The 115,343-nt window shown below is 46.3% G+C and carries 87 protein-coding genes (2 of these 87 cut by a window edge); 85 read left to right on the forward strand and 2 right to left on the reverse strand.

Annotated features, from left to right (window positions below; translation table 11 throughout):
* From recD2 to NXH67_RS05310, 14 genes are all read left to right on the forward strand, one after another.
* Positions 1–1,752 carry the 3' portion of an SF1B family DNA helicase RecD2 gene (gene recD2, locus NXH67_RS05245; RefSeq protein WP_330676615.1) on the forward strand. The gene continues 510 nt to the left of window position 1, outside the view, so the window shows 1,752 of its 2,262 coding nt (coding positions 511–2,262); its start codon lies beyond the left edge, outside the window; its stop codon occupies positions 1,750–1,752.
* Positions 1,724–2,482, forward strand: a complete 759-nt coding sequence (locus tag NXH67_RS05250; protein WP_272796671.1) for a ComF family protein — start codon at positions 1,724–1,726, stop codon at positions 2,480–2,482. The genes recD2 and NXH67_RS05250 overlap by 29 nt, the downstream gene beginning before the upstream one ends.
* Before the next feature lie 21 nt (positions 2,483–2,503).
* Entirely contained in the window at positions 2,504–2,911 is a 408-nt protein-coding gene (locus NXH67_RS05255) for a hypothetical protein (RefSeq protein WP_022778636.1), read from the forward strand.
* Between the two features lie 9 nt (positions 2,912–2,920).
* A complete protein-coding gene (locus NXH67_RS05260; RefSeq protein ID WP_022778635.1) occupies positions 2,921–3,340 on the forward strand; it encodes a hypothetical protein in 420 nt (139 codons plus the stop codon).
* Complete coding sequence (locus tag NXH67_RS05265; protein WP_272796672.1) at positions 3,318–4,259, forward strand: hypothetical protein; 942 nt, start codon at positions 3,318–3,320, stop codon at positions 4,257–4,259. Before NXH67_RS05260 ends, NXH67_RS05265 begins: the two co-directional genes overlap by 23 nt.
* A 9-nt stretch (positions 4,260–4,268) precedes the next feature.
* Positions 4,269–5,135: a diadenylate cyclase CdaA gene (gene cdaA / locus NXH67_RS05270; RefSeq protein ID WP_022778633.1), complete on the forward strand. Its 867-nt coding sequence runs from the start codon at positions 4,269–4,271 to the stop codon at positions 5,133–5,135.
* Positions 5,132–6,409 carry a CdaR family protein gene (locus tag NXH67_RS05275; protein WP_272796673.1) on the forward strand — a complete coding sequence of 426 codons (1,278 nt, stop codon included), beginning with the start codon at positions 5,132–5,134 and terminating at the stop codon, positions 6,407–6,409. Before cdaA ends, NXH67_RS05275 begins: the two co-directional genes overlap by 4 nt.
* 26 nt (positions 6,410–6,435) lie before the next feature.
* Entirely contained in the window at positions 6,436–7,785 is a 1,350-nt protein-coding gene (glmM, locus tag NXH67_RS05280; protein WP_022778631.1) for a phosphoglucosamine mutase, read from the forward strand.
* A 1-nt stretch (position 7,786) separates the two neighbouring features.
* Positions 7,787–8,050, forward strand: coding sequence for an HPr family phosphocarrier protein (locus tag NXH67_RS05285; protein ID WP_022778630.1), 264 nt, complete (start codon positions 7,787–7,789; stop codon positions 8,048–8,050).
* 53 nt (positions 8,051–8,103) lie between these two features.
* Complete coding sequence (locus NXH67_RS05290; protein ID WP_272796674.1) at positions 8,104–9,282, forward strand: DUF3048 domain-containing protein; 1,179 nt, start codon at positions 8,104–8,106, stop codon at positions 9,280–9,282.
* Positions 9,283–9,367: 85 nt separating this feature from the next.
* On the forward strand, positions 9,368–10,243 hold the full coding sequence (gene rfbD, locus NXH67_RS05295; RefSeq protein WP_022778628.1) for a dTDP-4-dehydrorhamnose reductase: 876 nt from the start codon (positions 9,368–9,370) through the stop codon (positions 10,241–10,243).
* A 32-nt stretch (positions 10,244–10,275) separates the two neighbouring features.
* Positions 10,276–10,737: a divergent PAP2 family protein gene (locus tag NXH67_RS05300; RefSeq protein WP_272796675.1), complete on the forward strand. Its 462-nt coding sequence runs from the start codon at positions 10,276–10,278 to the stop codon at positions 10,735–10,737.
* Between the two features lie 34 nt (positions 10,738–10,771).
* Positions 10,772–12,592, forward strand: coding sequence for an LIC_10190 family membrane protein (locus tag NXH67_RS05305; RefSeq protein ID WP_272796676.1), 1,821 nt, complete (start codon positions 10,772–10,774; stop codon positions 12,590–12,592).
* 147 nt (positions 12,593–12,739) lie between these two features.
* Positions 12,740–13,177 (forward strand): CAP domain-containing protein, encoded by a 438-nt coding sequence (locus tag NXH67_RS05310; RefSeq protein WP_272796677.1) that lies wholly within the window; start codon positions 12,740–12,742, stop codon positions 13,175–13,177.
* A gap of 4 nt (positions 13,178–13,181) precedes the next feature.
* Here the strand turns inward: NXH67_RS05310 and NXH67_RS05315 are convergent, their stop codons facing one another.
* Positions 13,182–14,045, reverse strand: a complete 864-nt coding sequence (locus tag NXH67_RS05315) for an AraC family transcriptional regulator (RefSeq protein WP_272796678.1) — start codon at positions 14,043–14,045, stop codon at positions 13,182–13,184.
* 171 nt (positions 14,046–14,216) lie between these two features.
* On the opposite strand from NXH67_RS05315, the gene gmd reads away from it, so the two are divergent.
* The 62 genes from gmd to NXH67_RS05630 all read left to right on the forward strand — a co-directional run bounded on the left by gmd (position 14,217) and on the right by NXH67_RS05630 (position 92,496).
* Positions 14,217–15,308 carry a GDP-mannose 4,6-dehydratase gene (gmd, locus tag NXH67_RS05320; protein ID WP_022778623.1) on the forward strand — a complete coding sequence of 364 codons (1,092 nt, stop codon included), beginning with the start codon at positions 14,217–14,219 and terminating at the stop codon, positions 15,306–15,308.
* A 24-nt stretch (positions 15,309–15,332) separates the two neighbouring features.
* A complete protein-coding gene (locus tag NXH67_RS05325; protein WP_334305014.1) occupies positions 15,333–16,274 on the forward strand; it encodes a GDP-L-fucose synthase family protein in 942 nt (313 codons plus the stop codon).
* Positions 16,275–16,579: 305 nt separating this feature from the next.
* Complete coding sequence (locus NXH67_RS05330) at positions 16,580–17,518, forward strand: glycosyltransferase family 2 protein (protein ID WP_022778621.1); 939 nt, start codon at positions 16,580–16,582, stop codon at positions 17,516–17,518.
* Complete coding sequence (locus tag NXH67_RS05335; protein WP_022778620.1) at positions 17,518–18,264, forward strand: glycosyltransferase family 2 protein; 747 nt, start codon at positions 17,518–17,520, stop codon at positions 18,262–18,264. Before NXH67_RS05330 ends, NXH67_RS05335 begins: the two co-directional genes overlap by 1 nt.
* 19 nt (positions 18,265–18,283) lie before the next feature.
* Complete coding sequence (locus NXH67_RS05340) at positions 18,284–19,684, forward strand: sugar transferase (protein WP_022778619.1); 1,401 nt, start codon at positions 18,284–18,286, stop codon at positions 19,682–19,684.
* A 41-nt stretch (positions 19,685–19,725) separates the two neighbouring features.
* A complete protein-coding gene (locus NXH67_RS05345; RefSeq protein ID WP_272796680.1) occupies positions 19,726–20,832 on the forward strand; it encodes a YveK family protein in 1,107 nt (368 codons plus the stop codon).
* A gap of 10 nt (positions 20,833–20,842) precedes the next feature.
* A complete protein-coding gene (locus NXH67_RS05350) occupies positions 20,843–21,652 on the forward strand; it encodes a glycosyltransferase family A protein (RefSeq protein ID WP_022778617.1) in 810 nt (269 codons plus the stop codon).
* A gap of 1 nt (position 21,653) precedes the next feature.
* The gene (locus tag NXH67_RS05355; protein WP_272796681.1) at positions 21,654–22,781 is read left to right on the forward strand and encodes an EpsG family protein; all 1,128 of its coding nucleotides are present in this window, start codon (positions 21,654–21,656) and stop codon (positions 22,779–22,781) included.
* Between the two features lie 15 nt (positions 22,782–22,796).
* Positions 22,797–23,690, forward strand: coding sequence for a glycosyltransferase (locus NXH67_RS05360; RefSeq protein WP_272796682.1), 894 nt, complete (start codon positions 22,797–22,799; stop codon positions 23,688–23,690).
* A gap of 3 nt (positions 23,691–23,693) precedes the next feature.
* Positions 23,694–24,986, forward strand: coding sequence for a glycosyltransferase family 4 protein (locus NXH67_RS05365; RefSeq protein ID WP_272796683.1), 1,293 nt, complete (start codon positions 23,694–23,696; stop codon positions 24,984–24,986).
* Between the two features lies 1 nt (position 24,987).
* Positions 24,988–26,178, forward strand: a complete 1,191-nt coding sequence (locus NXH67_RS05370) for a glycosyltransferase family 4 protein (RefSeq protein ID WP_272796684.1) — start codon at positions 24,988–24,990, stop codon at positions 26,176–26,178.
* Between the two features lie 9 nt (positions 26,179–26,187).
* Positions 26,188–27,444: a hypothetical protein gene (locus tag NXH67_RS05375; RefSeq protein ID WP_022778612.1), complete on the forward strand. Its 1,257-nt coding sequence runs from the start codon at positions 26,188–26,190 to the stop codon at positions 27,442–27,444.
* Positions 27,445–27,459: 15 nt separating this feature from the next.
* Positions 27,460–28,464, forward strand: coding sequence for a glycosyltransferase family 2 protein (locus NXH67_RS05380; RefSeq protein ID WP_272796685.1), 1,005 nt, complete (start codon positions 27,460–27,462; stop codon positions 28,462–28,464).
* Between the two features lies 1 nt (position 28,465).
* Positions 28,466–30,088 (forward strand): hypothetical protein, encoded by a 1,623-nt coding sequence (locus tag NXH67_RS05385; RefSeq protein WP_272796686.1) that lies wholly within the window; start codon positions 28,466–28,468, stop codon positions 30,086–30,088.
* Between the two features lie 43 nt (positions 30,089–30,131).
* Positions 30,132–31,331: an ATP-grasp domain-containing protein gene (locus NXH67_RS05390; RefSeq protein ID WP_272796687.1), complete on the forward strand. Its 1,200-nt coding sequence runs from the start codon at positions 30,132–30,134 to the stop codon at positions 31,329–31,331.
* The gene (gene pseF, locus NXH67_RS05400; protein ID WP_330676619.1) at positions 31,331–33,250 is read left to right on the forward strand and encodes a pseudaminic acid cytidylyltransferase; all 1,920 of its coding nucleotides are present in this window, start codon (positions 31,331–31,333) and stop codon (positions 33,248–33,250) included. The genes NXH67_RS05390 and pseF overlap by 1 nt, the downstream gene beginning before the upstream one ends.
* An 18-nt stretch (positions 33,251–33,268) precedes the next feature.
* Positions 33,269–34,342, forward strand: a complete 1,074-nt coding sequence (gene pseI / locus NXH67_RS05405) for a pseudaminic acid synthase (protein ID WP_272796688.1) — start codon at positions 33,269–33,271, stop codon at positions 34,340–34,342.
* A 24-nt stretch (positions 34,343–34,366) separates the two neighbouring features.
* Positions 34,367–35,452 (forward strand): UDP-2,4-diacetamido-2,4,6-trideoxy-beta-L-altropyranose hydrolase, encoded by a 1,086-nt coding sequence (gene pseG, locus NXH67_RS05410; protein ID WP_272796689.1) that lies wholly within the window; start codon positions 34,367–34,369, stop codon positions 35,450–35,452.
* Positions 35,449–36,504 carry a glycosyltransferase gene (locus NXH67_RS05415; RefSeq protein ID WP_022778606.1) on the forward strand — a complete coding sequence of 352 codons (1,056 nt, stop codon included), beginning with the start codon at positions 35,449–35,451 and terminating at the stop codon, positions 36,502–36,504. Before pseG ends, NXH67_RS05415 begins: the two co-directional genes overlap by 4 nt.
* 119 nt (positions 36,505–36,623) lie before the next feature.
* On the forward strand, positions 36,624–37,697 hold the full coding sequence (locus NXH67_RS05420) for a glycosyltransferase family 52 (protein ID WP_272796690.1): 1,074 nt from the start codon (positions 36,624–36,626) through the stop codon (positions 37,695–37,697).
* 35 nt (positions 37,698–37,732) lie between these two features.
* On the forward strand, positions 37,733–39,484 hold the full coding sequence (locus NXH67_RS05425) for an ABC transporter ATP-binding protein (protein WP_272796691.1): 1,752 nt from the start codon (positions 37,733–37,735) through the stop codon (positions 39,482–39,484).
* A gap of 90 nt (positions 39,485–39,574) precedes the next feature.
* Positions 39,575–40,687: an acyltransferase gene (locus tag NXH67_RS05430; RefSeq protein WP_272796692.1), complete on the forward strand. Its 1,113-nt coding sequence runs from the start codon at positions 39,575–39,577 to the stop codon at positions 40,685–40,687.
* Positions 40,681–42,423, forward strand: a complete 1,743-nt coding sequence (locus tag NXH67_RS05435; RefSeq protein ID WP_272796693.1) for a hypothetical protein — start codon at positions 40,681–40,683, stop codon at positions 42,421–42,423. Before NXH67_RS05430 ends, NXH67_RS05435 begins: the two co-directional genes overlap by 7 nt.
* A 21-nt stretch (positions 42,424–42,444) precedes the next feature.
* Positions 42,445–42,918: a GtrA family protein gene (locus NXH67_RS05440; RefSeq protein ID WP_022778601.1), complete on the forward strand. Its 474-nt coding sequence runs from the start codon at positions 42,445–42,447 to the stop codon at positions 42,916–42,918.
* A gap of 10 nt (positions 42,919–42,928) precedes the next feature.
* Positions 42,929–44,065, forward strand: coding sequence for a dTDP-4-amino-4,6-dideoxygalactose transaminase (gene rffA, locus NXH67_RS05445; RefSeq protein WP_272796694.1), 1,137 nt, complete (start codon positions 42,929–42,931; stop codon positions 44,063–44,065).
* Between the two features lie 50 nt (positions 44,066–44,115).
* Entirely contained in the window at positions 44,116–45,984 is a 1,869-nt protein-coding gene (locus tag NXH67_RS05450; RefSeq protein WP_022778599.1) for a hypothetical protein, read from the forward strand.
* Between the two features lie 45 nt (positions 45,985–46,029).
* Positions 46,030–46,563: a GNAT family N-acetyltransferase gene (locus NXH67_RS05455; RefSeq protein WP_035788285.1), complete on the forward strand. Its 534-nt coding sequence runs from the start codon at positions 46,030–46,032 to the stop codon at positions 46,561–46,563.
* A gap of 35 nt (positions 46,564–46,598) precedes the next feature.
* Positions 46,599–47,558: a glycosyltransferase family 2 protein gene (locus tag NXH67_RS05460; RefSeq protein WP_272796695.1), complete on the forward strand. Its 960-nt coding sequence runs from the start codon at positions 46,599–46,601 to the stop codon at positions 47,556–47,558.
* On the forward strand, positions 47,539–49,263 hold the full coding sequence (locus tag NXH67_RS05465; RefSeq protein ID WP_272796696.1) for a DUF6020 family protein: 1,725 nt from the start codon (positions 47,539–47,541) through the stop codon (positions 49,261–49,263). The genes NXH67_RS05460 and NXH67_RS05465 overlap by 20 nt, the downstream gene beginning before the upstream one ends.
* 68 nt (positions 49,264–49,331) lie before the next feature.
* A complete protein-coding gene (locus NXH67_RS05470) occupies positions 49,332–51,995 on the forward strand; it encodes a hypothetical protein (RefSeq protein ID WP_272796697.1) in 2,664 nt (887 codons plus the stop codon).
* Entirely contained in the window at positions 51,992–53,920 is a 1,929-nt protein-coding gene (locus NXH67_RS05475) for a polysaccharide biosynthesis protein (RefSeq protein ID WP_022778594.1), read from the forward strand. Before NXH67_RS05470 ends, NXH67_RS05475 begins: the two co-directional genes overlap by 4 nt.
* Positions 53,921–54,000: 80 nt before the next feature.
* Positions 54,001–55,272: a DegT/DnrJ/EryC1/StrS family aminotransferase gene (locus NXH67_RS05480; protein ID WP_022778593.1), complete on the forward strand. Its 1,272-nt coding sequence runs from the start codon at positions 54,001–54,003 to the stop codon at positions 55,270–55,272.
* Between the two features lie 522 nt (positions 55,273–55,794).
* Positions 55,795–56,838 (forward strand): ATP-binding protein, encoded by a 1,044-nt coding sequence (locus NXH67_RS05485; protein WP_272796698.1) that lies wholly within the window; start codon positions 55,795–55,797, stop codon positions 56,836–56,838.
* 33 nt (positions 56,839–56,871) lie between these two features.
* A complete protein-coding gene (locus NXH67_RS05490) occupies positions 56,872–57,519 on the forward strand; it encodes a sugar transferase (RefSeq protein ID WP_022778590.1) in 648 nt (215 codons plus the stop codon).
* A 4-nt stretch (positions 57,520–57,523) separates the two neighbouring features.
* On the forward strand, positions 57,524–58,513 hold the full coding sequence (locus NXH67_RS05495; RefSeq protein ID WP_272796699.1) for an ATP-grasp domain-containing protein: 990 nt from the start codon (positions 57,524–57,526) through the stop codon (positions 58,511–58,513).
* 21 nt (positions 58,514–58,534) lie between these two features.
* Positions 58,535–59,623 carry a glycosyltransferase family 4 protein gene (locus NXH67_RS05500; RefSeq protein WP_272796700.1) on the forward strand — a complete coding sequence of 363 codons (1,089 nt, stop codon included), beginning with the start codon at positions 58,535–58,537 and terminating at the stop codon, positions 59,621–59,623.
* 218 nt (positions 59,624–59,841) lie between these two features.
* A complete protein-coding gene (locus tag NXH67_RS05505; protein WP_272796701.1) occupies positions 59,842–61,158 on the forward strand; it encodes a nucleotide sugar dehydrogenase in 1,317 nt (438 codons plus the stop codon).
* A 25-nt stretch (positions 61,159–61,183) separates the two neighbouring features.
* A complete protein-coding gene (locus NXH67_RS05510; RefSeq protein WP_022778586.1) occupies positions 61,184–62,158 on the forward strand; it encodes an SDR family oxidoreductase in 975 nt (324 codons plus the stop codon).
* Positions 62,159–62,606: 448 nt separating this feature from the next.
* Positions 62,607–63,350, forward strand: coding sequence for a DUF2334 domain-containing protein (locus NXH67_RS05515; protein WP_272796702.1), 744 nt, complete (start codon positions 62,607–62,609; stop codon positions 63,348–63,350).
* A 752-nt stretch (positions 63,351–64,102) separates the two neighbouring features.
* On the forward strand, positions 64,103–65,593 hold the full coding sequence (locus NXH67_RS05520) for a glycosyltransferase (protein WP_022778584.1): 1,491 nt from the start codon (positions 64,103–64,105) through the stop codon (positions 65,591–65,593).
* 33 nt (positions 65,594–65,626) lie between these two features.
* Positions 65,627–66,838: a glycosyltransferase gene (locus tag NXH67_RS05525; RefSeq protein ID WP_022778583.1), complete on the forward strand. Its 1,212-nt coding sequence runs from the start codon at positions 65,627–65,629 to the stop codon at positions 66,836–66,838.
* A 12-nt stretch (positions 66,839–66,850) separates the two neighbouring features.
* Positions 66,851–67,963 carry a glycosyltransferase gene (locus NXH67_RS05530; protein WP_272796703.1) on the forward strand — a complete coding sequence of 371 codons (1,113 nt, stop codon included), beginning with the start codon at positions 66,851–66,853 and terminating at the stop codon, positions 67,961–67,963.
* Positions 67,964–68,059: 96 nt separating this feature from the next.
* Positions 68,060–69,940 (forward strand): asparagine synthase (glutamine-hydrolyzing), encoded by a 1,881-nt coding sequence (gene asnB, locus NXH67_RS05535; protein WP_272796704.1) that lies wholly within the window; start codon positions 68,060–68,062, stop codon positions 69,938–69,940.
* 32 nt (positions 69,941–69,972) lie between these two features.
* Complete coding sequence (locus tag NXH67_RS05540) at positions 69,973–71,190, forward strand: glycosyltransferase (RefSeq protein WP_272796705.1); 1,218 nt, start codon at positions 69,973–69,975, stop codon at positions 71,188–71,190.
* 6 nt (positions 71,191–71,196) lie between these two features.
* Positions 71,197–72,717, forward strand: coding sequence for an MBOAT family O-acyltransferase (locus NXH67_RS05545; protein ID WP_272796706.1), 1,521 nt, complete (start codon positions 71,197–71,199; stop codon positions 72,715–72,717).
* 17 nt (positions 72,718–72,734) lie between these two features.
* Positions 72,735–73,823 (forward strand): hypothetical protein, encoded by a 1,089-nt coding sequence (locus tag NXH67_RS05550; protein ID WP_272796707.1) that lies wholly within the window; start codon positions 72,735–72,737, stop codon positions 73,821–73,823.
* A 17-nt stretch (positions 73,824–73,840) separates the two neighbouring features.
* Positions 73,841–75,730 carry an asparagine synthase (glutamine-hydrolyzing) gene (asnB, locus tag NXH67_RS05555; protein WP_272796708.1) on the forward strand — a complete coding sequence of 630 codons (1,890 nt, stop codon included), beginning with the start codon at positions 73,841–73,843 and terminating at the stop codon, positions 75,728–75,730.
* A gap of 66 nt (positions 75,731–75,796) precedes the next feature.
* Positions 75,797–76,669 (forward strand): alpha-1,2-fucosyltransferase, encoded by an 873-nt coding sequence (locus NXH67_RS05560; protein WP_272796709.1) that lies wholly within the window; start codon positions 75,797–75,799, stop codon positions 76,667–76,669.
* 102 nt (positions 76,670–76,771) lie between these two features.
* Entirely contained in the window at positions 76,772–78,580 is a 1,809-nt protein-coding gene (locus tag NXH67_RS05565) for an ABC transporter ATP-binding protein (protein ID WP_272796710.1), read from the forward strand.
* A 98-nt stretch (positions 78,581–78,678) separates the two neighbouring features.
* Positions 78,679–79,662: a glycosyl transferase gene (locus tag NXH67_RS05570; protein ID WP_272796711.1), complete on the forward strand. Its 984-nt coding sequence runs from the start codon at positions 78,679–78,681 to the stop codon at positions 79,660–79,662.
* A gap of 122 nt (positions 79,663–79,784) precedes the next feature.
* Complete coding sequence (locus tag NXH67_RS05575) at positions 79,785–80,330, forward strand: helix-turn-helix domain-containing protein (protein WP_272796712.1); 546 nt, start codon at positions 79,785–79,787, stop codon at positions 80,328–80,330.
* Between the two features lie 5 nt (positions 80,331–80,335).
* Positions 80,336–81,145, forward strand: coding sequence for a hypothetical protein (locus NXH67_RS05580; protein ID WP_272796713.1), 810 nt, complete (start codon positions 80,336–80,338; stop codon positions 81,143–81,145).
* Positions 81,146–81,151: 6 nt separating this feature from the next.
* Positions 81,152–81,916 (forward strand): DUF5672 family protein, encoded by a 765-nt coding sequence (locus NXH67_RS05585; RefSeq protein ID WP_022779606.1) that lies wholly within the window; start codon positions 81,152–81,154, stop codon positions 81,914–81,916.
* Positions 81,913–82,980 (forward strand): glycosyltransferase family 2 protein, encoded by a 1,068-nt coding sequence (locus tag NXH67_RS05590; protein ID WP_272796714.1) that lies wholly within the window; start codon positions 81,913–81,915, stop codon positions 82,978–82,980. The genes NXH67_RS05585 and NXH67_RS05590 overlap by 4 nt, the downstream gene beginning before the upstream one ends.
* Before the next feature lie 24 nt (positions 82,981–83,004).
* Positions 83,005–83,973, forward strand: a complete 969-nt coding sequence (locus NXH67_RS05595) for a glycosyl transferase GT17 family protein (protein ID WP_272796715.1) — start codon at positions 83,005–83,007, stop codon at positions 83,971–83,973.
* A 3-nt stretch (positions 83,974–83,976) separates the two neighbouring features.
* Positions 83,977–85,170 (forward strand): hypothetical protein, encoded by a 1,194-nt coding sequence (locus NXH67_RS05600; RefSeq protein ID WP_272796716.1) that lies wholly within the window; start codon positions 83,977–83,979, stop codon positions 85,168–85,170.
* Between the two features lie 34 nt (positions 85,171–85,204).
* On the forward strand, positions 85,205–86,584 hold the full coding sequence (locus NXH67_RS05605) for a DUF3329 domain-containing protein (protein ID WP_272796717.1): 1,380 nt from the start codon (positions 85,205–85,207) through the stop codon (positions 86,582–86,584).
* Positions 86,584–87,570: a glycosyltransferase family 2 protein gene (locus NXH67_RS05610; RefSeq protein WP_272796718.1), complete on the forward strand. Its 987-nt coding sequence runs from the start codon at positions 86,584–86,586 to the stop codon at positions 87,568–87,570. Before NXH67_RS05605 ends, NXH67_RS05610 begins: the two co-directional genes overlap by 1 nt.
* Positions 87,571–87,572: 2 nt before the next feature.
* Positions 87,573–88,742 (forward strand): polysaccharide pyruvyl transferase family protein, encoded by a 1,170-nt coding sequence (locus tag NXH67_RS05615; protein WP_272796719.1) that lies wholly within the window; start codon positions 87,573–87,575, stop codon positions 88,740–88,742.
* An 11-nt stretch (positions 88,743–88,753) separates the two neighbouring features.
* Entirely contained in the window at positions 88,754–89,686 is a 933-nt protein-coding gene (locus NXH67_RS05620; RefSeq protein WP_272796720.1) for an alpha-1,2-fucosyltransferase, read from the forward strand.
* Positions 89,687–91,213 carry a lipopolysaccharide biosynthesis protein gene (locus tag NXH67_RS05625; RefSeq protein WP_272796721.1) on the forward strand — a complete coding sequence of 509 codons (1,527 nt, stop codon included), beginning with the start codon at positions 89,687–89,689 and terminating at the stop codon, positions 91,211–91,213.
* Positions 91,214–91,278: 65 nt separating this feature from the next.
* Positions 91,279–92,496, forward strand: coding sequence for a glycoside hydrolase family 88 protein (locus NXH67_RS05630; protein WP_272796722.1), 1,218 nt, complete (start codon positions 91,279–91,281; stop codon positions 92,494–92,496).
* Positions 92,497–92,617: 121 nt separating this feature from the next.
* Here NXH67_RS05630 and NXH67_RS05635 read toward each other — a convergent pair whose 3' ends face one another.
* On the reverse strand, positions 92,618–92,827 hold the full coding sequence (locus tag NXH67_RS05635; protein WP_272796723.1) for a hypothetical protein: 210 nt from the start codon (positions 92,825–92,827) through the stop codon (positions 92,618–92,620).
* 400 nt (positions 92,828–93,227) lie between these two features.
* Here NXH67_RS05635 and NXH67_RS05640 point away from each other — a divergent pair, with 400 nt between their 5' ends.
* The 9 genes from NXH67_RS05640 to NXH67_RS05680 form a co-directional block, all read left to right on the forward strand.
* The gene (locus tag NXH67_RS05640) at positions 93,228–94,709 is read left to right on the forward strand and encodes a glycoside hydrolase family 5 protein (RefSeq protein ID WP_272796724.1); all 1,482 of its coding nucleotides are present in this window, start codon (positions 93,228–93,230) and stop codon (positions 94,707–94,709) included.
* Positions 94,710–94,773: 64 nt separating this feature from the next.
* The gene (locus tag NXH67_RS05645) at positions 94,774–98,943 is read left to right on the forward strand and encodes a transglutaminase domain-containing protein (protein ID WP_272796725.1); all 4,170 of its coding nucleotides are present in this window, start codon (positions 94,774–94,776) and stop codon (positions 98,941–98,943) included.
* 220 nt (positions 98,944–99,163) lie between these two features.
* Complete coding sequence (locus NXH67_RS05650; RefSeq protein WP_272796726.1) at positions 99,164–100,789, forward strand: YifB family Mg chelatase-like AAA ATPase; 1,626 nt, start codon at positions 99,164–99,166, stop codon at positions 100,787–100,789.
* Between the two features lie 137 nt (positions 100,790–100,926).
* Positions 100,927–101,745 carry a DNA-protecting protein DprA gene (locus NXH67_RS05655; protein ID WP_272796727.1) on the forward strand — a complete coding sequence of 273 codons (819 nt, stop codon included), beginning with the start codon at positions 100,927–100,929 and terminating at the stop codon, positions 101,743–101,745.
* A gap of 108 nt (positions 101,746–101,853) precedes the next feature.
* A complete protein-coding gene (locus NXH67_RS05660) occupies positions 101,854–102,534 on the forward strand; it encodes a transposase (protein WP_272796728.1) in 681 nt (226 codons plus the stop codon).
* A gap of 702 nt (positions 102,535–103,236) precedes the next feature.
* Positions 103,237–103,440, forward strand: a complete 204-nt coding sequence (locus tag NXH67_RS05665) for a hypothetical protein (RefSeq protein WP_272796729.1) — start codon at positions 103,237–103,239, stop codon at positions 103,438–103,440.
* 306 nt (positions 103,441–103,746) lie between these two features.
* A complete protein-coding gene (locus NXH67_RS05670) occupies positions 103,747–104,646 on the forward strand; it encodes a PD-(D/E)XK nuclease family transposase (protein WP_272796730.1) in 900 nt (299 codons plus the stop codon).
* A 339-nt stretch (positions 104,647–104,985) separates the two neighbouring features.
* Positions 104,986–105,843 carry an Rpn family recombination-promoting nuclease/putative transposase gene (locus NXH67_RS05675; RefSeq protein ID WP_022780168.1) on the forward strand — a complete coding sequence of 286 codons (858 nt, stop codon included), beginning with the start codon at positions 104,986–104,988 and terminating at the stop codon, positions 105,841–105,843.
* 1,040 nt (positions 105,844–106,883) lie between these two features.
* Positions 106,884–115,343 carry the 5' portion of a putative Ig domain-containing protein gene (locus NXH67_RS05680; RefSeq protein ID WP_272796731.1) on the forward strand. It continues 69 nt past the right edge of the window, so the window shows 8,460 of its 8,529 coding nt (coding positions 1–8,460); it begins with the start codon at positions 106,884–106,886; its stop codon lies beyond the right edge, outside the window.

The raw sequence follows: 115,343 nt of genomic DNA on the forward strand, positions 1-115,343 counted from the left end.
GGAGCCAGGATCTATTCTGTCCTTATGGAGAATCCCTATCAGCTTGCCGACGATATCGACGGCATCGGCTTCAAGACCGCAGATGAGATAGCTTCCAAAGTAGGCATCCGGGTGGACTCTGAGTACCGTATCAAATCGGGTATTATGTACGCCCTTCTTCAGGGAGCTCTGGACGGCAATACCTATCTTCCCATTGATGAGCTTGTCAGCAGAACAACGGATCTTCTATCCTCCGGGGATGACACTGCCATAGATGATATGGCTGTAAGAACCCAGCTTGATAATCTTATGATGGACAAAAAAGTCATTGTGAGAGGTGAAGGCGAAGTATATGCCTCAAGCTATTTCTACGAGGAACAGGGCTGCGCCGTTATGCTTCACGACCTTAATCTGGCGGAGAACGTATCCGAGAGTGAAGGAGAATCCTATAAGAAGAGGATTCTTGATATAGAGAAAAGAAGAGGCATCGAACTGGACGACCTCCAGCGCGAGGCGGTGGTCAAGAGTATATCCAACGGAATCGTCATTATAACAGGCGGTCCCGGAACGGGTAAGACCACTACCATCAACACGATAATCAGCTATTATGCCAGCGAAGGCCTGGATATCATGCTGGCAGCCCCCACCGGCCGTGCGGCCAAGAGAATGACTGAAGCCACGGGCTACGAAGCAAGAACTATCCACAGACTCCTTGAAGTCTCCGGTCAGGCAGTTGATGACAAGGAAGGCAGAGGAGTTCATTTTGAGAGAAACAGGGACAACCCCCTGGAAGCAGATGCCATAATCATTGATGAGATGTCAATGGTGGACATACATCTTTTTTACGCACTTCTCAAGGCGCTGGTTCCGGGAATTCATCTGATACTGGTGGGAGACAGCTCGCAGCTTCCCAGCGTAGGGCCGGGGCAGGTACTGTCTGATCTTATCAGCAGCGGCAAATTCCCTACCATCATACTTCAGAAGATCTTCCGCCAGGCCGAGGAGAGCGACATCGTCATGAATGCCCACAGAATCCACAACGGGCAGCAACCGGTGCTGGATAATAAGAGCAAGGATTTCTTTTTCCTTGAGAGAAACGATCCGCAGGTTATCTACAAGCATATGATCCAGCTTGTAAGGGACAAGCTTCCGGGCTATGTCAATGCATCGCCCTATGACATCCAGGTACTGACCCCAATGAGAAAAGGACCCCTTGGTGCGATGCAGCTCAATTCAATATTGCAGGAATACCTCAATCCGCCGGACAAGAGCAAAAAAGAACATGTAAGCGGCGATGTCACCTTCCGCGAAGGGGACAAGGTCATGCAGATCAAGAATAATTATCAGGCCCAGTGGAAAGTAATGGGCAAGCTAAACACGGAAGTGGATTCGGGAATGGGCATCTTTAACGGAGATATGGGAATAATCCGTGAGATCAACGATTACTCCGAGGATATTACCGTGGAATACGATGAGCACAGGCTTGTGAGGTATCAGTTCTTTGAGCTGGATGAGATCGAACTGTCCTATGCCATCACCATTCACAAGTCCCAGGGAAGTGAATATCCCGCGGTGGTTATGCCGATTCTCGGAGGCCCCAGAATGCTTCTTAACAGAAACCTTCTGTACACGGGCATAACGAGAGCCAGAAATACGGTATGTATCCTGGGCAGCAGCCAGACACTTACAGAGATGACCCAGAACGAGCAGCAGCTAAAAAGATACACGGGATTAAGGAGAAGGATTGAAGAAGTTTTTGTTGACGCTGTATGAGGAGGGGCTGAACCTGATTTTTCCCAGAAGATGCCCTGTCTGCGATGGGGTGGTAGCCCCCTACATGGTAGCAAAAGGGAGGCTTCGGGCCGGGCAGCTCATACATCCCAAATGTCGCAAACAGGTTAAGTACGTGACAGGGCCGCTGTGCCTTAAGTGCGGCAAACCCCTGGGAAAACAGGGAGAGTACGCTGAATACTGTGAGGACTGCAAGAAAACGCGGCACTATTTTACAGGTGGCTTTTCGGTCTTTGAGTACAGAAGCATGGCCTCTTCCATCTACAGATTCAAGTACAGGGGGAGGCAGGAATACGCCACCTTTTATGCTGCGGAGACGGCGAGGAAGCTTGGGAGGAAGCTGCGGTCCCTTGGCATAGAAGCAATTATTCCGGTACCAATGTATGAGAAGAAAAAAATAAGCCGCGGCTACAATCAGGCGGAGATTCTCGCAAGGGAAATTTCCAAAAAAATAGGCATAAGAGAATATGAAAATATTATTAAGAGAATCCAAAACACCAGACCAATGAAGGAATTGGACGCTCGGGGCCGCCGCAATAATTTGAAAAAAGCTTTTAATATAACTCGAAATGATGTAAAATTTAAGTGCATACTAATTATTGATGACATCTATACAACTGGAAGTACCATTGATGAGATCGCCCATGAGTTTCTGATGGCGGGTGTCGAGAAAGTCTATTTTCTGACCCTTTCCATCGGGCAAACTACTTAAAAATAAATGGAGGTCAGCTTTATGAACTTACGGAATTGTGCAAGATGCGGTAAAATGTTTAATTATGTTGCAGGACAGCCTATTTGCGAATCGTGCAAAAAGGCTATTGAAGACGATTTCCAGAAGGTTAAGCAATATATTGAGGAAAACCCCAGAGCTGGCCTTAAACAGATTTCAGAAGACAATGGAGTCACAACCAAGCAGATCCAGCAGTGGATCCGTGAAGAGAGACTTATGTTCTCCAAGGATTCTCCGCTTCAGCTTCAGTGCGAGAATTGTGGTGAACTAATACAAACAGGAAGATTTTGTGCTAAGTGTAAGGCAAGTATGGCCAATAACCTTACAGATACCTTTGCCAAGCCCAAGCCTTTGCTTCAGCAGCCGGCTAAGCCTGAGAAGAAGGCCGGAATGCGCTTCCTGGATACCTAAGGAGCAGGAATGTTAAATGAAGAAAGAGTCATTTTGATGACCAAAATGGCTGCATTTGTAGACCGGGAGGGCAAGAAGAATAACGCCATCAACTCCTATTTCAGAAGTGATTACGTGGGATTCAACGTGCTTAAGTCAGTCTTAAGTGCCACGGCAGTGTTCTTTATTATTCTTGGAACCTACGTGCTCTACAACTTCGCCGATGTTCTGGCGAATATTTACAATACTGAAGACTTAATCGCTATAGGCAGGAGGTTACTTATGTATTACCTCCTGCTTGTTGGCGTGTATTCTCTTGCATCATATGTCATTTATTCCTATCGATATTCAAAAATGCGTAAGAGTATGAAGGCATATTATGGAGACTTAAAAAAATTAGCAAGAATGTACGAAAAGGATAAAGAAGATGACATCGTTACTAGAGATTAAGCAGTATATCATAAGATTTTACCAAAAAAACGAGACCTACCTCACATACATATGGAAGTTTCTTCTGGCACTTGTTTCCATCGCAATAATCAATAACAAGCTGGGATATATGAGTTCTCTTAACAATATTGCCATTGTTCTTATGGCATCGCTTCTGTGTGCTATACTTCCGCCGAATTTCATTGTATTTATTTCCGCGGTATTCATCCTGGGACATTTATATTCAGTATCGGCACCGACTGCACTGGTGGCAGTTATAGTATTTTTGTTGATGTTTTTGCTATACTTCAGGTTTTCACCTAAGGATACACTGGCCGTTCTTCTGACGCCCATCATGTTTTTCCTGCATCTGCCCTATGTGATGCCTCTTGCAATGGGACTTCTCGGAGCACCCAACTCGGTTGTATCGGTGGCCTTCGGACTTATCATCGCTTACATGCTGGTATTTTTCTCCGGCAATGCAGCATCCCTTGGAGCAGAGGGAGTAGAGGAGGCAGCGAGTCAGTTCCAGTCAGTTGTTTCCGGCATTACAGGAAATAAGACCATGATCGTTATGATCGGAGCCTTTGCCGTTACACTTGTCATTGTATATATCATCCGCAGAACCTCCATGGACAATGCCTGGAAAGTTGCTATTGCAGCTGGTTCAGTATGTATGATCATCAGCATACTGATTGGAGATCTGGTTACGGATGCTCAGATATCACTTTTCGGAGTTATTGTAGGAACCCTTGTTTCCGCCCTTCTTATGCTGGCGGTAGAGTTTTTTGCCTTCAATCTGGACTATTCAAGAACAGAGAAAGTGCAGTTTGAGGACGATGAGTATTACTACTACGTTAAGGCGGTTCCCAAGGTTACCCTTTCGGCTCCCGAGAGAAGAGTTAAGAAGATTAACAAAGCCAATCAGAGACGCAGATAAGGATTTGTCATGCAGCAGAAGGATTTTCTTTTAGAATTTAACAGAACAACCCTGCACATGCCGCAGCTACGATGGCCGGATATATTAGAGATTCTGATAATTGCTTTCCTGGTCTATCACATTCTAGTATGGGCAAAAAATACCAGACTATGGTCTCTCCTTAAGGGGATCATAGTTATTCTTGTGTTTATACTTATTGCGGCTTTATTCAACATGTCCACAATTCTGTGGATCGTGGGAAGAGCCTTCGGAATCGCGTTTACAGCCATGGTTGTAATCCTGCAGCCGGAGCTTCGTAAGGCCCTTGAAGAACTGGGTAGGAAAAAGTTCTTTGCCAATATTCTGGCCCTGGGAGATGCCAAGACAGAGGGGCGTTTCTCAGACAAGACTCTGAATGAGATTGTAAGAGCCTGTGTAGAGATGGCCAAGGTCAGAACCGGAGCACTTATAGTTATTGAGCAGAGTCATCCGCTGACAGAGTATGAGCGCACGGGAATTGATGTGGACGGAATAGTTACCAGTCAGCTTCTTATCAATATTTTTGAGCACAACACGCCTCTTCATGACGGCGCGGTTATTATACGTGGAGACAGGATTACCTCCGCTACCTGTTATCTTCCCCTTTCGGACAACATGGGAATAGGTAAGGAGCTTGGGACAAGACACCGTGCGGGTGTGGGTGTTTCCGAGGCTACAGATTCACTTACCATCATCGTTTCCGAGGAGACAGGTAAAATAAGTGTGGCCTACGAGGGGGAACTTGAGAGAGCTGTCGACAGTGACAGACTCAGAGAGCGCCTGCGCTACATTCAGAACAAGCGGACAATCGATACCCCGGTGAAGCATTTTGCCAGAAAGGCCAAGGTGAAGAAATGAAGAAATTGACGGCCAATTGGGGACTTAAGCTGGCTTCGCTGATCTTTGCCGCCATAGTATGGTTTTTGATTACCAACATCAATGATCCGGTAACGTCGGTTCGATACACCAACATTCCGGTTACGCTTAAGAATACCAATCTTATAACAGATCAGGGGCAGGTATATACGGTTCTTGACAACAGCGATGTCATTAGCTCGGTTACCATATTTGCACCCAGATCAATAATTGATTCCCTGACCCAGAACAATATCATTGCTTCTGCGGATATTCAGGATCTGTCCAGTCTCAATACGGTCAGTATCAACGTAAGTACCAATAAGTACAGCGACAAGATTGAGAACATTACTCCCAGCTCCACAGTGGTGAAGCTGAGCGTTGAGAGGAAGGCTTCCAAGTCCCTTGCTCTTTCAGCCACTACGTCAGGGACTCTGGCTGACGGATATGTTATCGGTGATGTTTCTACTGAGCAGAACATGATCAGGATCAGTGGTCCCGAATCCATAATCAACAGTGTTAAATACGCAGCTGTTGACGTAGATGTGACAGGCTTTACTTCCAACATCGGAACGGATGCGGATATTGTTCTGTATGATGCCAACGGTGATCCCATCGATGGCTCATTGGTATCAATGAATATCAAGACAGTAAGGGTCAATGTAGTTATTTACGAGACCAAGTACGTACCGCTGAGCTTCGTGGTCAAGGGCGAGCCCGTAACAGGATACATACCTACGGGTGAGGTGGAGAGCAATCCTTCACAGATCATGATAGCAGGAAGAGGCAGTACACTCGTGGGTATCAATGAGATCAAGATCGATGATAATGCGGTGGATGTGACCGGCTATACCGGCAATCTTACGGCTTCCATAGATGTTTCCAAGTACCTGCCTTCCGGAGTTACTTTCGGAGACAGCGATTATAACGGAATGGCAGCAGTTGTTGTTCATATAGAGAGAGCTGCTACCAGGACACTTGATGTGAGCATAGACAGAGTTCAGCTGGAAAATACGGTTGATGACTTTAAGATCTATGTGGATGATACCGAGTATGATTCTGTTTCTCTTACACTTGAGGGATTATCAGATACCCTTGATGGCATAAACCCCGCATCTTTGACGGGAACAGTTGATGTGGAACAGATCATGGAGGACAACAATCTCACAGCACTTTCGGAAGGAACCTACAGCGCAGCTGTTAACTGGGATCTTCCCGCCGCAGTTACAGTCAAGAATCCGGTTGAAGTATATGTGAAGGTTGAGAAAAAGAACTAATTTAGGAATTAACGAGGTTTTTAAAAATGAGCAGATTATTTGGTACAGATGGCGTAAGAGGTGTTGCTAACTATGAGCTTACACCGCTTCTTGCATTGCAGCTTGGTCAGGCAGGGGCATATGTCCTTTCCAAAGAGGTTAATCACAAACCCACCATTATGGTTGGCTGTGATACCAGACTTTCCGGTGACATGCTTGCCAGTGCACTTATGGCAGGGGCCTGCTCTGTGGGAGCAAATGTAGTAGACGTGGGAATCATCCCCACCCCCGGCGTAGCTTACCTTACCAAGAAGTACAGGGTTGATGCAGGAGTTGTTATCTCCGCATCCCACAATCCAATGGAATTTAACGGAATTAAGTTTTTTGACGGAAACGGCTACAAGCTTCCCGATGCACTTGAGGATGAAATAGAGGCTCTTATCAAGAGCAATATGGATGATGTGCCAATGCCTACAGGCGCAGCCATCGGTAGGATCAAGGTTCGTAAGGATGCAAGAGAAGAGTATGTCAACCATAATTTGACAACGGTTGATATCAATCTCAAAGGCATGAAGATCGTTATGGACTGTGCAGAGGGCGCTTCCTATTACACCTCTGTTGAAGCTATCAAGCAGCTGGGAGCTGAGGTTGTGGTTATCCACAACAATCCCGACGGAACCAACATCAATTCCAACTGCGGTTCAACCCATATGGAAGAGCTGATGGGCCGTGTTGTAACAGAGAAGGCCAATGTAGGCCTTGCTTTTGACGGTGACGCCGACAGATTCCTTGCAGTTGATGAGAACGGCAAGATGGTAGACGGCGATCAGATCATGGCTATAGTTGGTAAGCACCTTATGAGCAAGGGCAAGCTTGCAGACAATACAATAGTAACAACTGTTATGAGTAACCTCGGATTCTTCAAGATGGCCGAGAGAGAAGGCATTAAGGTTGAGAAGACCAAGGTTGGTGACAGATACGTTCTTGAGCGCATGAAGGAGATCGGCGCTAACCTGGGCGGTGAGCAGTCAGGACATATCATCTTCCTGGATGAGAATACTACAGGAGACGGTCTTTTGTCCGCTCTGCACCTTCTTGAGGCTATGGTTGAGACAGGTAAGCCCCTGTCAGAGCTGGCATCCATCATGGAGGTAATGCCTCAGGCTCTTGTAAATGCTCATGTACCTTCCCACAAGAAGGATGCATATATGGATTATCCTGAAATTGCCGGTGCTATTGAAGGACTTGAGAAGAAGTTCGCCGGAGACGGCAGAGTTCTTATCAGACCTTCAGGCACAGAGCCACTTGTAAGAGTTATGATAGAAGGCAAGGATCAGGCGATGATTGAGGAGGAAGCAAACAAACTGGCACAGCTGATTGAGGAGGTTATGCTCTAATATGGTAAGTCAAAAAGTGGTTATAACCAACCCCACCGGGCTTCATCTTCGTCCTGCTGGGAATTTGTGTAAGGTAGCAATGAATTACAAATCTCATATCACCTTCAGCTATGGGGAAAATACTGCCAATGCCAAGAGTGTACTTAGTGTTCTGGGGGCATGCATCAAGTGCGGTGATGAGCTGGAGTTCAGATGTGAAGGAGTCGATGAAGAAGAGGCTCTGAAGGCCCTTGTTGAGGCTATTGAGAATGGGCTTGGCGAATAATTCGCCGTATGTTAAAATCTGATTTGGCAATTTTTTAGAGAGGAAATTTGGTTATGAAAAGAGTTAAGGCACTGTTGATGGCAGGCTTGTTAACTGCGTCCATCGTTGGCTGTGGAAGCGATGATGATGCTGCGGTTACAGGGCTTAGCATTGAGAAGCTTGAGGATATTCAGGAGGTTATTCCTGAGGCACCTGCAGAGGAAGCCAGCGTCGAGGAAGTTATCGATGAGGATGCTCCTCCGGCTGAAGGAATGGTAAGAAGCTATTTTACCAACGAGTGGGTTGATGAATCTGTTAATGAGAACAGACCCCTTGCTGTTATGTATCCTATAAACAAAGAGGCTCAGCCTCAGTACGGACTCAGCAACGTAGCTGTTTTCTATGAGATAATGGAAGAGGGCAGCATGAGCCGTCAGATGGGAATTCTTGAGAACTGGGAGAACCTGCCACAGATCGGTAATATCAGAAGTATCCGTGATTATTTCGTATATGCGGCGCTTGAGTACGATCCGGTTATCGTTCACTACGGCGGACCTGAGCTGTATGTTAAGACCATACTTACAAGAGATGATGTAGATAACTTAAACGGTGTCGGCGGAGTTATGGGTTCTGACTACGGAGCGTTCTTCAGAATTCCTGAGGGAAGTACATCGGAGCACACAGCATTTACCGATGCTTCACATGTAACTTCTGCTATTGAGAAGGCCGGTTTTTCCAAGACACACAGAGATAAGTTTGAGGGTCAGCCTCATTTCACATTTACCGGTTATACCAATCCCAATACACTTGCGGATTATCCGGATGCTGTAGATGCCACAGAGATCAACATGGCAAGCTCATTCCCTGTTACCAAGTCTGCGCTTACCTATGACCCTGAGAAAGAGGTATATCTCAAGACTCTGTACGGCAACAAGCAGGTAGATGCACTTACCGGTGAGCAGCTGGCATTTGCCAATGTTATTATTCAGAGAACCTATCACGAAGTTCGTGATGACAACGGATATCTTGCATATCAGATGCATGATTCCACAAGAGACGGTTACTACATTACCAAGGGTAAGATGATCCATATTACCTGGTCCAAGACCGATGATTATTCACCTACAACATACTTTGATGACAACGGCCAGGAGATAACCCTTAATACAGGTAAGACAATGATTTTTGTCATCCAGGAAAAGGGCGGTTCATTCTCTAAGTTTGAAGTTAACGGAACTACAATTGCTGAGTGATCAATAAGGCATATATAGCGGACGGTAGAAATGCCGTCCGCTTTTAACTCATTTTGAAATAAATGTAATCTTTTGGAGAAGAATTATGGAGAAGATAATTGTTACAGGATGCAACGGACAGCTGGGAAGAGCTATCAACAAGGAGCTTCTTGCCACCGGCAAATATGAGCTTGTAAATACCGATGTTTTTCAGGGAGAGGGCATAACTCCCCTTGATATAACAAGTGTTGATGCGGTGCTTGATCTGGCCAGAGAGGTTAAGCCTGCGGCCATCATCAACTGCGCTGCTTACACTGCAGTAGACAAGCAGGAGAGCGATATTGACCTTTCCTACAAGATCAATGCCATAGGCCCCAGAAACCTTGCTATCGCAGCAACAGAGATTGGTGCCAAGCTTGTTCATGTATCAACCGACTACGTATTTGACGGAAACGGAAGCAGACCCTACATTGAATTTGATAAGACAGGCCCTGTCAGTGTATACGGTAAGACCAAGCTGGCGGGAGAAGAGATGGTTAAACAGTTCGCCAAGGATTTCTTTATCCTCAGAACCGCATGGCTCTACGGCGATGGCAAGAACTTTGTAAAGACCATGCTCGGACTTTCAGAGAAATATGATGAGGTAAGTGTTGTTAAGGATCAGCTTGGAACGCCTACAAGCACTAAGGAACTGGCCAAGGCAATCCATTACCTTCTTCCCACACAGAACTACGGCGTATTCCATGCAACCTGTGAGGGAGATACTAACTGGGCTGATTTTACCGAGGAGATTTTCAGACTTGCCGGTAAGAAGACTAAGGTTAATCACGTGACAACAGCAGAATATCTTGCCAAGAATACTCAGGCTGCTCCCCGTCCTGCCTACAGCATTCTCGAGAACTATATGTTCAAGCTTACTTCTGATTTTAGCTTTGCTGACTGGCATGATGCGATTGAGGAGTATCTTAAGGAACTTTTGTGATCCTTTGGCTGTAACGTTGAAATGAGGTTTTTATGAAGTTTTTCTATGAACTTCTGAGCAATGAGATTCTGATAGCTGCGTTTTTTGGCTGGCTCACTGCTCAGATTTTGAAGACGATAATATATGTGGCTGTAAATAAGAATTTTAATCCCGAAAGGCTTCTTGGGGACGGAGGTATGCCCAGTTCCCACTCGGCTACCGTTATGGCGCTGGTAACCGCAACGGGGCTTAATTTCGGTGCTGATACCTTTGAGTTTGCCGTTGCCGGAGTGATGGCACTTATTGTTATGCACGATGCCATGGGTGTCAGACGTGAGACCGGCAAACAGGCCAAGGTCATCAACAATATGATGGACTGGTTCATGAAGATGGACAGTGATATTTCTCCTGAGGAGAAGCTCAAGGAATTCGTTGGTCATTCACCTTCCCAGGTGTTCTTTGGTGCACTTTTGGGTATACTCGTTGGATTTATTACCTGCAATATTATAGGTTAAAGTATTGTAGTTACGCTTTACGGGGGTTATAAGCATGGCAGCAGTGATACTGATTTGGATATATGTTATTATCACCACATATATCATGGGCTTTGGAGTTCTTCATTTCATATCGTCATGGGATTGCATGAAAAAATCCAAGCCCGTCGGCAAAACTACCGGAAAGCAGGGCAAGCCTTACGTCAATCATTTCAAAGAGAGCAATATTGTCAGCGGCCTTGTGGTCGTCACTGTTTATGCCCAGTTTGCCAGCCTCTTCGGAGGGGTGGGCCTTGTGGCCAACCTGATCCTTATCGCACTTTGCGTGTCAATTGCGATTATTTACAGAGATGAACTTGTTGAGGATCTGTTCCATTCGGGACACATATTCACTGTGGACAGGAACGGATTGTATTACTTTTTGATCTTTCTTCTGATGGCCTATGGAACATCCCATGGCATCATGCACTACGATTCCGATCTTTATCATGCACAGGCAATACATTGGATTGAGGACTATGGGATTATCAAGGGACTTGGTAATCTCCATGTGAGACTTGCTTACAACAGCTCTGCATTCCCGCTGTCAGCTCTGTACAGCATGAGCTTTTTTGGCGGCAAGAGCTATCATGTGATGGCAGGCTTTTTTGCACTGGTGCTTGCCTGGCAGTGTCTGGACCTTAAGAATATTGTAAGGCGTGGACACCCGGTGCTGTCTGACTTTGCAAGAATCGCAGCTATCTACTATCTGTTCACGGTGTTTGATGAGATAGTAGCTCCGGCTTCGGACTATTTTCTCTCTGCACTGGTATTCTATGTGATAATTCACTGGCTCGATATGAACATAAGGCACGAGAAATCGCTGCTTCCCTATATTTTGTTGTCCCTGACCGCTCTATTTGCGGTGACGGTGAAGCTATCGGCAGCGCCAATGGTTCTTTTGTCAATCATTCCGATATACAAGCTCCTTCACAACAGAACCGAGAAGACGGTGAAGGCCTTCTGGCTGTCGGTGCTTATGGCTTTTATCATCGTTATTCCCTTTATACTGAGGAATATTCTGATATCGGGGTGGCTGTTGTATCCCGTTACCTTCCTGGATTTCTTTAGCGTACCCTGGAAGATTCCCAAGGGACTTGCTGCCTATGACGCGTTGGAGATCAAGACCTTCGGAAGAGGTTATACGGATGTGGCGCAGTATGGCGATGCGCCCCTTTCACAGTGGCTCCCTGAATGGTTCTCCAAGATCACGGGAATCAACAAGCTGGTGCTGATACTGGACGTTGTAGCCATTGCATTCTATATTGCAATTTTGCTCTACTTCCTTATTGCTGTTGTGAGAAATGGCAGCAAGGTGGAAAAGAAGTTCGGTCAGTCCAAGATATTTGATCTAAGCCACAGGAGTATGGTCAATATCGCAGATTTCCTGACAATAGGCGGAACAATGATAATATGTCTGCTGTTCTGGCTGTTTAGTGCTCCTCTTATCAGATACGGAGTGGTATATGTATGGATGACAGCTGCAATTGTATTGGGAAGAGTGTTCATCATAGTCTACAACAGGCTGAGCGATAAGATCACAGTGTGGATCTTCAGAGGTCTGGTGGCATTTTTGTGTCTGTGGATGCTATATAAGGGCGTTGGAATTGTTACTGAGGATGCAAAGAGGGCCAATCCTAAGTATCTCTATACACAGCAGGATTATGGTCACTACGAGGTTGACAGCTGCGAAGTTGAGGGATTGACCATTTATTATCCGACCTCCGGCGACAGAACGGGATATGAGCCTTTTCCTTCTGCAACTCATGATGTTTCTGCGGAAATTCAATTTATTGGCAATAATATACATGATGGAATAAAGTCCATAGGTGAATGATAAAAAGTTTCTTAAAATAATGTTACGATTCTAAAACTTTAGTTAAAAATACCCGTAAATGCCTGTAATTTAGAGCTTTTTTTACTGAAATAAAGTATCATAGTTATACGAGTTAACACCTTTTTTCTACTGAAAGGGGGATACTTTATGAGGAGAGCTTTAACCACACTGATGGCGGTGATAGTGATGTTCATGCTGATCGCGCCCATCAAGGCACAGGCCACATGCCCGGATGATGTACTTGCTTACATGAACGCAGAGAGATCTGCAGCGGGGCTTCCGGGATTTACAGTAGATGATACACTGTCAGATATTGCGGCAGTTCGAGCAGTTGAATGTTCCACCAGATTTTCTCACATCAGGCCCAACGGCAAGGCCTGGTACACGGTTTCCAAATCCACCAACGGGGAAAACCTGGCTCACGCCGTAAATGCCAACCAGCAAAAGCCCGAGAACGTGGTGCTTGCCTGGATGCTAAGTCCTACCCACAAGGCGAATGTGCTCAGGGAGACTTTCTCGGCAGTTGGGATCGCCTACTACTATAGTGATAATGGCGAAACCTACATTGTATGTGAATTTAGATGATATATTATTTCCAGCGTTGCCTATATTCCAGGGGACTGATTCCTTCAATCTGTTTGAACATACGTGAGAAGTAGTACAGGGGCGAGATTCCACATCTCGCCCCTATTTCTTCGACTGTTTCGTCGGAGAAACGAAGAAGCTGCTTGGCGTGGGTGATCCTTACTATCAACAGGTAGTTGATTATCGATGTGCCGAATTGCTCCTTGAAATCTCGTGATAAGGTGTATTTGTTTATGAGGAAAATCTCCGACAGCTCGTCCAGTGACACCTTTTCCTGATAATGTGTATCAAGATAGTCCTTGAGGGCAAAGGCATGTTTTCCGGCCTTTCCCGAGGGCTTGGCTTTTTCCGGCTGCCAGCTGAAGGACATAAGAAAGGTCAAAAGTCCTGCCAGGCATTCGTTTATTCTGATGTCCCTGATATAGTCCGATGAATAGGCAACATTGTGCAGGCCGGTGAAAATACCCATGGCTTCCTTCAGATTTTCCGGGTGAAAAACGGGCTGTCCTCCTCTTTCCACGTATTTTAGATAAATGGGAAGGATGCTTTCTCCGTAAAAGTGTATCCAGTCCAGAGCCCAGAGGTCCTCTGAGGTTCTGTGGGAATAGGGATTTTTGCAGTTGATGAAGACACAGTCTCCCTGACGCACGGGATGCTCTTTGCCGTTGTAATCAAGGACGCCGCTGCCGCTTTTTACATAAAAAAACAGAAATGATTCCAGGTTCTGTCTTTTGCTGGTGTGGGTACTTTTGGCCTGAAGAGAACCAATTTCCTGCAAATAAATGAGGCTTGATTTGGCAAATTCCGAAGGGGTATATAATAATCTGTCTGAAGATACGGCTTTTCCTTGAAAAAGATGTTCACTCATATTTGTTCTCCTTATAAAAACAAGTATAAATTCCATGTCAAGATAATGCAAATCAAAATCAAGAAAGTGAATTCCAATAGGTAAATTATTCGTTATAATATTTGTAAATGGTTAATAAGGTGACAGGCACTTAAATAAGTAAAGTGCCTGTCACTGATGGAGGATATAAAAATGTCAAAAAAAGCACTTATAACCGGAATCACAGGTCAGGACGGATCATACCTTGCAGAGTTCCTATTGGACAAGGGCTATGACGTTCACGGAATTATCCGCAGATCATCTGTTGATTACAGAGAAAGAATCGCTCACCTTGAGGGGCATCCTCATTTCCATCTTCACTATGGAGATCTGGGAGATTCCATGAGTATCCTTGGAGTTGTAGGAAAGGTTCGCCCCGATGAGATCTACAACCTGGCTGCTCAGTCTCATGTTCAGGTTTCTTTCGATTCACCTGAGTTCACAGCTGACGTGGATGCAACAGGCGTATTAAGAGTACTTGAGGCGGTTCGTCAGTGCGGACTTGCAGATACCTGCCGTATATATCAGGCATCAACTTCAGAGCTCTATGGTAAGGTTGAGGAGGTTCCTCAGAACGAGAAGACTCCTTTCCACCCTTATAGCCCTTATGCTGTTGCCAAGCTCTATGGTTACTGGATCATCAAGGAATACAGAGAAGCTTATAACATGTTCTGCTGCTCAGGTATTCTTTTCAATCACGAGTCAGAGCGCCGCGGAGAGACCTTCGTTACACGTAAGATCACTCTTGCAGCATCACGTATTGCCCAGGGCAAGCAGGATAAGCTCTACCTCGGTAACCTCTCATCACTTCGTGACTGGGGTTATGCCAAGGATTATGTTGAGTGTATGTGGCTCATTCTTCAGAATGACAAGCCTGAGGACTTCGTTATCGCAACAGGCGTACAGCACTCCGTAAGAGAATTCGCTCAGCTTGCTTTCCACTATGCAGGAATTGAGCTGGAGTTCAGAGGCGAGGGCATCGACGAGAAGGGCTACGACAAGGCTACAGGTAAGGTTCTCGTTGAAGTATCAGAGGACTTCTACAGACCTACAGACGTAGTTAACCTCTGGGGAGATCCCACTAAGGCCAAGGAGAAACTCCACTGGAATCCTCAGACCACATCCTTCGAGGATCTTGTAAGGATCATGGTAGAGCATGATATGAAAAAAGTTGCCGTAGAGAGAGCCAACGAGCATGTTAAGTTCAACCTCGCTGAGTTCCTTGAGAAGGGTATCGATAAGTAATCGGATGTTAGGAGAAATATTATGATGGAGAAAAATGCGAAGATTTACGTAGCAGGCCACAGAGGAATGGTTGGCTCCGCTATCGTAAGAGAACTGCAGAAGCAGGGCTATAAGAATATCATCACCAGAACCCACAAGGAGCTGGATCTTACAAGACAGGATCAGGTAGAAGCCTTTTTTACCGATGAGAAACCCGAGTATGTATTCCTTGCAGCTGCCAAGGTTGGCGGAATCATGGGTAACTCAGAGGCCCTTGCTGATTTCATGTACGAGAACATGATCCTTGAGATGAACGTTATCAACTCAGCCTGGAGAAACGGCTGCAAGAAGCTGGAGTTCCTTGGCTCATCCTGTATCTACCCCAGAATGGCTCCTCAGCCCATGAAGGAAGACTGCCTTCTTACATCAGAGCTTGAGAAGACCAACGAGGCCTATGCACTTGCCAAGATCTCAGGTCTTAAGTACTGCGAGTACCTTAACAAGCAGTACGGCACCGATTATATTTCGGTAATGCCCACCAACCTGTACGGACCAAATGACAACTATCATCCCACACATTCACACGTACTTCCCGCTCTTATCCGCCGTTTCCATGAGGCAAAAGAGCAGAAGCTCCCCTATGTAACTTGCTGGGGAGACGGTAGCCCCCTTCGTGAGTTCCTCTATGTTGATGATCTTGCCAACCTCTGCGTATTCCTTATGAATAACTACAGCGGCAACGAGACCGTTAATGCCGGCACAGGAAAAGAGCTTACTATAAAAGAGCTTACTGAAAAAGTTGCCAAGATCATTGGCTATGAAGGAGAGATCCGCTGGGATCCCACCAAGCCCAATGGCACACCTCGTAAGCTTCTTGACGTATCAAAGGCCAAGGCTCTTGGCTGGACCTACACCACTGAGCTGGAGGATGGTATTAAGCTTGCATATGAGGATTTCCTGAACAATCCTATGAGAGCAGAACGATGATGAGATAATAATCAAAAAACGGAGAAAACATACCTGGCTTCGGCATGTATGTTCTCTCCTTTTTTTGATTAATGAAATTACAGCTGCGCTGTAGTGAAATGCACTGTGTGCATGAAATTCCGCGTAGCGGATTTTCATTCATCTACGATGAATTTCATTATATGTCAGACTACTTTGGGGGCTAATATAGCTCATTTAATGCACATTGAAAGAACCGCCGGATAAGTGTAAAATAGGGGTAGTGTGTAAATTTAAAATAAGGCATAAAATGCCTTAAATATAGTATTTGGGAGAGAGATTATACAATGAAGTTACTTAGCGTGATAGTTCCCTGCTACAACGAGCAGGAAAACATAGCCGATTTCTACGTTGAGCTGATGAAGAACGAGAAGTTTTTTCATGAGCACGATGTGGACATCGAGATGATTTTTGTTAACGACGGTTCCAAGGATAACACCGTAGAGGAAGTCAAGAAACTCCATGAGAAGGATGAGAGGGTGCACCTTATCAACTTCTCCAGGAACTTTGGCAAGGAAGCCGGCATGTATGCAGGTCTTCAGAAATCCAAGGGAGACTACGTGGTCATCATGGACTGCGACCTTCAGGATCCACCGGCACTTCTTCCCGATATGTACAAGGCAATCGCAGAGGAAGGCTATGACAGCGTGGCCACAAGACGTGTAACCCGTAAGGGCGAGCCTCCCATCAGATCCTTCTTTGCAAGAATGTTCTACAGACTCATCAACAGGATGTCCAACACAGAGATCGTTGACGGAGCAAGAGACTACAGACTTATGACAAGGCAGTTCGTTGATGCCATCCTTTCAATGGAGGAGTACAACCGCTTTTCCAAGGGCATCTTTGGCTGGGTAGGCTTCAAGAACAAGTGGCTTGAGTTTGAGAACGTAGAGAGACAGAAGGGTGAGAGTAAATGGTCCTTCTGGAAGCTCTTTATCTACGCCCTTGACGGAATTGTTGCCTTCTCAACCGTTCCGCTGGCAATGGCCTCCATCTTCGGAGTGCTGTTCTGCCTTATAGCATTTCTTTTCATCATATTCATCGTTGTGAGACAGCTCGCATTCGGTGATCCCAACAACACCGTTGGCTGGGCTTCAACAATATGCATAATCTCCCTGGTGAGCGGCGTTCAGCTGTTTTGTCTGGGAATCCTGGGACAGTACCTCTCCAAGACCTATCTTGAGGTCAAGAAACGTCCCATGTACATCGTTAAAGAGGAGTTGTAATGGTAAGCATTGTTGTACCGGTCTATAATGCTTCGAGCTACATCGCAGATACCATAAGGATGGTCAGCGCCCAGACCTACAAGGACTGGGAACTTATCCTGGTGGACGATGCTTCCACCGACGGCAGCGCTGATCTCATCGAGAAGCTTATAGGGGCGCAGGGGAAAAGAATCAAACTTATCAGGAAAAAAGTTAACGCAGGGCCTGCAGAAGCCCGCAACACCGGAATCGGAGCATCCTCCGGAAGATATATAGCCTTCCTGGATGCGGATGACATCTGGAAACCGGAGAAGCTTAAGAAGCAGGTGGCCTTCATGGAGAAGACTGGAGCCGCATTCTCTTTTCACTCCTACGAATTCGGAGATGAGGATGCGAAACCTACTGGCAAGATTGTCCATGCACCGGCCAAGCTGACCTACAGAAAGGCCCTCTCCAGAACCGTTATCTTTACCACCACCGTAATGTTTGATACGGAAAAAATCGATATTGAAATGATTCACATGTCACAGGTTCCCAGTGAGGATACAGCCACCTGGTGGAGGATCTTAAAGAGCGGCTTTGTAGCCTACGGACTTGACGAGAATCTGGCCATCTACAGAAGGCCTAAGAAGTCACTGTCTTCAAACAAGCTTGTGGCGATTCAGAGAATCTGGTTTTTATACAGGAATATTGCCGATCTATCGGTTCCTGAAGCTATGTTTTACTTTGGGGGATGGGCTGTGAGAGCAACCCTTCGAAGAATTTGACCATAAAGGGGATTTATATATGAAACACATGGAGTCTGTTAAGAGAATCCTGGTACTCATATTGGGTTTTGTTGGACTTGGCATGGAGACAGCTGTCTATGCCTGGTTTTGGTTCAATACATATTATCCTATAGTATCCGCAACACGTATCAGCGTTGACGGCTACAATCTGGGTTCGGGTCTTAAACTCTACTTCAGGGGCCACCTCCTTATACTTGCAATTTATTTCATTTTGCTTTTGTTCTTTTCAAATACCTACGGAGGGCTGAAAATAGGCTATCTCAAGCCGATGGATGTATTCTTCTCCACGATTTTTGCCCTTTTCATGGTTAACTTTATTTCTTATTTCCAGATCGCACTTCTTAGGAACTGGCTGGTGCCGGTTATTCCCATGATAGAGATATTTGTGATCCAGCTGGTGATATCCTTTATCTGGTCCTATGCTACGAACTTCCTCTACATGGCGATTTTCCCGCCCAGGGAGCTCCTTCTTGTGAGCGGAGTGTATTCCGTGGATGACATTATCCGCAAGTTCAATTCAAGAAAAGACAAATATCACATTGCCAAATACATGAATATCAGCGAGGGTATCGATGCAGTCTACAAGGAGTGCCTCGGTAACTACGACGGTGTCATCATCTGGGATGTGCCAAGCCAGTTCAGAAACGGCCTGGTAAAATACTGCTACGGCAGAAATATCCGTATCTACGTGATGCCTAAGATAACAGATGTTCTTCTTAAGGGATCAACGCAGCTTCACCTTTTTGATACACCGGTACTACTCCTTAGAGAATATTCCATCAAGATTGAGAAGAGAGCTATCAAGAGACTTATCGACATCGTATTGTCTCTTGTTCTGATCATTCTCACATCGCCCATAATGCTGGTGACAGCTATTATCATCAAGCTCTATGACGGAGGCCCTGTGCTGTACAAGCAGGTTCGCTGTACCAAGGATCAGAAGGAATTTAAGATCATGAAGTTCAGGAGCATGAGGGTTGATGCGGAGAAGGACGGCGTCGCAAGACTTGCCAAGAAGAACGATGACAGAATAACTCCTATTGGCAAGGTTATCCGTTCCTGCAGAATTGACGAGCTTCCTCAGCTCTTTAACATTCTTGTCGGTGATATGGCCTTCATCGGACCAAGACCCGAGAGACCTGAGATCATCAAGCAGTACCTCGAGGAGATGCCTGAGTTTGCCTTCAGAATGAAGGTGAAGGCAGGACTTGCGGGATATGCGCAGGTTTATGGCAAGTACAATACAACACCCTATGACAAGCTTAAACTCGATCTTACTTATATTGAGAATTACTCAGTATGGCTTGATATCAAGCTGATGCTGCTGACGTTGAAGATTCTGTTTACTCCCGACAGTACAGAGGGCGTAGATGAGAATCAGACGACGGCACAGAAGTAACGGAAAATAATAAAAGTGAGGGGCACTTAAGAGGGAAGAGTATGGAAAGAGCAGATAAGGGATATATGAACGAAAAACTAAACCTTCGAAGCTTTTATTTAAGGCTTCTTAAAAAGCTGTGGCTTGTTCCGCTCACCGGAATAATATGTGCTCTTTTGTTCCTTGGGGTATATACACTTGTGACGGTGACCTTCGGACCTGCCAGGAGCTATCAGACAACCAGCCAGTTCTATATTAAGTTCGCCTATGACGAGAATGCCAAGAGCCAGGTGGATTCTTATAACGCCTACACCTGGAATTCCCTTATGTCCACCGATGAAGTCCTTGATGTGATCATGAAGGAGCTTGAGGCTGCGGGCTATGGTGATATGACAGGAAGCCAGGTGGTTAGCGATATCACCGCAGAGATTCCTTCCGATGTCAGAGTCCTTCTTCTTACCGTCAAGGACAATGACAGGGACAGAGCCCAGGCAGTGACAGATGCCGCCATCAAGGCACTTAAGTCCTATGGCGAGACCAATGATGCCTTTGACTCCATCAAACTTCTTAACAGCGAAGAGGCCACGCTTGTTACCTACACCGACAGAAGCGCTGTGGCAGCAGTGTTCGGACTGATTGTGGGACTTGTGGGCTCAGTTATGGCTCTTATGCTGATTGATGCAATTGACGATGCGGTCTATGTTCCCGAGGAATGTGAGTCCAGATACGATCTGCCTGTTCTGGGAGTACTGTTTAAGGGCGAAGACAGGAACACCACCGCAGATGAGATATTCAAAAACGATCTTATAGCCACCTGCAAAAAATATACAGAGGGCGCCTCAGACCTGCTCTTCGTCTCGGTGGACAGCGTCAGAAATGAGAAACATTCGGAGGAAGACTTAGAGAGCCTTAAGAAGGCCCTTGGAAATAAGTGCCCTGAGGCCATCAGCGATATGACAGCCATCAGCACCCCCGGAAAAGTACTGGATAATTATCGCAAGATTGCAACTTCCGGCGGCGTTATCATGGCTGTTCCCTATGGGAAAAAGTGTAAGAGCATGGCGGATCGCACCACCAGTCAGCTTCGTAAGCACGGCTGCAGAATAGTGGGAGTACTGCTTACAAGGGCAGACCGCAGCTTTATGAAAAAATACTACAGGATCAAATAGGCGTGCGTTTATGAGCAGATTAGAGATACTGATTTCGTCAGTTAACAAGGATCCCGGCGACCTTGCTGACAAACTTCATATACATTCCGACGCGGTAATAGTCAACCAGAAACCGGGAACGAGAGGTAAGACCGAGAAGGATACTTTTATACTGGATTCGTTTGTTATTAAGACGATCACCATGCATGACAAGGGTGTTGGTCTATCCCGCAATACAGCCCTTGAGAATGCTACAGCAGAGATAATACAGTTTGGCGATGATGACATCGTCTATGATGCAGGCTATGTGAACAGGGTCCTGGAGGAGTTCGATGCTCATCCCGAGGCTGACGTACTTCTTTTTAACGTACAGCAGCAGCCCGGGAGGGAGACCTATCACAACGAGGACTTCAAGAAGGTGTCCTGGTACAACTACGGAAGATATCCCGCCTACGCCATCTGCGCCAGAAGGCAGAAGATAGTGGACAGCGGTGTGAAGTACTCCCTGCTGTTCGGAGGGGGAGCGCCTTATATGAACGGCGAAGACAGCCTCTTTTTACACGATCTGTTAAAAGCGGGGCTTAATATCTACAGGACGCCTGTGGATATAGGACATGAGCTGGCAACCGGGACTTCTACCTGGTTTGAAGGATATACGGACAAGTTTTTCTACGACAGAGGAGTGCTGTATCACTTCCTATACGGAAAGAGCGCTTACCTCTGGGGATTCAGATTTTTGTTCAAGAACAGAGATGAGATGTGCAGGGAAAAAGGGTTTCTTAAATGCTTCAGGCTCCTTAGAAAGGGAGTTCGTCACGGCAGGACCCTGAAGAAGGTGTAAATTGGCTGTTTATCTTATTCTTACGCTCCTGGTGCTGACGCTGGCACTGCCGGTGCGGAAAAAACAAGTTAATAACAAAAGACTACTTGCAGTATATCAGGGGATGACGAGACAGGACGCAGTGAATATGATCGCTATCCTCATGATCTTTACTGCTCTTTTTGCTGTTTCGGCCCTTAGGCTCAATGTTGGCAATGACTACGCCAAGTACGTGGAGTTCATGCATCTGGTGTTCAGCCATGCCTATGTACCGACAGAGGCGGGATTCAATGCTGTAACATATGTTATTTATTACCTTTGCGGCTTTGAGAACTATATTCTGGTGTTTGCGGTGTTTGCCTTCTTCACCATTTTCTTCTTTATGAAGGCACTGTGGCAGCAGAGTGAGCATTTTACTTACAGTTTCATGATGTTTATGCTGCTGGGGTACTATTTCCAGTCAATCAGCACGGTCAGATATTATCTGGCTCTTGGTATAGCACTCTATTCGGTTAAGTTTGTGCTTAAGGGTGACTGGCCCGGATTCATATTGCTGATACTGCTGGGAGCCCTGTTCCACAAGTCCATTCTGGTGGTGCTTCCTCTGTACTTTCTGGCTTCTCTTCCCTGGAAGAAATGGATGATGCTTCTGGGAGGAGCCTTTTGCTTATCCTGCCTGTTTTTGCAGGATCTGTATCTTAAGATTGTTGTATTTTTGTACCCGTCCTACAAGGATACGGAGTATCTTACGGGCGGAACCAGCATTGTGAATATCGTCAGGTGCACAGCAATTTTGCTGTTTTCTCTGTATATGTACAGGGATTGTATCAAAGGCAACAGGACCTACAGTTTCTATTTCTGGTGCAACAACATGGCCCTTGCACTGTATCTGTTCGGGTCCTTCCTTCCAATCATCTCAAGGATAGGCTATTACCTGACAGTGACACATATTCTGTTTGTTCCGGCTCTTATCTTCAAGGTTAAGGATGATAAGAAGAGGCAGTTCATAATATTGGCCGGGATTGTCGCCTGCCTGCTGTACTTTGCGATGTATATGCGCGGGGCGGCCAATGACGGAGTGAGAATTTTACCATATCAGACGTTTTTGTTTCATGAGATGCCCATGACTCTTTCGGAAAGGGGTTATTGATAACAGGTTCAAGCTATGAAGAGACCATTTTTTACAATAATAACAGTTACATACAATTCGGGAAACAAGCTGACGGAGACAATTGACAGCATTGTCACACAGAGCTTTGATGACTATCGCATTCTGGTTAAGGACGGACTTAGTACCGACGGCTCCATTGAGAAGCTCAAGGGTAAGTACAGCGTGGCGGGAAAAGACAGTAAGGGTAGCAGCAAGATAACCCTTATAGAGAGCTGTGATAACGGTATCTATCATGCCATGAACATAGCTGTGTCCTACTTATCAGAGATAACAGATGATATCAAAGCCGGCGATACACCCTCCTACGTATTCTTCCTAAACTGCGGAGATACCTTCAGGGACAGGGACGTGCTTAAAAATGTCCATGACGCCATAGTAAGCAGACAGGAGTCCTCGGGAACCACACTTCCTTCAATCTTTTACGGAGATATTTTTGAGGTCACAACGCTCCAGAGAGTACCCTCCAATCCCAAGATCGATGACTATGCCTGCTACAGGAACCTTCCTTCGCACCAGGCCTGCTTCTACGATGAGAGACTTATGAGAAGGAACCTTTTTGACCTTAAATACAAGGTTAGGGCTGACTACGAGCAGTTCCTTCGTTGCATATACAAAGAGAAGGCTGAGACAGTATACATCCCCATGATAATTGCCAATTATGAGGGAGGCGGCTTCTCTGATGTTAACAGGAAGATATCTGAGGAGGAGAGGAAGGTTATCATCGGTATGTACCTTCCCAAGTCCAAGATAAGGAAATACGACTTCTTGAGAATTGTTACTCTTTCGAAAGTGAGAACCTTTTTAGCTTCCAACAAAACCACTGCAGGTGCCTATAACGCAGTTAAGAACGCAGCTTACAAGGTAAGAAATGCCAAAAAGGAGAAGTAAGAATTGAGAATACTATGGCTTTGCAACATAATGCTTCCGGCTTATGCCAAGGCCCACGGACTTGACTTTTCGGTCCGGGAGGGGTGGCTGACGGGATGCCTTGAGAGAATAAAGAACAGTCATATATTGGGTGACAACGAGATAGAACTTGCCATAGCCTTTCCGGCGGAGGGTGATATCGCTTCTTCCAGTGAGGTCATTGATGGCATTACCTACTACGGCTTCGTGGAGGATCTAAGCCACCCGGAAAGTTATGACGGCAAGGTGGAGAACCGTTTTCATAACATTCTTGATGACTTTAAGCCTGATGTGGTGCACATCTTCGGAACGGAGTTTCCCCACAGCCTGGCGATGCTAAGGTGCTTTGGCAATCCTTCCAGGGTTCTGCTTGGAATCCAGGGTGTCTGCGGTGTTATCGCAGAGGAATATATGGCCGGTATTCCTGAGAAGGTGCAGCAGTCCGCAACCTTCAGAGACAGGATCAAACAGGACAGTCTTATCAAACAGCAGGAGAAATACAGAGCAAGAGCCGAACATGAGGCCGAGTGCATAAGGCTCACCGGCAATATCACAGGAAGAACTGATTTTGACAGGGCAAGGACCTATGAGATCAATCCTGAGGCCAGGTATTATCACCTTAACGAGACGATGCGTCCTTCCTTCTATACAGCCACAAGAAGGGAAAAGGATATAGAAGAACACTCGATATTTTTATCCCAGGGAGATTACCCGCTCAAGGGATTTCATTTTGTCCTTCAGGCTATGCCCGGAATATTGGAGAAGTACCCGGATGCTCATTTATATGTTGCCGGCAACAATATAATCGGCAAGGGCCAGAGCAAATACCCTTATTTTCTCAGGGCCGCTGCATATGGCAAGTATATAAAGAGGCTTATCAGGACTCTTCACCTTAAGAAGAATATTACAATGCTGGGAATGCTCAGCGAAGAGGAGATGAAGGACAGGCTCCTTACAGCAGGCGTATTTGTGTGTGCCTCTGTCGTAGAGAACTCGCCCAATTCCCTGGGAGAAGCGATGCTTCTTGGAACTCCTGTTGTGGCATCAAGGGTCGGAGGCATTCCGTCAATGGTTGAGGATGGCAAGGATGGCCTTTTGTTTGAGAAGGCTGATCCTGAGGACCTTAAGAGATGCATTTTGCAGATATGGGACGATCCCATGCTGGCTGCGGTCTACGGAGACAATGCGAGGAAGCATGCCCGCGAAACCCACAGTCCCGACAGGAACTACGACAGACTTCTTGAGATCTACAGAGATATAAACGAGGCAAGAGCGTGATATGGTCATAACCTTTGTGTCCAACTACATAAACCACCATCAGCTTCCTTTTTGCAAGGCCATGGCTTCTCTTGATGAGGTAGAATTTCATTTTATACAGGTCATGCCTATGGAGGAAAAAAGGCTGCAGATGGGATGGGGTGTCAGAACTTCCGATTTTCCCTTCGTCCTTGAAATGTACAAGGATGAGGAGAAGTGCAAGGACCTTATCCTGGGCAGTGATGTGACGATATTTGGCTGGACCGAGGGTCTTACAGCCGAGCTTGAGAAGGAGCGCTTATCTTCGGGCAAGCTATCTTTCAGAGTCAGTGAGAGGATCTACAGAGAAGGTCAGTGGAAGGCAATAAGCCCCAAGGGCCTTAAGAAAAAGAGAGAGGAACACTACGTCTACAGAAAAAAGCCGGTATTTCTTCTCTGCGCCGGGGCCTATGTGGCATCGGATTTCAGGCTCATTCACAGTTATCCCGGCAAGATGCTGAAGTGGGGATATTTTCCTGAGAGTGATGACGAAGGCAGGGAATATGGTAACTGCAACAGGAGACCCATTAAGATCTGCTGGGCAGGGCGCCTCATAGATCTAAAGCACCCTGAATATGCCGTGAAAGTTGCTGAGACCCTGAATAATAAGGGCTATGATTTCACCATGGAAATCATTGGAGACGGAAGGCTGTCCGGGACTCTCGCTGAGAGAGTAAGACGTGCCGGGCTCACTTCCGGGGTTACATTAACAGGAGGCCTTAAGCCTGCAAGGGTTCTGGAACATATGAAGGAAGCAGACGTTTTTCTTTTTACCAGCAATTACCTCGAGGGCTGGGGAGCTGTCGTGAACGAGGCCATGGGTTGCGGCGCCGCGGTGGTGGCATCGGGGGAAGCGGGAGCTGTTCCCTTCCTTATAGAGCACGGTTACAACGGACGAATATACAGAAAAGGCAGCTACGAGGACTTTGAGAAGAACGTCCTTTACCTTTTTGAGAATAATGATAAAATAGCTGAATATGGCAAAAATGCGGCTGATACTATAAGAAATTTATGGAATGCCGAAAAAGCCGCATCGGAGCTTGTAAGATTCTGCAAAGGCTACTTGGAAAATGGTGAGGTAGAACCTGCTGCGGAAGGACCCATGAGCCTTGCTGAGGTATATAAGCCTGCGGGATTTGCAAGAACTATGCAAGAAAGAAATGTTTTGGAGTAAGAGGAGATTATGAGAGCTATCGATAAGTTTTTTAACAACGAAATTGAGGTGGGAAAAGTTACCATCAAGATGTTTGACTTCCTGTTTGTTATAGCCCTGAGCTGTTTGGGACTGATCTACAGGTTTGCCTTTTATAACATCTTATCGGGAGATTACAGTACTGCCTTCGCTGATTGGATGAGAGAGTGCCATGAGGCAGGAGGTTTTGCTTACCTTGGTATTACACCCGGTGTGAGCGATGCCAGCACCTTTGATTACAACTGTATGTTCCAGTATATTATCGTGATCCTGCACTATATTGGCGGAGGAATCAGCGATATTTATCTGATCAAGACGGTTTCGGTTATCTTTGATTTTGTCTGCGCAGTGGCTGTTATGCGTATTACTTTCCATGTGACCGGCGGAAATGTCAACAAGGCTATTATGTCCTATGCGGCAATCATGTTCCTTCCCACTGTAGCTCTTAACAGCGCAGCCTGGGGACAGAACGATTCCATCTACACAGCTTTTATATTGCTGTCTTTGTATCATGCTATGAACGAGCATGACAACAGAACTTTTATTTACATGGCAATTGCTTACAGCTTCAAGCAGCAGGCCATTTTCTTCATGCCCTTCATTATCATCATGTGGCTGAAGAACAAGATCAAGATAAGATACATTTTCTGGATCCCTGTTATCTATATTCTGGCCATGGTTCCTTCTGCCATCGCAGGAAGACCCTGGGGAGACCTTCTGGGAATCTACGGCAAGCAGGTGACAATGTTCTCAAGACTCTCCATGAACTATCCCAGTATCTACACCATTATCACCACTGATATTGAGAAATACACCAGAAGAGGACTTATCCTTGGCGGAACAGTCTGCACCCTTATGATCTTCGGCTCTATTGCCTATTATGTTTACAAAAAAGATTTCAAGATCACTTCAAGATATATGCTGACTCTTGCGATCTTTACCATGGAGGTGTGCACTTTCTGCCTGCCGGTAATGCATGAGAGATACGGCTATATCCCTGAGGTTATGGCAGTTATCTACGGAATGCTCAATTACAAAAAGATGCCCATCTGCGCGGCACTTCAGGTTATCACCATGATCACCTATACAAGATATCTTTTCGGTTCAACGGTTACTCTTTTGTGGCCGCTTACGATGGCAATGCTGACAATCATCCTGCTTCTTGGTTATGACCTGTACAAGCAGATGATCCCTGAGACTGTCATCAAGGTGACAGCAAATACCGGAAAGAGCGCGGGAAAAAAGTAAAACGGGAGAATAGATATGCCGGATTTTAGCAGTAAGATCTCAGTTATCATACCTGCATATAATATTAAAGACCTTTTGCCAAAATGCGTGGAATCCGTGGCTATGTCCGATTATCCAAGGGAGCTTCTTGAGATAATTGTTGTGGACGACGGCTCCACCGACGGAACAGCGCAGGTGGCCGATGAGCTGGCAGCAAAATATGCCAATGTGACGACTCTCCACAAGGAAAACGGCGGCTCCAGCAGCGCCAGGAACCTTGGAATCAGCAGGGCTACAGGCGAATACCTGGGCTTTGTTGACAGCGACGATTACATCGACAGCCGGATGTATTCAAGGCTCATGGAGGCAGCCCTTAGGAACAATGCCGATATGGTGCAGATCTCCAGAGATGAGATCGCAGAGGACGGCTCCAAGCTTCCGGATGTGGTCATTCCTCCAAAGGAAGAGACTGTGATCACAGCTTCCGAGCACCTTAGGACCCTTCTTATGCACACCGGGGATGCTTCTTTTTGCACCAAGCTGACCAAAAAGAGTGCTCTTGGAGATATGCGATTTCCCGAGGGAGAGCTCAACGAAGACTTTTACCTGATGATACATGTGCTTGGAAGGATAGACAAACTGGTTATTCTTCCGGAGCAGTACTACCACGTATTCTATCGCACGGGCTCCAACTCCAGGAAAAAGGCACAGGACAAGGACTATTTTCCCTCCGTGTTTACAGATATTGTCAGAAATGCGGATGTGGCACTGGATCTTGTCAAGAAGCACCATCCCGAGCTGATCCCCGTGGCGGAGAGATTTGGCTATTATCAGAGGCTTGATTATCTGCTCCACATTCCGGTCAGCAAGATGACGGGGGACAACACCTTCTACAGAGAGGTTGTTACCTATATCAGACAGAACATGAGAAATATTAAGAAGAATCCCTATCTTACCTCCAAGCAGAAAACGTATCTTAGGATACTTGCCCCTGCGCCCAGGGCGGTGAGATGGCTTCATGCCAAGGTAAGAGGTCTGTGATATGAAAAAAGTATATGTATGGCTGATCTTTCTTGCCTCAATAATAACTACTTTGTACTTCGGATTTCAGAAGTCGGGCTTTCATGAGGACGAATATTATACCTATTATTCCAGTAACAGGTCACTGGGGCTCTATCAGCCTGACAGGGAGTGGCAGGACAGGCAGACGATCCTTGATGAGTTCTCGGTGAAAAAAGGGGAGGGCTTTAGCTACGGACTGGTTAAGCTCGTTCAGTCCTGGGATGTGCATCCGCCGCTCTATTACTGGATTTTCCATACTATATGTTCGCTGACGCCGGGACTTTTCAGTAAGTGGTCCGGACTTATAGCCAATCTGATAGCCTTCTGCATTTCCTTCTGGCTCCTATACCTTATAACCAAGGAGCTGGAGGTTCCAATGCTGGTTCAGCTGCTGGTTCTGGCTTTCTTCGGGATGAATCCCCAGACCATATCCTGCAATATGCTGATCCGCATGTATGCATGGCTTACCACTGCAGTATTTGCCTGTGCTCTGATACATATTAGATTTATCAAAAAAGAGGCATTCTCTGAAGGTTCATCTAAGGATGATGCGAAGGATATCAAAAAGCTGATTGCTGTTTGGGCACCGATTGTATTGGTATCCTATCTGGGATTTCTGACTCAGTATTTCTACCTGTATTTCTGGGTGGGAATCGGAGCTTTTACTTTTTTGTGGCTGGCCTTTTCAAGGTTTGATTTTAAGAAGGCCTTCATCTATGCGGGAGCCAATGTGCTGGCTCTGGGACTTGCGATCATTACCTATCCTTCCTGCATTAGCCATATCTTTGGTGGCTACAGGGGAGCAGATGCGGCGGGAGGTCTTCTGGATCTGGCGGGGACCTGGATGAGAATGTCCTTTTTTATCGGACTTCTTAATGACTTCGTATTCGGTAAGTGCCTGCTGATCATCATAACGCTTATTCTGATGGGAACCATATACCTGAATCTTCGAAGGAGCAGGGACGTAGCTACAGGCAAGAGGCAGAAGTATCAGTCTCCAAGACCTGAGATCATTGGCCTTTTGGTGGCAACCGCTGTGTATTTTATTCTTACGGCTAAGACTGCGCTGCTGGTGGGAGCTGCTTCCAATAGGTATGAGATGCCGATTTACGGACTTATCATCTTCTTTATCATCTGGGATGTGTACATAGTTTTTTACCGGATTGAGAGCTTTGGCAAGGATAATAAGAAGAGAAGCCTTGTGATGGTAATGGCGGTGTTTTTTGCAATTCTCATCGTAAAGGGGCTTGCAACAGACGATAACGTATTGTTCCTCTACAAGGAGGATCCGGAGAAGATAGCCTATGCCGCAGATCATAAGGATCAGGTGGCGGTTGTTATGTTTAATCCCGCAACGCCGCAGAATGTGTGGAGACTTACGGATGAGCTTCTTATGTATGACAGGGTCTTCTATATGAATGAGGAGAATCTTGAGGCTCTGACGGAGGGTGACGTGGTAAATGCAGACAGCATTACTCTGTATGCGGCAGATGATGATCTTCAGAAGCAGGCCTTTGACAATCTCCTGGAGAGCTGCACTAAGCTCTCTTCCATGGAGGAGCTCTTTACCGAGGACATGTGGGCTTGCTATGGGCTGAAGTGAGTGCCTATAATAGACAGGTAAACTTAATTTAAGGAGATATTATATGAGAGCAGCTGTAATCGGAGCAAGCTCTGAATCAATATATGGAATAAACAAGGCAAAAGAGCTGGGGATGGAAGTAATAGCTCTTGACGGTGATCCCAAGGCTCCCGGCCTTACCGCGGCGGATAAGTCCTACGTGGTGGATATCCGCGATCCCGAGAAGGTGCTGGAGATCCTGGATTCACAGAAACCGGATGTTATTATTCCTGTGCCCATAGGACGATACCTTACAACCACAGGTTACGTTAATGATGCCTACGGTCTTACGGGAGTATCCGCAGAAGCTGCAAGGCTCTGCACCGACAAATATGATTTTCACGGAAGGTTATCCGCTAAGGGTCTTAGAAACTGCGAGCTGTATCTGGTTCCCGCAGGAGAGACCTGTTTATATGCCAATGAGCTTAACACTGTATATCCTGTGGTGGTTAAGCCAAGATTCGGTTCAGGAAGCAGGGGAGTTGAGATCTTCGACAGCCCTGAGGCACTTCAGGAGGGATTCCTGTCACAGCTTCCCTTTGATGAGGATTACGTGATAGAGACCTGCGTTCCGGGACCGGAGTTCGGCCTGGACGGAGCCTTCGTTGATGGCAAGTTCAAGCTTATTCTTCTTAGAGGCAAGGAGAATACTCCGCCGCCCTACAGGGAGTGTGTGGGATACTATTCCATTAATCAGACTTCCGATAACGAGGAATTTTTTGATAAGCTAAGGACCTTCATGCAGAAGGTTGGAGAGACACTTGGATTTAGAAACAACCTGATCCATGCGGATATTATCAAGGACAGTAACGGCAATCCTTTCCTTATCGAGACCTCTGCAAGGCCTTCGGGACATAACCTTCACAATCTTTTTACTCCCATGGCAAGCGGAGTTGATGAGGTCGGAGAGTTCCTGAAAATGGCTGTACCTGCCCTTGGGAAGAGCTATTCCTTCGAGACAACAATCTCCGGGGATATGATGATAAGATACTTCGATCTGGAGAAAGTAAGAGTTAACTATGTTCCCACTGCAGATGAGCTTAAAGACAACTACCCGATAGTTGCCTGGAACTGCAATATCAGACCCGGTGATATCCTTGGCAAGGTGACAAACGGCGCTTCCATCATGGGAAGAGGGTACTTCTGCATTCAGGGTTCATCAAGGGATGAACTGATTAAAATAGCAAATGATATACTTGGAGAGTTTGAAACGGAGGAAGTTTAATGGGCTCTGTTGCCATTATAACCGCAAGAGGCGGAAGCAAGAGGATTCCCGGCAAGAACATCAAGGAGTTCTGCGGTAAGCCAATCATAGAGTATTCCATCAGGGCAGCCCTTGATAGCGGCGTCTTTGAGGAGGTTATGGTATCCACCGATGACGACAGGATAGCTGAGGTTGCAAGAGCTGCGGGAGCAGCTGTACCCTTCAGAAGATCCGATGATACCGCAGGGGACTATGCTACCACCGATGAAGTAATAGCAGAGGTTCTTAATAAATACAGGGAGCAGGGCAGAGACTTCGACACCTTCTGTTGCCTGTATCCTACAGCTCCATTCATAACGGCTGATAGATTAAGAGAAGCCATGGAGCTACTTAAAGAGCACGAATCCGTAACACCTGTAGTTTCATTTTCCTATCCGCCCCAGAGAGGGTTTGTCATAGTGGATGGGAGACTGGTTAGAAAACATCCCGAGTTTGCCACTACAAGATCACAGGATCTTGAGAAGCTCTATCATGACAGCGGACAGTTCTACGCATGCAGAACAGATGCTTTTTTCCGTGAAGGAACCACTGACACAGAGGATATGGTTCCCGTTATCCTCACAGAGGATGAGGTCCAGGATATAGACACCATGGAAGATTTCAGAATGGCTGAGATTAAGTACAGGCGTCTGATGGAGCTTAAGGAAGCTGATAGATCTGCTGACAGAAAGGCTTTTGACGACAAGGAGCTTGCTACACCCTATTACAGAGTGGACGAGGCACTTCTTGACGGTGATATAGATTTGCTGAAGGGCGCTCTGGAGAAGAGCTGGAATAATTACATCTGTTCTTTTTCCGTGAAGACCAATTCACTGCCCTGGCTCCTTGCACACCTTCGGGACAAGGGCTTCTATGCGGAGGTTGTATCTGATAAGGAATGTGAGCTGGCGCTTTCACTTGGCTACAGCACCGACAGAATAATCTACAACGGCCCCATCAAGGATAGAGCTACTTTTGAAAAGGTGCTCCTTGGAGGCGGTATAGTAAATATGGATTCAAGCTATGAGCCGGTATGGCTCGGCGAGCTTGCCAAGGCTGATCCGTCAAAGAGTCTTAAGGTGGGACTTCGCGTCAATTATGACATGGTGTCCAGACTTCCTGAGGAGGTTCTTGCGGACGAGGAGGGAAGCCGCTTTGGCTATTGCTATGAGAACGGAGAGCTGGGAAGAGTCATTGATACTCTTAAGGCAATTCCTAACGTTAAGATAGCGGGACTTCACCTTCATTCCTCCACCAAGTCCAGATCTCTTAATGCTTACAAAGCGCTGGCGGAGATAGCGGTATCTGCAGCCGGTGAGTTTGGCCTTGAGCTTGAGTATGTGGACATGGGAGGCGGCTACTACGGCGGAGTTAAGGGTAAGCCTGACTTCAGGGACTATGTACCTGCGATAGCAGAGGTTCTCTCTAAGGGCTTTGATATGAATAAAACCAAGCTTGTTATGGAACCCGGTGTTTCCCTGGTTTCATCTTCCTTTGATTTCGTGACAAGTGTTATTGATGTGAAGAAGGTAAGGGAGCACACCTATATTGTGACCGATGGCAGCAGAGTGAATCTCAATCCTCAGGTTACAAGGCGCTGGTATCCTCACAGATTCGAGTACAGGGGCGGTGCATCCGACAGGGAGACGGTTTCTTCACAGATGATATGCGGAGCTACCTGCATGGAGTATGACAGGCTCTTTGAGGTAACCGATGAGGCGGCTCTTAATATAGGAGACAGGGTGGTATATACCAACGCTGGAGGCTATACTCTGTGCCTTACACCACTGTTCATCCATTACTTCCCTGCAGTTTATGTAAAAAAGGCTGACGGTAGCCTTTTCACAGCAAGGAAACCCTGGACCAATAACGAGTACATGATGAATAACTATACAGAATAAAACTAAGGAGAATGCGGGATGCCCGATTACAACCTTAATCACCAGATACATATAGGCAGTCACAGCGTGGGAGCGGACAGCCCGGTTTACATAGTTGCCGAGATGTCAGGCAATCACAACAACGACTTTGGCCGCGCCATTGAGATAATCCATGCGGCCAAGGAAGCCGGCGCCGATGCGGTTAAGCTTCAGACCTACACCGCCGACACCATGACGATCGACAGCGACAAGAGCTATTTTCAGATAGACGGCGGAACACTTTGGGATGGCAAGACCCTCTACAAGCTCTACCAGGAGGCTTACACTCCCTGGGACTGGCAGCCACGGCTCATGGAAGAAGCAAATAAGCTGGGACTTGATTGCTTTTCCACACCCTTTGAGAGTACCTCTCTCGATTTCGTTGAGCAGATGAACATGCCTGCCATCAAGATAGCTTCCTATGAGATCACCGACATTCCTTTTATCAGGCTCTGCGCAGCCAGGAAGAAGCCGATGATCTTTGCCACAGGCGTAGCCCGCATGGAGGATATCAGACTTGCCATAGAGGCCTGCATAGAGGAAGGAAACAGAGACATTGTCCTTCTTAAGTGCGTATCCGCTTATCCCACACCCTACGAGGATGTGAATCTAAACATGATACCTACGCTGGCCAGGGAATACGGCTGCATCATGGGCCTTTCAGACCACACAATGGGCTGGACCGTTCCAATTGCAAGCGTGGCCCTTGGAGCCAAGATGATAGAGAAGCACCTGACTCTTCGAAGAGCCGACGGCGGCGCAGACAGCGCTTTTTCCATGGAGCCGGAAGAATTCGCGGAGATGGTAAGAAATGTCAGGATAGCCGAGAAGGCCCTTGGAAGCAGTGTGTACAAGCTTACGCCCTTCCAGGAGAAGGAAAGGGAAGGCGCCAGATCTCTTTTTGTGGTACAGGATATCAAAAAAGGAGAACTGCTGACCAAAGAAAACATCAGATCCATAAGACCGCAGCAGGGAGCAGGACTTCCTCCTGTAGAAATAGATAATTGTCTTGGTAAAAAAGCTACTTGTGACCTTTTCAGAGGAGAACCGCTGAAAGCAGAAGATTTTGAGTGACATCACAGTTAAGAGGGGTAGAGTATGGCTAAGAAGATCTGGATTAAAGCAAACGGAAACGGTGCGATCGCAACAGGACATATCAGAAGATGTATGACAATCGCAGCAGAACTGCGTGGCAAGGGCTGCGAAGTTACGTATATCCTTTCGGACGAGGACAGCGATCATGTGCTCCATGAGCTTTCGGAAGAGGGCGGAGATGAGTATGACAGCATTATTCTACACACCATTTATTCCCAGCCGCTTCAGGATATGGAGGCTATGAAGGTTCTGATGGCGGAGGAGAAGCCTGACTTTTTCCTGATTGATTCCTACTTTGTCACAGAGGAATATTTCAAGGCCTTAAGAGACCTGATCAAGGAACTCGGTCTTGAGGTTAAGCTTGGCTATATCGATGATCTCTACAAATTTGACTACGATGTGGATTTTATAGTAAATTATGACCTTAAGGTTCCCGAGGATTTTTACAGTGCGGGAGTTAAACTGCTGGGAGGAGAGTATGCACCTCTGCGTAGGCAGTTTGGAGACTCTAAATACAAGATAAGTAAGAGAGCCCAGAATGTGTTCATCTCAGCAGGAGGTACAGATCCCTACCGAATTGTGAGGAATATCCTGAATGAGATATACTTTGCGGAGAACAGTCCCTGCAGAGAGGTTCTGGACTTCACGGGAGTTATGTGTGAAGTTGTGGTGGGACCTTTGTTTGAGGAAGATTACGTTAAAGAACTGCAGGACATGGCAGATAAGTGTGAGTTCATAACACTCCACTACAATCCCGGCAATATGGCCGAGATCATGAATAAATGTGATTTTGCCGTATCCGCAGGAGGAACAACCCTCTATGAGCTATGTGCGATCGGTGTTCCAACCTGTGTCTACAGTATGGCGGACAATCAGGTTCAGTTCGTTCAGGCTTTTGATGAGCTGGGAGCTGCCAAGTACGCCGGGGATATCAGAACCGACCACAGATTGATACAGAAGATAGTTACCTGGGGAACCGCAGCGGTGGATAACCCGGGATTTAGAAAGAGAATGAGTGATAAAGCCCGCAGCATCATAGATGGCAAGGGCGCAGAAAAGATAGCAGCTGCTATCGTGGAGATGATATGATAAGGCTTAGCATAATTGTTCCTGTTTACAACATGGCAGGGGAGGGGAAACTTGCCTACTGTCTGGACAGCCTTGTAAACCAGAAACTTGACAGGGGAGAGTACGAGATCATAGCGGTGGACGACTGTTCCACGGACAATTCCCTTGAGATACTAAAAGAATATGAGAAGAAATACCCTGACAGATTCATTGCTCTTCACTGCGAGGTGAATCACCATCAGGGAGGAGCCAAGAACATAGGACTTGCCATAGCAAAGGGCGAGTGGCTTGGCTTCATTGATTCCGACGACTGGATCGTTCCCGATTACTATAATCGTCTTCTTACAAGAGCAGAGGAAACCGGTGCAGATATGGTCGGCTGCGATTACTGTTTTACGGATGAGCACAGCTTCAAGGTGGGACAGATAGTCCATAACAACAACTTTGAGCAAACTGGTGTTATGGATAAAGAGCGATATCAGAAGCTCCTTCTTGAGACCGGAAGCCTTGTGGTTAAGGTATACAAAAGAGAACTGATCCTTGGAGACTATCAGCCCGCAGCCAAGGACAAGCTTGATATCTTCCCTGAGGATATCTTCTATGAGGATAATGCGGTAAGTAACACCTGGATGCTAAGGAGTAAGCACTTTGAATACATTCAGGAGCCGCTTTACTTCTACTATCAGCATAACACCTCCACTGTGCATTCCATATCAAGGAAGAACATGGAAGACCGCATGACAGCGGGAAGGCTTATAGTCAAGGAAGCTAAGGATAACAACTACTATGATGAATACAAACCGGAGATAGAGTATCAGTTCACGGTGTTATTTTATATCAACACGCTTTTTTCGGTTATGCCAAGGAGCTCCAATTTCAAGGGAAGCTACAGCTTTGCCAAGGCCCTTGCCAGGGAGATGAAGGAGACCTTCCCGGATTTTCAGAATAACAGCTACTATCAGGAGAAGGTTCATCCTGAGGAGAAGAAGCTCATAGGATATCAGATGAAATCACATCTGTTTTTTTATTTATACTACAGGCTCCTGTGGTTCTATAGGGGAATAGTGAGTTAGCGGAGACGGTTGCGAGTCAATGGGGACGGTTCTCTCTGACTCACGAAGCGAGTCAGAAAGAACCGTCCCCATTGACTCACAACCGTCCCCATTGACTCATAAGGATACCGGGAGTAATTATGTACGACAGAATTTATGTATGCCACACCTTTTACCATGTTTATATAGCCTGCCTCAAGGAATTTGCCCTGGGGAAGAAGGGCGGTGCCACGCTGATGCTGTCCAAGATGTCCAACAGGTTTGGAACCATGGTGGACAGGGCAAAGAAATCGCCGATATTTGATGAAGTCTATGAATATGACGAGAAAGAGGACACTTTTTTTGAGGAGCTGAAACCTCTCAAGACGGATTCCGGCAACATTGCGATCAATATGTTAAGGCGCATCCGTTTTTGCAAGAAGTTCGGTAAGCTCCAGGAAAAGTTCGTTCCTGTGGACTTCTCCAAATACAAGGACATCTATGTGTTCTGCGATTCAGACCCGATAGGCTATTATCTTAGCTACAAGAAGATCAGATACCATGCTCTCGAGGACGGCCTTGACTGCATCAGGTACTATGATACCGCCAGATACGATAACAGAGGTCATTTTAATATCAAGGCCAAGATGGCGGAGCTGGGACTTATTCATATTCAGAATGGTTATGGGAAGTACTGTATAGATATGGAGGTCAATGACATCTCTGTTCTTCAGTATCCATGTCCCAAATACGTGGAACTTCCAAGGAAGAACCTGACAGAGCGCCTTACAGCCTCTGAGAAGGAGCTACTGCTGGAACTCTTCGTGGAGGATATTGATAAGCTGAGGAGCAAGCTGGACGAGGCCAAGAAGGGCCTACCCACACTGCTTGTTCTCTCGGAGCCTCTCTGCGATCTGGATACGAGACGCAGGATCTTCGAGGATATCATAAGAGACTATGGCACGATCGATGGTCAGAAGGCCATCGTTCTGATCAAGCAGCACCCAAGAGATCTTTTGGAGTATAATAAGATCTTCCGGGACGCTGTGATACTGGACGGTTCCTTCCCCATGGAGATGCTCAATCTCATAGAGGGTCTGTCCTTTGACAGAGTGGTGTCCGTTTATACTGTTACGGATTCCATTAAGTTCGCCAAAGAGAAGCTCTATTTGGGCGACGACTTCATGGATATCTATGAAGCTCCCGAGATTCATAGACAGAACGAAGCTATATAACTGGTGCCTGTCACCATGAAATAAAGAGGAAATATATGCGTAAGATTTACAAGAAACTGATGAAACTGCTGGATGGCAGACAAAAGAGACAGATGGTGGGGATTGTGATCCTGATGCTCATAGGCGGAATCCTGGAGTCCCTGGGAATTGCCATGATCGCTCCTATTATGGCTGTGGTTGTAAGCCCGGAGAAGGTTCAGGAGAGCAGGGCTCTTTCATTTATCTATAATTCTCTTCATTTAGAGAGTACCAATCAGCTGGCAGCGGTTATCATGGTGTCACTTATAGTTGTCTTTGTGGTAAAAAATGTTTTCCTGTACTTCGTAAATGTTGTACAGCTTCGTTTTGTATATACCAATCAGTTTGCAACTTCCAGACGAATGATGATCAATTTCATGGAAAGACCCTATGAGTACTATCTTGGGGCTGACACCAGTGTCATTCAGAGAAACATAACATCTGATGTCAATAATATGTACGGACTGATCCTTAGCAGTCTTCAGCTCATAAGTGAGATCATTGTTTTCATCTGCCTTGTTGCAATACTTCTTAGCCAGGATCCTGTGATGACTATAACCATTGCATCCCTCCTGGTGGTTGTACTTCTTATAATCAAGTTCAAGATCAAGCCTATCATGGTCAAGGCCGGACAGGAGAATCAGGATTACTACAGCGGTCTCTACAAGTGGATCGATGAATCCGTCACCGGCATCAAAGAGATCAAGATCGCTAACAAAGAGAACTATTTTATCAATGGTTATGCGGACTGCGGAGCAGGATATGTCAATGCTGTTCAGAAGTACGGTCTGTACAATTCAACACCAAGGCTTCTTATCGAGACCATTGCCATTGCCGGAATGATCGGATATATGCTGGCTGTAATGGCAGGCGGAAGAGAGCTTACAGATCTCATCGAATCCCTGACGGTTCTTGCAGCTGCGGCCACAAGGCTTCTTCCAAGCGCCAACAGGATCAATAATTACCTGACTTCCATCGCTTATTTTGAGCCTTTCCTTATGAATGTGACCGACAATCTCCAGTCAGAGATTAACGATACTTCCGTAAGCTACAACGAGACAGATTACAGAGTTAAGACTAATGTCGAGAAGCTACCCGTTACCAAGAATATCGACATGGTGGACATCAGCTACAAATATCCCGGAACAGACAGATATGTTCTGGACAAGGCCAACATGAGTATTCCTGTTGGTAAGAGTGTTGGTATCGTTGGAACCTCCGGCGCCGGCAAGACTACCATCGTAGATGTGCTGTTGGGACTTCTTAAGCCCGAGGGCGGCAAGATCCTTGCTGACGGGGAAGATGTTTCCAAGAACTATCAGGGCTGGCTTAAGAATATCGGCTATATCCCCCAGACCATTTTCATGGTGGATTCAACCATCAGAAAGAATGTGGCCTTCGGTATCGCCGATGAAGATATTGATGATAAAAAAGTATGGCAGGCCCTTAAGGAGGCAGCTCTTGATGAATTCGTAAAGAGCCTTCCCGAAGGACTTGATACCAAGATCGGCGAGAGAGGAATCAGACTCTCCGGCGGTCAGAGACAGAGAATCGGTATTGCAAGGGCTCTTTTTGAAGACCCTGAGGTACTGGTTCTGGATGAGGCAACCTCTGCTCTTGATAATGAGACAGAGAGTGCCATTATGGATTCCATTAATAGACTCCACGGAAGAAAGACCCTTATTATTATTGCCCACAGACTGCAGACCATCGAGAAGTGCGACATGGTCTACAGAGTAGCCGACGGCAAGGCTGTGGTAGAGAAGTAAAGTGACAGACACTGCGTTATACTAAAGTGCCTGTCACTTCATCAAACTAAAGTGCCGGGCACTTCAGTGGAGTAAAGCGGGAGGATGGTTGTGAAAAAGAGAAATGCGAGCATAGAGCTGTTGAGAATAGTGGCAATACTGATGATACTGTGCCTTCACTATAATTCCCATGCACAGGTGCTTCTGGAGCTGGGAATGCCGGCGTCGGGAGTTCAGATCTATGCCACGATCATAGAAGCTATCTGTATTCCGGGGCTTAATACTTATGTGCTCATCAGCGGCTTTTTCCTTTCCAAGGGGAAGGTGAGACCCAGTCGTGTTATCACACTTCTTTGCCAGGTGTATTTCTATACCATTCTGATATCACTGGCAATGATGGCGGTCGGAACCTATGTTGTGGGCTCCGATGATTCCATGTACAAGCTTGTGCAGTATCTTTTCCCGATATCCTCAGAGCATTACTGGTTTGTGACAGCCTATATCATCATGTATGTGATGTCACCTGTTATGAACGCTGCCTGCGAGAGCCTTACGAGGAAGCAGATGAAGGCGGTTATCATGGGACTTCTCATTTGGTTCAGTGTGGTTAAGAGCTTCGTGCCTGTTATGTTCGTTACCGACCATCACGGCTATGACTTTGGCTGGTTCCTGGTACTCTATCTGATAGCTGCTTATATCAGAAAATATGATGTGCAGCTCTTCTACGATGCCAAGAGAAGCGCAGCAGTATTTCTGGTGTCTGTGGTGATTATAGCTGCCATGAGCATTGGGCTGTATTACATTAATCTATACAGAGGAGGCCTTGTGTATTATGCAGGGGTGCCTCTTGATCTTAACTTTATATTCACGCTCACAGGGTCCCTTGGACTGTTCTCTTTCTTCAGGTACTTCCGTATGAAGGAAAATTGGTTCGCCGACGCAGTGAGATTTGCAGCACCTTTTACTTTCGGTGTATATCTGCTTCATATGCATATTGAGATTCAGGACAGGTGGCTGTGGTGGCTTGAGCACATCTTCGGAGAGGTGCCTAAGACCAACGTGATCCTCTTTGCCTGCCATCAGCTCATATGCATCCTTATCGTGTTTGCAGCGGGAGTGTTTGTGGACTGGATCAGAAAGATGATCTTCGACTTCCTGGGAAGAGTGCTTCATGAGACCTGGATTTTCAAGAGAATCAGACAGTGGGATGAGGACTTATGTTAAAAAATATCAGAAGCTACTTTTACAATCTAAAAAAATATCAGGCGCCACTTGAAAAGTATGTATTCCCGGTGATTCTCCTTCTGTTTCCCCTTATCGGAGCAAATGCGGGACTTGATATAACGGATACTACCTATAGCCTTGGAAACTATCAGTATCTTGATACCGTTAATCAGATGTGGCTGTTTTCCACCTTCCTAAGTAACAAGGCAGGGCAGCTCATAATGATGCTGCCGGGAGCAGGCACAATGCTTGGCTTTAACATTTGGTGCAGCTTCATTACTTCGGCAATGGCTCTTGTTTCCTACTATTTCCTTAAGAGGTTCATGCCGGGGTGGATGATCTTCATAGGGGAGTTCATTGCGGAGGCCCTCTGCTTTTCTCCCAGAGGAATCCTGTACAACTATCTGACATATCTGTTCCTGACAATGGGAACAATATTCCTGATAGCGGGGCTCTTTGCCATAGAGCGTCAGAACCTGTATCTTATAATAGCAGGTGTATTTCTTGGAATGAACGTAATGGTGAGATTCCCCAATCTGGCGGAAGCATCACTGATCCTGATCGTCTGGTTCTACGGCTGGATAACGAGGGATAAGCTTACCGAAGTCCTTAAGAAGACCGGCCTGTGTATCCTTGGATATGTCTGCGGATTCGGAGTAGTATTCCTGGGGACCTGCCTGGGCTACGGCGGACCTGATGCTTATATAGGCGGAATTGCCGAGCTTCTCGGAATGACCAAGGGAGCCTCGGATTACACCTCAGGCGGAATGCTGGGAGCAATCCTTGAGGCCTACGGCACCAGCCTTTCTCATATGCTTATAGTTCTGCCTTGTATCATAGCAGGTGTTATCATGTTCCTGCTTGTTCCCGGCAGATACGTATGGGTCAAGAAGTTCCTGTATATGGCGGGGCTTCTGGTGCTGGTCAGATTCTTTTTCGCAAGAGGTGTGTTTACCGGAAACTATTACTATTATGACTGCATGTTCCAGGCAGCCATGATGTTTGTTATTGTGGGCATTATCTTCTGCGCTGTAGGATCGCTTGGTATCCTTAACGGCAGCAGGCAGGAGCAGACACTGGCCTTTACGGCTCTGATGCTGATCCTTGTTACTCCCCTTGGTAGCAACAACTATACCTTTCCTATTCTCAACAACCTGTTTTTGATAGCGCCTATTATTCTCTGGCTGTTTAGAAGACTTATGCAGAGAATGGGAGATGAGGACTGGAACTTCCCCTGGCAGAGCTTTGTAACAACTGTTATCATTGTCCTTTTCATCCAGGGCGCATTGTTCCATATTAACTTCTCCTTCTATGACGGAGCGGACGGAACACCAAGGGATGCAAGACTTGATATTCCCAAGGTTTCATCCATGGTGACTACAAGCTACAACGCAGAGACTCTGACTGACCTCTACAGCGCTCTTGGGGACAACGAACTGTTGGAGGATAAGGTTCTTTTATTTGGAACCGTTCCGGGACTGGCCTATATATTTGACCTGGAACCTGCCATTGACACAACCTGGCCTGATCTTGACAGCTACTACTATATGAATTTTGATTCAGAGCTGCTTGGACTTGATACTGCAGGCGAAACACCCACAGTAATCCTGGGAAAAGACAGCCCCGATATCTCCAGTGATAAGTCCAAATATGATACCTTAATGGACTTTATCGACAATCACGATTATAATATAGTTTTTGAAAGCGATAGGTTTATTGTTTTCGCAAGTAAGTAATGAGGAGTAAATAAAACTTTTATGGAGAATTCAACCAAAAAGAAGGATATTTTTGACAGGATCATGTCTCTTCCTGTACTGAATATTTTCGAACCATTTTATACCAAGCACAAGGAAGGCCTTATGTACCTGTTTTTCGGTGGACTGGCTTTCTTTCTGAGCATTTTCCTGTTCTGGTTCATGGACAGTGTGCTGCATATGAATGCGGTGCTTAATAACACCATTGACTGGATCATTTGCGTGGCTTTCCAGTTTTTTACCAATAGAACCTGGGTTTTTGACGGTCATGTTGAGACCAAAGGGGAATTTCTGAAACAGGCAGGCTCATTTACTGCAGGAAGACTTTTTACACTGGTGGTTGAAGATATTATTATCCTGGTGTTCATTAATATGCTGGGCTTCCCATCAATGCCTGTGAAGCTGGCAGCAACCTTTATCGTAATAGCACTTAACTATGTTATCAGCAAACTGATTGTTTTCAAAAAGAAGGATTGAGGACTGAAATATGCGTATAAACTTCAATGTACCACCCTACACAGGCAAAGAATTCGAATATATCAGGGAGTGCGTAGAGAATCAGAAGATCTGCGGCGACGGCCCCTATACAGAGAAGGCCAACAAGTGGATCGAGGCTAAGACCGGCTGCAGCAAGGCACTTCTTACAACCTCCTGCACTCATGCTACAGAGATGTCTGCACTTCTTGCAGGAATAAAAGAGGGTGATGAGGTCATCATGTCCTCCTACACCTTCGTATCAACAGCTAACGCCTTTGTTCTTCGCGGAGCCAAGGTTGTATTTGTTGATATCAGACCCGATACCATGAACCTCGATGAGAACCTTATCGAGCAGGCCATCACACCAAGGACAAGAGCAATCGTGCCCATGCACTATGCGGGAGTTGCCTGTGAGATGGATACCATAATGGATATTGCAAAGAGACACGGCCTTCTTGTCATCGAGGATGCTGCTCAGGGTGTAATGTCCACCTACAAGGGCAAGGCGCTGGGAGCCATCGGAGATTTCGGTAACTACAGCTTCCATGAGACCAAGAACTACAGCATGGGCGAGGGAGGAGCGCTGCTTCTTCGCGACGAGACCTATGTGGACGATGCCATCATCATCAGAGAAAAGGGAACCAACAGAACCCTGTACAAGCTTGGCAAGGTTGATAAGTACAGCTGGATCGAGCCCGGCTCTTCATATCTTCCAAGTGATATGAACGCCGCATACCTCTATGCACAGCTTGAGCTCGCAGATGAGATCAACAATGCCAGAATGGATCACTGGAACAGATACAATGAGGCTCTTATGCCTCTTAAGGAAGCCGGCCTTATCGAGCTTCCTGTAGTTCCTGAGGAATGCGTTCACAACGCGCACATGTACTACATCAAGTGCAAGGACTTCGAGGAGAGAAAGGGACTTATTGATTACCTCACAGGTCATGACATTCTTCCCGCTTCTCACTATGTTCCTCTTCATTCCTCCAAGGCAGGCGTTAAGTACAGCGTATTTAGCGGAGAGGACAGATACACAACCAAGGAAAGCGAGAGACTCCTTCGTCTTCCTATGTATTACAAGCTCACAGATGAGGATCTGGACGAAGTTGTCATGAGAGTCAAGGAATTCTACAAGTTTACCTGAAGCAGTGGGTATGACAAAAGAACCGTTCCTGTGACAGCTAAGGAGTATACATGGCCAAGACACGAAGAACTGACAATTACATAGTTACGGCCGTGCTGATCGCCTGCGTTTTCGTCATTGCAGGTTTCTTCGGCGACTATTATTATGACCTGAACGACGATGTTTTAATCAAAGATATACTCTCCGGCAGCTACACCGGCGTGCCGGAGGGCCACAATATTCAGATGCTATACCCGATCAGTGCTCTCATTTCCCTGTTCTACAAGGTGGCGAGAGCGCTTCCCTGGTACGGCATCTTTTTATGTGTGATCCAATACGGATGTTTTGCACTCATCATCAAGAGGACTGTGGATGCACTGGCCTTTTCCGAGAAGGGCTTTTGGAAAAAGATAATATTCCTTCTCTTTGAAGCGGGTATTGTCCTGGGACTGTTCCTTCCGCATCTGGTGTATGTTCAGTACACGGTGACCTGCGGGCTTATGTCGGCCACCGCAGCATTTTTGATACTTACCAAAAAAGATGATGAGAACAACATGTATGTGGTTCCGCTTATTCTGCTCCTGGCAGCTTTTTGCATCAGGTCTGAGATGCTTCTTTTGACGCTTCCGATGGTTCTGGTGGCGATTCTTATGAAGTATGTATTGGTATGCTTCGAGATAGATCTGAGCGGCATGAAGTCGGCGGAGGGCAGCTCCTATCAGGAAAAGAGGAACTATTTTATTAAGTATCTCAACCTCTGCCTTGGAATCCTCTCAGGGATTCTGGTATGCCTTGCGATCAACAAGCTGGCATATTTGTCACCTGAATGGAAGGAGTTCACGACTCTTTTTGAGAACAGAACGGAACTCTACGATTTCCAGAGTATACCTGATTACAATGAGAACAAGGCCTTCTACGACAGCATAGGAATGAGTGAGAGCTCCCAGAAACTCCTTCTTAACTACAATTTCGGACTGGATGAGAGCATTGATGCCGGGATGCTGGGGCAGATCGCAGACTACGCAGCTACCATACGAACTGACGAAAAGCCTATGGGAACCCGTATTGCAGAGGCTGCAAGACTCTATTTCTACAGACTGTGCCATGTATCTGCACCTAAGGGATATGAGTATCCGATGACGGATTTTCCTTGGAACATACCGGTACTTATTTTGTACGTGGCAGCTTTTATCGGCTGTTTTGGCGCCTTTAACTGGGATATGAAGAAAACGGTCGCATCGCTCCTATTGCTGGTTCTGGTGTTTGCCTGCAGGACGAGTCTGTGGATGTATATAATCGTAAGGGGAAGAGATCCCATAAGGATCACACATCCTTTGTATCTTTTGGAGATTCTCATCCTGGCAGGTATGATACTTGCTCTGTACTGCCTTCGCGGAAGTTACAGCAAGGACAAGGAACCGTTTTTTGACAGGGTACTGTTGGGATTTATGTGCGCTTCGACTGTGGCGGTCTTCGTGGGAATGCCTTATGAAGTCGCTGTGGTTGACAGAGAGCTCATCAGGAGAACCTCATCCCTTACCAGATATGAGACCCTTAACGAATACATGAAGGAGAGGAGCGATAATTACTACCTTATCGACGTGTACACCAGCGTCTCCTTCGCTACAGTAACCGGTAACGACGAAGCAACCTATTCAGAGAAGATGTTTGGCGGCGTCGGCAACAGCGGCTATAACCACGACCTTCTTGGGGGCTGGGCAAGTAAGAGTCCTCTCAGCGTAAAAAAGCTACATGACAGAGGCTATTCCTCCATGGAAGAAGCGCTGGTTTCGCCGGGAGTTTATTTTGTTCAGAACCTTGATACGGATACTGACTGGCTTGTGGACTACTATGCTTCCAAGGGTAAGACCGTTACGGTATCGCGGGTTGATACCGTGGAGGAAGTATTCGGAATATACAGCGTTTATGTATCTGAATAATATGACTTGGCTAATTCTGATGCTATGAAGAATAAAAGGTGAAAAATGGAAGATAGATTTTTGGCAGTGGGAAAAAACATATCCCTCAGGAAGATAACAAGAGACGATACACATCTCGTTATCAAATGGAGAAACAACGAAAGAGTGAGAAGTCACTTTATATACAGAGAAACCTTTACGGCACCGCACCATGAGAACTGGTTAAAAGAGAAGGTGGACACCGGCAAGGTGCTGCAGCTCATCATCTGCGAGAACGACAGAGATCACAGACCCGTGGGCAGCGTGTACTTTATTTTCCGAAATGAAGACAGGACCGAGGCGGAGTACGGGATCTTCATCGGAGAGGACGACGCAGTAGGCAAGGGCTATGGCAATGAGACCGCCGTTCTTGCGACGGAATATGTGAAGGAGAACACTCCCATCAAGAAGCTGATCCTTCGGGTTTTCACTTCCAATGAGGTGGCCAGAAAGAGCTATGAGTACGGCGGCTTTGTTAAAATACAGGATCTGCCCGCAGTGGAGTGTAGTGATGGTGAAAAAAGTGATATGATATTGATGGAGAAAATTTTAAAAGAGTAATCCAAAGAAACTGATTGAAAGGCAGATTTTTATTGATGGTCAAGAACCTGATAAGCTACGTTATTCCCTGCTACAGATCCGAGAACACCATTGAGAGTGTTATAGACGAGATAGCAGCTACAATGAAAAAAGATAAATTAAGGGGCTACTCCTACGAGATAATCCTTGTTAACGACGGCTCCCCCGACAACACCTGGGGGAAGATCAAGGAGCTGTGTAACGGCCCGAGGAAAGATGTTATTACAGGAATCAACTTCGCCAAGAACTTCGGCCAGCACGCCGCTCTCATGGCAGGACTTAGAGCCAGCAAGGGCGAATATGTCATCTGTCTTGACGACGACGGACAGACCCCTGCGGATGAAGCTGACAAGCTGATAGATGCCGTGGCCAAAGGCGCCGATGTTGCCTATGCAAGATATGCCAACAAGCAGCACAGCCTCTTCAGGAACTTCGGAACAGCCATGAATGAGTGGATGGCAAGTGCAATGCTGGGTAAACCCAAGGACCTGTACGTATCCAGTTATTTTATAGCCAGGAGATTTGTAGTTGATCAGATGCTCACCTATGAGAGCTCCTATCCCTACGTAATAGGCCTGGTACTTAGAACCACCAGAAACATCGTCAATGTTGACGTTACCCACAGAAAGAGAGAGGTGGGAGAGAGCGGCTATACCCTTGGCAAGCTCATAGCCCTTTGGATCAACGGCTTTACCGCCTTTTCCATCAAGCCCTTAAGAATAGCCACCATGTCCGGCGGAATCTTTGCGGTAGTGGGTATACTCTACGGTATTTACACAGTTATCAAGAAATTTGTTAATCCCAACGTCCCTGTTGGTTTCTCAGCCATGATGAGTGCAATCATGTTCATTGGGGGAATGATGATGCTCATGCAAGGTATGATCGGGGAGTATGTTGGAAGAATATACATCGCGCAGAACAAGAACCCTCAGTATGTAATTCGCGAGACAACAAGAGATGAAGAGGATGAGGCCTGACTTAAATACGGGGAACACAATTAAACAGGAAAAAAATGTCATATCAGCCTGGCTTTTGTCAGGCTTATTTGGCGTTTTATCGGGACTTTTTTTCGTGCTTGGTTATCAGCTTGAAAACAATGACTGCATCAATCTGAGTGACCGGAATGCAATGCTGACGATGCTGTGCATGATGATAATCATCACCGTCGATACCAGGTACGTCTGGAGAAATTATGACGCCCAGAGGCAGGGAGCCAAGCTGTTTGGATTATTTCAGACAAATGTGGCCAAAGAGCCCGGTGGCGTGATCGAGAGTTCTCCCTTTACGTCGGCAGATTATCTCATCACCTGGGGAGCGCTGGCCCTTATGAACCTGCCGGTTCTTCTGGCGGAGTTCCCGGGATTCTTCGTGTACGATGCACAGGATGAGCTAAGCGAGGTGCTTACAAGGAGTTTTTCTACACATCACCCGCTTCTTCATGTGCTGCTTCTCGGAGGCATCATAGCCTTTGTTCATAAAGCCACAGGCTCCTGGAATCTTGGTATTTTCACCTACATAGTTTTCCAGATGCTGATAATTACTGCAATCTTCGCCTATACACTTATGTACTTGCATAAAAGAGGTATCGGCAAGAGGTCAAGGATTCTGTGGACCTTGTATTACGGTCTTTTCCCAACGATAGTCATGTATACGCTCTGCTCAAGTAAGGACGGGCTGTTTTCGGCGTTTCTCCTTCTTCTTACGGTGCTGCTGGCTCAGCTTACTGATGATCCCGCTCTTTTTATACAGAAAAAGAGCAGAGTTGCAGCCCTGTGTATAACTGCCTTCCTGATGCCGTGCTTCAGGCACAACGGCTTTTATGCGTATCTTGTGTTTATTCCCTTTGGACTTATCTATCTGTGGAAACATGTTGATACCAAAAAGCTGTTTGGAAAGCTGTCGGTGCTGTTGGTGATCCCGGTCATAGCATATCTTGTGTTCAACAGTGTGCTGGCGGCGGTCTTTGCATCAGAGGGAACGCACCATCAGGAGATGCTGACTGTTCCTATTATGCAGATGGCAAGAGTCTGCAAATACGATAGGCAGTCCATGTCGCAGGAGGATATTGACACGCTGGTTTCCTATATTCCGGAGGCTAATCTTGAGAAGTACACCGAGAGAGTGTCGGACCTTGTGAAGGTGGATTTTAACAACGAATACTATGAGCAGAACAAGGCAGGTTTCTGGGGACTGTGGTGGAAGCTGTTTAAGAAGCATCCCATTGTGTATCTGAACGCCTGGCTTCTTACCTCCTACGGATATGTATATCCGCCGGCCAATATCAACGTATACAAGGGCGGAACCATGTTCACGTTCACCTATGAGCATTCCTCCTATTTCGGATATGAGGTGGAACAGCCCGGAGAGAGGCACAGCTTTATCCCTGTGATTGACAGTCTCTACAGATACCTTTCCATCGGAACCTTCCATGATGATGCCAAGGTTTTGTACCTTCTGTTTTCACCGGGAATGATGCTCCTTATCTATCTGTTTGTGCTGCTGTACAGGCTTCGCATCAGGGATTTCAAGGGGATCATACCTTTTTTACCCATGGTGCTGACCTTCCTTACGGTGCTGCTGGGTCCTACATACCTTGTGAGATACGTGGTATATCTGTGGCTGTGTCTTCCGCTTCTTTTGTGCAACAGAAGGCTTGGAGCGGCCCCGGCCAAGGTTGTATAAGAACCTCATTCTGTGATAATATTTAATGATGGCTTTTTAGGCTTAAAATTACTATCGGGAATAGATAAATGAGACGAATAATAACCAGGAAGACGGCAATAGAAGTGACAATTCTATTGCTTACACTTATTTGCATAATGACCATATGGCCCCTCAGGATTTTTGCTGATACCTTCGAATATTCAGCCGGTGGCAATCTCCTGGAGGAGACCGTTACCGTCAATCTTGAGAACAATGCGGTTCAGAAGTTTGTCACCCGTTTCGACAGACTAAGGTCCGTGGACGTATATGTCTCCGAGATGCTCAACGGCAGATATATCAGCGTGGCGGTCAGGAACGAGAATAACGAAGAGCTTGTTAAGGTTCCTGTGGATACGGCGGATTATCAGCTGCCTGCCTATGTCAATGTCCCCATGGAGATTGATGTGGAACCCGGCAAGGAGTATTATCTTTTGTTCGAGTCCTGCAGATCCAAATATATGCTAAGTCTTGAGGATATTCCGGAGAATCCCGAATATGTGGGAAGCCTGTACTCTCGTTGGGCTGAGATTCCGGGAAGACACGCTGCATGCTATTACAATTACAAGGTGCCCATGTCCAGGTCAAGGTCACTTAAGTGCATCGGAATTATTGCAGCTATCGCATTTGCTTTGATACTTGCAGAGACTATATATTTCAGGAAAAAGCCTGAGAAGAACACGCTTCTTACTATTGGAAAGCTGATAAAGTATGTGGCTAACCCGCTTAATGCGATTGTTTTTCTGACGCTGATGATCATGGTATTTCCGCTTAAGCTTTTTGATGCTCGTGCGACGGATATCATCTTTTACGAGATCGGACTTATCATCTGCGCAGGCATAGGGTTCTACGCCATCAACCACAATGTGGTCAAACAGAATGTGGGCGTATCCTTCTGGCAGAGTATTGACAATGCGGATAGGCCAAGGGACTGCCTTATGATGTTCTCAATCGCAATGTCCCTGTGGTATGCAAGCTGTTACATGAACGACCTCTACGACATATATCACACCCTTTCCGAGAGAAGGATGGTCATCTGGCTCATAATCACGATGCTGCTCACCTTCACCTTCAGAGAGGCCTTCAATATCCCCAATCTTGTGTGGCTTGCAGCTTCCCTGGTAGCGGGGATCAGATATTACGGCGTTCATCGCCTTGCTGAGACGGAAAAAGAGTACGACCTTCACAACATGGCCCTCAAGTACGGCATCATCATCGTTATCCTGGGCGGCTTCGTTGTTATAAGTCTTGTGAGAAGGGCCATCGCGCTTATCAGGAAAAAGGCGCTTCGCATTATAGGCCATGAGGAAGACAGGACCACTATTTCTGCTTTTGCGATACTTCTTCTGGTATTCATGGCAGCGCTTATAATATTCAGGAACACCAGATGGTGGGGAGTTGCCCTGTCAGTCGTATTCGTGTGTCTGTATCTTAGGATCGCGGGATGGAAGGGAAGAAAGAACTGGTACAAGGTTCTTGCGGGCGGCCTTATGGTCAACTTTCTCTTATCACTGGTATTTAGTCTTCTGCACAGATATTTTGCGGGCTTTGTCAGCGGAAGATTTGCTTTTATCTTCCACACAGTAACCGTCACAGCCGAGTATCTGTCGCTTATGGCAGCAGTGGCTACGGTTATGCTGGTTGCCAAGATTGTTGCTATACCTAGGAAAATGGGCATTGTTGTCCTCTTTAAATCCGCCTGGAAGGAAATCGTCCTCTTTGGCTGGATCATATCCTATGCGATATTTACGGTATCAAGGACTGCTATACTGGCCATCGCCGTTACCGTGATCGCAGTGCTGCTGGTGACTGTCTCCGTTCACAAGAAGCAGTTCATCAGGATCGTTGCTCTTATGGCGGCAGCAGCTATTATCTGCTTCCCCGGGGCCTTTACATTGCAGAGACTCATTCCTGCCATTGTTGCCAAGCCTACATTCTATGTCATTGACGATACGGATGTGCTTGTAAGAGGCGGAGCAGACTGGGACAACACCAACTTTATGTGTGTTGAGAGATTCGCAGGACTTTTTGCTGAGAAGATTCTTGGCGTAAGTCTTGGAGACTATAACTATCCTATCGATGTCAACAACTATGACAGCGAAGGCAAGCCTATCTATGACAACTATGGATTTAACGGTGACAAGAGCTTCGAGTTCGAGGAGCAAAACAGCGGCTCTTCCCAGGATACACCCGATGATCAGGGTAGAAACGATGAAGGAGTGACTGCTCCGGCAGACAGGCTCCTGGTAGCTATTCCCGGAACAGAGGCTGAGCGCCATATCATCTCCGAAGAAATGGGCGGCTATGTTGACACCACCGACAGACTTGATATGCTTTCCAACGGAAGGATAACCATATTTAAGTCCTATGCAAAGGAACTGAACCTTACGGGACATGATGAGATGGGAGCCCTCCTTCCCAACGGAGAGATCGCAGTTCACGCCCACAACACCTATATGCAGGTGGCTTACGACAACGGAGTGCCGGTGGGAATGCTGTTTATTGTGGTACTGATTACAGCAGCGGTTCTGGGAGTTTCAATCTACAAGAAAAATCACAGTACCAACCCTATACTGCTGTTAATATTTGCTGTTATAATGGCTTTTGCTTTTGCGGGAATATCTGAGTGGGTGTTCCAGCTGTGCAATCCCATGACAGTGGCACTTATGCTTGCGTTTGCAGGACTTACCTATAAGGAAACGTTGAATAAATGAAAAAAGAACCCTTTAATTATGCCAAATTATACAGAAGAACAGGACTGATAATCTACGATATTATCAGCGTCATCGCTGCCAGCTATATCGCGATTCTTTTGAGGTACAATTTTCACATAGATGAGATCCCGGATCACTTCATGAATCCGGTAACAAAGTTTTTGCCGATAAATATTATCATCACGCTGGTTGTGTTCTATGCCTTCAAGCTCTATGACAGCCTCTGGGCCTATGCCGGAGAGCGTGAGATGCAGAACCTGGTTATGGGCTGTGCTCTCTCAGGTGTTATTAACGCCATCGGACTTCAGTTTTTCAAGTCACATACACAGCCGGTGCCTCAGAGTTACTATTTCCTGTATGCTTTTTTCCTGCTGACATTTATCTTCGCCAGCAGGTTCTCCTACAGGTTCCTTCGCAGTCAGAAGCACAGAGCGGAGAACAGGCACAACTCCAAGGCGGTTATGATAATAGGCGCCGGTGAAGCGGCTAACATCATCATCAAGGAGATTATTACCAGCAACTATTCCACCATGTCCATCAAGTGCATCATCGACGATGATTCCAACAAATGGGGCAAGTACATCCAGGGAATCAGAGTTGTGGGAGGCAGAGACAGGATCGTTGAGTGTGCAGATCTCTATGATATTGACGAGATAATCGTGGCAATTCCTTCGGTATCAAGGGCTGAGATGAAGAAGCTCCTTGATATATGTAAAGATACAGATTGTAAGCTTCGTTCACTTCCCGGAATGTACCAGCTGGTTAACGGCGAGGTCAATGTATCAAGACTTCGTGATGTTGAGGTTGAGGACCTTCTCGGAAGAGACCCCATTGCGGTTGACATCGATTCCATCGCAGGTTATGTGAAGGACAAGGTGGTTATGGTAACGGGAGGCGGCGGATCCATCGGCTCAGAGCTCTGCAGACAGATCGCATCCCACGGACCCAAGAGACTTATCATTGTTGATATTTACGAGAACAATGCCTACGACATCCAGCAGGAACTTAAGAACAAGTACAAGGAGCTGGATCTGGTGGTGCTTATCGCATCAGTAAGAAATACCTTAAGGATCAACAATATTTTTGACGAATACAAGCCTGATATCGTATATCACGCAGCTGCTCACAAGCACGTGCCTCTTATGGAGGACAGCCCGGGAGAAGCTATCAAGAACAACGTCTTCGGAACCTGGAAAACTGCCATGGCAGCAGCCAATAACGGCTGTAAGAAGTTTGTTCTCATCTCCACAGACAAGGCTGTTAACCCCACCAATATCATGGGCGCCAGCAAGCGTATCTGCGAGATGATAGTTCAGACCTTTAACAAGCATTATGAAACTGAGTTCGTTGCGGTAAGATTCGGTAACGTCCTTGGCTCCAACGGCTCGGTTATTCCTCTTTTCAAGAAGCAGATAGCGGCCGGAGGTCCCGTTACAGTTACGGACCCTAACATCATTCGTTATTTCATGACCATTTCTGAGGCAGTATCTCTGGTACTTCAGGCGGGAGCCTTTGCCAAGGGCGGAGAGATCTTCGTTCTGGACATGGGTGAGCCCGTAAGGATCCTGGATCTTGCCGAGAACCTGATCAAGCTCTCAGGCTACAAGGTGGGCGAGGACATCAGAATCGAGTTCACCGGACTTCGCCCCGGCGAGAAGCTCTATGAGGAGATGCTCATGGACGAGGAGGGCCTTCAGGACACAGCCAACAGAATGATCCACATCGGTAAGCCTATCGATATGGATGAGATGAGATTTTTCGCTCAGCTTGAGAAGCTCAACAGAGCCGCCAGAGAAGAGGCTCCTGAGATCCGCGAGCTTGTGAAGGAGATTGTAGAGACCTATCACCCCGATGTCCACAGATATGTAATGACAAGGGAGAGAAAGGAAGCCCTGAACAAGGCCGCCGAGGAAATTAACGGCTAAATGGTGACAGGCACTTTAGCGTGATGAAGTGACAGGCACTTTAGTATAGCAAAGTGACAGGCACCTAAGAGGAGAATTTTATGGAAATTAAACCTTTTGAGAAAAAAGTATGGCTGTCATCTCCGACTATGCATGGAGATGAGATTAAGTATATGCAGGAAGCCTATGAAACCAACTGGATGAGTACGGTAGGCGCCAACATAAATGAATCGGAGAAGCAGATCGCAGAGTTTATCGGCTGCAAGGATGCGGTGGCTCTTTCTTCGGGAACAGCTGCGCTTCACCTTGCGATCAAGCTGGCAGGTGAGAGGCTCTATGGACTTCCGAGAGTTGGACATGGATCTCTGGAGGGTAAAAAAGTATTCTGCTCCGATATGACCTTCGATGCCACCGTCAATCCCGTGGCCTATGAAGGCGGAGAAGCAGTGTTTATCGATACCGAGTATGACACCTGGAACATGGATCCCAAGGCTCTTGAGAAGGCCTTTGAGATATACCCTGAGGTAAAGCTGGTGGTGATCGCTCACCTCTACGGAACTCCCGGCAAGGTTGATGAGCTGAGAGCTGTCTGTGATAAGCACGGAGCTCTTATTGTGGAGGATGCCGCCGAGTCACTGGGAGCAACCTACAAGGGTGTTCAGACAGGAAGATTTGGAGATTACAGCATTATCTCTTTTAACGGAAACAAGATAATCACAGGATCTTCAGGCGGAATGTTCCTTACAGACAATGTGGAGGACGCCCACAAGGTCCGCAAGTGGTCCACCCAGTCCAGGGAGGACGCTGCCTGGTATCAGCATGAGGAGCTGGGCTTCAACTACCGTATGAGCAATGTTATCGCCGGAGTTGTAAGGGGACAGATCCCATATCTTGGTGAGCATATCGCCCAGAAAAAAGCTATTTATGAGAGATACAAAGAGGGACTTAAGGGCCTTCCGGTATCCATGAATCCTATAGATTTCGCAAACAGCGAGCCCAACTACTGGCTCTCCTGCCTTATCATCGACAAGGATGCTATGTGCAAGCAGGTCAGAGGCGAGAAGGATGCACTCTATGTGACGGAGGCACGTAAGAGCTGCCCTACAGAGATACTTGAGAAGATCGCTGCAATCAATGCGGAGGGACGTCCTATCTGGAAGCCGATGCATATGCAGCCGGTTTACAGGATGAATCCTTTTATTACGGCGAGCGGACAGGGAAGAGCGAGAAGTAATGCCTACATTGATGAGGGGGTTACGCCTGATGTGGGTATGGATATCTTCGAGCGCGGCCTGTGCCTTCCTTCCGACAACAAAATGACGCCTGAGCAGCAGGATGTGATCATTGAAGTTATAAAGAAATGCTTTGAATAGTGTTGAGTGAGGTCGCGCCCCCTCCGCAGGGGAGAGCCTGAGTATAAAAAAACACGTCTCACGGTGCTAAACGCTTCGACGAGCCCAGGACATGAAGTGCTTCGTGCATAAGGCACTCACACTTCATTGGTCTTGTCTACGCAGCCCCGAAATCGACGTGTTTTTTTATACTCAGGCTTTTCTCTGCTACGGAGGCGCTCGGTACAGGCAAACACAAGGTTTCAATAAATGCATATCTGACAATACAACAGTACACTAAAGGTCTTCTCTGCTGCGGAGGCGCTTGGGACAATCAGAGATGTGGAACCCAAATAGTGTAGATTTGTTAATACAACAGTACACTAGAGATCTTCTCTGCTGCGGAGGCGCTTGGGACAATCAGAGATGTGGAACTCAATTAGTGTAGATTTGTGGTTGCAGGGAAGATATAAAAAGATATAAAATTGAATCAGAAGATATAAAAAGATATAAAAGGGAAATGCAACATATAAAAAGATATAAAGAGATATAAAGAGGTATAAAATGCCAAATCCTTTTACCATATCATTTGGAACAACACCTGCGCAGTACATCTCCAGAATCACGCAGACGAATCAGATACTTGAGAGCTTTACTGCTGAGAGATCCGCCAATCAGGTATTTATGCTGACGGGAATACGAGGCTGTGGCAAGACGGTACTGATGACTGATATCTCAGAGAGGCTTCGCAGTGAAAAGAATTGGATAGTATTGGAGCTGAGTCCTGAGAGGGATATGCTGGCAGCTTTGGCGGCGAATCTCTATGCAATTCCGGAGTTACATGCTCTTTTTATCAAGGCTAAATTGAACTTCTCGGCATTGGGACTTGGCGCATCAATAGAGAATGCGGCGCCGGTTACGGATTACGAGGTGGCTGTGGACAGAATGCTTGAGCATCTGACTAAGGCAGGCAAAAGGCTCCTTATAACCGTTGACGAAGTTACTAACACCCCTAATGTGAAAGTTTTTGCAGCTGCATTTCAGATATACTTAAGGAAAAGCTATCAGGTGTATCTGATCATGACAGGACTCTATGACAATATTTATGACCTTCAGAATGAAAAGACACTTACATTCCTGTACAGGGCTCCTAAGATAGTGCTTGAGCCACTGAATTATACTGCGATTGTTGCTCATTACAAAAAGGTGTTTGAGCTGGAAAACGAGAGAGCTGAAGAAATGGCAAAGCTCACCAAGGGTTATTCCTATGCATTTCAGGTGCTGGGGTATCTTATGTGGGACAGCAAGGACAGAAATCTTGAGGATATCCTTCCTGAATATGATCAGTACCTTGAAGAGTATATTTACGATAAAATATGGTCAGAACTATCCGAAACTGACAAAAGAGTGCTCTGTAAGATGGTGGAGACCGGGGAAACTAATGTCAGCATTCTCCGTGAGAAGCTTGATATGTCCACATCACAGTTTTCTGTTTACAGAGACAGATTAAAGAGAAAAGGACTTCTTAATACATCGCAGTATGGTCATATTTCCCTTTATCTGCCGAGATTTGATAATTATGTGAGAAATCATGCGGATTTTGTGTGATGATCTAAATATTACTGATACCGGAGGATAATCTTGTATAAGAGGTATATAAAGCGATTATTTGATATAATTATTTCATTGGTAATACTACTTCTGTTTTGCTGGCTGTATATTATTCTTGCCATTTTGGTGAGGGTGAAGCTGGGGAGCCCTGTTTTGTTCAAGCAGCCACGCCCGGGCAAGGACGAGAAGATCTTTAACATGTACAAGTTCAGGACCATGACCGATGCCAGGGACTCAGAGGGTAAGCTCCTTCCCGACAAGGACAGGCTAACTTCCTTTGGTAAGTTCCTGAGGAAAACAAGTCTTGACGAGCTTCCGGAGCTCTTTTGCATATTAAAAGGCGATATGAGCTTTATAGGGCCAAGACCTCTTCTGGTTGAGTACCTGCCCTATTACACCGAGAGGGAGAAGCTGCGTCACACCGTTCGCCCCGGACTTACGGGCCTGGCACAGGCCAGCGGACGCAACACCGTTGACTGGGATACGAGGTTTGAGATTGATGCAACCTACGTTGAGAACCTGAGTTTTCTCATGGATCTCAAGGTCATCGGAATGACTTTTAAAACGGTATTTGGCCACACCGACCAGGTGGCAGAGGATACAAACAAGGTCGAAGGCAATTTTGCGCAGATAAGAAAAGAAAGGCTCGAAAGAACCGGAAAGTTGACGAAGGATTAAGTCTATGGAAATTAACATTTTAATCTTAAGTGCAGGAACAAGAAACAAGGTGGTACAGGCCTTCAGAAAAGAGATTGCCAACAACGGCAACGTGATCGCAACGGACTGCTCCAACATTGGCCCTGCTATCTATGATGCAGACAAGGCAGCCATCGTTCCAAGAATCGACGACCCTAAGTACATCGACAGGATCCTTGATATCTGCAAAAAGGAGAAGATCAACGGAGTATTCAGTCTCATCGACCCTGAGCTCTCTCTTCTTGCCAAGAATGCAGACAGGTTCACAGCTATAGGCACAACACCCATCGTGCCTTCCTATGAGCTGTGCGAGACCAGCCTTGATAAATACAAGATGTATGAGATGCTGATCAAGCTTGGCATTCCTACAGCCAAGTGCTATCTGTCCATTGAGGACTTTTTAAATGCAAGAGAAGAGGGTGACATCGATTTTCCTGTATTTGTCAAGCCAAGGAGAGGCAGCGCTTCCATAAATATCAATAAGGTTGAGTCCATGGAGATGCTGACAGCTCTTTTCCACGACTATGACGATCTGATGATCCAGGAATACATGAGAGGTCAGGAGTACGGCGCAGATGTGTACATCGACCTTATCTCCGAGAAGTGCACCTCGATCTTCCTTAAGAAAAAGATCAAGATGAGAGCCGGAGAGACCGACAAGTCCGTATCCGTGATCAATGAGAACATCTTCAAGCAGATCATTTACTTCGTTGAGACCATCGGATATACAGGAATTGTTGACATAGATCTTTTCCATGACGAAGAGAATGACATCTGGTATCTGTCCGAGGTTAACCCGAGATTTGGCGGCGGATATCCTCATGCCTACGAGTGCGGCGTCAATGTGCCCCGTCAGATCATCAGAAACCTCAAGGGCGACGAGAACCCCATAAGGATCGGTGATTACAGAGAAGGTGTATACATGATGAAATACAATGAGATCTGCGTAATGCCCGAGGAAAGGCTTCTTAGATAATTAGGGAAAAAGGTGATATTTATGCCAAAGGCACTTATACTTGGAAACTCCTCCAGTGGTCTCTATGACTTCAGGAACGAGTTGCTACTGAAACTGTTGGAGGAAGGCTACGATGTTGTGCTCAGCCTTCCCGATGAAATGAAGACCGCGCAGCTTACGGAAGAGGGCTGCAGGGTCATCCATACAGATATTAACAGAAGAGGCGTCAATCCTATTCAGGATATGGCGCTTGTTCGCGCTTATAAAAAGCTTATCAAAGAGGAGCGTCCGGACATCGTTCTGACCTATACGATCAAGCCCACCATCTATGGCGGATACGTCTGCCAAAAGCTGAAGGTGCCTTATATCTGCACCATCACGGGACTTGGATCAACCTTCGAAAGGGGCGGAGTACTGCTTAAGCTCATAGTCACCATGTACAAGACAGCGCTTAAGAAATGCAAATGCCTGGTGTTCCAGAACGATGCCAACAGAGCTATTTTTGAGCAACACGGAATAAAGGCTCGGAAGCACATTACCGTGAGCGGCTCAGGAGTTAATCTTGAGAAGCACCGTTTTGAAGAGTATCCGGGACATAAGGACGACATCACGAGATTTCTGTATATCGGACGCCTTATGAAGGAAAAGGGCACCGATGAATATCTATACGCTGCAAAAAAGCTCCATGAGAAGTACGGCGACAAGGTTTCAATCTGCGCCATAGGCTATTTTGACGACGACTATGAGGCTCAGGTCAAAGAGGCAGAAAAGCTCGGATATTTCAAGATGATCCCCTATCAGAAGGACATTCATCCTTATATAAGAGAGGCAGATGCCATCGTTCACCCTTCCTATCACGAGGGAATGAGCAACGTCCTGATGGAGGCAGCAGCCACCGGAAGACCCGTGATCGCATCGGACATCAGCGGATGTAAAGAGACAGTTAACCGTGACGTGTCGGGAATCTTGTTCAGGTCAAGGGATAAAGAAGCACTGTTTGCAGCCATGGACAGATTCATGGGATTGTCTGTGGAAGAGAGGCAGGCAATGGGAGCTGCCGGCAGAAAATGGGTGGAGGAACACTTTGACAGGAAGAAGGTTGTTGAGGCGTATATGAGAGAGATTTCATGAGAGGTGGACGGTTGTGAGTCAATGGGGACGGTTGTGAGTCAATGGGGACGGTTCTTGCTGACTCGCTCCGTGAGTCAGCGAGAACCGTCCCCATTGACTCGCAACCGTCCCCATTGACTCACAACCGTCCAAATTTTGATAAGATTGACAAGAGTAGTATAATATCCTATGTATGTAAAAAAATAGATACAGAAACATTTAAGTGTGGAGGAAACACGATGAGTTTATATGAGAAGCTCCTTGCGGGCGAAGAAAAGCTGTCACTGGTAGGACTTGGATATGTCGGCATGCCTATAGCAGTTGCTTTTGCAAAGAAAATCAAGGTTGTAGGATATGATTTTAACGCAGCCAAGGTTGATCTGTATAAAAAGGGAATCGATCCCACAAGAGAAGTGGGCAATGATGCCATCAAGGAGACAACAGTTGAATTTACTGCTGATCCCGAGAAGCTTCGTGAGTGTAAGTTCCATGTTGTTGCGGTACCTACACCCGTTAATGATGATCATACACCGGATCTTTCACCGGTTGAGGGCGCAAGCCGTACTCTTGGTAAATATCTCACCAAGGGTTCAATTGTAGTATATGAATCAACAGTATATCCCGGAGTAACAGAGGATATCTGTGTTCCCATCCTTGAGGAGGAGTCCGGACTTAAGTGCGGCGTAGATTTCAAGGTTGGATATTCACCTGAGCGTATCAACCCCGGTGACAAGATTCACAGACTCGATACCATCACCAAGATCGTATCAGGCATGGATGAGGAGACCCTTGAAGAAGTAGCCAACATCTATCAGCTGGTTGCTCTTGCAGGCGTATACAAGGCACAGTCCATCAAGGTTGCAGAGGCAGCCAAGGTTATCGAGAATTCACAGCGTGATATCAACATCGCTTTCATGAATGAGCTGTCCATTATTTTCCATAAGATGGGCATCGATACCAAGAGCGTTCTTGACGCAGCAGGAACCAAGTGGAACTTCCTTAAGTTCTTCCCCGGACTTGTTGGCGGACACTGCATCGGTGTAGATCCTTACTATCTCACCTACAAGGCAGAGGAGCTGGGCTATCATTCACAGATCATCCTCTCCGGAAGACGTATCAACGACGATATGGGCAAATATGTGGCAGAGTCAGCAGTTAAGAGACTTATTGCCAATGATATTCCTGTTAAAAACGCTAAGGTGGCTATCCTTGGATTTACCTTCAAGGAGAACTGCCCCGATACCCGTAACACCAAGATCATCGACATCTACAACGAGCTTGGCGAGTACGGCATCACACCTGTTGTAGTAGATCCTCAGGCTGATTCAGATGAGGCTAAGAGACTCTACGGCATTGAGTTCAACTCTTTTGACGACCTTAAGAATATGGATCTTGTGATCATGGCAGTATCTCACGAGGAGTTCAAGAAGCTTAAGCCCGCAGATATCGCAGGATATTACAATCCTTCACATAAGACCAAGATCTTCATGGATCTTAAGGCCGTATATAATCTTGAGGATTACAAGGCTCCTGAGTTTGATTACTGGAGACTTTAATTTAGTTTTGAAAGGATAAACATTTATGAGTTTCAAAGAGTTAAAATTTCCTGAAGATTCTGTTTTCCTGGTAACAGGCGGAGCAGGCTTCATCGGTTCCAATATTTGTGAGGCGCTTCTTGATATGGGCTATACCGTTAGATGTATGGATAACCTGTCCACAGGCCATATTGAGAACATCCAGCCTTTTATGAGCAATCCGAAGTTTACTTTCCTTGAGAAGGACATCAGAGACCTTGATGCCTGCATGGAAGCAACCAGGGGTGTTGACTATGTACTTAACGAGGCAGCCTGGGGCTCAGTTCCCAGAAGTATCGAGATGCCTCTTTTGTACGAGGAGATCAATATCAGAGGAACTCTTAACATGATGGAGGCTTCAAGACAGAACGGAGTAAAGAAGTTCGTTTATGCTTCCAGCTCCTCTGTATACGGCGATTCCACAGTGCTTCCCAAGAAGGAAGGTCAGGAAGGCAACGTACTGTCACCTTATGCTCTTACCAAGAAGACAGATGAAGAGTACGGCAAACTCTACAAGAAGCTCTACGGCCTTGATACCTACGGCCTTAGATATTTCAACGTATTCGGAAGAAGACAGGATCCCAACGGAGCTTATGCCGCTGTTATCCCTAAGTTCCTTCGTCAGCTTATGAACGGCGAGACACCTACAATTAACGGCGACGGCAAGCAGTCTAGAGATTTCACTTATGTAGACAACGTTATCGAAGGAAACCTTCGTGCCTGCCTTGCATCCTCAGATGCAGCAGGAGAAGCCTACAACATCGGAGCCGGCGGAAGAGAGTTCCTTATCGATGTTTATCATCATCTTACAGATGCCCTTGGCATGGATGTAGAGCCAATCTTCGGACCACCTCGCGCAGGCGATATCCGTGATTCCAACGCCGACATCACCAAGGCACGCGAGAACCTCGGCTATGACCCTTCTTATGACTTCAAGGCAGGAATTGAACTTGCCATCGAGTGGTACAAAGCCAACCTGTAAATTTATATAGGACGGACAATACTGACAGAGCGTGGCTGACTGGTTTGCAGTAATAAAGATTTTGTCATAACCCATCGGGAATTTATGGCACCCCATCCAGCAAGTCCTTCTCGTTTCACACCTGTTCAGAACAGTCGAAGGACTTACTGTCTGCGGCGCTCATAAATTCACCTCAGTGTTATAAGACAAAATTTTTATTACTGCAAGCCACCCATCCACGCTCTGTCAGCATTGTCCTGTGTATAGATAACTTACAGGAATTGATAAAGTGTACTCTCGGCTGCGTTCTTAACATCAATCCTTGGGGGATGGGTTAAGGATGGGGATTTTTGGGGAGTTGTCAGGAAGGATTCATTAAGCTTGGGAGATTCGGGCATGAGGAATGTATCAGGCTGTGGGGATGAGGCGAAAATATAGATTCAGTATGATATAATCAAAGGGAATTTGGATGAGAATTAGTATTCGAATGGATGATATAACTCCGGATATGGACTGGGCTAAGTTTGAGCGGTTCAAGGCTATACTTGATAAGCATGGCGTTAAGCCCCTTATCGGAGTGGTACCTGATAATAAGGACAGAAAGCTGCAGATTCAGACACCAAGGAAAGGCTACTATGAATATCTGAAGCTCCTTGAAGAAGAGGGCTGGCTTATTGCCATGCACGGCTTCAACCACCTCTATACCACAAGAAAGGGCGGAATATTCCCTCTTAATCACAAATCAGAATTCGCAGGCCTCTCTCTTTCAGAGCAGGACAAGATGATCAGAGACGGCAAGCGTATTCTTAGAACCAACGGAATTAACACCGACTTTTTCATGGCACCGTCACATTCCTATGACAAGAACACTCTTGTCGCTTTGAAAAAGAACGGTTTTACCAAGATAACAGATGGCTTCGGCACACGTCCCTATGAGATGAACGGCATCACCTTCTATCCCATCTCAGTCAGCAAGGGCAAGAGCCTGAAAGACACCTCCGACGGTATGGTGACCTTCGTCTATCACGCAAACACCATGACAGACAAGGATTTTGACTCCTTCGAGAAACTTTTCGACAAGGCAGAAGTTGTTTCCTATTCAGACTTCTTGAACATAGACGCCGAAAAGCAGACCTTCGCTGCGGAGATTAAGGAATACCTGACAGCTACAGCTAAGTATTATGCTGTAAAGTTACGCAAGCTGATCAAGTGATAGATTGAATGAGTAACTGAGTGAATGAGTGAATGAGTGCTGAAAGGGTGATGGCTGACATGGTTATTGCTACGAATGCCGGACGCCATCCTTGACATTCATAAACCAGCATGTAGCCATACATCTACCGATGGCGAAAGACTCATGAGCAGCTGCAATCATTCTCCATCGGGCAACTCAGTGTAACATGCTGTTTTCTGAACATCAAGGACAAGCCATGCAAGCATGGTGGCTGCATACATTACCTCCGGCTCCAGATCTTTGAGCAGGCTGAAAAAGATTGCGGCCAGGTTGACGAAACGAGATTTGACTCTATCAAAAGATTGCGGCCAGATTGACGAAACGAGATTTGACTCTATCAAAAGATTGCGGCCAGGTTGACGAAACGAGATTTGACTCTGACAAAAGATTGCGGCCAGATTGACGAACTATATTTATATGTAACCAAAAAGTGTAGGCGTGATTAAGGCTTCAGCTTGCATAAACAACAAAGAATCGGATTAAATGCACAGGTTTGCACCGTAGCCGGGATTTGGAATGCATATTTTATGCGATTTCAAAGCTACGGAGATCAGACCAGTATCCCAAGTGCCTTATGCACGCAGGGATACACGCTTTGGGCTGAGCGAAGTGTTCAGCTTTGTGAGCAGAAAATGTGCATTTCAAATCCCGGCTACGGTGCAAACCGTCCGGGCAACTAATACACTCCCGGGTAATCAATACGCTACCGGGGAGGAAAATAGTGAGGAATTATGGAATACGGTTATGGGCAGATAAGAATACTGCATGTCCTTGGGGGACTTGGGGTTGGCGGCGCAGAGTGCCGCATTATGGATCTGTACAGGAATATGAACAGGGATAAGATTCAGTTCGATTTCCTGGTGCATTATAGCCCCGAAAAGACTGGAAAAAAGAGTCCGACTTCTGATGAACTGATGGCAGTCAGGGAGCCGGACTATTTTGATAATAGCGTTAAAAAACTCGGAGGGAGAATTTTCTGTCTCCCTAAATTTGTCGGCACAAATATCAATGAATACAAAGCCGCCATCAAGCAATTTTTCAAGGAACACGAAGGAGAGTGGAAGGTTGTCCAGGGCCATATGACCAGCACCGCAGCCATCTACCTTCCCATTGCCAAGAAGGCAGGTGTTCCCATCACAATAGCCCATGCCAGAAGCGCCGGTGTAGACGCAGGCGTCAAGGGCCTTGCCACCAAGTTCTTCCGCTCGCCTCTTCAGAAGGAAGGTTCCACAGATTGGAACTTTGCTTGTTCCAGGGAGGCCGGCTACTCGGTATTTGGCAAGAATCTCATGGATATCGGCAGTGTCCGCATCATTCCCAACGCAATCGATCTTGGGCATTTCGCTTACGACGAGGAAAAGAGAAATGTACTTCGTAAGGAACTTGGAGTCTCCAATGCCCTTGTAATAGGACATGTGGGGAGCTTTAGATATGCCAAGAACCACGAATTCTTATTAACAGTATTTGCCAACGTATGTCGTCTTCTTGATAACGACGACCTTAACCAATACACCATACTCCATGGCATGCGCATAAGACTCCTTATGCTGGGCAAGGGCCCACTCATGGAGGATATGAAGAAGCTTGCTGACAAGCTCCACATCGCCGACAGATGCATTTTTGCGGGAAATAAGAGTAATGCCAGCGATTATTATCAGGCTATGGACTATTTCTGCTTCCCTTCAAGATATGAGGGGCTTCCCGGAAGCGTTGTTGAGGCGCAGGCAGCAGGACTTCAGTGCCTGGTGTCAGACTCTGTAACACCGGAAGTTAACGCAACAGAGCTGGTGTCCATGATGAGCATTAACTCAGAGGCAAGGGACTGGGCAAGAAAGATCATTGATGACCTTATGCTCCACGAGGACTACGGCTCACAGCCCCTTATGGAGGAGATCAAGCTCAATCAGACCCTTACAGCTATAACAGGAGAGAGAAGAGAGAGCATTTTTGAAACCGACGATACTCCCGATATGGACCTTCTTGACAAGGATACGGGCTTTGATACCCTCAATACCATGACAGAGGAAGAGCGTCAGGAATTTGCCCAGATGGCAATAAGGGAGAAGGTTCCCGGAAACAGAATGCACAGAAGCATCGAGTATTCCATCGGTGACAGGAGCCAGTCCTCCAAGTACATCATTAACAAGCTCAGAAATGCCGGATTTGACGTCAAGCTCCAGGCAAGAGAACTGGAATATTTCTATGAACACGGACATTTTTGATAAGAGTCCATATTTACACAAGAGGAAGATCTAATGGATAAAGCCAAAAAGAACCTGCTCCTTATGGTGCCAATGCTGCACCAGGGCGGCTTTGAGAGGGTATGTGTCAAAACGGCCCGTCTCATGCAGGATTTTTACAATGTACATATCGTGATCTTCAGCTCCAAGGACATCAACTACGATGTGACGGGACTGGATGTAATTGACATAGATGTGCCCGCCAGGAAGGGCATCGTCAACAAGGTACTTAACGTATTTAAGAGGGTAAAAAAGGTTAAGAAGCTTAAAAGAGACCTAGGCTGCGATATCGCCTACAGCTTTGGCTCCAGCGCCAACTACGTAAATGTACTGTCGGGCGGCCCGGGCAAGGTACTGACCGGACTTCGTTGTCAGACCGACATGGAGAACCCAAGGCAGCTTCGCCTTTTCTGCAGAAAATCAGATCAGGTTCTGTCCTGTTCCAAAGAGATCGTAAGACAGCTCCTTGCTGATTATAACTATGATAAGAGCACCTATATCTACAATCCGCTGGATATTGAGGACATAGAGAAACATGCGGCAGAGCCTGCAAACGACATACCCTTCGCTGCAGGGAGAGCAGAGGGCAATGTCAAAGTCATCTCCTGCACAGGAAGAAACGACTACATCAAAGGCATCTGGCATCTCGTCAAAGCCTTTTATCTGGTTCAGCAGCGTCACCCCGAGGTTCGCCTTGCCGTATACGGAGCCGGCGACTGGTCAGGCTACAAGGAAATGGCAGAGAAGCTTGGAATTGCGGACAAGACCGCTTTTCCCGGTGTTAAGAAAAATGTATTTCCCTATGTGGCAGCTTCGGACATATATGTCTGCAGTTCCAACCACGAGGGATTTCCCAATTCGGTCCTTGAGGGAATGGCACTCAGAAAGCCCCTTGTCAGCGCCGATTGTAAGACAGGTCCCAGGGAGATCCTATTGTCAGACAGCGAGTATGAAGAGCTGATAAAGAGGAAACCCGACGGCAGCAGTACCGACAAGGTTATTGAAGGTGCCTACGGAATCCTTGTTCCCGATATGAGCCCTGAAGTTAACATGGATCCTGAGGTCATCACCGATGAAGAGAAGGTCCTTGCAGGGGCGATAATAAGGCTCCTTGATGATGAGGCTCTATTCAAGAGCTATTCAGACAAGGCCTATGAGAGAGCACTTTTTTACACGCCTGAAAAATACAGAGATGCCATACACTCAGTGCTGTCACACTACGAATAACAGGAAGAACATATGAAGAGCATAGCATTTCATTTAAACTGTCTGTGCCAGGGCGGCGCCGAGCGTGTTGTGTCCAATCTTGCCAACCGCTTCGCCAAGGAGGGCTACAAGGTCTATGTGGCCACCGAATGGACAGACGAAAACGAATTTGAACTTGTTCCCGAGGTCACCAGAGTTCACGTGGGACTTCGCCCCGAGGATGAGAAAAAGGGCAGGGTAACCAAGTTCCTATTAAGAGTTAAATATCTTAAAGAATTCACCAGGAAGTACAATCCCGACATCCTGGTAGCCTTCGCCCACAGAGCCAATTACAGAGCTCTCATGGCGGCCGGAAACAGTGATATTCCGGTAGTACTGTCCGTGAGGATCAACCCCATCGGCTACTACGATGCCTTTTCAGATAAGATCCAGATCAAATGGCTCTTTCCAAAGGCTGCGGGCTGCGTGTTCCAGACAAAGGAGCAGAGGGATTTCTTTAAACCCTACCTGCAGGACAATTCAAGAGTTATAATTAATCCGATAAATCCTAAGTATTTTGGTGTCACACATCCTGAAAACAAGGAAAAATGCGTGATGCACCATGCAAGACTTGTGGACTTCAAGAACCAGCCTATGCTGGTCAGAGCATTTCTCAAGGTTCATGAGAAGCACCCGGATTATCAGCTCAAGATCTTCGGACCTGATTCCCAGGACGGAACCAAGGAAATCCTGGAACAGCTGATTGTGGAGAATAGCGCTCAGGACTACATCCATCTCATGGGACCCTGCAGCGAGCTTGAAAAAGAGATTCCAAAGGGTGAGGTATATGCCTATTCCTCAGACTACGAGGGAATGCCCAATTCGCTCCTTGAAGCCATGGCCATGGGAATGCCGGTGGTATCAACGGATTGTCCCTGCGGCGGCCCCAGAGCGGTTATAAGGGATGGGGAGAACGGATTCCTTATTCCTGTGGGAGATGAAGAGGCTCTTACAGACCGCATCTTAAGGCTCATTGAGGACAAGGAGCTGGCAAGTCGCTTTGGAGAAGAGGCAAGAAAAATTGAACAGGTAGCCGGCGAGGATGCCATCTTTTATCAGTGGAAAGAGTATCTTGAGTCGGTCTATGATAATGCCACAAAGAAGTAAGATCACACTGATACCAAAAGCAACGATAGATAACAATAGTAGAAATCAGCAATAGATAACAGCAACAGAAACCAACGATAGGAAACGAGCAGCTACATGTGCGGAATTTGCGGATATATTTCCAGAAACAGAATAACTGAAGAAGAGCTACGGATCATGAACGATACCATGTATCATCGTGGCCCCAATGACAGCGGCGTTGAGATCTACGAGGGAAAGGACGGCTACAGTATCGGCTTTGCCCAGAGGCGTCTCTCAATCCTTGATCTGTCACCTTTGGGTCACCAGCCCATGCATTCGGCGGACGGAAGGCTCACAATCACCTATAACGGAGAGATCTACAACTTTTTGGAGCTGAAAAAAGAGCTCTCCGATTATCCTTTTAAATCAACCTGCGACACAGAGGTCATCCTTGCAGCCTATCTTAAATGGGGCATCGACATGGTGGACCACATCAGCGGAATGTTCGCCATGGCGATCTATGACAGGGATACTCAGGACGTATATCTTGTCCGTGACCGCATAGGCAAGAAGCCTCTTTTCTACTGGCTTGACGGAGAGAACATCGTTTTTGCCTCAGAGCTTAAGCCCATTATGAAGTGCCCCGGATTCAAGGGGGAGATCAGGCGCGAGCTGATTCCAAGGTTTTTGTTCCAGCAGTATATCATCGCTCCGGACACGGTCTTCAAGGATGTGTACAAGCTTGAAGCCGGCGGAGTTCTGAAGTTCCATAACGGAGAGATCAAGAAGTGGAAATACTGGGATATCAAAAAGGTATACGCAGAGAAGTCCCGGGAGCCTGTAAGAAGCTATGAGGAGGCTAAAGAGGGCCTAAAGGAGAGACTTAAGAAGTCTGTTGCGGACAGAATGATAGCGGACGTTCCTCTGGGAACTTTTTTGTCAGGAGGTTATGATTCCTCACTGGTTACAGCTATCGCTCAGGAGCATTCGAATCAGCCTGTTAAGACTTTCTGCATAGGCTTTGACGTTCCGAGATACAACGAGGCGGAATATGCCAAGGAAGTGGCACGGCACCTTGGCTGTGATCATACGGAGCTGTACATTTCCGAGAAGGAGATGTTTGAGCTTGTCAGCAGCATTCCCCAGTACTACGACGAGCCCTTTGCGGACAATTCCCAGATCCCGTCCATGCTGGTAAGTAAGCTGGCCAAAAACGATGTGACGGTAGCCCTGTCAGGAGACGGCGGAGATGAGTTCTTCTGCGGCTACAACATATATGACAACGTGGCTCAGGCTCAGATGCTGGAGATTCCCGGAGCCATTGCCTACGGCGTGGGTCAGATTCCTGTGGGCGGCGGCAAGCTCCTTGATAAGATGCCCTTCAGAGTAAGGGTTGTGGCAAATAACAGAGATAAACAGACCAAGACCCAGCTGGTGTCCGGCAGCTATATAGAAGCGGCAGCAGCCTTCGTGGATACAAGGGATATAACTCCTATTCTGTACCCCTTTGAGAGTAGCTACGGAGTTAACAATTTCCAGGTAAGGCGTATGCTCCTTGATATGGATACTTACCTTCCCGAGGACATTCTGGTGAAGATGGACAGAGCTTCCATGAAGTACTCACTGGAGTCCAGATGCCCTATCATGGATACTGAGGTTATGGAGTATTCCTTCAGGATCCCTCACAAGTTCAAGTACTGCAAGGGCGACAAGAAGCACATCCTCAAGGATATCGCCTACGACTATATTCCAAGAGAGCTCCTGGAGAGACCCAAGACCGGCTTTGGAGTTCCCATGGACGAGTGGCTCAGGGGTCCTCTTAAGGAGCAGCTCCTTGACTTCAGCAGCACTTCTTTTCTTAAGAAACAGGGAATATTCGACAGCGATTATGTTTCGAAATTTATAAATGACTACGTGGTAAAAGGAGACGGCGGCCCCGCAACAGGAGCTAACTTTAGCAAGATTGCCTGGTCCTTCTTCATTTTCCAGCAGTGGTACAGTTTTTATAATATCTGATCATATTAAAATTACAGGCTAAGGAGAATACATTGACTAACCCCGTTAAAAAGGACAAACCTCATATCGCCATGTACATCGGATCCCTTCAGAAGGGCGGCGCAGAGCGCGTCATGGTTAATCTTGCGGATTACTTTTTTGAACAAGGCTATAAGGTGTCACTGGTTACGACCTATCTGGCACCGGAGGAATATGAGGTTAAGCACGCAGCCTGGAAGGTAGTTCCTGCAGGGCACGACGGCGCAGTCCTTGTAGCCGATACGGAGGAAGGTCCTGCCTGGGTGGATCCTGAGGGGAATGAGCCCGGCGGAATCAGGAGATATTTTTCCGCACTGCTAAGAAGCGAACAGGAGGGGAGAGTCAAGAACCTCAAGAAAAGGAGCGACAAGCTCACTGCGATCTGGAAAGAGCTTAAGCCGGATCTGGTCCTTAGCTTTATCGGCAAAAACAATATCATGGCACTGTCCACCGCCACCAGAGAGGATATCAAGGTGGTGGTATCGGTGAGAGCTGACCCCCACATGGAGTACGACACCATGACTCTTAAGAGCGGAATGCTGGCTACCTTCGGCAAGGCAGCAGGTGTGGTGGTTCAGACCGAGGATGCCAAGAAGTTTTTTCCTCCGCATATCAGAAAAAAATGTACTATCCTTCCCAATGCCATCAATCCGGCATTTCTTCGTAAGCGCTATGTGGGCGACAGAGAGGGCAGCATCGTAATGGTGGGAAGACTTGATGAGAACAAGAATCACGCCATGGTTATGGAGGTCTTTGCAGAGGTAGTTAAGGAAGGCTACAAGAACCTGGTGTTCAAGATCTACGGCGATGGCCCCGACAGGCTGAAGCTCCAGCGCAAGGCCATAGCCCTCGGAATAGACAAAAATGTAGTATTCGTAGGAATGGTCAGCAACGTGGCAGAACATATCGAGAAGGCTGACCTCTTTGTCCTTGCTTCCAGACAGGAAGGAAGTCCCAACGCCCTTATTGAAGCCATGGCACTGGGTCTTCCCTGCATTTCCACGGACTGCCCCTGCGGCGGACCTAGGGACCTTATTAAGGATGGCGAGAACGGCATTCTCATCCCTGTGGATGACAAGGCTGCTCTCAAGGCAGCAATGCTCAGGATCCTGGGTGACAAGGACTTTGCGGAAAAGATCGGTATTAATGCCACCAAGGTACAGGAGAAATACTCTCCCGAGGCATCCTACAGGAAATGGGAAGAATATTTTCAAGGTATCCTGAAAGGGTAAGTTTTTATGCAGTTTAATTCATATATTTTCATATTGTTTTTTCTGCCCCTTACGCTTATTGGGTACTTCGGACTTCACAGGCTGGGCATGGAAAAGCCGGCTAAGATATATCTGCTTGTGATGTCGCTGTGGTTCTACGACTATTTTAACGTGTTGTACCTTATCGCCATCAGCCTTAGCATAGTAGCCAACTACTGCTTCGCAAAAGGGATTAAGGACAGCGGCGGCAAGACAAGAAAAACCGTGCTTACGATGGGGATTCTCTTTAACGTAGGCATGATCTTTTATTTTAAATACAAGAATTTCTTTATAACCAATATCAATGCAGCCTTCGGAACGGATTTCAATATGCGAAATGTGTTCCTGCCCATTGGTATCAGTTTCTTTACCTTCCAGCAGATCGCCTTTCTCGTGGATGTATACAAAGGAAATACAAGTGGGGATGATTTTGTGGACTATGCGCTGTTTGTGTCCTTTTTCCCACAGCTGGTGCAGGGCCCTATAGTGCTGCATTCCCAGATTATTCCGCAGTTTAATGACAGCAAGAATTACAGAGTAAATTACGATAACCTCTCCAGGGGACTTATGATGTTCACAAGGGGCCTTGCCAAGAAGGTGCTTATCGCAGATATGTTCGCAGGGGCTGTGGACTACGGCTTTACCCAGGCAGGGATCATCGCTGTGGGTGAGGGTGCGCTGACACCGCCGGAGATCCTTATTGTGATGCTGGCTTATACTTTCCAGATATACTTTGACTTCTCGGGCTACAGCGATATGGCGATCGGTGTTTCATCTATGTTCAATATTGAGTTGCCGATGAACTTTGGTTCGCCCTACAAGGCACTGTCCATCACGGATTTCTGGAAGCGGTGGCACATGTCACTTACAAACTTCCTGACCAGATATATCTACATTCCCCTTGGCGGCAACAGAAAGGGAACCGCAAGGACCTATCTCAACATCATGACCGTGTTCCTGATAAGCGGTATCTGGCACGGCGCCAACTGGACTTTCATCCTCTGGGGCGTAATTCACGGATTCTTCCAGTGCATCAACAGAGCAGGGAAGGGACTGTATGAGAGTATAGTGTCGGGGGCAAAAAAGCTGCCGGCGGCTCCTGTATTTACCGGCATTATCAAGGCTGTATCCTGGCTTGTGACCTTCATTATCGTAAATGTGGCATGGCTCCTGTTCAGGTCAGATAGCATTACCCAGTTCATTCAGCTGATGAAGAGACTTACGGTATATAACTACGATATCAGGACAGAGCTTCTTGAGAGCTTCAGAATACCAAAGATAAGGTATCTGTTCGCAGCTGTCGGAGCGGATCCTTCGGATATGTTCACCCTTGGATTCTGTACTGTAGCTGTGATGGCAGCATCCCTGGTGATGGTACTGTTTTTCCCAAATACGGGAGAGTGCAGGTACAGGAAAAATATATCGAATGTCATCGTAACAAGCGTGATATTCGTTATCTGCGTGGTGTCACTTAGCAGAGTCTCCACGTTTTTGTATTCTAATTTCTGATTGTTTTGAGGATTGTGATGACAGGCAAAAAATTCTTTTTATCAAGCCTCATATTGATTATTGCAGTGTTGGCGGTGCTGGCGGGTACCGTCTTCGTTGTGGACCCCTTTTTCCATTACAGGGCTCCCAATCCGGATCTATATTACAGGCTCTATGACCAGAGATCTCAGAACGACGGCATTACAAGGCATTTCTATTATGACAGCATTGTTACGGGAACCTCTATGGCTGAGAATTTCAAGACTTCACGGTTTGATGATGCCATGAATACCAGGTCTGTCAAGGTGTGCTACTCAGGTGCAACCTACAAGGAGATTAACGATAATCTGAAGGTAGCTTTTGAATCCGGCCACAGCGTCAGATACGTATTAAGGCCCCTTGATTATTCTCTTTTATTCAGAGATAAGGATGTACTTCGAGAGGATATGGGTGATTATCCGGATTATCTCACGGACCGCAACCCCTTCAACGATGTGAAGTATCTGCTGAACAGGGACGTTGTCATCAATTATACGCTGCCTGTTCTGGGACATATGGTAAAAGGCGATGCGGCGGGATATACCGATTTTGATGAATACAGCTATACAGACAATGACAACGTGTATGGCAGAGAATATGTGCTGATGGGTATTACCGGTTTTGATGCGCCCCAGCAGGAGGAGGTCAATCCGAGAGCTATGGCCACTCTTCAGGGTAATATCGAACAGAACGTGGTAGCCCTTGCAAGGAACCATCCGGAGACCACTTTCATTTATTTCTTCCCGCCCTATTCCATGGCTTACTGGGGAAGTATCAGAAGCGAAGGGGCTCTCGCAGCTATGCTGGAGGGCAAAAAAGCTGCCATAGAGCAGATGCTGGAATGCGACAACATCCATATTTACAGCTTCTCTTTTTATACCGACATCACCGGAAACCTTGATAATTACAGGGATCCGGCCCATTACTGCGCTGAGATCAATGACCTTTTGATGGACAAAATGACACAGGCAGAGGTTTCAGGAGAGGCCACATATGATAGAATAACCAAAGATAACTACAAGCAGTATCTGGAGGATGAAAAAGAGCTGTTTGAAAACTACGATTACAACAAGCTCCTTGCAAACTAGGGGGAGAAGAGGCTAATATGTGCGGAATAGCAGGACTTATTAAATACAAGGGTGATGCCGGAGAGAACATTCACAGAATGAACGAGCGCATGCTCCACAGAGGCCCCGACGATGGCGGAATATTCGTAAGCGACGACGGAAATGTGGCGCTGGGACACAGGAGACTGTCCATTGTGGATCTGTCCAAGAACGGAGCTCAGCCCTTCGTATCGGCTTCCGGAAAGACTGTAATGGTCTACAACGGCGAGATCTATAACAACAAAGAGATCAAGGACAGGCTCGTAAGAGAGGGCAAGGTTAGCACCTTCAGGTCCACTTCGGACACAGAGGTTCTGATAGAAGCTATAGAAGCCTACGGCATCAAGGAAGCCCTGACCATGAGTAAGGGCATGTTCGCACTTGCTGTCTACGACAAGGAGAAAAATACCATTACCCTTGCAAGGGACAGAGTTGGAGAAAAGCCCCTGTACTATGGCAAGGTGGCAGGTGCCTTCGGATTTGCTTCCGACATTGGATGCCTTCGAGTTGTTGAGGGTTTTGATAACAAGATAAACACAGGTGTTCTGGATATTTATTTTACAGAAGGCTATATTCCTGCGCCCTATTCTGTTTACGAGGGTATTAACAAGCTGGAAGCCGGATGTATTCTGGAACTTGATGTAAATACACTTGAGTATAAGACTTATCCCTACTGGTCCATGTATGAGGCAGCCAGAAAAGGTCAGGAGAATCCCTTCACAGGCAGCAGGAAAGAAGCTGCGGATGAGCTGGAGAGACTCCTTAAGGCCTCCATCAAGGATCAGATGGTGGCTGATGTTCCTGTCGGAGCTTTCCTGTCAGCGGGCATAGATTCCAGCACTATCGTATCTCTTATGCAGGATCTTGCGCCGGGCAAGGTTCGCACCTTCACCATCGGTATGGAGCAGAAGGAGTACAATGAGGCGGTCTATGCCAAAGAGATCGCGGCGCACCTTGGAACAGATCACACAGAGCTGTATATCACAGAGAATGATGCCAAGGCCGTTGTCCCCAAGCTTGCTTCTATGTTTGGTGAGCCTTTTGCGGATTCATCACAGATACCGACTTTCCTTGTAAGTAAGATGACAAGGGATCATGTTACGGTGTCCCTCTCCGGTGATGCGGGAGATGAGCTTTTTTGCGGATATACCTCTTATAACTCCGTATCAAGAATATGGGGCAAGATGAAGAATATTCCGTATTTTATCAGAAAGCCCGCCAGTGCGCTGGTGCTTCACAGCCCTCTCGCCAAAAAGGACATCTACAGGATTAAGGGTACGCTCCTTGGAGCCAAGGGGCCCGGCGATATTCACAGGCTGGAGCATGAGACGGATCCTCTGACCAAGAAGATAGCGCTGTCACAGACTGTTTTACCATATAAGTACACAGAGCTTGAGAAGATACCGATGGATGAGGTTAATCATCAGTGCATGCTGATGGATATGCTGGTGTACCATCCCGATGATATTCTGGTGAAGGTGGACAGGACAGCCATGGCGGTGTCTCTTGAGACAAGAGTTCCTATGCTGGACAGAGATCTGGTGGAATTTGCCTGGAGGCTTCCAATTGACTATCTAAGCGACGGACAGACGGGCAAATTGGTTCTTAGGGACGTTCTGTACAAATATGTGCCCAGGGAAATGATGGAGAGACCAAAGAAGGGCTTCGCAATTCCCATAGACACCTGGCTTAAGGACAAGGGCCTTAGGGAGTGGGCAGAGAATCTTATCGAGGAGAACAAGTTAAAGGCTCAGGGAATCCTGGATCCTGCGGTGGTTAAGCGCATGTGGGAGGACTTCACACAGAAGGGCATCTACAGGATTGAGATCTGGTACATTCTCATGTTCCAGCAGTGGTATGAGAACGAGTATATCGGAAACGTTGAGTAATAGGCTATTGTAGGTTATAATGATTAGGAATATATTGAGTTTTTTCGGTTGAGGGGCCATGTACTTATGATTATCATTCAGCTTAAGGGCGGTCTGGGGAATCAGATGTTCCAGTACGCTCTTTACAAGGAACTGCGCAGCAGGGGTAAAGAAGTTAAGATCGATGACGTTACGGGATTTGTTGACGACGAGCTGAGAACCCCGGTACTTCAGAGATTCGGAATTGAATACGACAGAGCGACCAGGGAGGAAGTGGTTAAACTCACTGATTCCAAGATGGATATCTTCAGTCGTATCAGAAGGAAATTGACAGGCAGGAAGACCTGCAGAATAGATGAGGAATCAGGAACCTTTAATCCCGATATCCTTGAGCTTGACGAGGCCTATCTTGTGGGCTATTGGCAGAGCGATAAGTATTTCAGGAACGAGGATGTTATCGCGCAGCTTCGCCAGGAATTCCAGAAGAGACCCCAGGAGATCATGACGGATTCAGCCAGCTGGGCTACGCTTCAGCAGATTGAGTGCTGCCAGTCAGTGAGTCTCCATATCAGAAGAACCGATTACATCGATGAGGAGCACAACCATATCCACAATCTGTGCACGGAGAAGTATTACAAGGGTGCGATTGACAGGATAAGGAGTCAGTATCCAAGTGCGGTGTTCTTCATCTTTACTGATGACAAGGAGTGGTGCAGAAGCCACTTCAGGGGACCGAATTTCTTCGTGGTTGAGCTGGCAGAGAAGGAGAATACGGATATTGCGGAGATGCTGCTGATGAGTTCATGCAAGCATCATATATGCGCGAATTCGTCCTTTAGCTGGTGGTCGGCGTGGCTGAATGATAGCCCGGAGAAGATGGTGATCGTACCCAATAAATGGATCAACAACCGCGATATGGATGACATCTATACCGACAGAATGACCAAAATGGCGATCTAACCCGGGGAAATGAAGTCCGGGCTGTGGAGTGGCGGTGTGCTGTGCTGTGCACATTTATAAAGCTCATCAAACCGAACATCATTCATACAGTAGAGGAATAATATGAGCAGTGAGAATAATAAGAAGGCTGGCGAGGTCAGCCTTTTTTCTAAGATTAACTATATATTCGACAAGAAGCAGAAGGGGCAGCTTGTTATACTGGGAATTCTGATTCTGATCGGCGGTGTATTTGAGACGCTTAGTGTATCGATGATGCTGCCGGTGGTGTCGACTATAATTGACCCGGAGTCGCTGCATAAGGCAATTGATAAGAGTGAGAAATTGCAGTGGGTTGTGAATTTCTTCGGGCTGTATGATGATGTGAAGATTGCAATAGCGCTGCTGGTTCTGCTGATGGTTATGTTTGTGGTTAAGAATGCATATCTTCTTTTCCTTATTCACAGGCAGAATACGTTTGTTGCAAGAGCACGTAATGACATGATCAGCAGGGTAATGAGAGAGTTCCTGAACAGGCCATACGAGGACTATCTTGGAGCAGATATTCCCACTGTGTTCAGAATAACGGATTCGGATATCCCGAGAGTCTTTTCACTGGTTCTTGCTATGCTGTCCTTATCCACAGAGCTGGTGGTGTCGACCTGTCTGGGAATCGTGCTGCTGTTTGTTAACTGGCAGATGACGGTGCTTATGGTGTTTGTACTTCTGGTAATGACCTTTATCAGTACCAAGATACTTAAGCCAAGGCTCAATAACATCGGAAGAAAGAATCAGGAGACTCAGTCAAGGATAGCTAAGTGGAGAATTCAGGCTATCTATGGTCTTAAGGATGTTAAGGTACTTAACAGGCAGGATTTCTTTATCAGGAACTACTATGAATCAGGTAAGACAGGAGCAAATATTGCCAGGGACTATGCGGTTCTTAATTCTGTTCCAAGGCTTATGATCGAGACCGTGTTTATGGTCACTGTGCTTATGTTTATTCTGGTTTATATTCTCAGGGGCGGAGATGTTACTCTTCTTATCCCTCAGCTGACAGCTTTTGGTGTTGCGGCGGTTCGTATCATGCCTTCCGCAAACCGTATAAATACCTATATTACAGAGATTGCCTATGAGCAGTACAGTCTTGATTTCGTATATGAGAATCTGACTGAGTCTATGAAGACTGACAAGGCTATGAGAGCTGAGCGAGCTGCGATTGCAGGACCTGAGCTTCATCTTAAGGATAAGATCGAGCTTAAGAATATTACTTTTGCATATCCCGATGCGGATACGAACATTTTTACCGATGCCAATATGGTGGTGCCTAAGGGCAAATCCGTTGGTATCATGGGTCCTTCCGGCGCAGGTAAGTCCACTGTAGTAGATATTCTCCTTGGACTGTTGCATGTTAAGAGCGGCGAGATCCTGTGCGACGGCAGCAATATTTTCAGTAACTATGAGTCATGGCTTGCACAGATCGGATACATTCCTCAGTCTATTTATCTGGTGGATGAGTCGATCAGGGACAATATTGCCTTTGGTATTGATGCTAAGGAGATTGATGATAAGAGAATCTGGGAAGTATGCGAAGAGGCACAGCTTGCTGACTTTATCAGGACACTGCCTGAAGGCCTTGATACAACAATCGGTGACAGAGGTGTAAGGCTCTCCGGTGGACAGAGACAGCGTATCGGTATCGCAAGAGCTCTGTATCACAATCCTGAGATTCTTGTATTCGACGAGGCTACATCTGCTCTTGATAACGAGACAGAGGCAGCAGTTATGGAGGCGATCAACGGCTTCCACGGCAAGAAGACAATGGTTATCATTGCCCACAGACTTAATACCATCGCAGACTGCGATATCATCTATGAAGTTAAGGATGAGAAGGTATTTGAGACTTCATTAGAGGGCAGAACGATTATACAATAAAAGATCAACCGATCAGTATTAGATTTATTGGTGCAAATATGATAGGAACCGAATTAATTAAAGGATATGGGCTTGGGAACCAACTCTTTTTCTATATAGTGACCAGATGTATCGCTGAGGAAAAGGGCGTGCCCTTTGGATTTGTGAATCCCGAGCAGATAGGCAATGTTTTCCATTCCAACAAGGGAATGTACTTCATGGATATCGACATGGGCACTGAGATTCCCAGGGAGGATATGGAGAAGTTCAAGATATATCATGAGCAGGATGACAGGCTGTTTATGGGTAACTCAGTTCATGATATGACCAATGGCTGTTACATCAGCGGCGCAGATCCACAGCTCATGGGAGTTGAGGATAACACCATTGTATACGGCAATATGCAGGATCAGTCCTATTTTGAGAAGTACAGGGACAAGATCCGTGAATGGCTCCATGTAAGGGAAGAGGCAGAATCCTACGAGTACACAGCAGATGACCTCTGCATTATCAATATGCGCGGCGGCGAGTATACGAGCTGTCCGGAGCTGTTTCTTGACAGGCGCTATTGGCTGAATGCCATAGGGAACATGAAGAAGATCAATCCCAATATGAGATTCTTGATCATCACCGAGGATGAGGAGGCAGCCAAAAAGGTTCTTCCGGAGTATGAATGTCATCACTTCGACATGGGCAAGGATTATGTGACCATCAAGAACGCAAGATATCTTATCTTGTCCAATTCCTCTTTTTCACTGATGCCTGTTATGTCCAGCACGGAGCTTAAATATGCCATTGCTCCCAAGTACTGGGCAAGACACAATATTTCGGACGGTTTCTGGTCTTCGGAGCAGAATATATATACCTTCCTGACTTACCAGGACAAAAAAGGCAGACTCTTCTCAGCAGAGGAGTGCAGGAAGGAGCTTGAGGAGTACAAGAAGCGTTCGGCGCTGTATGCAAGACGAAATGTACGCCCGGGCAAGGTGAGAACTTTCTTCCAGCATATCAGAAGGAAGCTTATCTACGGTGTGTTCTATGGGAAAAAGATCTGGCGTAGCCTTCAGAGAAGAACAGGGATTATTAAGACTTATGCCGGCTGACAATTACACCTGAATTACGTATGTAAATTATCTGTGCAAATCCTAAAACCATCAAAATAATGGTAAAATTGCCTTTACAAACCATTATTTTGATGGTTTAATTTGTTTAGGAGATAATTTCTATGCAGAAAAGATATATTACACCTAAATCAATAACTCCCGCAGCCATCAAAGATATGCGAGCCAGGCTCTCCATGACACAGAAGGAATTCGCTGAATTCATCGGTGTTTCCAAACCTACGGTAGAGAGGTGGGAAATGGGAGATAAGGAAATAACGGGGCCGGTAACTCTTTTACAGCAGATGATCATGCTTCACCCGGAGCTTCCAAACGAGCTGGAACTTCCCGAGAAGAAGACGCCTCTTCGCATGTATTATTACTACAAGGATACTCTGTGCACAATTATTGATGTTGATGAAGTAAGGCAGTATGTGCGCATCAGGAACTATGCCAAGAATCTGATGTTCAGGGCTTTTGGAGTAAATGAGTCTCCAAGTTTTGAAGATTATGAGGAGTTCATTGAATCCAGATGTTTTCCAAGAACCAGAGACAAGATGAAGATTATGCTTGAGGCTCTTAATATACCCTTTTATGATCCCATACTCATTATAGAGAAGACACAGGGACGTATGGCTGAAGACGATTTCTGGATCAAGCTGGAGAGGTGAATGCCATGATAGAGCTTTTGGATGAGGATAAATTGGAACTTAATACCCGCTCATCGAAGGGAAACCAGCTTAAGTTTCGAAGAGAGGATAAGTGGTACAAGGCTGATTATGCCGGATATGAAGGTCTCGCAGAGTATGTGGTATCGCACCTTCTTGCTAAGTCTTCGCTTGCATCCGAGGAGTTTGTAATCTATAGGCCTGAGAAGATTAAGTATAAGCATCAATTGTACAATGGTGCTGTCAGCGATGATTTTCTATCGGAAGGATGGCAGCTTATTACTCTGGAGCGGCTTTTTAAGACTAACTATGGACAGAGCCTTAATTCATTGATATACAGGACAGAAGGAATCATAAACAGGCTGGGGCTATTGGTTTCCCAGGTTGAGAGGCTTACCGGGCTGACGGATTTTGGGTTTTATATGCAAAAAAACTTCGCGGTGGATGCACTTTTTTTGAACGAAGACAGACACACTCACAACATAGCGGTTCTTGCAAATGGCAAAGGGGAGTATAGGAAGTGTCCGATCTTTGATAACGGAGCTTGTCTTTTGTCGGATACAACGCAGGATTATCCCCTTGGAATTGATGTATATGAACTTATGAATACAGTGAAATCCAAGACGATCTGCGATAGTTTTGACGAGCAGCTTGAGGCGGCTGAAAGGCTCTATGGAAATAATCTTAAGTTTAACTTTACCCACAAGGATGTTGATGAAATTCTAAGTGGAGCAGATTCGTATGATAATGCTATAATAGAGCGTGTGCGTGATATAATATATGCGCAGATGAGGAAATATAAGTATTTGTTTAAATAGGAATATATGGATAAAAAGAAGATACAACTTCCGAATGTGACTCTGGTGGCCATGACCAGTGTTGATATATATGAGACGGTTAAGGCCATGAAGTACAGTATGCGGGGTATTGAGTTTGGAGACGCAGTGCTGATAACTCATAAGAAGCCCTGGTACTTGCCTAAGAATATCAGATATTCACATACGGACAAGCTTGATAATATTGACAAATTTAATTACAAGATGACCTACGAACTGGGGGATCATATTAATACCGATTTTGCCCTGATAGTTCATGCGGACGGCTTCGTTATACATCCGGAGAACTGGAGGGATGAGTTCCTTGAGTACGACTATATCGGATCTCCCTGGCCGCTTCCCCGGAATGATTATGCTTACAGGGACAGCAATGGCAATATCTGCCGCGTCGGCAACTCAGTATCCATCAGGTCCAAGAGGCTTATGGAGTTTCCGAAAAAGTACGACCTGCCCTGGGTCAAGGTCTATGACGGCTTCTACAACGAGGATATTTTTATCTGCTGTCATTCCAAGAACCGCATGGAGGAGGAAGGCCTTAGGTGGGCGCCCTTCGAGCTGGCGGTTCAGTTCGGAAGAGAGCATCCCCTGCCAGAGAATAAGGGCGTGGAACCCTTTATCTTCCACAAGTGGTGGGGAGAAAATGAGGGCTATCCCAGATTCTACAGCCCGAAGAAACGCCTTAAGAGGATGATCAGACCCCTTCTTTTCTGGAGAAAGACCAGAAAGTGGAAAGAGGAGCATGGTATTACATGAGTGTGAAGTTTACGGTGATTGTGCCCGTTCACAACGGTGAGAAATACATAGACGATCTGATGGGCTCTGTTCTGTGTCAGGTGGACGAAGAGGAAGATAACTTCGAGGTCATCCTGGTGGAGAACGGCTCCGAGGATGTTACGCCCGCTATCTGCGACAGATATGCTGAGGAATATGAGTGTGTAAGAGCGCTTCACTTTGGTCCTATCGGTGCCTACAGAGCCCGCAGGGAGGGCATGAGAGCAGCGAGCGGCGATTACCTTGTTTTTGCAGATGTGGACGACATGGTGTCTGACAAGCTGATAGATGAGCTTACCCGCTACATTCTCTTTTTTAACGAGAGAGGGAAAAGACCGGATGTCATATTGTACAACGCAGCTACGGATGACAATAGGGATAAGCGGATGTTTGGCTTCGAATTTGAAGAGAACAAGCTCTACTCCGATAAGACGGCCTTTTACAAGCTGATGCAGCTAAACGATTCCCTGAATGCCCTGTGGAACAAGGCGATTTCATCGGGGCTGGCAGCAAGGATACTGGAAGAGGAGAGCAGTTCCCACGAGGAAAAGTCTTTTAACCACGGCGAAGACCTGCTTCAGACCGCAGAGATACTGGATAAGGCAGGTTCCATCGCATATCTTGACAGTATCCTGTATTATTACAGAGAGAATAACAGCGGACTTACAGGGGGATATCATCGCGATGCGCTGGAGAATCAGGTCAAGGCCTGGAGCGCTTTCGATGAGTATGCAGCCAAATGGTCCGGTGATACTTACCTGGGGCTTATAGATGAGAGGAAGACTCTCACCTGCTGCATTAGTGTGGCCAAGCTGATATATTCCGGGATTCCCGGCGGTGACAAGAAAAGAGACCTGGCCGCTATTTTGGAGGATCCTTTCTACAGGACCTATGCTGCGGGCAAGCTCCCTGACTGGGCTCCGGAGGAGAGCGTTTTTGTCCACAAGCTGATGATGGCGGATAAGCCAATGAAGGAACTTCTTGCTTCAGGCAGGAGCTTCCGCTTCAGACAGACCATCAAGGGTCTGATCAGGAGAAAGAAATGAATTTATGAATAAGAGCAGGTAACTATGGTTTACGATTGCATACCTTTTTTTAACGAAATAGACATACTTAAGATGAGGCTCAGGATACTGGATCCTTACGTTGATAAGTTCATCATTGAGGAGTCCACCATGACCTTCTCCGGAGAGGATAAGGAGCTGTGTTTTGAGAAGAACAAGCACCTCTTCAGGGAGTTCCTTCACAAGATAGAGTACGTGGTGGTGACGGATACTCCCAAGGTCGCCAAGACCCATGAGAGGGACTACTTCCAGAAGAACTATCTGCTGAAGGGCCTTAGGGCAGCGGGAGCTACGCAGTCGGATGTTATTATATTCGGTGATTGTGATGAGATCCCAAATCCCAAGGTACTTAAGGAGATTATCGATAACTTCGATGCGACCAAGGTCTATCACCTGGCGCAGCGTAACTTCTACGCATTCCTCAATATGGAGGAGAAGTCGGGCAAGCTCCTTTCGATAACGGGCGATTTTCCTAAGATCAAGGAAGAGGACAGGAAGTGGCTTGGAACCAAGGTCACATCCCTTCAGAACATTCCTAAGGAGGGGATCGTAAGACTTCGCGATCTGGTGTCGGTGTGCGACAAGAGGTCCGTCAGAGTTGCGGACGGAGGCTGGCACTTCGGTTACATGGGAGGAGATCATGAGACCAATCCGGTGGAGCGAATCGGAGTCAAGGTCAAGGCAGCAGCCCATCAGGAATACAATGACAGAGAGATACTGGCGGAGACCATGGACAGACTTATCCTTGGACAGGACATCTTCGGAAGGGACGCCAGATTTGAGAGGGTGGAGATAGATGAGTCCTACCCTGAATATATCAGGGAGAACAAGGATGAGCTGAGCTATCTTATAATGCCGCCTATTACTGCTTTTTCCAGATTTACACACAAGCTGGATATCACAGTGGGGAGATTCTTAAGGAAGGCATATCATAAGATACTTAGAACAATAAGACGGGGAAAAGTTGCGAAATAACCTATGGACGTTTTGATGAGATATTTCACGGAAACTAACAGAACCAAGATTGCCAGATTCTTCTTTGACCTGGCCCTTTTGGTGGAGCTGGTGGAGATGATAGCGGAGAAAAGTGAGCTGGTCTTCTCCATGGAGAGTCATATATTCAGGATAACTTTCCTGCTCACCTTCGCTGCGGTGCTGCTTAAGAAGCATAACCTCAAGGAATGGGCGATCATTCTGGCAGTGTGGGTGTTCACATTTATCTGCTACAGGATCACCGGCCGCAATGAGCTGCTGAGATTTGCGACCTTTGCCATGGCAGCCTGCGACATCGATCTTGAGAGGGCGATGAAATATACCTTCTACGTATGCATGGCGGGATTTACCGTGATAGTGCTGCTGGCGGTGTTTGGAATTCTGGGTAATGTCAGTATGGTTGCTGACTACGGAAGAGATAATGCGCAGGAGCTCAGGTACGTATTTGGCTTTGGCCATCCCAATACTCTGTATGGCTGTGCCTATGCACTGATCCTTCTGTGGATATGGATATATGGCAAAAAAGCGGGGCTGTGGCAGTTCATCGCGCTCTTTGCCGTGAATGTGGTGCTGTATTATGTGACTGTATCAAGAACCAGCCTTGCGATTGGAATGTTTACTCTTTTGATGGCAGTGATCGTGAGATTTGCAGAGCCTATAAGGAAATGGTGGATAACATATGTTATGGCCGGGCTGATCACTCCTATCGCCTGCGTTGTGTTCTCATGGTGGGCAGCAAGTGTCAGTGAACTTCCAAGATTTCATATGGACACCAAGAGAGAGCTCAGAATCAACAAGCTGGACGTAATTCTCAATAACAGGATTCAGGATCTGTACAGAGGAAGCGCAAGACATGCCGGTTCCCTTGAGACCTGGAAGCTTTTTTCGGACAGACTCAGCGAAGAGTATTTCGATATGGGCTGGGTAAGACTCTTTTACTGGTACGGAATAATACCGACGGTGCTTATATGCCTGCTGATAGCCATGATGCTGTATGTCTGCTACAAAAAGAGGGATATGCAGACCGTGGTTGTGCTGGTGTCAATGTCGGTGTATACGGTGATCGAGGCAACCTTTGTTTCGGTTTACATCGGAAGAAATTTCATGCTCCCGGTGCTGGGAGTGTATATGTGGCAGCTTGTCCGTGGGCAGCTTAAGGCTACACAGCAGCCGCAATAAGTAAGTATTTGCTTAGTAAAGAACGGGGAATAATATGACACAGAATGTCAGAAAGACGCTTTTTTACATATTGATATTTGTGACCTTCATGGGGGTAATGATCTATGAGTTTCTGACGCCCTACATGTCCGACGATATAGTGTACGGAGATGCGGTGGCGGGAGCGGGGAACTTCTTTGATCTGTTTTCTCAGGAATATGCTCATTACATCGATCATACCGGTAGGAGCGTTGCTCATTTCATGCTGAGAGTTTTTCTCTTTACCGGTGCCAAGGCAGTGTTTAATGTGGGCGCAGCTGCAGCTTTTACCGGACTGGCCCTTCTTGTTTATTCCAATGTATCGGGCAAAAAAGAGAGCGATGAAAGGCTCTTTGCCCTGATAATCCTCATGTTCTGGCTGCTCGATCCCGCCATCAGCAACACGGTGTTCTGGGAGTCGGGAGCCTGCAACTATCTGTTCACAACAACGATAATAATGGGATATCTGACCCTGTACAGGAAGAAACCGGGCAGTAATATTCCCTGGACTATAGGGATGTTTGTACTGGGAGTTCTGGCGGGCTGGTGCAATGAGAACACCTCCGGCGGGCTTATCCTTTTTGAACTGATCCTTGTGGGCTATATGTATTTTCATGAGAAAAAGAGCCTGTCCTTCCTTACGGCGCCTATGGTCAGCGGATTCGTGGGAACTGTGGCGGGATTCGTAATGCTCCTTTTATCCCCGGGTAACTACGGAAGGCTGGACATTCTTGAGGAGGAGCACACGGGGCTTATGGCTCTGGCGGCAAGATTCCTTAAGATAACACTCAATATCAAAAACAATTATCTGGTGCTTGTGATCGCGCTGATCCTGGGGCTGGTGGTTATTTTCTATTTATCCGAGGATGTCAAGGAATTTTGGGAAAAGAGTAAGAGCATCATCATGTTCGGCGTGCTGTTTGTAGCTACCTGTTATGCGCTTATCATGGTGCCTTCATCAGAGCTCAGGTCCTACTACGGAGCAAGCATCTTCCTGATGACGGGAGTTTGCCAGGCGGTTGTGACGACTATGGAACTGCTTATTAGTAAGAGCAGAGAGAGCGTTATCAAGAAGCTGTCGGAGTCGGCCTATACGGGACTTGTGATGTGCGGTCTTATTTTCCTGGTGCTGACCTATATTGAGGACGGAGCCAATCTTGCCAGGATCAAGAGAGAGTTCGACGAAAGAGATGCATACCTCCAGCAGATGGCTGATGCAGGCGAGGTTGACGTGTATGCGCCAAAGCTTCGCCCCGAGTGGGATAACAGGTTCTCAATGGCCTATGTATCGGATATTGAGGCGGACTACCACTACTGGATCAATACCTTCTATGCAAGCCACTTCCACTTAGACACAGTCTCAGGAGTTGAGAGAGAGGACTGGACAGAGTACTGATGGGAGATAAAAAAGAAGTTTTGTTTAGCATAATAATCCCTGTTTATCAGGCAAAAGGCACACTTAAGCGGTGTGTCTTATCTTGTTTAGACCAAAAGTATGTGGAAGACGGGGAGATGGAGATAATCCTTGTGGATGACGGCTCCACCGATGGCAGCGGAGAGCTCTGCGATGAGCTGGCCGGGGAGTACGGGCTTACGGTGGTGCATACCGGGAACTGCGGAGTGTCCCATGCAAGGAATATCGGAATTGAGCGGGCCACAGGAAGATTCGTGGTGTTCGTTGATTCGGATGATGAGCTTAAGGATGAGTTTCTGGATAACTGCCTTAAGTACGCAGATGAGGGCACGGTCCTGGTGGATGAGACCGATAGCTACAGAAGTACGTCCAAGATAAGCGGATACGGATATATAGAGAATTCAATCTTAAATGCCAATACCCATGTGTGGGGCAAGCTCTTTAGCCTGGAGGCTCTGAACTCGGGGAAGGTGAGGTTCCCTGAGGGGCTGACTATTGGCGAGGATCTGATATTTTTGCTGGATTTTGCACTGGCGCAGGAGAAGAAGAGAAATATCAGGTGTATTTCTATGGAGCACTATGTGTACACGGATAATGCGGAAGGCGCCATGAACAGGGCCTTCAAAGAGAGCTATCTGGACCAGATAACCTGCTGGAAGATGGCGGAAGAGAGGATACTGCCGGCAGCGGAGTTCATATCGCCCTATACACTGGTGACACTGGCGACCTGTCAGATAATGACTGCTATGCTGGTGGTAGAGAAGCTGGCAATGGCAGGTCAGGGCAAGGTGGACAAGGATATTGCGGGGCTTGCCGTTACGCAGGTTAAGGAGCAGATAACACATGCTCTTAAAACGAGAGGAGCCTATGCGGCACTGCCTGCGGCTCACAAGCTTAAAGTTGCGGTGTTCAGAATAAGTCCGGGGCTGTATATGAAGCTCTACGGAAGACTTAAGGGAGTTAACTGATCTTGGAAAATATTAATCTTAACAGACCAATTATCATGTATATGCACGCAGGAAGCGGCAATCACGGGTGCGAGGCAATTGCTGACAGTACCTTAAGGCTTATCTACAGGCTCAGGAAGGAAAGTGAATTTCCCGGAGCCTGCACGGCTTATCCCGTCATTCTTGTGACCAACAGTGAGGCACAGGACAGGAAGTATTACCTCAAGGACCTGGAGGATATGGGACTCTGCGTAATTGTGGAGGAGAAGCATATCGACAGGAATTTTATCAATCATGTGCTGTACTACGGCTGGCGCAAGATAACGGGCGATAGGGAATCCTTCCAGAGATATAGGTTTGCGCCTGCTTTCAAGGAGTACAAGGCTTATAAGCAGGAGGGGGTTAAGCCTCTTGCAATCTCAATTGGAGGAGATAACTACTGTTATCCGGAGATGGTACAGGATCTGATTCTGGCGGACAATGTTTTTCGCAAGAGGGGATTTGAGACCATTCTCTGGGGCTGTTCTATTGAGCCGGATTCACTTAAGGACAAGGCTCTTTTGCAGGATCTGATGGGATTTAAGAAGATATTTGCGCGTGAGTCCATAACATATGATGCGCTATTGTCGGCAGGGTTATCTGCGGATAAGCTGGTGCTTAGAAAGGACCCTGCGTTTGAGCTTGAGACTCAGGCGCCGGAGAAGTATCCCGAGGGCTTTATACCGGGCAAGATGGTGGGCATTAACCTAAGTCCCATGGTGCAGGAGAGGGAGTCACAGCCGGGAATTACCATGGAGTGCTACAAGAATCTCATCCGTTATGTATTAGATAACACGGATAATAATATTGCGCTGGTGCCTCATGTGGTGTGGGCTGGAAGCGATGACAGGAAGCCTCTTGGGGAGCTGTACAAGGCTTTTGCAGATACGGGAAGAGTTGTGATGCTGGAGGATGCACCGGCGGAGGAGCTTAAGGGCTATATTGCTGCCTGCAACTTTTTTGTAGGAGCAAGGACTCATAGTACTATCGCAGCTTACAGTAGCGGGGTTAAGACGCTGGTCATCGGATATTCTGTTAAGAGTAGGGGAATTGCCAAGGACCTCTTTGGAACCGTTGACGGGTACGTACTTCCGGTGCAGGAACTGTCCAATCCGCAGGCACTGGTTGAGGCTTACGTTAACTATAAAAAGTGAGGAGATGAAGGATGCTTATTATTCAGATAGCAGGCGGTCTGGGCAATCAGATGCAGCAGTACGCCTTATACAGAAAGCTCCTTAAATATCACCCGGATGGGGTGAGGCTGGACCTGTCCTGGTTCGACAGCGAGGTTCAGAAGAATATGCTGGCCAAAAGAGAGTTTGAGCTGGCTCTTTTCAAGGGGCTTCCCTATATTGAGTGTAAGCCAAAGGAGAGGGCTGCTTTTCTTGATAGGAACGCTGCTCAGCAACTGACGGGGAAGGTGCTTAAGAAGCTGGGACTCAGGGACAATGCCAATCCCAATGTCTTTGAAGAGAGCAGGATGTTCCATCCGGAGATCTTTGAACTTGATAATAAGTACATCATTGGCTATTTTGCATGCCAGAAGTACTACGACGATATAATGGGGGATCTGTGCAATCTTTTTGAATTCCCCGAGCATTCGGATCCGGAGCTGGAGAAAAAGAATCTGGAGCTTATTTCCAAAATGGAGAAGGAGAACAGCGTCAGCGTTCATATCAGGCGCGGTGACTATCTTGATCCGGAGAATTTCAAGATTTTGGGGAATATTGCGACGGATGAGTATTATGAGAGTGCGATGAAGTATTTTGAGGACAGATACGAGAAGGTGCACTTCTATATTTTTACCAGCGATCATGAGTACGCAAGGGAGCATTTTGCCGATGAGTCCAAATATACGATTGTGGACTGGAATACGGGAAAGGACAGCCTTCAGGATGTGAGGCTCATGAACCATTGTCTGGGGAATATCTGCGCCAATTCAACCTTCAGCTTCTGGGGAGCAAGGCTGAATCAGAGGCAGGACAAGGTCATGATAAGGACCTACAAGATGAGGAACAATCAGCCGGTGGATCCGGATACCATGCATGATTACTGGAAGGGCTGGATTCTGATCGACGAGACAGGCAGGGAAGTATAAATGGGAAGAACCAAGCAGGCGGCAAGGAATATAGCATTCGGATATGTGGGACAGATAGCGACAGCGCTGATGTCGTTTATTTTGCGTACCATTTTTATCCACTATCTGAATGAGGAGCTGCTGGGAATCAACAGTTTGTACACCAATGTGCTGTCTATTCTTAATATGGCGGAGCTGGGAATCGGAACGGCGCTTAATTTCTCGCTCTACGGGCCGGTGGCCAGGGGTGAGAAGGAGAAGATCAAGTCCTACATGCAGCTCTACAGGAAGGCCTATCATGTGATCGCTATGGTGGTAGCGGGTGTGGGCCTTGCGCTGGTGCCTTTTTTGGAGTACATGGTAAAAAAACCGGGGTGCATAACCAAGAGGGACATGGTGCTGTACTACCTGATCTTCCTGTTCAATACGGTCAGCAGCTATTTTGTGGCCTATAAGTACAGCCTGGTCAATGCACAGCAAAAGAATTACATTCAGACGAATATCAATACGATAACTAAGATCGCAGTGGTTTTTTGCCAGATTATTGTGGTGCTGACGACGGGGAATTTCTATCTGTTCCTGATCGTTGATGCGGTGCTGCAGCTGATACAGAAGATATTTGTGTCGAGGTATCTGGATAAGCTCTATCCGTACCTGAGGGAGCGGAATATTGATCCGCTGACTAAGGAGGAGAGCGATACCGTATGGAGTAAGACCGGGGCGCTGGTGTTCCATAAGGTGGGGGATGTGGCGAGGCTTCAGACCGATGCGCTGATCATTTCCTCTTTTATCGAAGTTACGATGGCGGGAGTTGTGGACAACTATAACATGGTGGTCAGCACGGTTTCCAATTTCGTTAATATCATCTTTAATTCGGTTATTTCGGGATTCGGCAATCTTATTGCGACGGAGTCCAAGGAAAAGCAGTACGATATGTTCAGGGTTTACCGCTTTTTTGCTTCGTGGGTCTACGGCTTTTCGGCGGTGGGCTTTATGGTGCTATTGACGCCCCTTGTGAAGGTGTGGCTGGGAGATGGATGGATACTGGCTCCGGCGGCGGTGTACTGTTTTTTGACGGATTATTATTTTAAAGGGGACAGGATTGTCCTTAGCAACTACAAGACGGCGGCGGGAGTGTTCGAGCAGGACAAGTATCTGGCGCTGATCCAGGGCGCTGTGAATCTGGTAATCTCTATTGTGCTGGTGCAGACGCCGCTGGGAATCACGGGTGTGTATATTGGCACGGTGGTTTCGGGACTTATCGCCAATATTACCAAGCCGGTGATCATTTATAAGGCTTGCTTCGACAGGGGCGCCGGGGAGTACTTTGTGGATACAGTGAAGTACCTGGCGAGTATGGTGGCGGTGCTGGCAGTGTGCAATTATGTGAGCACTTTTGTGCTCAGGAGCATGAACTATGGCACTATCGTGCTGATGGCGCTTATCATCACCGTGATCTTTAACGGAACTTATTTTGTGCTGTACGGACGCACCCCTGAGTTCAAGTACCTCGTGGGGAAGGTGAAGGAGAGACTTCACTTTAGTTAAATAAAGTGCCTGTCACTTTAGTTAGGCATAGTGCCTGTCACTTTAGTGGATGAAAGGGGGTCGGGATGACGAGAGAGGATAGGGTTAAGAAAATAATACATGAAGCGGCGAGGCAGCTGCATGACATAATGAATGTTACGCCGGCGCAGGCGGCGAAGGATGTGGTGAAAAGGGCAATCGGGAGAAGTACGAGGACCAAGGATCCGCTGTTTTGGCCGGCGGGAATGCTGATGCTGGGGCTGGTGCAGGCGGCAAAGTGGTGCGAAGAAAAGGCTGTGGAAGGTAAGGCTGAGGCAGCAAGCGGGAACGAGAAGTTTATTCAGGTTCGTGATGCTATACTCCATGCACTTAACGCACATACGCAGCTGTGGCTTCAGAAGTATGACGGAAGGCTGGATTATGTGGATGATGCCCTGGCGGGAGTGGCTTTTGTCAGGCTCTATGAGATGACAGGGTATGACCAGTACAAGAAGGCTGCGGACAGGATTGCGGAATATCTGGACAAGGCTCCGGTGGATGCTGAGGGTGCGATATTATATAACGGAGGCAGGAGCAGGAATATTTTTGTGGACGGCATCGGGCAGGTCAGCATGTTCTATGCGGTGTATTCCGGGATGAGCCCTGAGAATGCAGGATATCTGGACAAGGCGGCTAAGCAGCTTCTTATTTTCAGAAAATATGGAATGGATCAGAAGTCAGGACTTAACTATCATGGCTATGAACTGTTGGAAGAGAAAGCAGGGTCCGGTGAAGGAGATGGATGCAGATGTGAGAAAAAGGGTCTTCTTGGCTGGGGCAGGGCCTTTGGCTGGCTGATGATGGGACTGTCGGAGACGGCAGCTCTTATGTATGACAGGGTTGGTGACCGCGGGGAAATAATAGGCTGGTACAAAGAACTGGCTGAACTTGCGGCGGAGTATCAGCGTAGCGACGGTGGTTTCAGCTGGCAGTTGCAGGCGGTTGAGGGGCATATTGATATGTCGGCGACCGGAATGATCACCTATGGGCTGGAGAGGGGCTTGCAGGCTGGGATCTTGGGAGATACGGCTGTGGAAGGAAATGATGCTGAGGGAGATGCTGCGACAGGAAGTGGTTCTGAGGATTCTGTTCCGATTCGTGAAGTTGTTCTCAGAGCGCAGAAGTCTATGTATGCCAATTCTACAAATGGTATTGTAACGGAGGCTCTTAGTTCCTGCGATGATTTCGGAGTTCACTATCAGACCTATGGAACGTATCCCTGGGGGCAGGGTGCGGTGCTGCTTACGCTGACTGCGGAAGAGTAAGGCGATAGTGATATCTGTATTAACATGAATGCATAGAAAAGCCAGAGACCGGTCAACCTGGACGTCAGCCTCTGGCTTTATTTTTTTGTTTAGTTTGTGCTGTGTATCTATGCTGCTTTGTTCATGCTGTTTTGAATAAACTTGCAAACCCGATAACTATTAGAATCGGGAGTGCTATGTAGACCATTCCGCCCAGAACCATTCCCACCAGAATAAGGGGCAGGAACATGATGAAAAAGATCGCCTTCATCAGACTCCAGGACGCTCTGAAAGCAAAATTTATGAGCTTTCCGAAGATTATGAAAAAAAGAATGAAGAAAAGTATTTCCATAACTCTCACCTCCTTATTGTGTATAGAAACAACTATTTCTTTATCTGATGAAATGATTATAGACGAAATGATGATATACAAAAATATCTGATATCGAGAATTACAGGACTGTATTTCCACTTTTTTGCCAATGAAAGCCATCGAAATATGGGGAATGCGGACAGAAGCGAAGCCGGACGACGGGACAGTCATCCGGCTTCTCATGTGTTGTGAAAGATTGACCTATGCATAGTCAATTATAGCGATATTGCGAGTATCGCTAATACTATTATACGATATTAAGAGTATATTTCAATCGGGTAAGATATTCTGAGGAGGAAGTTTGTACATTTTTTGGTTTGCTATGTACTTTTTTTACATATAATTAATATGTCGGGTTATGCAGAAAAAAGGAGATTCTATGCGAAGAATAATATCAGCGCTTGTTGCGGTTGCAGTTATATTGGGAAGTCTTGCGGGGGCAAGGCCGATACAGGTCAGGGCGGAGGAAGTCACGGCTTCTTCGGTGCATGCGGCGATTGGGACCGGGTGGAATCTGGGGAATTCGCTGGATGCGCATCACAAGAAGAGCATGAAGGTGGGGGAGCCCAATCTTGATCACGAGACCATCTGGGGGCAGCCCAAGGTGACTAAGGCGCAGATAGATTATGTGGCGTCACTTGGTTTTAATGCCATCAGGGTGCCGGTGACCTGGTACAACCACACCTACAGGGATGCTACGGGGACGCTACACATCAGGCAGGAGTGGCTGGCGAGGGTCAGGGAGGTGATTGACTATTGCCTTGCGGACAATCTCTATGTGTTTATGGATACGCATCATGACAAGGATCTGATCTATGCAGGGGTGTCCGAGGAAGAACTGGCGCAGGTTAAGAGCGATGCGGCGTCGCTGTGGAGGGAAATCGCGAGCTATTTTGCAGACACTGATCACAAGTTGATTTTTGAGAGCTACAACGAGGTTGATAATCATGTGAAGTACTGGCAGTACGGCGAGAAGGCGGCCAGGCAGATGAATGAACTGAATCAGGTTTTTGTGGATACGGTTCGCAGCACCGGCGGCAAGAATGCGGACAGGGTGCTGATGGTGCCGACGCTCCTTGATCATAACAGCGGAGAGTCGCTGAACAAATTTGTTCTTCCGAAGGATTCGGTTAAGGATAGAATTCTGGTGACGGTGCATTGCTATTCGCAGCAGTATGATCAGGCGGTGGAGGGGACTTTTTCCGGACTGGAGAGTTTTTCCAAGAGGATTGGCGCCAAGGTGATAATCGGTGAGTGGGGATCCACGACGAAATATGCGCCGGCGCAGTACAGAGGAATTCACGCTGCCAACTATGTGGCGAGGGCGGCGGCTCACGGTATCAAGTGCTTTTACTGGGACAACGGCAGTAATTATGCCATTGTGGATAGGACGGCACTGACCTGCAATCAGGATATGATTAATGCGATCATGAATCCGGTGGCGTATACTTCCAATGGTTCGGAGATCGTTTTTGACGGTTCGGATTACCTGTACAAGACTCTTGATCAGACTACGGGCGCCATCAAGGAGGACAAGAGCTGGGGAACGATTCTTCTCACCACCGACGGCTCCGGCAATATTCCGGTTGCCGAGGGGAGCAGCAATTTCTATGTGCAGCTTGTGCGCAGCGGGTCTATGGCGACTCAGGCGATTCATTATATATACATGTTTGATGCAGGGGGGAAGCTCCTGTCCAAGGTAAATGACTGGGGCGGCTTTACCGAGAAGACCGTGGAGATCCCGGCGGGCTGCGCCTACATCCGTATAGGCGTCAATTCCGCCCAGACGGCCACTTCCAAGGCCGACTATGAGGCAGCCTTCGCCTCCGGCGAAATCGTTGGCTACCTTAAGTTCCGGTAAAAAATAAAAAAAATTGGGGTCAGACCCCAATCACAGAATGTTCACAATTTGAAAGGAGAGGGAGATGCGTAAAAGGTTACTGAGTGGAGTGCTGGCTGTGATAACGGCTGTGTCCATGTGTCCGATGACTTCTCATGCGGAGGAGGCAGGAAGTTTTGGAGAAGAAATCATGCTGGAGGAAGAGGTAGAGGCGCCAAAAGAGGACGAGCTTACAGAAGATGTCGAGCTAACGGAAGATGCCGAAGCGCCGGAGGATATTGAGGATATTGAGGCGGCGGATGAGGAACTGACGGCGCATTCTGAAGAGGAACCGTCTGAAGCGGGACCTTCTGAGGTTACGGAATACTATGTGGCGCCTGGTTTTGAAGGCACTTATACCGTTGAGGAAGTAAAAGAGTATTTCGAAAACGAATATGACCTCTATGCGGGCACGGATGAAGACTCCGAAGAGGAAGCTGAATTTCTTGCCAGCGCTGAGGATATCAAGAAGGTCATGAAGCGCAGAGCTTCTTCCTATAAATACACGGATAGCAGCTTCAACGCCAAGTCGCTGATAGAGGGTGCCATGGTGGATTCCAATGAGACAGATCCCACCGGCGGCGATTATATCAAGGGTAATCTTATCGCCTACAGCGCATCGGGCTCAGGCAATAGCTCAGGCTGGACCATAGAGATCAAGTTCATGTGGGCTGCCTACGGCGACGCAGCATCTGAGGAAGCAGCGGTAACCGAGAAGGTTAACAAGATCAAGGCTGAGCTTAACCTGACGTCATCTGCACTTTCTGATTATGAAAAGGTATGTGCGATCGATGACTATATGCAGAAGAACATCGAGTATGACTATTACAATATGAGTGCTTACGGTGCCCACGGAACATATGCCGCTCTGGTTCTTGGTAAGAGCGTATGTCAGGGCTATTCAACAGCATTTTTACGTCTTGCCAGAGAAGCAGGAATCCCTGCCAAATACATTACCAGCAAGGAAATCAACCACGCCTGGAACATCGTCAAGGTAGAGGGCGGCACCGACCCCGAGAGGCCCTGGTACAACATCGACACCACCTGGGGGAGATTTTTGGAGAACGATGTTCAGTTCATGGATCACCCAAGGGACAAGGAGTACAGAACTGACAGCTACAAGAAAAAACATCCCATATCACTGTACAACTGGGGCCTGACCACCGCAGGACTAAATATGCCAAACAAGGAATTCATCTTTAACTCCGTTGACGGCAGCGTTATGACTTCAACGGTGGATACTGAAACCAAGACACCTAAGATTATTGTTTTATACTACTATGGCGAGAGTAACCAATCAGCATATCCTGCGCAGTTATTCAAGTCCCTAGAGTCCCACAAGATACTTAAGAATAAAAAGATTGAAGTCTATGCCGTAGATGTTCACAATGACGTTGATTCGGTAAAAAAATACATGAAAGACAACGGGCTTGGTTCCGAGATCAAGTTCGCCGGTTGGAACCAGGGGTCCAACGATGCCTACACATATTTCGACGTAAATCTGTCACCTTTTGTGGTAATGATAGATGAGAACAACGTGGTTCAGTTCGCCAATGCCTATACCAGCGACTACATAACCAAGAACTTTGCCGCTTATGTCTGGGACACCTTCATGTATTACCTTGTGGAGGACTGGGATCACACAGCAGTACTTAAGTCCATAACCCTGGACAAGGCCACCATGAGTCTTACCAATGGCGAGTCCGATACCCTTGAAGTATCCTATAATCCGACAAAAACCTGTGATGACAAGACCGTAACCTGGACCAGCTCTGACGAAACGGTAGCGACTGTAACTTCCACCGGCATGAATACTGCAACGGTGACCGCAACAGGCTCCGGAGTTGCAACTATTACTGCAAAATGCATGAGCAAAACTGCAACCTGCCGTGTCACAACTTTTACTCCTATAACGGGTGTAACCTTAGAGCCGGAGCGCACAAGCGCCTTTGAAGGCGAGAAAATCCGCATATCTGCTGTGGTTTCACCAAAGAAGGGTGATGTAATCGGCGGATATAGCTGGGAAATCTCAGATCCAACCGTTGCTGCAATCACAGTATCCGATAACGGAGACTATGTGACTTTGACGGGTAAAAAAGCAGGTGATACCACCGTTACGGTAACAGCTGATGGCAAAACAGCCTCACAGGCGATATCCGTTATTTCGTCAAATGTGACCCTGGATTATCAGGGTGGAAGCGCAGCAGAGGGTGATCCTTTAGTTATTACCGGAGTTTATGGCGCAGCTCTTGGAGAGCTCCCGGTTCCTACTTATGAAGGACATGTTTTCCTTGGCTGGTATACAGGTAAGGACTGCACCGGAACCAAGGTTTCCGACAGCACCAGAATCACCAGATATGAGCTGGGCGAGAGCTTTGTCCTCTATGCGGGATACAAGGAAGCTCCGGAGGGAGCCATGACAATCCTTCCCGTTGCGGATCAGATGTATACAGGAGCAGCGCTCAAACCCGCAGTGATAGTCTATTACGGAGATGTGAAGCTAACTGCCGGCAAGGATTATACAGTTAAATATACCAACAACAAGAACGCCTATGCTCTTGCAAGCACGGATGCAGGCTTCTCTGAAAAGAGTGCGCCGACGGCTACGGTTACAGGTAAGGGAAACTTTGCGGGAACAGCGGCAGCTCCTTTCAGAATCCTTCCCAAGAACCTTGCGGACAACGATGTGACAGTTAACAGCAGTGCCCTTTATCTCACTGCAAACGGCAAGGCTCAGAAGTCAACGCCCGCTGTGAAATATGGTAAAACAGCACTTAAGGCAGGCAAGGACTACGACTACAGCTATCCCGACAGCGACGACGGCGACTATGTAAAAGCAGGACAGAACCGAGTTGTCATAACTGCAAAGGAAGGTGGAAACTACACCGGAACAAGAACTCTCATACAGACCATCGCAAGAGGAGACCTGATCAATATCTCCAAGTGCAAGGTAACAATCGGAAAGTCCTATGAGTATACAGGAAGTGCAATAACACCTGAAGTTACTGTAAAGAGCGGAAACACAACGCTTACCGAGGGCCGTGACTACAAGCTGATCCTGTCTGACAATATTGAAGTTGGCACAGCATCTGTTATCGTAAGCGGCATCGGCGGCTTTACCGGAGTTAAGAAGGGGGGCTTCAAGATAACAGGTGTCAGCATTGCAAAAGCAGACGTTACTTTAAACGAAGCAGTACATACCTACAACGGAGCAGCCCACGAACCTGCTGTTGCAGTCAAGTTAAAGAAGACAGATGCCGCATCCCTTGTGGAAGGAACGGATTATACAATTTCATATGCTTCCAATGTTAACAAGGGAAAAGCAAGCGTTATAATAACAGGATGCGGCAAATACACGGGTGTAGCCAAGAAGACTTTTACCATCGCAGCAGCGAAGCTTGATGTAGCAGATGTTACTTTTGCAAACGGTGATGCAGTGGGATTTGAGAGCTATGTGAAGGGCGGAAGTACGCCTGTGGTAACAGTTGTTTCTAATGGAAGAACTCTGAAGGCGGGCACAGACTACACTCTCATGTACTCAGGAAACAATCAGATATATGAATACAAGGGAGAGGACAAGAAGGCTCCCACAGTGACCATCACAGGCAAAGGCAACTATGCAGGAACTAAGAAGGCATATTTTAGCATTGTACCTTCCAAGCTGCAGGATAGACTTGATGAAGGCGCCTATGCACTTGCGGGAGATGTGGTTTACAGCAGCAAGGCAGGTAAGTGGAAGGGTGCCGTGACTGTTTTTGACAGTAATGGTAAGAAACTGGTGGCAGGAACAGATTACCTTAAAGACATCAAGTACACCTACAAGGAGACAGGCCTCGAGATCTCAGCCACAGATGCCGCATCCCTTGTGGAAGGAACGGAGATCACTGCCACAATCACGGGAACCAAGGCCTACGAGGGAACAGTTCTCACAGCGGATTACCATATAATAAGTAGCGACAAGAACATCGCAAAGGGCATCACCTTTAAAGTGGCCGACAAAGAATACACCGGAAAGCCTGTTGTACTTAGCAAGAGCGACATCACATTTAAGGCCAAGGGCAAAGCTGATTTCACCGAGAGCTCTTTTGAAATCGTGGAAGGAAGTTATGTTGCCAATACAGTCAAGGGTACCGCTAAGGTGACGATAAAAGGTGTGTATCCATACGGTGGGACCAAGACAATATCCTTCAAGATTCTGCCAAAGCCTGTTAATTAGTACGATTTCCGAAAAAAGATATATTGGTGCCTGTCACTTTAGTATATTGAAGTGACAGGCACTTTATTATGCGAAAGTGACAGGCACTTTAGTTAACTAAATTCTTTACAATATGCGAAAATAGTGCTACGCTAGCTTCATTGAAAGCAGAAGATCATTTCTACTCCTTTCGGAGTAATCACGAGTATAGGCGGTGGTTCGTGCCGTTTTCATCAGTCCGATGATCGTGATATCTTTCAACAAAATTTTTTTAACAGAAGAGGAAAAAGAGAATATGGCAACAGTAGTAAAGAGCATGGCTACTGCCGGAGTTGAGGGTTACATGGTGGAGATTGAAGCCGGAACCATCAAGTCGCCGCAGCAGATCATGTCGATCATCGGCCTACCCGACCAGGCCATCAAAGAGGCGGGAGAGCGCATACAGGCTGCGATTGAGTCCTGTGGATACGAGATGCCCAAGGAGAAGATTATCATCAGCCTTGCGCCGGGAGATAAGAAGAAGCGGGGGTCCCATTTTGACCTGGGGATGATCATTGCGCTGCTGAGGCAGACGAGGCAGATACAGGCGGAGAGCCTTGGGGATTATGCTTTTATCGGCGAGTTATCGCTGGATGGCAGGATCAGGCCCTGCACGGGGGTGCTGTCCATGGTGACGGAGGCGGCGAATTGCGGGGTAAAAGCGGTCGTGGTGCCCTTCGACAACAGGAAGGAAGCGGCGACGGTGCCGGGGATAAGGATTTGTCCGGTAAAAAGCCTCTCGGATACGGTGAAGGTGCTTGAGGGGAAGGGGGATGAGCTTTTTTGCGTAAAAGAGGATGAGGCTCCCGGCGGGAGTGATGAGGCGGGGGAGAAGGCAGTTTTTTTCTCAAATCTTGATTTCTCGGACGTGAAGGGGCAAAAAGAGCTGATTGACGCCATTGTGCTGGGTGCAGCAGGGGGTCACAATATTCTGATGATTGGGGAGCCGGGCTGCGGCAAGACGATGATAGCCCAGAGAATTCCCACAATTCTTCCCGAGATGACTGTAAAAGAATCGCTGGAAATCAGTAAGATTCACAGCATAGCGGGTCTTTTGGAGCCCGGGTCCGGGCTTATGAAAATGCGTCCGTTCAGGGCGCCTCACCATAATGTTTCACTGAATGCACTTATTGGAGGGGGAAGTTTTGCGCAGCCGGGGGAGGTGTCTTTGTCCCATAACGGGGTGCTGTTTCTGGATGAGCTGGCGGAGTTTAACAAGGCGACGCTGGATGCGCTGCGGCAGCCGATGGAGGATAAGAAGGTGACGATATCGAGGGTCAGCGGAAGTAACAGTTATCCGGCGAATTTCATGTTTGTGGCGGCGATAAATCCTTGTCCTTGTGGGTATTATCCATCAAAAAAATGTCGTTGCAGCGATTATGAGATTATGCAATATCGTGGAAAAATATCGGGCCCGATTCTGGAGAGGATTGATATTCAGAAGGCGGTGGCGCACGTGGACTTTTTTGACCTGGATAAGGCACAAGGGGGCGTGAGTTCGGCGGTTCTTCGGGAAAAAGTGGAGAAAGCGAGGAAGATTCAGCAGGAGAGGTTCAAGGATGCGCCGGGGATCAGCTGCAATGCGCAGATGACGTCAACGATGGTGGGGAATTATTGCAGGCTGGATGCGGAGTCGACGGCGCTGCTGAAGCGGGCGAGCGATAAGTTTGACTACAGTGCGAGGGTGATACATAAGCTGCTGAGGCTGGCGAGGACAAGTGCGGATCTGGACGGTGCGGAGAATATCAGGCTGCAGGATGTTGAGAGGGTGCTTGGGTGCAGGGATCTGGATGTGTCGAGTAGTGGGATGTATACGGTGAAGAGGTGATGAATTGGATGTGAGAGTGGTTGCGTGAGGCGAATGGCGGCGGTGAGAGTGGTTGTGATAGTGAATAGCGGCGATTGTGAGAAGAGGAGCGGCGGTGAGAAAAAGAGATTTGAGGAGGTTGAGGGAGGTAAATGAGTATGAATTATGAGGATTATACTGAAGAAGAATTGTATGTTTTTATGAGCTTTATTCCGGGATTTGGATGTGTGTCGCAGCATAAGCTGCTGGAGATGTGCCAGGGCGTGAGAGGAGCTTTTTTGGCGGATGGGGCGGATATTGGCGGAATGACGTATAGAGAGGCGAGGGAACTACCCGGTTTTGCCAAGGCGTTCAATGCATTTGTGAAGGGAAAAGAGGATGAGACTGTAATGGAGAAGGCTCTGGAAGTCCTGGGCAGGTGCAGGGAGCTGGGGATAAGCGTGGTGACGGCGGGTGATGAAGCGTATCCAAGGAGGTTCAAGGGGCGTTTGGAGATGCCGATTGTGCTGTATACAAAGGGGGAGCTGCGGATAAATGAATTCGACAGGGCGATAGGCGTGATAGGAGCAAGGCGGTGCAGCAGAGAGGGGCGGGCCGCCGCCATAGAGATCTCGGAGGCGGCCGGAAGGAGCAAAGTTGCGGTCGTTAGCGGCATGGCGAAGGGGGTGGATTCCTACGCAAATACAGGGTGTATCAGGACCGGCGGGTACACCGCCGCGGTCCTTGGGAGCGGGCCGGATATCTGCTATCCCAAGGAGAATCTGCCGCTGTATGAGGCGATAATCGAGACGGGCTGCATTATCTCCGAGTATCCGCCGGGGACTGAGGTAAGGCCCTATGCTTTTCCTGCCAGGAACAGGATAATTGCGGCTCTGTCGGATGAACTCTATGCCATTGAAGTGGGCGAAAAGAGTGGATCCATGACGACGGTGGAGTGGGGGAAGAGATACGGGGTGCCTGTCACTATGGTGGGGTAAAGTGCCTGTCACTATAGTTGGATGAAGTGCCTGTCACTATGGTGGACTAAAGTGCCTGGCACTTTAGTCCGCCATAGTGACAGGCACCAATAGAGGAGGAGTTAGAGTATGTCAAGAGAACTAAAAGTTTGGTATCCCGGGGCAATATATCATGTGATGAGCCGGGGAAACCACAAAAACGATATTTATATTGATTCTGAGGATTACATCATGTTTTTAAAAATCTTGTCCTTTATGAAGAAAAGATACAATTTCAAGGTGCACAGTTTGTGCCTGATGACCAATCATTTTCATCTTCTCATAGAGACTACAGATGTATCGATAAGTCGTATAATGCAACACCTGCTGTCTAATTATTCGCATTATTACAATGATGCACATGATTTCGAAGGCCATGTTTTTCAGGGACGATATTATTCGAAAATCATAAATGACGACAACTATCTGCTTGAAGCAATCCGGTACATTCACAGGAATCCGGTAAAAGCATCTATAGTTAGCAAGGCAGAGAAGTATCCATACACAAGCTACAGGGAATTTCTGAAGACGGAATATGAGCTTACGTTTCCCGGTTCTATACTGGAGCGGCTACTTAACGAAATCACAGATTTGAATCGTGTAAAAGAGTACTTTGGAGAGAACAAGGAGAAATATCGTAAATTTAATGAGGATCGTATTTCGCATCAGGATGCTGAGGCACAGATACAATTAGATATGAAAGAGGATGAGAGAGGTATACCGCTGTATTTGATGCGTCGGACTAAAGTGACAGGCACTTTGGAGGAGTGAAGTGACAGGCACTTTCGTAGGATGAAGTGACAGGCACTTTCGCAGAATAAAGTATTTACGGGAAAACGCATAATTCTTAAGAATTCTTAAGATTGTGACGACTGTGTGAACAGCAGATGGGATGCGGGATGCAGCAGGGTTACAGAGACTCTGGCGAAGCCTTCGTACGCAATACCGCAAAATACTTAAGATTCCTTAAGAATTGTTTACAAACCCGCATAAATACTGTATTGTATAGATATTGGATTTAGAAAAAATGCTAAAACGCAATCTACTCCATCGTGAGTAACTTATCATGCTGACGGCGTGTCCAATTCGCCGCATATTATTCCGGCATGATGAGTGTCTTTCAAACATAAGGCCCATGGGGATTGTCATTACCCACCACCACGCACGAGCCATGACGCACATTTGGCGGTTTTCTGTGCTTTCTTAAGTTTACCCTTTTTTAGGGGGCTGTCTTTCAAACCTGTGGGCTGAGTGTTTTGTCTTGAAGAATTCATAAGATTGATATAACATGATGATACAAGGTTATTACGTTTAGGACGTTTGCTGTGGGCATCGTAAGATGCATTTGTCAGCTCTAACCTGATTTTAGTTAGTCGCAGGAATGCTCTCAATCTGATTTGAGGGCATTTTTTTATAAGGCATAGGGCCGGAGTCGAAATCTCGGCAGATGACAGGGTAGGAGATAAGATCATTATGTGCAAAGGCATTGAAATGATGATTGAAAAGGGAAGAGAAGAAGGAAGAGAAGAAGGAAGAGAAGAAAGAACAGATATTATTAACACCCTTAATCAGAAATTGGCTGAAGCTGGCAGAACAGAAGAAATAATTAAGGCTGCATATGACAAGGAATATCAGAAGCAGCTGATAATAGAGCTGGTGGATAAGGATTTCAAATAATGGATGGTGATGTTGGAGCCTTCGGTGCGTGATGCGCCGGGGGCTTTTTTCGTGGAGTGAAGTGACAGGCACTTTAGGGGGATGAAGTGACAGGCACTTTAGTAAGGTAAATTGTGTCCGAAAGTTCACAATCTTTCGCATTTCTTAAGAATTTTCGATAGTAAATCTTAAGAATTTGCTGCTAGAATAGGTATCAGCGGATTGATTCGCAGTCAAAATATCTGTAATATTCAAGGATTTCGAAGGCATATCGCCACATAATCCCAGAGGACAGACGAACAAAAACACAAAGAGGAGAACTATCGAATGGCAACAAAGTTAAGCTACAAGGAAGCAACAGGCGTGATAGAGTTCACATTAAAGGATGATGGAGTATTCCACTATTCATTGCAGCATTCCCCAAGAGCCCTGGCGGGATTGGTGAGTGCGCTGGAAGGAATCAAGCCGGAAGACATTAAGAGTATTGTGGTTGAGAACCCGATTGATCTTAGCAGTTTGGGAAAAGAGACAGTGATGGATCTTAAGCTGACCTTGAACTCCGGGAAAATAATGAATATAGAGCTGCAGACATATATGGACAGTTTCTGGAGACCAAGAGCGATACTGTATCTGTGCAGGGCCTATGACAGTTTAAAGGAAGGTGAGGACTACTCCAAACTAAAGCAGACGATGCATTACTGTATAACGGATCAGAATCTTTTTCCCGAGAATCCGGAGTTCTATGCAAGGTACAGACTTCTTAATATCAAAAATCACAGATCCTACTCTGACATGTTGGGAATAAACGTGTTACAATTAAATCACGCAGAACTGGTAACTCAGGAAGACATAGACAATGGCCTGCTATACTGGACCAAGCTGTTTATGGCAAAGACTTGGGAAGAGATGCAGGCTCTTATGCTAGAGCATGAGGAAATTGAGGAGGTGGCGGATTTGATTCTGGAACTTAACACCGACAATCAGGCAAAAGAGATTTTGGAAGGACAGAGGCGCTATCGCGAGCAGCTGGCGACGGAGTATGCAGCGGGAGCCCTTGAGACGCAGGAGAAGTACGAGGCGATAATAGAGAAGAAGGACATGGAGTTTAATGCAATAATAGAGGATAAGGATGCAGAGATAGCAGATAAGAATGCTGAGATAGCTGATAAGGATGCAATGATAGCGAAACTGCTGGCGGAGAATGAAGAGCTTAAGAAAAAGAAATAATTGATGTGGATGGTGGAGTCCTCGGTGCGTGAGTGCCGGGGGCTTTTTTCGTGGAGTGAAGTGACAGGCACTGCGGTGGAGGGAAGTGACAGGCACTTTAGGGGGGTGAAGTGACAGGCACTTTAGTAGAGTAAATTGTGTCCGAAAGTTCACAATCTTTCGCATTTCTTAAGAATTTTCGATGGTAAATCTTAAGAATTTATTGATAGAATTAATTCTGTGCTCGTTCAGAGCAGGTTGCCACAGTCTGTGGCAATGAGGCGTAATCGCCGCAATATTCCAGTATTTGAGCTACTTGAAAGGGATATACAGAAAAATTATAATAAAAGGAGATATTTAATGACAGCGGATTCACAAGGCATCAACAGTAAGTATAAGGACAGACTGCTTAATTTCATTTATGGCAACCCGGCGAACAGAGCATGGACATTAAGTCTGTATAATGCGGTAAACAAGTCGTCGTACACCGATGCATCGCAAATAGAGTTTAATACATTAAGTGATGTTCTCTATTTAGGGATGAAAAATGATACGTCTTTCATCATTGCAGACATTCTCAGCGTTTATGAACATCAGTCGACGTTAAATTTGAATATGCCGCTCAGATTGCTCCAATACGTTGCGGATTTGTATTCCGGGTATATTGCCAAATATAAGCTGAACAAATATGGGACGTCAAGAATCATGCTCCCAACACCGAAGCTGGTAGTCTTTTATAACGGAGAGACAGAAATAGACGATGAGGTGATCTTAAGACTGAGTGATTCTTTTGATCCTGCCAGCAGAGATAAGGCCGATATAGAAGTCATAGTCAGAATGATCAATGTAAATTATGGCCGGAACAAAGAGCTTATGCAGAATTGCAAGACACTTGGAGAGTATGCCTGGCTGGTGGCTGCCATTCGTAGAAATAAGGCAGTAAATGAGACTGATATCAAGGCAGCTGTGAATAAGGCATTGGAAGAGATGCCTAAGGATTTTCTGATTCGGGATTTTCTTATGGCACATAGAAAAGAGGTGGAAGGTATGCTGGATACAGAATACAATGAAGCTGAGGTAAAAGAGTTGTTTGTGGCAGATGGAATCAGGAAAACTGTTGCTACATTAAGAAAACATGGAATTGATGATCAGACCATAGTTATTGATCTATGCGAACAGTACAGCCTCAGTGAAGATGAGGCTAAGAAGTATATGTAAAAAAGAGTTTAGAGGAGCCCTCGGTGCGTGATGCGCCGGGGGCTTTTTTAGTGGAGTGAAGTGACAGGCACTTTAATGGAGTGAAGTTTACTCCGGACATGGGCAGGCAAGGCACAGGCATTCGACATCGAGTTGCCCTCACCTCCTGCATGTCCGGACACCCATTCCGTCATAAGAAGTTAAAATCTAAATATTCCTATAAAGAAGGCGGGAAAACCTCGGCTTCATTCTTTGTGTGTCTGTAAAAAATACACTATAAAATAAATTTGAGATTATTTTGGAGAACAAGATGAGTGGTGCATAGAGAAAAGCCTAGTATCCATGCGCTTCTTGAGAGGGGGTGATAAAAGTTTACGACTGTCAACTTTTTGTCCCGAAACTGTCAACTTTAGGTTTAGGACTGTCTACTCTGAGTTTATTTCTGTCAACTGTTTGTCCACAGCGTTGTCTTCTTAAGTTCCATCAATTGTCTTCTTTAAGTTCAGGACTGTCTGCAAAAGTTCCCGAAAACTTTAGAAATTATCTACATTCTGTACTTGATTTTTGAACCGGTTTAACTTTAGGGGAGTAAATTGTGAAGAAAGGATAAAGGGATTATTAAAAAAGTGGGAGGGGGGAGATGACACCGAAATGGGGAGGGGGAGTAGCGAATAATTTAAATGTGATAGTCAAAATATCGTATATGAAAATGGGACGGCATTCTGTAAAGTAGCGTGGTTTAGAGATAGATTACGCTTTGTTTATAAGATGTTAATAAATTTGTATACGCTATTATGCTATCATATATATACAATGGCGTTATAAAGATATACTAAATAACGTATATTCTATGAGACGCTAGGAACTTGATTCTTTGATCCTACATAACACTATTGAGCTATGAAATGGGACGCATATCTCGATAACCTTACGTATTACGACCGATGGTAGTATTGCTGGGAACAGGCCGGACTTGTAAGGCCGACGATGTGGGGCAAAGTGAAAAAGTGTGATTGCTCATAATTGTGTGAGCAAGAATGGTGTGAAAGGAGAAACTGTATATGAGTAAAAAGCTTTTAAGTAGGCTGCTTAGTTTTACTATGTCAGCTACTGTGGCGCTTACTTCAGGTGTCCCTGCTTTGGCCTATGATGGCGGAGGAGGCGATCTGCTTGAAGTAGAGGATGAGGAGATTCAGCTTCTTGAAGAGGAAGAGGTTGAGTCTGATTTTGATGTAGAGGAAGAGGATATCTTCGTTGAAGAGGAGCAGGAAATTGACGAAGAAGCTCCTACAGAAGATGCGGAGCTGGAAGATGTCACTCGAACCATAGCAATATTAAAGGATGCGAATTATTCAGCTGCTAAAACAGTAGATCCTGACGGCTATGTTAAGGCTTCCAACACTGCTCAATTTGTATTCGCAGAAGAACATATTAAAGGTATATCAGGTACTACTAGCTATACATTTAAGGCTTATGTAGATGCTGATTCTGATGGCTATGAAGCTGGAGAAGAATATTCAGCAGTAACATGGTCAATCAATAAGTATAAGAATAAAAACCTTACAGGTGCAGCATTGATAGCAGATGAGAACCTTGTAGATGCTGCAGCAGACTTGGCGGGATATGGACTGGAAGCAGCAGGTACGGGCGAGAATTTCAGAATTACGGTTGCTCCTGGTGGAAGAAAATATCTTGCATCAACAGAATATGTCTTAAAACTCGTTGATAAGGATAATAGTAGCAATGTAACTAAGGAAAAGATCAATATTGCTATAGATCCAGTTACATTGGATGCTATTACTGGTTCTCCTACTATAAATTTAGGCGCTGCTAAGATGGGATATGAAGTCTATGATGAAGCCCCTTCACCTGCTCCCAAGACTCCATATGTAGTGGCTACTAAGACTGCGCTTACTATCACCGGTGTTAGTAGTGCATTTAATATCAATGCCACTGATATTGGTGGACTTAAATATGAGTGGACCGGAGCAGATGCTACAGCATTTGAGGCAGTAGTTGGTGATGGCAAGGGGCTTTATACAGGAAAGCCTGAGACTATCACAATTAAACCTAAGAAGGGACTTACAACTAAAGGCGATAAGTATGACGAAGCTGGTAATGGCACTACAGTAGGAAATGGTGTTTATGGTGCTACACTTAGCATTACATCAGCAGCTTTTTCAACACCTGTGACAGTAGATGTAGTCTTCACAGTCGATAATAACCTTGCTATTTCTAAGGTAGTCGCACACGGCGGAAAAGATGCTGGATGGACATATGATAAAGCAGATGATGATGGAATGTTAGCGAATGCTGCTGCATTTGCTACTGCTAAGACTGAATCTCTTTCAGGTAAGCTCTATACAGATGCTGCCGGAACTATTGAAGCAACAACATGGGCTAATGATTCAACTGTATATTACAAGGCAGACGGCTATGATTTAGGCACACTCAAAGTTGGAGAAAGCTTTGATGACATCGTTATTACTGCTACTGGTGGAAATGGTGATATTAGTTTCGTTAAGACAGGTGATCCGTTTGCTTCTGGAATGGAAGGAAACTTTGTTGCTTCTTCTAATTCAGCTAATTATGTCATTAGTGGAAAAATTGACAATACAGTAACGACATTCGGAAGTAAGACATTTACTCTTCAAGCCAAAGATACTGATTTAAATGATAGCGGAACAGCTACGAAATTCACATATACTGTAGAATCTGCTGATCTTGGAATTATGGTGGGTGATGAAGAGATAGAGCTTGGAAAAAACCAAACAGTTAATAAAGTATCTTGGTATACAGCTACAGGATATACTCCTGCAAATGTTGCAAAGACATTGTCTGTGAAGAATAATAGCAAAAACGATATGATCGTTAATGCTACACTTGCTAGTGCAACAAATTATAATCTCAGCGCAAGTAGTCTTTCTATTGCGCCTAATGAAACAAAAACAATTACTATTACTCCAAAGGAAGGTTTGGCTGCAAATGATTATAGCACAAACTTAACTCTTAGCGGAGGCGGCTTTGCTGAAACAGTAATTGATCTTGACTTTAATGTAACTGCTGACCTTGCTATTACAACTCCTATAGGAACATCTAACGCAACACCTGATACTCCGTTCAGCGGTGATGAGGATAGAGCTTCACTTTCCGCATATGTTGGCAAGCAGTATATTTACCAGTTTAATGCTACCAAAGCTAGCACTGTTAAGAACCTGAAATGGTCTATTACAGGTGCTAAGTTTGGCGATGCTACTGCTACTATTGTTCCTGCTGAAATTACAGCAGGCTTGGCAGATAACGGACTCACATTTAATAGCTCATCAGGTGCATTGACAGGTATTCCTAAGACAAGCCAGACTATTTTGTTAAATGTCCAGGTGGATGGAACAAAGTCTGCAGCAGATGATACACACGCTTATGCGTACGTAGGACTGACAATTTCAAAACCAGCTGATGGTCTTAAACTGACCTTAGGTGGCAAAGAGTACAAGACTACTGCAAAGGCATATGATCTTGGAAGCTTTAATATTGATGGACTTGATGCCCTTTCAGCACAGGTAACAGTTTCAAATAACACAAAATTTGATATGCCTATAGATGGTGCGACAGCTAATAATGTCAAGTTTGATAAAGTATCAGTTACAGGTCCTACAACAGATACTAACAATACACAGAAAGCATATCCTGATGATACGTTTATGCTTGTATTTGATGAAAACAATGAAACTTTAAATAATGATATTATTAATAACGGTTGTGGCCTTGAGGCTGGAGAGAGTAAGGCATTTAAGCTTGTTTACAGTGGCGATGATGCAGATTGTGTAGGAGATTATTACATCACTGTAAAGGCAACAAATTCCAATGTAGATGATGCAGGAGCTGTTTTTGTAGCAAAAGTTACAGTTAAGGCTGCACCTGTTATTGATACTTCTTATAATTTTAATGACAGCGATAATGTTAAGTTTACAGTTGGAACAGAAGCTAAGGCTTCAGACAATCTGAAGTACACTGCTCTTAAGGCAGACGATCCTACAGCAAAGTATACATATGCATGGACAAGCGGAAGTGTTCCTGGACTTACTCTTGCTGAAGATGGTGTAATTACAGGAACTCCTACCAAAGCTGGAACCTATACTGTAACAGTAAAGGCAACTAAGGTTGGAGACACTACAGTAACAGGAACATTAACCCATAAGATATTTGTAAAGGGTTCTTCAAGTATATCAGTTTCAGATTGGTCATTCCCTACTGATGAAGGAAAGACATTGCTTCTTCCTGGTTCTGTAGTAGGAGATGCTCCAGCAGGTAAGTATACAAGTACTTTATCAGTATCTGGTGTTGATGCAGAGAATGTTAAAATCACTGTAACTGATGCTGATGATAATAGGGCTGCTGCAGATATTAAGAAAAACCCTGCTAATCCATATGCGGGAAGCGTTAACTACATTGGTGTAGATGCTACTTCATGGGCACTCTTCAAGACTGGTGAAGTTAGAGCATTCAATATCGTTTCAAAGGGCTCGCCTGCTGCAGGTATCTATAAGGTTAAGATTACTATTACAGCAGATAACTCGGATACGATTACCTTCTATGCATTGATGGTAGTGGTTGATAAGCTTGCTATTACTCAGCCTGATAATATCAATACAAAACTGGGTAAGACTTATGGTACATTATCAACAGATGACGAGAAGCCTATAAAGATTTCTGCGACTGGTGCAGCGAAGGCTCAGACAATTTCTTGGGCAGAGGCTGGAACAAAGGTTAAAGAAGGTACATCAGAGGAAGCAACAGAGTACTACATTACACAGAAGAATTCTACACCTGTATATGATGGTGCTATAGGAAACAATGGTGGCGCTAGTGTAACAGGCCTTGAACTTAAAAATGATGCTCCCGGAGTAAAGATTGAAGGAACAACTTCAGTAGCTGGTACCTATAAGCCTACTCTTAAGGCATCTGTTGCTGCAATGAAGTACGATCAAATTAAAACAGCAGATGAATTCAAGCTTGTAGCTATTGGTGACGATGGATCTGGAAATGCTAATACATCTAATTCATCCTTGAAGAATCAGGGTGAAGCAAATCTTATTCCTGCACAGACTGCTAATAATGTATCTTTCACAATAACATCAGGAAAGACAGATAAGCTTATTATTAAACAGGTTGCTGCTGGTGGAATAGATGCAGCTGCAACTCTTGGAACAGTTGAGGGCCTTAGAAATGGTAATATTATGGTATCTAGGACGGGATTTACTTATGATCCTGTAGTTACATACACTAAGACAGATCTTAAGGCAACTATTACCATAGAAAATAAGTCGGGCTTAACTCTTGCAAGCGGCTATAAGGCAGAATTTAGTAAGGATAGTAAATTCGAAATTGATGGTACGGCTACAGCTTCATCTTTAGCGGTAGGTGCCACAGCAGCTATTGTAATTCAGCCTAAATCTGATCTTGCTAAGGGAACACATACTGATACTCTGAAGATTTCAGGTGATGATTTCGAGACTGTTGAGTTTGCTGTATCCTTCACGGTTGCAGACGCAACTTATATGGCAATCGTAGACAATGGAATCGCTCCCGATGCTTTAGACACAAGTAAGAGAGTTGCTTACGTAACTGATAATGTTGCCACTGGTAAGACTTTAGAGATTAAGAATTATTATGTTGGCGGAAGCACAACACAGAGTGTTCTTACAATCAGAAATTCTGGAAATACAGCATTAAACGGACTGAGTGTATACGAAGTTAAGGCTGACGGAAGCAGATATGGTGATGGCGCAACAGGAATGATGATTTCTGCTGGTACTATCGGTAATGCTCCTGGTGGAACTCCTACAGCAGCAGGATATACCGCTACAGGTGGAGTACTTGCAAGAAAAGGTTATGCATATGTAGCTATAAATCCGATAAAGACAACAGCTGGTTCTTATAAGACATATTTGAATGTGCACTTCACAGAAGGTACAGGCGCAAGTGCTAAGGCACACGATATTATTGTTCCTGTAACTTATGTAGTATATGCAAATCAGCTCGAAACAATAACAGTTACACCGGATACAGAGAAGAAGATTAATGTAACTGAAGGTTATGCTGCTTCAGCAGTAACTGCTGACCTTACAGTAAAAAATACAGGAACAGCAGCAACTGATAAGATTGTTGGACTTACAGCAATTAGCAGTGATAGCAGATTTAATGTAACCACAACAGCAGATTCTGATGAGCTTGATGCTGGAAAGAGCGTAGTGTACACAGTTAAACCTAACGTAGCTCTTTCAGAGGGAACATATACTACAACAATTACATTCTCAGCAAATAACATTAAGAACTCTATAACTAGAGATGTTAAGTATGTAGTTGCTGCATCAGATACATTTACTGTTAATGTAACTGCAAATGATACTAATGGCTGGACCAATATTACTGACGGCAAGTTTGCTACAGGCCTTTATAATTCATTGGCGAAGGGACTTGCAGTAAGACCTGGAACAAGCAACGCTAGCCCAAGAGTAAAAGTGGATGGTTCTAATAGTCTTAAATATTATGTTGACTTCGATGATTCAGTGGCAAGCGGCATAGCTCTTGATAATACAAATGCAGATGTTCAGATTACATTCGGTGGAACCACTTCAAACGTTACTGGTGCTACAGTACAAATTTTGGCTTCGAGCACAATTTCATCTGCTTCACAGTCAGCTGTATTAAATGCAACAGATATTGCCAATGCTAAAGCCGGAATTGGAAATCCAAATGGTAAGTATTATTCAACCATTATTTTTAAGTTCTTCGGTAAGGCAACATTCGGAACTGCTGCGTCAAATAATACAGATTTAACTAAGACTATATATGCTGAAAAGTATGATGATCTTAAGAACGATAATGTTATTCCTCAGTTTGAGTATAGTGGTGCAGGAAATCTCAAGGGTAATGCTATAGGAACAGTAACTGCGTATGTTCCTTTTGGAAGCACTCTTGGATCAGTATTTACATCTGGTAAGCTTCCTACAGCAATCGCTGATTGGCAGGTAATGAGCGCATGGACAGATGGTGTAGCCGGAGCAGGAAATGTAATCACAGCAAATGAAGTAATTTACGGCGATTTAACTATTGGCGCTAGAATGCATGAGCATAAATATGCAGCAGCATCTGTAACAGATGAAAGATATGTTAAATGGGTATTCACAAAGGATGCTAAGGGTAATAGAAAAGCAGTTCTTCATCTGTACTGTACCAGAACTGATTGTCCTGATCATGACGGAAGTGAGGTTATAGTTACCGACTCTACTCTGACAACAGACCTTACTAAGCTTCCTGGTGGATCTGCTAAGTGTACATTAGTATCATATGAGCCTAGAGTAGGTAAGGATGCTGATTGTGAGCATGGTGCACATTATGAGTATCCTGTACATGCAAAAGTTAATGATGTTGTTTATAATGGTGCAGATATTGAAGATGAAGTAGGACAGGCTCTTGGTCACAAGTTTGATCTTACTTCAGATCCTGAAATTACATGGACTGATGAGAACAAAGATGGCATCATGACTGCAACAGAAGTAAAGGTTACGAGAGAATGCTCAAGATGTCATAAGGTTAAAGAGCTCACAGTAGTTTCAATCGGTGAGAAGGATAAGATTGCAGCAACATGTACCAAGTCCGGATCTGTTCAGTATACAATTACATATACTGAAGTAGACGAAAAGGGCAATCCTACTACTAGTGCTACAAAGAACTATAAGGAAGTGACAGTTCTCAAAGCCAAGGGTCATGCAGAGAATCTTGAAGCAACTGTAGAAGAGTTTAACGAAGAAACTCTTATTGCTAAGAAGCTTACTCTTACATGTCCTGATTGCGGTGAAGTTCTGTTTGAGAAGGAAAATGTTAAGTTTACAGACAACGGCGATGGAACATATGGCTATAAGGCACTTATCGAGTCTACCGGTGAGTACTACGATGTTTCATACACGAACCATGCACATGAGTGGATTGGAGAATGGGCTTGGGATTCTGATTATTCTCAGGCAACACTCACCATTACATGTACTCGTGGAACAAAGCCAGAAGTTAAGAAGTTTACAGTTAATTCTGTAGAGACAGTTAAGGGTGCAATGCACACCTACGCTGTATCTTACACCTACACATGGACCGAGAAGGGCGAAGCTAAGACCAAGACCTTCGAAGACAGCAAGCAGATTGTTAAGTCAGATGACGGTCAGGTAGTTGAGGATATCGTACCTATAGCTGAAGACCTTGGTATCTACATTGAAGGCCTTGAAACAGAATACTTCTACACAGGCGCAGCTATTAAGCCTAGCTTCAGCGTAATCGATGCAAGCACAGGTCTTGTATACCTTGTACCCGGTGTTGATTACACAGTATCTTACAAGAACAATAAGAAGCTTGGTGATACAGCAACCATTACTGTAAAGGGTAAAGGAAACTATGACGGACAGTCAGCAGTAGCAACCTTCAAGATCTTAGATCCTAAGACTGATGTTGCTGAAGAAGACGTAATGGATCTTAAGGGATACAAGGTATCCGTTCCTAAGGATGTTGTACTTACATACAACGGCGAAGCTCAGATGCCTTCCAAGATCGTAGTTAAGAAGGGCAAAGTTGCAACAACTTATACCCTGGATTCAACAGGATATGTTGATGCAGATGGCAAAGCTCTTGATGCTGTAGTAACAGTATCTAACAACGTTAACGCAGGAACAGCTAAGCTCCTGTTAACAGGTAAGAACAACGCTAAGGGAACTGCAACAACAGCCGGAACATCCTTCAAGATTGCTCCCGCACCTCTTGCAGGCGATGGCGCAGCACTTTCAATTGATCCTACTAAGCTGCAGTGGGCAGTTAATGGTGCAAGACCTGCCGTAACAGTTACATGGAACGGTCAGGAACTCCTTGCAGGCAGAGACTTCACAGTATCTTACAAGAACAATAAGAAGATTGGTGCTTCCGCATCCGTTATCGTAAAGGGTAAAGGCAACTTCGATAAGAAGACAGAGCTTTCAAAGAGCTTTGAGGTTGAAGCATTTGATCTTGCAGATGCTGAGATTATTGCAGCAACAGGCGTAGCAGCAGGCAAGGCAGCTAAGAGCGTTAAGGTAACAGTTATCGACGCTAATGGCGATATCATTCCTGCAGGCAAGCTCGCTGTAGTAGTTAAGGCTGATGACGTAGCTGTAACAGGCAAGCTCGTTGAGAAGACTGAGTACACAATCGTAGCAACTCCTAAGAATGCTAAGGTTGCAGAGGTTAAGGGCGAGACTCCTGCATTTACAGTTACTGCCGGAGCAGACTTTGGCAAGGCTAAAGTAACAGTTTCTAAGGACTTCTACAAGACTTATACTGGCAAAGCTATTGAGCTTGAACCTGAAGACCTTAAGTATATCACAGTAACCATCGGACCTAAGAAGACAGCCAAGACTCTTGTTTGCGGCGAAGACTTCGAGATCGCTGGCTACACCAACAATATCAAGAAGGGCAAGATGACCATCACCCTCAAGGGTATT

The organism is Butyrivibrio sp. DSM 10294 (assembly GCF_028539135.1).
Lineage (GTDB): Bacteria > Bacillota > Clostridia > Lachnospirales > Lachnospiraceae > Butyrivibrio.

What these genes read in the sequence shown, in the direction of transcription:
- NXH67_RS05635 (WP_272796723.1), bottom strand. Translation starts at nt 92,827, where the DNA reads ATGGAAATACTTTTCTTCATTCTTTTTTTCATAATCTTCGGAAAGCTC.
- NXH67_RS05380 (WP_272796685.1), top strand. Translation starts at nt 27,460, where the DNA reads ATGCCGGATTTTAGCAGTAAGATCTCAGTTATCATACCTGCATATAAT.
- NXH67_RS05520 (WP_022778584.1), top strand. Translation starts at nt 64,103, where the DNA reads ATGGAATACGGTTATGGGCAGATAAGAATACTGCATGTCCTTGGGGGA.
- NXH67_RS05390 (WP_272796687.1), top strand. Translation starts at nt 30,132, where the DNA reads ATGAGAGCAGCTGTAATCGGAGCAAGCTCTGAATCAATATATGGAATA.
- NXH67_RS05515 (WP_272796702.1), top strand. Translation starts at nt 62,607, where the DNA reads ATGAGAATTAGTATTCGAATGGATGATATAACTCCGGATATGGACTGG.
- NXH67_RS05565 (WP_272796710.1), top strand. Translation starts at nt 76,772, where the DNA reads ATGAGCAGTGAGAATAATAAGAAGGCTGGCGAGGTCAGCCTTTTTTCT.
- NXH67_RS05510 (WP_022778586.1), top strand. Translation starts at nt 61,184, where the DNA reads ATGAGTTTCAAAGAGTTAAAATTTCCTGAAGATTCTGTTTTCCTGGTA.
- NXH67_RS05255 (WP_022778636.1), top strand. Translation starts at nt 2,504, where the DNA reads ATGAACTTACGGAATTGTGCAAGATGCGGTAAAATGTTTAATTATGTT.
- NXH67_RS05600 (WP_272796716.1), top strand. Translation starts at nt 83,977, where the DNA reads ATGGACGTTTTGATGAGATATTTCACGGAAACTAACAGAACCAAGATT.
- NXH67_RS05585 (WP_022779606.1), top strand. Translation starts at nt 81,152, where the DNA reads ATGGATAAAAAGAAGATACAACTTCCGAATGTGACTCTGGTGGCCATG.
- NXH67_RS05575 (WP_272796712.1), top strand. Translation starts at nt 79,785, where the DNA reads ATGCAGAAAAGATATATTACACCTAAATCAATAACTCCCGCAGCCATC.
- cdaA (WP_022778633.1), top strand. Translation starts at nt 4,269, where the DNA reads ATGCAGCAGAAGGATTTTCTTTTAGAATTTAACAGAACAACCCTGCAC.
- NXH67_RS05525 (WP_022778583.1), top strand. Translation starts at nt 65,627, where the DNA reads ATGGATAAAGCCAAAAAGAACCTGCTCCTTATGGTGCCAATGCTGCAC.
- NXH67_RS05580 (WP_272796713.1), top strand. Translation starts at nt 80,336, where the DNA reads ATGATAGAGCTTTTGGATGAGGATAAATTGGAACTTAATACCCGCTCA.
- NXH67_RS05300 (WP_272796675.1), top strand. Translation starts at nt 10,276, where the DNA reads ATGAAGTTTTTCTATGAACTTCTGAGCAATGAGATTCTGATAGCTGCG.
- asnB (WP_272796708.1), top strand. Translation starts at nt 73,841, where the DNA reads ATGTGCGGAATAGCAGGACTTATTAAATACAAGGGTGATGCCGGAGAG.
- NXH67_RS05350 (WP_022778617.1), top strand. Translation starts at nt 20,843, where the DNA reads ATGAGCAGATTAGAGATACTGATTTCGTCAGTTAACAAGGATCCCGGC.
- NXH67_RS05335 (WP_022778620.1), top strand. Translation starts at nt 17,518, where the DNA reads ATGGTAAGCATTGTTGTACCGGTCTATAATGCTTCGAGCTACATCGCA.
- asnB (WP_272796704.1), top strand. Translation starts at nt 68,060, where the DNA reads ATGTGCGGAATTTGCGGATATATTTCCAGAAACAGAATAACTGAAGAA.
- NXH67_RS05595 (WP_272796715.1), top strand. Translation starts at nt 83,005, where the DNA reads ATGGTTTACGATTGCATACCTTTTTTTAACGAAATAGACATACTTAAG.
- glmM (WP_022778631.1), top strand. Translation starts at nt 6,436, where the DNA reads ATGAGCAGATTATTTGGTACAGATGGCGTAAGAGGTGTTGCTAACTAT.
- NXH67_RS05345 (WP_272796680.1), top strand. Translation starts at nt 19,726, where the DNA reads ATGGAAAGAGCAGATAAGGGATATATGAACGAAAAACTAAACCTTCGA.
- NXH67_RS05435 (WP_272796693.1), top strand. Translation starts at nt 40,681, where the DNA reads ATGTTAAAAAATATCAGAAGCTACTTTTACAATCTAAAAAAATATCAG.
- NXH67_RS05260 (WP_022778635.1), top strand. Translation starts at nt 2,921, where the DNA reads ATGTTAAATGAAGAAAGAGTCATTTTGATGACCAAAATGGCTGCATTT.
- NXH67_RS05385 (WP_272796686.1), top strand. Translation starts at nt 28,466, where the DNA reads ATGAAAAAAGTATATGTATGGCTGATCTTTCTTGCCTCAATAATAACT.
- NXH67_RS05305 (WP_272796676.1), top strand. Translation starts at nt 10,772, where the DNA reads ATGGCAGCAGTGATACTGATTTGGATATATGTTATTATCACCACATAT.
- rfbD (WP_022778628.1), top strand. Translation starts at nt 9,368, where the DNA reads ATGGAGAAGATAATTGTTACAGGATGCAACGGACAGCTGGGAAGAGCT.
- NXH67_RS05325 (WP_334305014.1), top strand. Translation starts at nt 15,333, where the DNA reads ATGGAGAAAAATGCGAAGATTTACGTAGCAGGCCACAGAGGAATGGTT.
- NXH67_RS05640 (WP_272796724.1), top strand. Translation starts at nt 93,228, where the DNA reads ATGCGAAGAATAATATCAGCGCTTGTTGCGGTTGCAGTTATATTGGGA.
- NXH67_RS05290 (WP_272796674.1), top strand. Translation starts at nt 8,104, where the DNA reads ATGAAAAGAGTTAAGGCACTGTTGATGGCAGGCTTGTTAACTGCGTCC.
- NXH67_RS05340 (WP_022778619.1), top strand. Translation starts at nt 18,284, where the DNA reads ATGAAACACATGGAGTCTGTTAAGAGAATCCTGGTACTCATATTGGGT.
- NXH67_RS05560 (WP_272796709.1), top strand. Translation starts at nt 75,797, where the DNA reads ATGATTATCATTCAGCTTAAGGGCGGTCTGGGGAATCAGATGTTCCAG.
- NXH67_RS05475 (WP_022778594.1), top strand. Translation starts at nt 51,992, where the DNA reads ATGAAAAAAGAACCCTTTAATTATGCCAAATTATACAGAAGAACAGGA.
- NXH67_RS05500 (WP_272796700.1), top strand. Translation starts at nt 58,535, where the DNA reads ATGCCAAAGGCACTTATACTTGGAAACTCCTCCAGTGGTCTCTATGAC.
- NXH67_RS05550 (WP_272796707.1), top strand. Translation starts at nt 72,735, where the DNA reads ATGACAGGCAAAAAATTCTTTTTATCAAGCCTCATATTGATTATTGCA.
- NXH67_RS05670 (WP_272796730.1), top strand. Translation starts at nt 103,747, where the DNA reads ATGGCAACAAAGTTAAGCTACAAGGAAGCAACAGGCGTGATAGAGTTC.
- NXH67_RS05275 (WP_272796673.1), top strand. Translation starts at nt 5,132, where the DNA reads ATGAAGAAATTGACGGCCAATTGGGGACTTAAGCTGGCTTCGCTGATC.
- NXH67_RS05480 (WP_022778593.1), top strand. Translation starts at nt 54,001, where the DNA reads ATGGAAATTAAACCTTTTGAGAAAAAAGTATGGCTGTCATCTCCGACT.
- NXH67_RS05470 (WP_272796697.1), top strand. Translation starts at nt 49,332, where the DNA reads ATGAGACGAATAATAACCAGGAAGACGGCAATAGAAGTGACAATTCTA.
- NXH67_RS05455 (WP_035788285.1), top strand. Translation starts at nt 46,030, where the DNA reads ATGGAAGATAGATTTTTGGCAGTGGGAAAAAACATATCCCTCAGGAAG.
- NXH67_RS05655 (WP_272796727.1), top strand. Translation starts at nt 100,927, where the DNA reads ATGAATTATGAGGATTATACTGAAGAAGAATTGTATGTTTTTATGAGC.
- NXH67_RS05665 (WP_272796729.1), top strand. Translation starts at nt 103,237, where the DNA reads ATGTGCAAAGGCATTGAAATGATGATTGAAAAGGGAAGAGAAGAAGGA.
- NXH67_RS05505 (WP_272796701.1), top strand. Translation starts at nt 59,842, where the DNA reads ATGAGTTTATATGAGAAGCTCCTTGCGGGCGAAGAAAAGCTGTCACTG.
- NXH67_RS05370 (WP_272796684.1), top strand. Translation starts at nt 24,988, where the DNA reads ATGGTCATAACCTTTGTGTCCAACTACATAAACCACCATCAGCTTCCT.
- NXH67_RS05330 (WP_022778621.1), top strand. Translation starts at nt 16,580, where the DNA reads ATGAAGTTACTTAGCGTGATAGTTCCCTGCTACAACGAGCAGGAAAAC.
- NXH67_RS05530 (WP_272796703.1), top strand. Translation starts at nt 66,851, where the DNA reads ATGAAGAGCATAGCATTTCATTTAAACTGTCTGTGCCAGGGCGGCGCC.
- NXH67_RS05450 (WP_022778599.1), top strand. Translation starts at nt 44,116, where the DNA reads ATGGCCAAGACACGAAGAACTGACAATTACATAGTTACGGCCGTGCTG.
- NXH67_RS05285 (WP_022778630.1), top strand. Translation starts at nt 7,787, where the DNA reads ATGGTAAGTCAAAAAGTGGTTATAACCAACCCCACCGGGCTTCATCTT.
- NXH67_RS05415 (WP_022778606.1), top strand. Translation starts at nt 35,449, where the DNA reads ATGATAAGGCTTAGCATAATTGTTCCTGTTTACAACATGGCAGGGGAG.
- NXH67_RS05425 (WP_272796691.1), top strand. Translation starts at nt 37,733, where the DNA reads ATGCGTAAGATTTACAAGAAACTGATGAAACTGCTGGATGGCAGACAA.
- NXH67_RS05650 (WP_272796726.1), top strand. Translation starts at nt 99,164, where the DNA reads ATGATCGTGATATCTTTCAACAAAATTTTTTTAACAGAAGAGGAAAAA.
- NXH67_RS05310 (WP_272796677.1), top strand. Translation starts at nt 12,740, where the DNA reads ATGAGGAGAGCTTTAACCACACTGATGGCGGTGATAGTGATGTTCATG.
- NXH67_RS05315 (WP_272796678.1), bottom strand. Translation starts at nt 14,045, where the DNA reads ATGAGTGAACATCTTTTTCAAGGAAAAGCCGTATCTTCAGACAGATTA.
- NXH67_RS05465 (WP_272796696.1), top strand. Translation starts at nt 47,539, where the DNA reads ATGAAGAGGATGAGGCCTGACTTAAATACGGGGAACACAATTAAACAG.
- NXH67_RS05485 (WP_272796698.1), top strand. Translation starts at nt 55,795, where the DNA reads ATGCCAAATCCTTTTACCATATCATTTGGAACAACACCTGCGCAGTAC.
- NXH67_RS05645 (WP_272796725.1), top strand. Translation starts at nt 94,774, where the DNA reads ATGCGTAAAAGGTTACTGAGTGGAGTGCTGGCTGTGATAACGGCTGTG.
- NXH67_RS05375 (WP_022778612.1), top strand. Translation starts at nt 26,188, where the DNA reads ATGAGAGCTATCGATAAGTTTTTTAACAACGAAATTGAGGTGGGAAAA.
- NXH67_RS05660 (WP_272796728.1), top strand. Translation starts at nt 101,854, where the DNA reads ATGTCAAGAGAACTAAAAGTTTGGTATCCCGGGGCAATATATCATGTG.
- NXH67_RS05675 (WP_022780168.1), top strand. Translation starts at nt 104,986, where the DNA reads ATGACAGCGGATTCACAAGGCATCAACAGTAAGTATAAGGACAGACTG.
- NXH67_RS05610 (WP_272796718.1), top strand. Translation starts at nt 86,584, where the DNA reads ATGGGAGATAAAAAAGAAGTTTTGTTTAGCATAATAATCCCTGTTTAT.
- NXH67_RS05630 (WP_272796722.1), top strand. Translation starts at nt 91,279, where the DNA reads ATGACGAGAGAGGATAGGGTTAAGAAAATAATACATGAAGCGGCGAGG.
- NXH67_RS05605 (WP_272796717.1), top strand. Translation starts at nt 85,205, where the DNA reads ATGACACAGAATGTCAGAAAGACGCTTTTTTACATATTGATATTTGTG.
- pseF (WP_330676619.1), top strand. Translation starts at nt 31,331, where the DNA reads ATGGGCTCTGTTGCCATTATAACCGCAAGAGGCGGAAGCAAGAGGATT.
- NXH67_RS05495 (WP_272796699.1), top strand. Translation starts at nt 57,524, where the DNA reads ATGGAAATTAACATTTTAATCTTAAGTGCAGGAACAAGAAACAAGGTG.
- NXH67_RS05420 (WP_272796690.1), top strand. Translation starts at nt 36,624, where the DNA reads ATGTACGACAGAATTTATGTATGCCACACCTTTTACCATGTTTATATA.
- NXH67_RS05440 (WP_022778601.1), top strand. Translation starts at nt 42,445, where the DNA reads ATGGAGAATTCAACCAAAAAGAAGGATATTTTTGACAGGATCATGTCT.
- pseI (WP_272796688.1), top strand. Translation starts at nt 33,269, where the DNA reads ATGCCCGATTACAACCTTAATCACCAGATACATATAGGCAGTCACAGC.
- NXH67_RS05620 (WP_272796720.1), top strand. Translation starts at nt 88,754, where the DNA reads ATGCTTATTATTCAGATAGCAGGCGGTCTGGGCAATCAGATGCAGCAG.
- NXH67_RS05545 (WP_272796706.1), top strand. Translation starts at nt 71,197, where the DNA reads ATGCAGTTTAATTCATATATTTTCATATTGTTTTTTCTGCCCCTTACG.
- NXH67_RS05265 (WP_272796672.1), top strand. Translation starts at nt 3,318, where the DNA reads ATGACATCGTTACTAGAGATTAAGCAGTATATCATAAGATTTTACCAA.
- gmd (WP_022778623.1), top strand. Translation starts at nt 14,217, where the DNA reads ATGTCAAAAAAAGCACTTATAACCGGAATCACAGGTCAGGACGGATCA.
- NXH67_RS05360 (WP_272796682.1), top strand. Translation starts at nt 22,797, where the DNA reads ATGAAGAGACCATTTTTTACAATAATAACAGTTACATACAATTCGGGA.
- NXH67_RS05460 (WP_272796695.1), top strand. Translation starts at nt 46,599, where the DNA reads ATGGTCAAGAACCTGATAAGCTACGTTATTCCCTGCTACAGATCCGAG.
- NXH67_RS05590 (WP_272796714.1), top strand. Translation starts at nt 81,913, where the DNA reads ATGAGTGTGAAGTTTACGGTGATTGTGCCCGTTCACAACGGTGAGAAA.
- NXH67_RS05625 (WP_272796721.1), top strand. Translation starts at nt 89,687, where the DNA reads ATGGGAAGAACCAAGCAGGCGGCAAGGAATATAGCATTCGGATATGTG.
- pseG (WP_272796689.1), top strand. Translation starts at nt 34,367, where the DNA reads ATGGCTAAGAAGATCTGGATTAAAGCAAACGGAAACGGTGCGATCGCA.
- rffA (WP_272796694.1), top strand. Translation starts at nt 42,929, where the DNA reads ATGCGTATAAACTTCAATGTACCACCCTACACAGGCAAAGAATTCGAA.